Genomic DNA, 112,052 nt, shown 5'->3' on the forward strand with positions numbered 1-112,052 from the left:
ACTCCTCCTCGGGAGAAGAGGGATCAAACAACTTCCAAACCCAACAAACCCGCGCCCGATCATCCCTGGCGCAAGCAAGGAACCTTTCGCCGGACATTTCTAAATCAACCAAACCCCGGACTTTTCTAAATCAACGAGACATTTCCGATCTGCCACCACGCGGAAGCGGCCGCCGGAACGTGCCGGCGGCCGCCTGGAGATCCTGCTCGTGCGACGGTCGTCACCGCCGCGCGGGCTCCTTGTAGACGACGCCGTTCTTCATCACGAACGTGGCCGTCTCCAGCGTCCGCACGTTCTGCAGCGGGTCGCCGGCGACGGCGACGACGTCGGCCTGCCGGCCGGGCGCCAGCGTGCCGATGCGGCTCTCCCAGCCGAGCAGTCTGGCGGCGTTGCTGGTGCCCGCGACGATGGCCTGCATGGGCGTCATCCCGCCCCACTCCACCATCAGCGTGAACTCATGGCCGTTGGCGCCGTGCGGCCCCACGCCGGCGTCGGTCCCCAGCGCGATTGGCACCCGCGCCGCCACGGCGATGCGGATGGCGCGGCGCATCGCGGCGCCCGCATCGCGCGCCTTCTGCGCGCGCAGCCCCGTCAGCACGCCGCGGTCCGCCGCGGCGACGACCGTCTCGCCCGCGCTGAGGGTGGGGACGAGGAAGGTGCCGCGCGCCGCCATCATCCGCGCGCCCTCCTCGTCCAGGAACGACCCGTGCTCGATGGAGCTGACGCCCGCGCGCACCGCCATCCTGATCCCCTCGGCCCCGTGCGCGTGCGCGGCCACCGGGCGCTCCAGCTGCTTCGCCTCGGCCACCAGCGCGTTCATCTCCTCCTGCGTGAACTGCGGGACCCCGACGGCGTCGCCCTCGCTCAGCACGCCGCCGGTCGCGCACATCTTGATGACGTCGGCGCCGTACTTGGCCTGGTAGCGCACGGCGGCGCGCACCGGCTCGATGCCGTCGGCCACGCCCTGGCGGTAGTCGGTGTCCATCAGCCCCGGGCGGTACCCGTTCTCGTCGCAATGCCCGCCGGTGATGCCGATGGCGTGACCCGCCACCTGCATCCGCGGGCCCACGGTGTAGCCGCCGTCGATGGCGGTGCGCAGCGCCACGTCGTCGAAGTGCGGCGACCCGACCACGCGCACGGTGGTGAAGCCGTTCATCAGCGTCCGCCGCGCGTTCTCGGCGCCCAGGATGGCGGAGAAGCCGGGAAAGTCGCGCACCTCCTGGTCGCGGTTGCCGGGGTCGTTCAGCGCGCGCCCGATGATGTGCACGTGCGCGTCGATGAACCCCGGCAGCAGCGTGGCGTCGCCCAGGTCGACCACGCGCGCGCCGGTGGGCACCGCGGCGGCGCCCTGGCGGCCCACGGCCACGATGCGGTCGTCGGTGACCACCACTTCGCCGCTGGCGATGGGCGCGGCGCCGGTGCCGTCGATCACCCGCGCGGCGCGGAGCACCACCGTGCCGGTTCCCTTCGTCGGATACGAGGCCTGCGCGTGCAGCGCGGGCGCGAGCAGCACCGCGGCGGCGGCCGCGGCCAGTGTGGAGCGGGTCAACGGGTCCTCCCGGAGCGGGTCGTGGGCGTGCGGTGGGCGATGAAGACGGAAGATGATGCTCGCCGCCCGCCGCCCCGGCAAGCGGCGCCCGCGCGGCGTCGATTCTCGGGTTGCCGATCCACACTTCTTCCAGTCGCCCGTAGGATACTTTTCAAGTCTCTCCCCGATCGCGCGGATGGGCCTTATCTTTATGCCCCAATTCGGTTTACCCGTCGCTTTGCTTCCCCGTCGTCTCACCCTTCCACCCACTCCGGACATGCCCGATCCCATCAAGGTGCTGCTCATCGCCTCCGACGCCTTCGCCGACGACCAGGCTCCGCTCCGGATCGACAGGGAGGCAAGGGCGGTGATGAACGCGATCCAGCGCGCATGCCAGCGTGAGACGATCAAGCTCGAGACGCGATGGGCGGTGACAATCGAAGAGTTCCAGCATCTCATCATCGATTTCAAGCCCGCGATCGTCCACTTCGCCGGCCACGGGAACCGGAAGGAGGGGATCTTCCTCACGGACTACCTCGGGAATGATCGGGCGATCGACCGTGAAGCGCTGTGCGAGCTTTTCGGGATTCTCCGGAAGTTCGTCCGCGTCGTCGTGCTGAACGCGTGCGAGACGCTGTCGACGGCCCGCGAGATCGGCTCGGCGGTCGACTACACGATCGGGATGAGGACATCGATCACGGACGCCGCCGCGGCTGCGTTCGCGGAGGAGTTCTACGGCTCGCTGGCGTCGGGGATGACGGTGAAGGAGGCGTTCGATCTCGGCCGGTGCCGGTTGCGGGTGTCCCATCCTCGCGAGCGTCGCACGCCCCAGCTGCTGATCCGGAGCGGGGTCGATCCGGATTCATGGGCGGCGGAGCACGGGGTTGGTGGGGATGAAGGCCCTGCCACCGCCCGCGCGGTGCACTGGGCTCGGCTCCTGTTCGACGTCTCCACCGCTGGGTGCGGCGAGCAGGTTCGCCTGATGGCGGAGAAGGCGGCGCGGCACCGTTCGTCGCATGGACGCGAATGGCTGCTGGGACTCTTCTCGTACGCGAAGGGGCCGGCGGGGATCGCCTCGCCGCATGCGCGCGACCGGTTCGCGATGCTGCTGCGCGCCTTCTACGCGAATCCCCGCCTCGCGCCCGAGGCCGACGCGGCGCTCGGCGAGCTGCTGCGCGCCGGCGCGGGGATGGAGGTGCTGGAGCTGGTGCAGCGGCTTCGGTCGGCGGTGGAATTCGACGCGTACCACTGGCTGCGCCGCATCGTCGACGAGGGCGGCGAACCGGGGGCCGCTGTACGCACGGTGCTGGACGATGATCTGATGCATGCCGGATCGGGCATCTACCGGTTGCTGGAGAAGCTTTCCGAGTGGTTGCCGCCGGCGGGGCACGGTGGGTTGAACATCTCCGAATCCAACCGCATCGCCCTGGAGCTTCTGCCGGAATACGCCGCCGCTACCATCGCGGCGTGGGATCATGCTGGCGACACCGGGTCGCGCCGCCTGGTTCCGCTGCTGGTGATGGACGCCGACGACGCGCAGCCCAACGCGGCGCTCCTCGCGTCGTGGCTGCTCCATCCGGCGTTGCCCGCGATTTACGGCGGGGGGGACGAGGGCGCGGACGGGGTGACGTGCACGGTGGCGGGGCTCGTGGCGAAGTGGGCGTGCATCCTCGGCGCTCCCGACGGGGATCCACCGGTGGGCGCCGCCGCGGACGACGTGCTCACCGCGTTGCTGGAGGCGATCCTGGCGCAGACGTCCGACGCGCGCGGGCTCCAGCTGCGCCGGGCGATGGTGGCTTACTGGACGGAGATGAAGATGGGCTACGCCGCGCTGGTGAGGCTGCTCGGGTTCTGGGGAGGCGCGAAGCGCCGCGAGGTCGCCCGGGACCGCGACCTGCTGCAGGCGCTGCTGGATCGCTTCCGCGAGCTGGAGAACGATCCTCCGCCAGCGATGCGCTTCGTCGCCTGACCGCGATCTGCCGCCGCGGCCTTGTCATCCCCCGCGTGAAGGGCGATTGTGCCGGCCCACATACGCGAACGGGCGAGGGGTTGATGACGCAGCGGTGGATGGAGCACACGGTGGCGGCGGACGAGGCGGGGCGCACGGTGCAGGAGGTGCTCACCGGGCCGATGCAGGTGTCGCGGCGGATGATCCAGAAGCTCACGCGCGCGCACGGCATCACGCTCAACCGCCGACCCGCGTTCCTGGGCCGCAAGGTCAAGGCGGGCGACGTGGTCGCGGCGCGCGTGGGGTTCGAGGAGGAGACGGGGCTGAGTCCCGTGGCCATGCCGCTGGCCATCGTGCACGAGGACGACGACGTGCTGGTGCTGGACAAGCCGCCGTTCGTGCTCGTTCACCCCACCTCGCCCGAGCAGGCGGAGACGCTGTCGCACGGGGTGGCGCACCACTTCGCGGAGCGCGGCGTGCGGGCGAAGGTGCGGCCCGTGCACCGCATCGACCGTGACACGTCAGGCCTCGTACTCTTCGCCAAGAGCGCCGTGGCCCACGCGCGGCTCGACGCGCAGCTGCGCGAGGGCGGCCTCCAGCGCGTCTACCAGGCCGTGGTCGACGGCGTGGTCGCGGAGGACGAGGGGACGATCGACGCGCCCATCGGCCGCGACCCGCGCCGCCCGCACCTGCGCGCCGTCCGCGCCGACGGCGAGCCCGCGCGCACGCGCTTCCGCGTGCTGGAGCGCTGGGCCCGCGCCACGCTGCTGGAGCTCGAGCTGGAGACCGGCCGCACGCACCAGATCCGCGTGCACATGGCGCACGCCGGCCACCCCGTCCTCGGCGACCGCCAGTACGGCCGCGCCGGCACGGGGCTGATCAAGCGCCAGGCGCTGCACGCGTCCCGCCTCTCCTTCACCCACCCCACCACCGGCACGCGCCTCACCTTCGATGCTCCTCTCCCGCCTGACATCGCCGCGCTGATCGAACGCCTCTCGAGTGGTTGATCGCTTCCGCGATCTGTCATGACATACGTGGTGGTTGATCTGTCATTCCGAAGGCGCTGCACCGGCCTCTCGTCCGCGACGAACTGCGGGCGCCTGAGGAATCTGTGGCCTGCGTCCGCGCGTGATTCGGCCGTCGGCGCGGGCGCAGGCTACAGATTCCTCGGGCTGCATCCATTCGTGCGGACGCGATACCGGTCTGGCCGCCCTCGGAATGACAGATGGCTGGATCGCGATGATGAAGTCCGCGAAGGCGGACTGCGTGTGGTTGTAGCCGCGAGTTAACTCGCATTGTCGCGCGCAAATATGCGCGTCGCGCAAACGCTCTGCGTCGCCGCGCATCGTCCATCTCCATCCCCCAATCCCATCACCGAAAAAGGCGAGACGCCAGTGCGCCTCGCCTTCTCGTCATCTCCAGATCCCCCAGCCCGCGATCAGTCCGCCGCGGTGGGGTCGGGGTCGCCGGCGATGGGGCGGTGGTCGGGGACGCGGCCGATGCCCGCCTCCTGCTCCACGCCGAGCTGCCGCGGGCTCTCCTCCGGCGGGATCACCGCGGCGTGCGGGTCGAACTCGCCCTCCCAGCGCGCCATCACCACCGTCGCCAGGCAGTTGCCGACCAGGTTCACCGTGGTGCGCGCCATGTCCATCAGCTCGTCCACGCCCAGGATCACCGCCACGCCCTCCAGCGGCAGCCCGAAGGTGGCCAGGGTGCCCGACAGGATCACCAGCGACGCGCGGGGGACGGCCGCCACTCCCTTCGAAGTCAGCATCAGCGTCAGCATCATGGTGAGCTGGTGCCAGAAGGTGAGCGGGTGCCCGGCCGCCTGAGCCACGAAGATCGACGCCAGCGCCAGGTACAGCGTGGTCCCGTCGAGGTTGAACGAGTACCCGGTGGGCATCACGAAGGCCACGATCCGCCGCGGGACGCCGATCCCCTCCATGGCCTGCATCGCCCGCGGCAGCGCCGCCTCGGACGAGGTGGTGGAGAACGCGATCAGCGCCGGCTGCCGCACCGCCTGCAGGAACTTGCGGATCGGCACCCGCGCGACCAGCGCGATGGGCAGCAGCACGCCCAGCACGAAGACGACGAGCGCGCCGTAGAGGGTGAGGATCAGCTTCCCCAGGTTCACCAGCACGCCCAGCCCGCTGTGGCTGACCGTGACCGCGATGGCCGCGCCGATGCCGATCGGCGCGAAGCGCATGATGATGGCGGTGAACTTGAACATGATCTCCGCCAGCGCCTCGCAGAACCCGATCATCACCTCCTTGGGCCGCCCGCGCACCTGCGACAGCGCCACCGCGAACAGCACCGACCAGAACACGATCTGCAGCACCTGGTTGTCGACCGCCGCCTCGGCCAGGCTCTGCGGCACCATGTGCTCCAGGAACGAGCCCAGCGTCAGCTCGTGCCCCTTGGCGGCCAGCTCGGCGCCTGTGGCCGCGGGCGCGGCCAGCTGCACGCCCACGCCGGGCTTCACCAGGTTCACCGCGCCCAGGCCGATGAACAGGGCGATGGTGGTGACGATCTCGAAGTAGATCAGCGACTTGAGCGCCAGCCGGCCCACGCGCTTCATGTCGTCGCCGTGCCCCGCGATGCCGATCACCAGCGTGCTGAAGATGATCGGCACGATGATCGACTTGATCATCCGCAGGAAGATGGTCGACAGCGGCTTGAGCTGCGTGGCCTCGAAGCCCCCCGTTCCCGTGGGGAAGAGGAATCCCAGCAGGACCCCGACGGCCATGCCGATCAGGATCCACTGGGTCAGCGAAACGCGGCGGATATACCTCAACATCGTCGGTCCGGGGGATGCCGGTGGGGGCGATGCGGGCGGACGGCGCCCAAATGGCGAAGGGCCGCCGCCCCGTGAGGCTCACGGAGCGGCGGCCCCCACTAACCGGGCCGGAAGTATGTCGCGGGAACCCCGTCCCCGCAAGGGCTTACGCTACGCGGCGCGACCGGCCCCACCCCGGAATTCGGTGGATGGAGACAAAATGCCGCCTGCCCCACCCGGCCGGGGCCCTCACCCTGGAGAAGGCGAGACAAACTGCCTTCTCGCCTTCTCTGGAGGCCCTCACCCGAAAAGTTGAAGCGCCGAGACATAACCCCCGTCTCGGCGCTTCAACTTTTCGACCTCTCCCGACAGCAGGAGAGGTAAACTGCAACTGCAACTAAACTCCCCGCGAAGTTTCAGTTCTCCCCTCCCCTGCGTAGCGGGGGAGGGGCCGGGGGAGGGGGCCATCCGCGGCCGCGCCGGGCCCCGCCACTCGTCCCGAAGCCCGTCCCCACCCTGAGGTCTCCCCCTTCTCCTGCAGTTCGGGAGAAGGGGGCCGGGGGGATGAGGGGCCTCCGTCAGCTCGACGGCAGCACGGTGAACGCCAGGCCGAACGGGCACACGCCGGTGGTGACGGTGCGGTTGACGGTGTAGGGCGCGCCGTTCAGGCGGTACGCCTTCCCCGCGGCCAGGCAGTCGCCCGGGTTCAGCGTGTGCAGCCGCCCCGAGGGGTCGAACCCGAGCCCCGACACCGGCGGCGCGCCGTTGGGAAGGACCGGGTTGTCGAGCCCGCGCACGAACTGGCGCACGCCCGGGTTCCACACCAGCACGCCGGTGCCGTACACGCCCACGTACAGGTTGCCGTCCGGCCCCACGTCGATGGAGCCCGGGAACTCGCCGAAGCCGGGGACCAGCTCCTCGGTGCCCGTCACCAGGTTCACCACCGAGAGCGAGCCGTCGGCCTGCCCGAAGTGGCCGGCGTTGATCACGTACAGCCGGCTGCCGACCACCACCCCCGCCTGCGGGTTGATGCCGGTCAGCTGCAGGCTCCCCACCACCTTCCCCGTGGCGTCGATCGCGCTGATCGAGCCGGGGCCGGCGGGCGAGAAGTTCACCAGGTTGCCGTTCAGCACGAACAGCACGCCGCCGCTGGCCACGATCGCCTGCGGATAGGTGCCCACCGCCACCTCGGCGCCCACCGCGCCCGTGCGCACGTTCACCGGGGAGACCGTGTTGCGGTTGGGGTTGCCGACGAAGGCGATGGAGTCGTTCAGGAACGCCACGCCCGTGGCGCCCGAGTTGGCCGGGAGCGCCGCGGTGCGCGTCACGGTCCCCGTGCGCAGGTCCACGATCGCCGCGAAGGGATAGGTGCCGAGCGGGACGACCGCCGTGGCGCCGTTCGCGGCCACGCCCACCGGCGTTCCCTGCGCGCCCAGCCCCACCGTCACCGGCGTGGGGGTGGCGCTGTCGGGGGAGACCAGCGTCAGCGAGTTGCCCACGCTGTTCACGATCACCTCCACCCGCTGCGGGCCGCCGGTGGAGCCGCTGGGTCCATCGCCGCCGCTGCACGCCGCCAGCGCGGCGGTGGCCAGAAGGGCCGCAAGCCGGGCGAGCCGGCCGGAGATTCCGTTCTTCATCACTCCCACACGTCCTGGGTTCAGGGTAGGTCTGCGCGGCTCAGGCGCAGGTCCAGGCGCACCCGCCGCCCCGGCTCGGGATAGCCGGCGATCAGCGACTGCTTCTCGTCGAACAATCGGTCCACGGTCACCGCGCCCACCGCGGCCCAGCGGCCCAGCCGCCATGCGCGCGACACGCCGGCGCCCGCGCTCCAGAAGCCGGGGAGCGCGTTGGCCTTCTCGGGCGCGGGGTAGCGCAGGCCGGTGTAGCGCGCGGCCACCTCCGCCCGCCACGCGCCGGGCGCCCACTCCGCGCGGAACATCCCGGCGTGCGCGGGGCGATACGCCACCTGGATCCCGCTGTCCTCGCCGTCCAGGACGTACGTGATACGCGCGACGGACCACGATCCTGACAGGCGGAGATCCGCCGCCGGCACCGCGGCCTCCATGCGCGCGTCCACGCCGCGGCGCGCGACGTCCACGTTGCGCGGGCTCCAGCGGAAGGCGAAGTCGGGGAGCCAGACGATCATCCCCTTCACATCGCCCGTGAACGCGGCGGCGGAGAGGGAGAGGTCGGCGCCGCCCATCCGTCCCCCCAGCGACGCCGCCAGCTCCCACTCGTTGGGCACGCGCTCGGGGCGGAGATCGGGATTGGGGACCACGCCCACGCCCTCGCGGAAGAACTGGTCTCCCAGCGAGGGCGGGCTGAAGCTGCTCCGGCTGGCGAGCTGTACCCGCAGCGCGCCGAACGAGGTCCCCGCGGTGAGCGCGCGGCTGGCGAACCAGTCGCGCGTCACCCCGTCGCGGTCCACCCGTCCCTCGGCGGAGAGGTCGATCAGCTGGCGGGAGATGGAGATCACCCCCGCCGCGTGCGCGAACGCGCCGAAGTCGCGGCGGGTGCGCGGCGCGTTCTCCCCCAGTGCGCCGGCGTCGACGTGCTGCACCCCCGCGTCGATGCCGCCACCCGCGGTGCGGAAGACGCCGTCGCCGAGCGCGCGCTCCGCCTCGACGCGGAGGTCGGCGGCGCGGACGCGGGTGGTGTCGTCGTATGCCACCCCGAACGGCGGCGCGGGGTCGGCGAAGCGGGCGCGCTGCGTGGCGCCGGAAAGGAGCGCGGAGAGCGTCGTCCGCGCCCCCGTGCGCCGCCAGCCGAGCGACGCGCGCCCGCGCCCCATCTCCTCGCGCGCCTCCGGCGAAGGCGTGTGGCCGGTGCCGGGAAGGCCGCGGCGCAGCGCGTCCCATCCCCCGCGCGCGCGCAGCTCGCCGCCCGCGAGCGGCGACGACACCGCGCCGAACGCGCTCCACTCGTCCAGGTCGTCGTTGGTGCGGCGCAGCATCGTCGGGTCGTTCACGTCGCGGCGGTAATCGAAGCCGCCGCCGATCCGGCGCAGGTGGCCGCCGACGCTCCACGCCGTCCGCCCCGCGGCCCCCCCTGCTTCCCCCCCGCCCGACCACTCGCCGAGCGAGCCGGCGGAGAGCTCCAGCCCTTGGCGCGGCCGGGCGGCGCGCGTCTCGATCAGCACCACGCCGGCCTGTGCATGCGGCCCGTACCGCGCCGTCCGCGCGCCGGGAAGCACGGTCACGCGCTCGACGGACGACGCGGGAACGGCGCTGAGGTCGGCCTCGCCGGTGACGGGATCGTTCAGCGCCACGCCGTCCAGCAGCACCAGCACCTCGTCCGCCGCGCTGCCGCGGATGGTGACGGTCCGTGCGCCCGTCGGCCCGTTGCCGCGCACGACCACGCCGGGGACGCGCTCCACCACCTCCGCCGCCGTCCGCGCGCCGCTCGCCTCGATCTCCGCACGCGCGACGGTGCCGCCCGCCGCCTCGGCCTCCGCCGTCACCCGCAGCGCCGACAGGGCCACGGGGAGCGGCTCGAGGGAGATGGAGAGGCGCGCCGTCTCGCCGTTGCGCACCGTCGCGGCCACCTCGCGCGACGCGTACCCGGTGCGGCGCACGAGGATGCGGTACTCGCCCGGCTCCAGCCCGCGCAGCCGGAACGCGCCCGCGCCGTCCGTCCGCGCCGCCAGCGGCGTCCCCGCGAGCTCGACGGACGCCGCCGCGACCGGTGCCCCGTTCGCCGCGTCCGTCACCGTCCCCGCCAGCTCGCCGGGAAACTGCGCGAGCAGGCGGATGGGGGCGATGAGGAGCAGGAGGACAAGGATCAGTGCGGCCGCGGCGCGGGAGCCCCCCACCCCGCGCTTAGCGCGACCCTCCCCCCAAAACCGACTGGGGGGAGGGTGGAGGATCCCGCCGCCCCGCACGACTGGGCACTGGGCACTGGGCACTGGGCACTTACGCCGCATCGGCATCCTCTTCGCGCCGGCCGAGCATCTCCGCGCATGACTCGCCGGAAAGCGGGACGACCTGAGGCGCGCCGGCGTCGGGGCCGGGGCCGGGGTGGCGGTCGATCCGGACGGGCCAGCCGTACACGCGCTCCACCGTCTCCCGCGCCAGCACCTCGGCGGGCGTGCCGGTAGCGGCCACGCGCCCATGATCCAGCAGCACCAGCCGGTCCGCATAGCGCGCGGCGAGGTTGAGATTGTGCGTCACCAGCAGCACCGTCGTTCCCGCGCGGCCCAGGTCGCGCAGGAGCTCGAAGATGGCCATCTCGTGGCTCACGTCGAGCGCCGCCGTGGGCTCGTCCAGCGCCAGCGCCGACGGCTCCTGCGCCAGCGCCCGCGCCACCCGCGCCCGCTGCCGCTCGCCGCCGGAGAGCGTGGAGATGGGCCGCTGTGCGAACGCCAGCACGTCGCACCGCTCCATCGCCCGCTCGACCGCGCGCCGGTCGGCGTCGCGCTCGCGCCGCCAGGGGCCGAGGTGGGGATAGCGCCCCATCGCCACCATCTCCCGCACCGTCATCGGGAAGACGGCCTCCTCGCCCTGAGGCACCACGCCCACCGCGCGGGCGATCTCCTCCCGTCCCCACTGCGCCACCGGACGCCCGTCCAGCTCCACCGCGCCGGCGGAGGGGGAGAGGATGCCCAGCATCAGCCGCAGCAGCGTCGACTTTCCCGATCCGTTGGGGCCGAGGACGGCCGTGCACGCGCCGGCGGGGACCTCCACCGTCACCCCGTCGACGGCGCAGCCGGTGGCCTCCGGGTAGCGGAAGGTGAGGCCGCGGCAGCTCCATCCGTTCACGCGGCCCTCCGTCGCAGCAGCCAGACGAAGAACGGCACGCCCACGAACGCCGTCACCACGCCCACGGGCAGTTCGGTGGGCGCGGCGGCGGTGCGCGCGAGGGTGTCGGCCAGCACCACGAACGCGGCGCCGAGCAGCACCGAGGCGGGGATCAGGAAGCGGTGGTCCGGCCCCCACAGCATCCGCACCACGTGGGGGACGACGAGGCCGACGAAGCCGATCACCCCGCTCACCGCCACGGCGCCCGCGGTCAGCAGCGACGCGGTGCCGTAGGCCAGGAGCTTGGTGCGCTCCACCCGCGTCCCCAGGTACGCGGCCGTCTCCTCCCCCACGGAGAGGAGGTTGAGCGGGCGGGCGAGGGCGAGCAGCAGCGTCATCCCCGGCACCATCGCCGCGCCGAGCAGCGCGATCCCGCGCCAGGTGGCGCCGGAGAAGCTTCCCATCATCCAGAAGATGGCGGAACGGAAGGCGTCGGCGTCGGCGAAGGTCAGCGCCAGCAGGATGCAGGCGTTGAAGAAGGCGCCCACCACCACGCCGGCGAGGAGCAGGATGCGCGTGTCCAGCGCCCTCCCCACCACGGCGGCAAGGCGGAAGACCAGGAGCACCGCGAACACCGCCCCCGCCAGCGCGGCCACGCCCACGACGCCCGCCGACGCCAGGGTACCGCCCAGGGCGATGGCGAACACCGCGCCCACCGCCGCGCCGCCGCTGATCCCCAGGATGTACGGCTCAGCGAGGGGATTCCGCAGCAGCGCCTGGAAGGTCGCGCCGCTGGCCGCGAGCGAGCCGCCCACCATCGCCGCCAGCACCGCGCGGGGAAGGCGGAGGCGGCGCACGATGGCGACGGTCGTGGGATCCGCCGTCCCCCGCACGCCGTCCATCACCTGGCGCAGGGAGAGCGGCACCGCGCCCAGCCGCACGGCCACCAGGAGCGCGGCGACGGCGATCGCCGCCAGCAGGGCCAGGCGCGCGAGCGGCTTCATCGCCCGCGCAGCTCCGGGTGGATGGCGTCGCGAACCGCGCGCGCGGCTTCGGCCAGGTGCGGCCCGGGCTGGTTCACCACCTGCGAGGGAACGGAGACGCCGCGCCCCTCGCGCAGCGCGCGCAGCTCGCGCCACCCCACCGACGTCTTCAGCGCCTCCAGCCGCACCGTCCCCTGCTCGCCGATGGGGACGACCACGAAGTCGGGCTGGCGGCGCACGATCTCCTCCAGCGACACGTTGGGCCACAGCGCCGCCTGGTCGGCGAAGGCGTTGCGCCCGCCCGCGATCTCGATCACCTGCGACACGAAGGTCTTGGGCCCCGCGGTCATGGGCGGGTCGTTCCACACCAGGAAGAACACGGACGGCCGCGGCGAAGCGGCCACCGATGCGCGCACGGCGTCCAGCTCGCCCCGGATCGCCGTGGCGAGCGAATCCGCCGCGTCCGTGCGCCCGGTCAGGCGGCCGAGGCTGCGGATGGAGCGGAAGACGTCGGTGGTGTCTTCCAGCTTGACGGAGAAGACGGGGATGCCGAGCGCGGTCAGCCGGTCGCGCAACTCGGTGCGGCCGGTGGTCTCCCAGCCGAGCACCAGGTCGGGGTGGAGGGAGACGAGCTTCTCGATGCTGGGGTCCAGCCCGCCGCCGACGGAGGGGAGCCGCTCCACCATCACCCCCCTGTCGTAGGCCGTCCGTCCCACCAGGCGCTCGCCCGCGCCCAGCGCGATCACCGTCTCCGTGGCCGCGGGGACGAGGGCGACGATGCGGCGCGCGGGGCGGGGAAGGGTGACGGTGCGCCCCGCGTCGTCCGTGACGGAGACGGACGAGTCCGCCGCCGCCCCGCCGCGCGCGCGATCGTCCGCGCGTCCGCCGCACCCGGCAAGGAGCGCGGCCGCCAGCGCGGCGGCGATGGGGATGCGGCGCTTGGGATCCGTCGGAAACAAGAAACCCGTCCTTCCCGTAGAGGCGGGAGGGAACGGGTGCGATGGCGGCGGGGCGACGTCCCCGATGGGGAAATGAAGCCAGAGGCCGGCGATCGGACCCGCTCCCCTCCCGCGAGGGGCGTTCGTGCGGGAGCGAAGGGACCGGTCTCCTGGCTCGAGGCGGCTGGCGCTCCACCTTCCCAGGCGTGTCGTACGCCCAGTGGCTGTGCGGGGGCTGGACCCCCGCGGAGCGGGCCGGGCCGGCGACCGTGGCCGCCGGGCCTCTCACAGTGGCGGGGCCGCGCCGGAGTTGCACCGGCTTCCGAATGGCCCCCTCGCGTCGTGTTGTCGCGGGAAAGCTATGCCGCCGTCAAACCCCTGACAAGGTTCCGGCGTCCAACTCAAGGGAGCCGAATGGACGGTGTCACAAAATTCGGTACCCGCGCGTTTGAAAACACCTGTGGCGCGTCCAGTCCCTTGGGCGCGCCGGCCGGGCACCCCGATCCGCGCCATCGGATGTTCGTACCCCACACGCCCTCAGCCCCGCGCACGCCGCTGCGCACCGCCGAATCCACCCCCTTCGCCCAGGACAACCCGAGAACCCCCCGACGCCCCGCCGGACCGGCGGTGGCCGCCACGCTGGCGCCGTCGCTGCGCCGCGCGCAGCACCTTCCCGCGCGCCTGCGCGAGGCGCTGGCGCTGGCGTGCGACGAAGCGCGCAACATCCGCACGGTGGAGAAGCTGGCCACCGCCGCCGGGTGCGACCGCCGCACGCTGTGGACGCACTGGAAGCACACCGTGGGCGCCGGGCTGCGCCTGCAGGACTTCCTGCACTGGCTCCTCCTCCTCCGCGCCACGCACCGCAAGACGGCTGCGCGCGCCTGGGCCGACGTGGCCGACGAGATCGGCATCCATCCCCACACGCTGGGCCGCCTGGCCCGTCAGCTCACCGGCAGCTCGCTGCGCGACCTGGCCGCGCGGGGGCACGCCGCGCTGGAGCACCGCTTCCAGACCGAGGTGGTCCCGCGCGTGCTGGTGCCGTCGCCGAACGGCCGCGGGCGGGCGTAGCTTCGCGGCGGCGGCGGCGCGGCTCGCACCTCCGCGGTGCGCATCCGTGCCGCCCCGCGCGCGCATCCTTCCTTCTGACAGCATCGTTGCAGGCGTGAACCGCCGGGGCCTCCGCCGCGCGGACGGTCCCGGGCCGCGATCCACCGCCGCGCCCGCCGATGCACGCCGATCTCCTCCCGCTCCCGTCACCCCGCGCGGCCGCCGCGCCTCTTCGCCTCGTCCCCGCCGCCCGGAACGCGCAGGGACCCGTCCAGAACCTCGTTTTGGCGCTGCGGCGGTGCGCGTCGATCTCGCCGCGGCTGCGCGACGCGCTGCTGCAGGCGTGCGCCGCGCCGCGCCCGTTCCGCAGCGTCGCCCGCCTGGCCGCCGCGGCCGGGTGCGACCGGCGCACGCTCTGGCGCGACTGGCGGCAGGCGATGGGCGATTCGCACCCGCTGCGGCTGGAGGACGTGCTGCACTGGCTGCTGCTGGCGCGGGCGATGGAGATGCGGGCGCCGGGGCGTTCCTGGGGCGAGCTGGCCAGCGCCGTGGCCGTGCATCCGCAGACGCTCGCCCGCTTCGCGCGCCAGTTCACCCGCCGCTCGCTCCGCGGCGTGTCGGCCGACCCCGCAGCCGCGTCTGCCGCGCTCGAGCGCGCGCTCATCCCCTTCTTCGCCGACGACATCGCCGGCCGCGCGAACGCCGCGTAAAAAAGAAGGGCCTCACGCGGAGACGCGGAGAACGCGGAGAACTCACCCCGGCACCTGAGTTCTCCGTGTCCTCCGCGTCTCCGCGTGAGATTCTTCTGTTCACAGTTGACGCGGGAGCTCCGGCCGATCTTATTCGGAGAGCCATCGATCGGGAGAGAAGAGGATGGAGATTGCGACCAGCACCGTTCACGACGACGGTGATTCGATCTCGACGTCCATTCCGCTGGTTGCCGTTCGTCACTTGGGGATAAAAGCGGGTGACGTGCTGCAGTGGATTGCGGACGAACGCGGAGGGTACCGTGTGATCGTCATCGATCCGCGGCGCGCTGCCGTGCTGAACGCGCACGGCGAGATCATCGAGGAGTACGTCGACGTCTTCCGAGACCTTGCGACGTAGGTACGATCTCTAGCCAAGCAGAAGGGGCAGGCACGATTCGCGTGCCTGCCCCTTGCTTTCGCCTGATCGTCCGACGCGTCTACGGCAGCAGCCCGTCGCGGGGGCCGAGGAAGCCGAGCACGAGGATGGTGGCCACGGCGGCCCAGATGCAGGCGTAGAGCACGGCCACGATCTTCCGCTTCTCCAGGATCTCGGGGAAGAGGATCGGCTTGCCGGCGAACTTGCCGCGCGGCTTGTTGGGGAAGAAGAAGGTCTTGTACGTCTCGATCGTGGCCACGGTGAAGCCGATCCCCGCCAGCCCGATGAACACCCAGTTGTGGGTGAAGAAGCTCATCACCGTGCTCCAGGTGGTGGCGATGGCCGGGCTGCGGAAGAACTTGAAGGTCTCGAACCCCTCCACCGGCGCGTCCTTCCACGCCCCGCCGAACGCGCTGAACCACCCGCCCGCGCTGGCCAGCAGCAGCACCGCCCACTTCGGCGCGCCGGGATACGCCGCCTGCAGCCGCGTCACCCCCCAGACCGTCAGCACGATCACCGCGACCACGGCGGCCAGGATGGCCCAGCGCACGCCGCGGCTCTTGATCGGCTTGCCGAACACGCCGAACTGCATGGGGATGAAGTACTTGCTCTGGTCTTCCTCCCGGATGAAGGTCTTCCAGAGCTCCACCACCAGCCGCTCGCCCGCGTACACCATCCCGAAGAACACGGCGGCGTGCGCCCAGCTGTCGGGCCCGAAGCCGGTGAAGTACTCGATCGCCAGGGCGACGAGGGTCGCCACGACGATGCTGCGGAAGTACTTGGGGAAGGTGAAGCCCTCGTGCGGGGCGTCCTTGTACATCCCCCAGCTGGAGGTGTGGGCGCCCGCGAGGAGCCCGATCAGGATGGTCATGGCACGTGCTATGGGTTGAGGCCGGGCACGGAGAGGTCCCGGCCGAGTGAGGCGTACGCGGCCTCGGTCAGCACCAGGTCGCGCTTTGCTTTGTCGAAGTCGAACCGCGGCTCGCGGTTCTCGATCAGCGCGGGAACGAAGTCCTTCCACATCCCCGCGTAGCCGGCCACGTCGGCCAGCTTGCTGCGCAGCGAGCGCTTCCGCCCGCGCACCATCAGGAAGATCCCGTTGCTCTCGAAGCTTGCCACGCCCTCCGTGCCGTACACGGCGGAGAGGTGGACGCCCTTCAGCAGCACCGGCATCTCCCAGCTGTAGTAGAGCGTGCCCACCGCGCCGTTGGCGTAGGTGAAGCCCACCACCATCGAGCGGTCGGGCGACCCGTCGTCGCCGCCGGGGCGGAAGGCCTGCACGCCGGTGACCTCCATCCCCAGGTTGGCGAAGAAGTCGACCCAGTGGATGCCGCCCTCGTACAGCGCGCCGCCCCCGCTCAGCGCCGGGTCGCCGCGCCAGTCCTTCACGCGCTGCTCCTTGAGCGCGTTGACGGTGACGATGCGCGGCTCGCCCAGCGCGCCCGAGGCGATGGTCTCGCGCAGCGCCTCGGCCAGCGGCTTGTAGAAGTAGTTCTCGGCGATCATCACCCGCCGCCCCACCCGCTCCTTCTCCTTGCGGACGATCTCGAAGTCCGAGGCGCGCTCGAAGGGCGGCTTCTCCACCACCACGTGCTTCCCCTGCGCCAGCGCGGCGAGGGTCAGGTGGAGGTGCGAGCTCGGCGGGGTGAGCACCAGGGCCACGTCCACGCGCGCGTCCTGCAACGCCGCTCCGTAGCCGCCGTACGCGTTCCCCGCGTCGGCCCAGAACGCGCCGGCGCCGCCGTACTTCCTCGCGAACGCCTCCGCCTTCGCGCGCTCGCGGCTGGCGAAGTACATCCGCACGTTGGGGAACGACCTCAGCCGCTTCGCGTGGATCGTGGCCGCGTAGCCGCAGCCGAGGAAGGCGATCCCCAGCGTCTTCCCGTCTCCCATCACCCCTTCCCTCCGGCCGCGGCGGTGGCGATCTCGGCGTCCGCCGCCGCGCCGCGCGCGATCAGCCGCCCCACGCGCAGCGCGTTGGCGGCGATGGTCAGGCTCGGGTTCACCCCCGCGGAGGTGGGGAAGACGCTGCCGTCGGTCACGTACAGCCCGTCGACCCCGCGGAAGCGGCACTCCGCGTCCAGCGGCGCCGCCTCCGGGTCGTCGCCCATGCGCACGGTGCCGACCGCGTGCGAGAAGGTGCTCACGTCCCAGTTCACGCAGAAGAGCGCGCCCGCGCGGCGGAGGATGCGCTTCGCCTGGCGGATCATGAAGCGGCGCGCGGCCAGGTCGCGCGGCGTGTACTCGTGCTCCACGACGAGCTTCGGCAGCCCGTACGCGTCCGTGCGGGAGATGTCGATGCGCACGCGGTTCTCCGCGCGCGGCTGGTCCTCGGCGATGGAGAGGATCCCCGTGAGCAGGCTGGCGGGGAGCTCGGCCACGCGCGCCAGCCACTTCAGCCCCTTCGGCAGCACGTGGCCGACGAGCTGCGCCTGCGGCCCCATGATCTGCTGCATGTTCCCCAGCGGCCCCGCCGGCGCGCCCCGCTCTCGCGAGCCGAAGTAGAAGTCGTGCACCGCCATCTGCTTGTGGTGCTCGTTGGCCGGGTTGGGGCGGAAGGGGAAGATGCCGAACGTCATCGCGTTGCAGTGCCGCATCAGGTACCGCCCGACGGCGTCGCCCGCGGGGTTCGTCTTCTCCAGCCCCGAGGCGAGGAGGAGGTGCGGCGTCGCCAGCGCGCCGGCGGCGAGGACGACGGTCGATGCGCGGAACGTCATCCGCCCGCCCGTCTCCTTGTCCACGCACTCCACGCCCGCCGCGCGCCCGTCCTCGGCCAGCACGCGGGTGACGACGGTGCCCGGGCGGATCTCCATCCCCCCCGCGAGCAGGCGGGGGATGACGCGCACGGCCAGGTCGTTCTTGGCGGAGATGGCGCAGGCGAAGGTATCGCACGTGGTGCACGCCGCGCACACCGCGCCCTCGGCCGCCGCGTGGTTCAGCGCCAGGGGGATGCGGAACGGGTGCAGCCCCAGCGAGCGCATCGCCTCGGCCATCCGCTTCGACGCGGCGCTGAGTCTCGACGGAGATTGGGGATACGGCGCGCTCCGCGGCGGCTCGGTCGGGTCCGCGCCCGCCTCGCCCGCCACGCCGAGCAGCCTCTCCGCGCGCGAGTAGAAGGGTTCCAGCGCGCCGTAATCAATCGGCCAGGCGGCGCCGGTGCCGCCGGTGATCTCGGGCGCGGCGTCGAAGTCGCGCTCGCGGAAGCGGAAGCTGGCGCCGCCGTAGAAGACGGACGGGCCGCCGACGCAGGTGCAGAGGTTCTGCGACGAGAGCTTCGCCTGGTGATGCAGGTCGAAGGCGGTGTCGGCGGCGTAGAACGGCGTGCGCACGAAGGCGCCCTCGGCGCCCCAGTTGTGCGGGCCGCGCTGCACCCAGCCGCCGCGCTCCAGCATCAGCACGCGCCACCCGGCCTCGACCAGCTCCAGCGCGGCCATGCATCCGCCGAAGCCGCTGCCTACGACGACGGCGTCGAACTCCTCCGCCGTGCGGGAAACCACCATGAGATCAGGTCGGGAGAGCGGAACGAGAGCCTGCGGCCAAACGGGAGCGGCGCCCCCGCGGAGCGCCGCCGACAGCACGAACGGCCGACAATCTAACCACTTGCGCCGCCGGGGAAAACCACCGGGTGTCATCGCCGGGAGGAAGGGGCGAATGAATTCGCAGCGGCAACCACACGAAGTCCGCCTTCGCGGACTACCGGCTTCGGGTCGGCCGATGCTTCTTCGCGCGCGACGGGCTTTCGCCGGCCGCGGCGTCACCGGCACTCGGTGATCGACCCGTCGTAGATCACGTAGCCGCTGCCGTCCGGCGTGCGCAGCTCGTAGTACTGGTGATCCTTCCCGTACTCCGTCGCCCGGTACTCGTAGCGCCCCGGCGGCAGCGTGGCGATGACGGGGTTCGGCGCCGTGCTCGTAACCGGATGAGACTCGGCCAGGAGCGGCGTCGGCCGGGTCAGCTCGATGCACCCCGGCTCGCCGCACGCCGCCGCCGCGATGGAGATCGCCGCCGCGGCGATGGCGGACGCGAGCCGGGGCGTTCTCAATGCGGCATCGGGAGGAAAAAGAAGGCGATGCCCAGGATGGCGTAGACGGCCAGGAGCTGCACCCCTTCCATCCAGTGGCTCTCCCCGTCCGCCGCCACGTAGCCCATGATCAGCACCGACACGGCGATGGCCACCACCTCCAGCCGCGTGAAGATCAGGTCCATCGGGCGCGGGGCGATGGCGTAGCTCAGCAGCACCAGCACCGGGGCGACGAAGAGCGCCACCTGGATCGACGAGCCCACGGCGATGTTGATCGCCACGTCCATCTTGTTCTTCCACGCCATGATCACCGCCGTGGAGTGCTCGGCCGCGTTGCCGATGATGGCGACCACGATCACGCCCACGAACACCTCGCTCCATCCCAGCGACTTGGCCGTCGCCTCCGCGGCGCCCACCAGGAACTCGGCCATGAACGCGATCCCCGCGGTGGCCGCCAGCAGCATCATCACGGGGCGCCAGAGCGGCGGCGGGGCGTGGTCCCCGGGCTCGTCGTCCTCCTTGTCGATGTCGCCCACGTACAGGTGGCGGTGCGTCTTGAGGGTGAAGACCAGGGAGAGCGCGTAGGTCACGATCAGGACGATGGCGATCTCCAGGCTCAGGTTGCGCTCGGCCGTCACCGCGCTGTTGCCGACGATGGCGTGGAAGGCGGCGGGGATCAGCAGCCCCACGGCGGAGAGCACCAGCAGCGTGGTTCCCGCGGCGGCGGCGGTGGCGTTGAAGCTCTGCGTCTGGTAGCGGATCCCGCCCGCCAGCGTGCTCAGGCCGAAGACCAGCAGGATGTTGCCGATGATGGAGCCGGTGATCGAAGCCTTCACCAGGTCGAAGTACCCGGCCCGCAGCGCGATGATGGCGATGATGAGCTCGGCCGCGTTGCCGAAGGTGGCGTTCAGCAGCCCGCCCACGCCCTCGCCCATCTGCTCGGCCAGCTGCTCGGTGGCATGGCCCATGAGCCCGGCCAGCGGGATCACCGCCAGGCACGAGAGGATGAACACCACCACGGGGCGCGCGTGCAGCGCGTACTCCGCCGCGAAGGCAATCGGCACGAACACGAGCAGCGCGTTCAGCCAGTTGCCGCCCAGAAGGCGCTTGATCACTTCGGATTCCTCAGGGTTCAGGGGGGTGGGCCCCCGGACGTGTGGGAAAGGCCAGCAGATTACCCGACTGTCGATGCAGCCGCCAGTGCTGCGGCCGGTGACTCGGGGTCTCACCAGCGGGGAAATGTCACACGGAGGAAACGGAGGAAGCGGAGGGGTGCCGGTGCGGCACCGTAATTCCTCCGTTTCCTCCGTTCCCTCCGTGTGATCCCCCTCCCGGCGGTTATCGCGCCGCGACGTTGAACCTGATGGTGCCGCGCATCACGTGCCCGTCGTGCGCCATGGTGCGCCAGGTGACGGTGTAGGCCCCCGGCTCCAGCCGCCCGCGCGTGTTCGTGGCGACGGACGGGTTCTGGCCGCGCGCGTGCTGCGCCGCCAGCGGCGTCAGCGCGACGTTCCGTCCGCCCGGCCCGGCCAGCCGCACGGTGGTGACGCGCATCTCCGGCGCCTCGGTGAACCACAGCTCGATGTGGCACGGGCCCGGGGGCAGCGTGGCGTCCGCCGCAGGCGTGGAGCGCACCAGCCGCAGGTGGAACGCCTCCGCGGCCGCCGCCTCGCCATCCGCCCCGCGCAGCGCCGGCGCCATCGCACCCGACGCGGCCACCGCCACAGCCATCACCCCGGCGGCAACCCACCGGCGGCCGCGCATCTTCGTTACGATCTCCCGCATCTCGTCCCTCTTCCCTGTGGTCGTTGAGTCAGTGCCCGGACGAGTACCCGTCACGAGCACAAAAGCTTCGCCGGCCCGATCGCCGGTAGTCTTCCCCTGACCCACCGAGCTCGATCATCACCCCGGTCGCACTCAGCACTCAGCACTCTCATCATCCCGTCCTCACCACCCCGTCGCGGATCGACCACCGCGGCAGCCGCCCGCCGTGGATCATCACGTCCGTCTCCTTGGGCGAGGTCAGGATCACCTGCCCGCCCTCCGCCTGGTCGATCCACTCGATGATGCGGCGCGAGCGGCCGGGGTCGAGCTCGGCGAACACGTCGTCGAGCAGGATCACGCTCTCGCGGCCGCGCGTCTCGCGGATCGTCTCCGCCTCCACCATCCGCAGCGCGATGGCGGCGGTGCGCTGCTGCCCGCCCGAGCCGTAGGTGCGCAGGTCCAGCGCCTGCCCGTCGCCACCCGCCGTGGTGAAACGCAGGTCGTCCCGGTGCGGCCCGGCCAGCGTCATCCCGCGCGCCGCCTCGCGCTCGGCCACGCGGTCCAGCTGGTCGCGGAAGGCGCGCGCCACGTCCTCGGCCGGCGGCGTGGGCTCCGGCAGGTCGACGGAAGGGACGAAGGATACAAAGCCCGGCTGCCCGCCCGCCACCCGCGCGTAGTGCTCGGCGAACGACGCCGCCCGCTCCGCCACCCACCGCGCCCGCGCCGCGATCACGCGGCTGCCTGTGTGGACCAGCGACTCGTCGAACGCCTGCACCAGCGCGGGCTGCGCCTTCTCGCGCAGCAGCGCGTTGCGCTGGAAGAGCGCGTGGCGGTAGCGCTGCAGCGCGCCCAGGTACCCCGGCTCGGCCAGCGAGAGGACGATGTCGAGGAACCGCCGCCGCTCCCCCGGCCCGCCGGCGACGAGCTCCACGTCGGACGGGGAGAAGATGACGGCGCCGACCAGGCCGAGCGCGTCGCCCAGGCGCTCGGGCTCGGCGCCGTTCACCGTCACCTTCTTCTTCCGCCGCCGCCGCTCGAACGCCGCCGCGAGGGTGCGCTCGCCGCCGGCGGGATCGCGCAGGGTGCCCTCGAGGCGGAACACCTCCTCTCCGAAGCGCACCAGCTGCTCGTCGGGCGCGCCGCGGAAGGAGCGGAAGATCTCCAGGTAGTAGACGGCCTCGAGCAGGTTCGTCTTCCCCTGCCCGTTGTCGCCGATGAGCGCCGCGCCCTCGGGCGGGATCTCCACCACCTGCTCGGCGAAGTTGCGCCAGTTGCGCAGGTGCAGCCGGGAGAGGTACACGCTACCGCATGCGCGAGACGCGCCGCTCGCCGAGCTGGAACTGGAAGGGCCGGCGCTCGGTGGCCGCGATCCGCTTCAGCTCCGGCCAGCCGCGCTCACCGGCCCACCTTCTCGGCGGGTGTGGACCTGATGTCCGGAGCGTCATAAGCCGACTGTGTCAAAATCGAAGGGTTTCCTGCCCGCCCTCGCTGGCTGGAACCTCCACGCCCTCGTGGCGCAGGAGCCAGCGCTTGGTGTCCACGCTCTTCCCCTCGCCCGACTCCCCCGAATACCCGCCGATGCCGCCGGACGCCAGCACGCGGTGGCAGGGGATGACGATGGGGATGGGATTGCGGCGGTTGGCCTGGCCGATGGCGCGCGCGGCCCTGCACTCGATCTGCTCGGCCACGTCGCCGTAGGTGCGCGTCTGGCCGAAGGGGATGGTGCGCAGCGCCTCCCACACGCGCCGCTGGAAGTCGGTCCCCTCGGGCGCGAGCGGGAGATCGAAGTCGCGCCGCGAGCCGGCGAAGTACTCGCGCAGCTGCTGGGCGACGCGCCAGCCGAGCGCGTCGTCGCGGGTCGGCTCCACGCGCGTTCCCGCCGGCGGGTGCATCCCCTGCGGCCAGTAGTGGATGCGGTGCACCGCGGCGCCGTCGTGCTCCACCAGCAGCGGCCCGACGGGGGAGGGAAGGAGGAGGCGGTGCAGCCGGGAGGTGGGAGCGAGGGGTCGCACGGGTACTCGCGGGACGGGGATGGGCGGGCGGAGCGGATCGTCGGCCGCCCCGCCCGCGCCGGCATCAGCGGCCGGTGAAGTCGGCCTTGCGCTTCTCCAGGAACGCCTGCATCCCCTCGCGCATGTCGCTCGTCGCCGCGAGGAGGCCGAAGAGGTTGCTCTCCAGCGCCAGCCCGTCGTCCACCGACATCTCCATCCCCCGCGTGGCGCACTCGATGGCGAGGCCGACCGCGACGGGGCCGTTGGCGAGGATGGTGGACATCGTCTTCCTCGCGGTGTCCATCAGCTCGGCCTGGGGGACGACCCTGTTGGCCAGGCCGATGCGGTACGCCTCGTCGGCCTTGATGAACTGCGCGGTCAGCATCAGCTCCAGCGCACGCCCCTTGCCCACGATGCGGGGGAGGCGGAGGGTGCCGCCGTAGCCGGGGATGATCCCCAGCTTCACCTCCGGCAGCCCGAACTGCGCGTTGTCGCTGGCGATGCGGAGGTGGCAGGCCAGCGCCAGCTCGCACCCGCCGCCCAGCGCGAACCCGTTCACCGCCGCGATCACGGGCTTGCGCGAGAGCTCGATGCGGCGGAACACCTGCTGCCCCAGCCGGCTGACCTCGATCCCGTCCACCGGCCCCATCTTCGCCAATTCGGCGATGTCGGCGCCGGCCACGAACGCCTTCTCGCCCACGCCGGTCAGGATCACGCCGCCCACGTCGTCGCGGCGGGTGATCTCGTCGAACGCCTCGGACAGCTCGCGGATGGTCTGCTCGTTGAGCGCGTTCAGCTTGTCCGGCCGGTTCACCGACAGCACGGCGATGCGGTCCTGGACCTCGAGCGTAAGGTTGCTGTATTCGGCCATGTCGGATGACTTCGGTTGCGGCTCGGGATGCGGGTTTCAGGCGCGACAACGTAGCCGCGCGCACAAAGCGGAGCAACGGTGGCGGAATACAAGCGCGACACGTTCGGGCCCTTGCATGTTCACGGAATTCTGTGCAGATTCGCCCGTCCACAGCGTTGCTCACCCCGTCGACCTGATGCCGATGAGCGATGTCCTGAGCTTTCCGGGCGCATACTGGGCTGTCCGGATCATGGCGACCGTCTTCATGGCCGGTGCGACGTGGCTGGCGGTGCTGGTGCTGGCGCGGTTCTTCCGGCCCAAGCACATCAAGGCGCTGGTGCTCGCCGATCCACCGAAGCTGGACGAGATCCGCGGCGAGTTCGGAGGAGTGAAGGGGGCAATCCGCTTCAACGCGCAGGGATCCGCGCTGAACGCGCTGGAGAATCGGATTGATGGGGTGGAGCTCTCCCTGGAACGGCTCTGGCGCATCACCGAAGAGCACAGCCGGGGCCTGACCAGGATGGGAATGGAGGTGAGTGATGGGCACCAGCCGTGAGCATTTCGAGCGTGCGCGCGAGATGATCGAGAAGTACCGGCCCGACCCTGCCCGGCTCGAGGAAATGCGGAAGAAGACGCTGCTGGCGCTGCTCGTCGCCAACGACATCCATCTCCCGAACGCCGATCAGCTCGACAGCGTGGCGCTGCGCAAGGTGCTGCACGCGGCGACGAACTTCGATTCTCCTGCGTATCTGAACGGCCGCTGATCGCAATGAAGCGGGAATCCAGAATGCGGAGACGCGGAGGACCGCGATGAGTCCTCCGCGTCTCCGCGTCTCCGCGTGAGAAATCAGCCGTCGCCTACCGCGATGCCGTCAGCTCGTCGACGATGCGGGTGGCGTGGTAGACGGAGCGCAAAGCGGCCAGGATCCCCGCCGAGTGCACGCTGATGGTGCGGTTCTGCGTCTCGTCGAAGATGAAGTTCCCCGGCAGCGACTCCAGGTTGCCGTCGAAGATCAGCCCCACCAGCTCCATCTCGCGGTTCAGCATCGGCGAGCCCGAGTTGCCGCCGATGATGTCGTTGGTGGAGACGAAGTTGAACGGCGTCGACAGGTCCAGCCCCGCGGCCGGGCGCTCCCACCGCGGCGGCAGGTCGAAGTCGCCCCGCTCGTCGAACCCGGCCGCGCGGTTGTACAGCCCGTAGAAGGTGGTCTTCCACGGGTGCAGCATCCCGCCGCTCTCGTACCCCTTCACCACCCCGTCGGCCAGGCGCAGGGTGAAGGTGGCGTCGGGCGGCACGTGGGTGCCGTACACCTCGTAGAACCCGCGCCCCAGCTGCGCGCGCAGCACGTTCTCGTGGGTGACCAGCGCCAGCCACGCCGCCTGCCGCGCGGCCAGCGCCGGCGCCACCCGCCGCGCCAGCGCGATCACCGGGTCTCTCGACGCCTCGACCGCCGCCGCGCCGCCGGCCAGCATGGCCTTGCGCGCGGTGGTGTCGGCCAGCGTCCACCCGCTCACGATCTCGTGCGCGGCGGCCTGCGGGGTGCGCCCGGACAGCACCATCTGCAGCAGCGAGTCGTTGGGCACGTTCTGCCGGGCCAGCGCCAGGAGCGCCGCCAGCTCCACCTCCTGCTCGGCCGGCGAGCGGTCGGTGCGGGCCAGCGCGGCCGAGCGGAAGTTGGCGCCCGACGCTCCGCCCGCGCGCACCAGCGCGATGGCGTTGCCCAGCGGGCCGTAGCCCAGGTAGCTGTTCCACGCGATCCCCGGCGCCAGCCGCCGCTTCGTCGCCTGGATGGCGGCGATGGAGTCCCACAGCGTGCCGTAGCGCTGCGCCAGCCGCGGGTCGCGCCTCACCGCCGCGCGGAAGTCGCGCTCCCACGCCACCTTGCGGCCGAAGAACGCGGGGTCCGCCTCCCCCTCGTAGCGTCCCTGGATGGCCTTGATGCTGTTCATGATGCTGAACAGCTCGTCGCGCAGCTCCAGCCGCCGCGCCTCGTTCGTCCGGCCCAGCGCCACGATGGCGTCGCGCTGCGCGCGCAGCGTGGCCAGCTGCGCCGTGTGCGACACGTCGCGCAGGTACTCCAGCTGGCTGACGGTGAGCTGCCGCTGCGTGCTTCCCGGGTTGCCGACCACGAACACCAGGTCGTTCTCCTGCGCCCCGCGCGCGCTCCAGCGCAGGTAGGTGGCCGGGCGCAGCGGCTGGCCGTTGTCGTCGTACACGCGCCACATCGACATGTCGAGGTTGTAGCGCGGGTAGTTGAAGTTGTCGGGGTCGCCGCCGAAGAAGGCGATCTTCTGCTCGGGAACGAACACGAGCCGCACGTCGTCGTAGCGCCTGTAGCCGTACCGCGAGTAGCGCCCGCCGTTGTAGAACTCCACCACCTGGTAGCGCATCCTGCGCGCGCTGTCGGGGCGCTCCAGCTCGCGCCGCGCCGCCGTCTGCCGCGCCACGCGCTCCGCGTCGGTGCCGCCGCCCTCCAGCGCCGCGTTCATCCGCTCCGTCACGTCCTCGATCGTCGCCAGCTGCTCGACGAACAGGTTGGGGACGCGGCGCTCCTCGGCCTGCGTGGCGGCGTAGAAGCCGTTGGTCAGCAGGTCCTCGCCGGGCTTCTGCACGCTCTCCAGCGTGGGCACGGCGCAGTGGTGGTTCGAGAGCACCAGCCCCTGCGGCGACACGAACGACGCGCTGCACCAGGTGGCGAAGCGGAGCGCGGCGCCGCGCACGTTGTCGAGCCACGCCTGCGTGGGCCGGAAGCCGTAGGTGCGCTGCAGGTAGTCCAGCGGCGGGAAGTCGAAGGTCCACATGCGGCCGGTGTCGAACGGCCGCGCGTGGAAGGTGTCGAACGCCGCCGCGTTGGCCAGCGACGGCGTCTGCGCCGCCGCGGGCGCGCCGGCCAGGGCCGCGGCCAGCGCGAAGGAAAGGAGGCGCCGGTAGTTCATCAGAAGCTCGGCGTAGGAGGGTTTCCGGGCGATCACATCCAAAGCGCTCGGAATGTACGCTGCGAACTCCGCGCCGTCACGCCGCCGCGCCGCTCGCCAGCCCCGCGGCGGCGAGCGCGTCGCGGACGCGCGCGAGGTCCTTCTCGCGGAGCGGCTTCACCGGCGGGCGGGGCGCGCCGCCGCGCATCCCCAGCTCGTCGAGCGCGGCCTTGATCCCCGGGTTCCCCAGCTCGGCCACGACGGTGCGGTGCAGCGGGGCGAGCCGCTCCTGCAGCCGTCCCGCGTCGGCGAAGCGCTCCTCCGCGAAGGCCCGGCCGAGCGCGGCGCAGTCGTGCGGGGCAAGCAGCGCCACGGCCAGGATCCCGCCCACCGCGCCCGTCTCCAGCGAGCCGTAGAGGACCGCGCCGCTCCCCGCCAGCACCTGCGCGTTCCCCCCGCACGCATCGACCATCGTCGCCGTCGCCTTCAGGTCGCCGTGCGAGTCCTTGATCCCCACGATGTTGGGATGCCGCGCGAGCTCCCCCACCAGCCCCGCGGGGAGCTCCACCGTGCTGAAGCGCGGGGGCACCTGGTACAGGATGACGGGGATGGGAGACGCGTCGGCGACCGCCAGGTAGTGGTCGCGCAGCGCGTCGGGCGTCATCGCGGGACGATAGTACGCGGGCGGCTGCACCAGCACCCCGTCCGCGCCCGCGGCGGCCACCGACTTCGTCACGCGGATGGTGGCGCGGGTGGACTCGGCGCCGGTGCCGGCCAGCAGCAGGCGCCCGCCGTCCACCACGTCGCGGCTGGCGGCGGTCAGCCGCGCCTTCTCGTCCTCGTCCAGCAGCGGCCCCTCGCCGGTGGAGCCGAACAGCACCACGCCGGCCAGCGGCGCCTCGAGCCAGCGGCGCAGGTTGGCGCGCATCGACACCACGTCGGCGTCGCCGGTGACGGGGTCGAACGGCGTGGTGGCGGGCGCGAACACTCCTCGCAGGTCCATCGGCACGCTCGGGGTGATTGGAAACGACTGGATGATCGAGGGCGAATCTACCCCCATCTCCCGGCGCGGGATAGCGGGCACCCCGCCGTTCGATGGAATCCGGACAACAGCAATTCTCACGCAGAGTCAGCAGGGTCAGCAGAGAGAACAGCTGCGTTCTCTGCTGACCCTGCTGACTCTGCGTGAGGTCGATTCTTCTTGCGGACTGTCGGGTCTCGGAGCCTACGCCGCCGCGGGAAGGGCGGACTCGGTGTGCAGCGGGAGGGTGACGATGAAGGTGGTGCCGCGGCCCACCGCCGAGTCCACGTCGAGCCGGCCGTTGTGGCCTTCGACGATGTCGCGGCAGATGGCCAGCCCCAGCCCCATCCCCTTGCCCTTGGTGGATACGAACGGCTGGAAGATGCGCTGCAGGTTCTCGGGCGCGATCCCCGGGCCGTTGTCGGCCACCCGCACCTCGGCGTCGGCGCCGCGCCGCGCCACGGAGATGGCCACGCGCGGCGTCTGCTCCTGCCCCTCCATGGCCTCGCGCGCGTTCCTCACCAGGTTCTCGAACACCTGCCGCAGGTAGTAGGCGTCGCCGTTGACCGTGGCCTCGCCCAGGTCGCGCGCGTCGACGGTCAGCCCCGTCTCGGCCGACTCGCGCGCCTCGACCTCGGCCACCTGCCGCACCAGGTCGTCCAGCCGCACCGGGCGCCGGTTGAGCGTGCGCCGCGCGCCGCTGGCGTAGACGGAGAGCTCCTCCAGCATCGCCACCAGCCGCTCGCTCTCGCCCACGATGGCCTCGCACACCTCGCGGCGCTGCGACGCCTCGCTGACGATCCTCTCGTCCTGCAGGATGTCGGCGTGCAGGACGATGGTCTGCAGCGGGTTCTTGATCTGGTGCATGATGCGCGCGGTGGCCGTACCGATGGCCGCCAGCTTCTCTTCCTCGGCGCGGCGGCGGTCGCTGCGGCGCAGGATGGTGACGATGACGGCCGTGGCGAACACGGTCACGCTCACCACCACCAGCACCACCACGATGAAGAGCGCCTTCGACGACAGCCCCGCGACGGGCGCCGCCTGCGCGGCTGACAGGAGCATGAAGGGAGGAGTGACGAAGAAGAATCGGGAGAAGACGGGCCGCCGGGCGGGGAGGCGGCGGCCGGGATCAGTCGTCGCCGCCGTGGTCCTCGGTGCGCGAGACGGAGAAGGCGATCACCTCGCCCGCCTCGTCGCCGTCGGGGACCACCGTTTCCACGATGATGCGGCGCACCACGTGCCGCGGGTCGTCCAGGCTGACCTCGAAGTCCAGCCCCAGCTCGGGCGCGGCCACGTGGGTGCGCACGCGGCGGCCGGGCTCCTGCGCCGGCGGCTCGGGGTTGCGCACCAGCGTCTTGGTGGACTGGCGCCCCGAGTCCAGTCCGCGCGTGACCTTCATCTGCCTGAACCAGTCCGGCTGGTACCCCACCACGTACGTGCGGCCGCGCTGGTCCTCTCCCCGCCCTTCCCGGTTATGGCGTGCCATGGGTCTCCTCCGGCTCGCTCCAGGGTGCCCGTACGGCGGCGACGATTTTCCGAAATGTCCTGCATGCGGTCCCCTTCTGTCAAGGAACGTTCCGCCCCGCCTCCACGCGACACGAGCGCCCGCGCAGGCCGCGCAAGCGCATGGGAATTCTGCGCTTTTGCCGCGCCGCCGCCGACGCGCGGCCCCGCGCCGGGTGGCTCGCGGCGTCCCAGCGCTGTCTCAGCGTGGGGCACCCGCGGGCCGGATCGGGGCAGAAAGGCCAATTTTGTCCACACCGACCGCCATCGTGGCAGTCATCGGGAGATCGAGTCGCCGCGCTCCCCCGCGCCGTCGTCCGCGGCGGCGAGATCTACCGCTGCGCCGCGGCCTCGGCGGCCTTGCGCGACCGCTCGTCGCGCCCGGCGAAGGCCAGGTACAAGACCATCATCGCCGCGAAGAGCGCGGCCAGGGAGAGCTTGACCTCGCGCGGCAGGGTGGAGGGGGAGACGAAGCCCTCGATCAGCCCCGCGAACACCAGCATCACCGCGGTGCCGCCGATCAGCGACACGGCCTCGCGGCCGCGCACCACCAGCGCCTCGCGCCGCGTCACCCGCCCGGGGAGGATGAAGCCCGAGCCCAGCCACAGCCCCGCGCCGCCGGCGATGCAGATCGCCGTGAGCTCGATGATGCCGTGCGGGAGCACGAACTCCCACAGGTGCATGCTGGCGCCGTAGTTGGCGAACACGCCCGCCGCCGCGCCCAGCGAGATGCCGTTGAAGATGAGCACCAGCACCGTTCCCAGCCCGGCCAGGATCCCCCCGGCGAAGGCCAGGAAGGTGACCTGCACGTTGTTGGACATGATGCGGCTGGACATGAAGGCGTTGCCGCCGAAGTCCTCGCTGTCCACGTACCCCTTCCCCTGCGCCTGGCGCATCTCGGCCTGCTCGGCGCGCGCCATCATCTGCGGCGGCAGCAGGTCGCGGCCGCGCGCGGGCTCCTGCCGCACGGCCGCGAAGGTGAGCAGGGCGGGGAGGTAGAAGAGCGCCGCCGCCAGGGCGATGGGGCGCCAGCGCCTGCGCACCAGCGCGGGGAAGCCGCCCATGATCCAGGCGCGGAAGCCGGAGAAGCCGCGCCTGGGCGCGCGGTAGAGCAGGTTGTGCCCGGCGCCCACCGCGCGCTCGAGCATGAAGAGCAGCTCCGGCGAGCCGCCGTAGGTGCGCGCGCGGGCCAGGTCCGCCGCCACCTCGCGGTACATTCCCGCGAAGCGCGAGACGCGCGCCTCGCCCATGGCGGCCAGCCCGCGGCCGCGCGCCTCGTGCAGCATGCGCGCGTACTCGTCCCAGCCGGGGCGCTGGCGGCGGAAGAGCCCGGTGGCCTGCGCCGACCCCGCCCGTCCGCCCGCGCCCGCCGCGCGCCGCCGCACGCCCTCTTCCTCTAGCGTCAGCCCGAGGTACGCGTCCACCGCCATCTGGCCCATCCGCGGGTCCGGGCCCAGCCGCGGCGCCAGCCTCTCCATCAGCGTCCCCGCCAGCTGAGAGCGGACGGCGTAGTCCAGCCCGTGGCGGCGCTGCGCGTACATCTCCAGCGCGGCGAACTCCGCGTCGGTCAGCCGGGGCTGGCCCACCGACGCGGGCGAGGCGGGCGCCTGCTCCTCGGGAATCCCCTGCCCGGTGCGGTCGCGGACGACGACGGTGCCCGCGGCGATGTCGCCCAGGCGCTTGGTGCGCGAGTGCAGCATCATCGACAGCCCCGCCACGCCGCAGCTGCCGGCGGGCTGCAGGTCGATGATGCGGATAAGGTTGCGCACGGCCGCGGCGCGGAAGCTCACCGGGTAGCCGCCGTCCTGCACCACGCGGATGCGCATCAGCTTCTTCCCCGGCGTCTGCCCGTCGCGGAAGCCCTCGTAGAACACGTAGTAGCCCCAGAAACCCATGAACATCACCAGGGCCATCAGGGCGAACAGGGTCATGAACCCGGAGTGGACCCCCAGCCCCGCCACCCCCACGATCCCCAGCGCGACCATGCCGAACATCAGCACCATCATCACCAGGAACAGGATCAGCCCATCCAGGAGCATGGCGGTGAAGCGCGAGCCCATGTCGGCCAGCTGGTAGCCGACGGAGACGTGCTCGGGCGTCTCGATGTCCACCTGGCGGTCGTCCAGCGAGTACGCCGCAGCGGGTTGGGCCATGGGTGACTTCGGGGGATGAAGGGTCGGGCGGGAAGGGAAGTGCGTCGGTGCGTGAGTGCGGAAGTGCGCCCGTCATCCACGGGGCCGGCGTGGCGACGCGGATCGCGCGACGGAAAAATCTAATCGCGCCGCGCGACCCCTGCGAGTGCCCGCACCGCCGCGCGGACCGCGAATCCCGCGGCGAGCACCGCCATCCCCACCAGCGCCGTCCGCACGTCGAGCGACGCGGCCAGGAGCGCGCACGCGGCCAGGCCGACGGCGGGGACGGCGTCGGGATAGAGCTTCCGCGCGCGCGGCATGCGCAGCGCGGCCAGGTTCGCCAGCGCGTAGTAGAGGAGGATGGCGAAGCTCGCGGCGGGGGCGATCGCCCGGAGCGTCCCGAACGCCGCCGCCAGCGCCGCGCCCGCGCCGACGAGGACGACGGCCCGCACCGGTGCCCCGCTCCGCGCGTCCACCGCCGCCAGCGCGCCGGGGAGGTCGCCGCGGCGCGCCATGGCGAAGACCATCCGGCTCAGCCCGAGCAGCTGGGAGAGGAGGACGCCCAGCATCGCCGCCAAGGCGCCGGCGGAGACGGCCGTCTCCAGCGCGGGGATCCCCATCGCCCGCGCGGCCTCGGCGAGCGGGGCGTCGGTGCGCGCCAGCACCTCCGCGCCCACCGAGCCCACCGCCGCGAAGGTGACGAGGAGATAGAGGACGGAGACGCCCGCCACCGTCGCCAGGATCGCGCGGGGGATGGTGTGACGGGGATCGCGCACCTCCTCGCCCAGCGTGGCCACGCGCGCGTAGCCGGTGTAGGCGAAGAAGAGGAGCGCGGCCGCGCGCAGCACCCCGCCGGGTCCCGTCGTCGCGAACGGATGGAGGTTCGCCGCGTCGAACCTCGCCGCCCCCGCGGCCGCGAACGCCAGCAGCACCCCCGTCGCCGCGGCGACGATCAGCAGGTTGGCCGCGCTCGACTTGCGGATCCCCAGGGCGTTGACCGCGGTGAAGACGGCGATGGCGGCCAGTGCGACGGCTCGTCCCGGCACCCCCGGCGCGATCCGCTCCAGGTACGCGGCGATGGCGAGGCCCACCGTGCCCGCGGCGGCCGTCTTGCTGGCCAGGAACATCCATCCCGCCGCGAACCCGGCCCACGGGTGCAGCACGCGGTAGCCGTATTCGTACGTCCCCCCCGCCTGCGGATACGACGCCGCCAGCTCGGCCGAGCTGAGCGCGTTGGCCGTCGCCGCCACGCCCGCCAGCGGCAAGGCGACGAGCACCGCCGGCCCCGCCACCCCCGCGGCGATCCCCGTCACCGCGAAGATCCCCGCGCCGACGATGGCCCCGAACCCGATCCCCACCGCGTCGCCGAAGCCCAGCTCGCGCCGCAGCCCCGGCTTGTCCCCCTCGCCCGCCGCCATAGAATACCCGCTCCGTGCACGCGTCCGCGCCCAATCTCGCGCCGCCGCTCGCGGCGCCACAACCAGCGTCCCGCGGGGATGCCGCACTCGGCACTCTATCCAATGTCGCTCCCCCACGAAGAATCCCCCGGCGTTCACCGCGTGGACCTGGTCTGGAACGGCTATCCCCGCCAGGTCGCGTCGTACCTCGTGGACGGCGGCGACGCGCTGGCGGTGGTGGAGAGCGGCCCGGGGAGCACCCTCCCCGCCGTGCTCGGCGCCGTCCGCGCGCTCGGCCGCGACCCGGCGGAGATCACCCACGTGCTGGTGACGCACGTGCACCTGGACCACGCCGGCGGCGCGGGCGGGCTGCTCGCCCACGCGCCGCGCGCGAAGGTGTACGTCCACCCGCGCGGCGCCAGGCACCTGGCCGACCCGTCGCGCCTCCTCGCCAGCGCGACGATGCTCTATGGGGACCAGATGGACCGGCTGTGGGGCTCGATGGTGCCCGTCCCCGCCGACCGCCTCGTCGTGCTGCAGGACGGCGACGAGGTGCGGATCGGCACGCGGCGGCTGCGGGCGATCGACACGCCGGGGCACGCCAGCCATCACCACGCCTACCACGATCCCGACGCGCGCCTCGTCTTCACCGGCGACGTCGGGGGGATCCGCATCGACCGCGCGCCCTACGTCTGCGCGCCCACGCCGCCGCCGGACATCGACCTCGACGCGTGGCAGGAGAGCCTCCGCCGCCTCCGCGCGCTCGACGCGGCGATGCTGCTGCCCACGCACTTCGGCGGCGTCACCGATGCCGCGTGGCACCTGGACGACCTTTCCGCGCGGCTGCGCGGCTGGGCGGCGTGGACGGAGGCGCAGGCGCTCGCGGGCGCGGGCTCCGCCGCGATGGCCGCCGCCATGCGCCACCGCGCCACCGCCGACATCGTCGCCGCCACGGGAAGCGAGGCGGCCGCCCGCGCCTACGAGCTCGCCGTCCCCTATCCGATGATGGCGGCCGGCCTGGCGCGCTGGTGGACGGTGCGCCAGCAGGACCGGGGGTGACGGCGGAGCCGTCGCGCGGCGGATCGCCGGGATGGATCGGCCAACATCATCCGGACGCCGTCTCGCCCTGGGGACGGACCGAAATCCTCCGGAAATGCGACGGCTCTACGGGAGCGCGGATGAGGCGTGGTTCTTGGCTCGCCGGCTCGCGTCCGCGTCTCGATTTCGTCCCCGTCTTCCGCTCGCGCGTAACCCTGCGGACCACGCGCGTAACGGGCGCACGTACGCGGAAGTCCTTCGTTGCAACGATGATCGGGTGAATGTTCCTGCCGAAGTGAGCCGCGTTCATTCACCGTCCGGGTCTGCGCCAGGGAGCGGGCGCGGCGACGTGCGTTTCCGGAAATTCGGGTCTGGTAATGAGATGCGGAACTGGCGCGTCGAATCGTGGGTAGACAAGCGCAATCCGGCTCACGTATAGTTATGCATCGTCCATACGGAATATCCGTGCTCCCCCGGCCTGTTCGCGACCGTTGGAGTACGAAACCTGCAGTACGCGCACGTGGGGCGTGTGGGCGCAACGCAAGCCCGCGTGCAGGTGCTTGACAGGTGCGGAGGCGGCCCTCAACTTGGTCCGCCGTTCCGCGCTAGCGGCAAGCTTTCCCGCCAGATCACACGGGAAAACCGCCTCTCCGTCACGCACCTCTGCGGCGTGTGACGGAGTTTCGATCTAACGTTCGATACGGCGGCGGGCGCGGGTCAGAATCCGTAGGGGCGGAGCGTTTCAGGGCGATCCGGCGGAGCCGGGGCCGCCGCGCCCGAGCGGGGCGCCACAGCAGTTCACACACCGGGGGAACGGCAATGTTCAACAAGCTGGACCGGAAGAGGAAGAGCTTCTGGTCGCCGTGGAGCATCGGGGCGGCGCTGCTCGTAGAAGGCGCGCTGGCGGTGCTGGTGATGAATTCCGGCATCAGCGATCCGCTCAAGAAGAAGGATCAGGAGCTGGTCGACTACGTCGAGGTCGAGCAGAACAAGCCCAAGACCCCCGAGCCGCCGCCCCCGCCGCCCCCGCCCCCGCCGCCGGAGCAGCCCGAGGCGCCGCCCCCGGTGGTCAAGGGCTTCCAGGAGCTGGTGCCCCCGGTCGAGCCGCCCAAGGAGATCCCCAAGGTCGACCCCAACCAGGTGGCCGTGAACGTCAACGACTTCTCCGGCGTGGGGAAGGCCGGCGGCGTGGCCAACGGCGTCGACAACGGGCAGGCGCAGGACGTCACCAACCGCACGGCGCCCCCCGACGAGGGCACCTACGAGCTCTCGGCGGTGGAGGAGCAGCCCTCGCTGTCGAACAGCTCCGAGGTGCAGCGCCAGCTCGAGCGCAACTACCCGCCGCTGCTGCGCGACGCCGGCGTGACCGGCACCGTCACCCTGCGCATGCGCGTGATGGAGAACGGCTCGGTGGACCCCGAGAGCATCTCGGTCGAGAGCGCCACCCACGACGCGTTCGGCGACGCGGCCAAGCGCGTGGTGTCGAGGATGCGGTTCCGCCCCGCCAAGGTCGGCGGGCACGCGGTGAAGGTTTGGGTCACGCTTCCCGTGACCTTCCAGCTCCAGACCTGACGGAGCGGAGCGTAGGCACCCCCGCCGGCCGCCGGCCGCGGCCCGCGGGGGATCATTCGTGAGGAGGCGGCGCTGTCCGGGCGCCGGCCGGCCGGCAACTCTCAGGCACAGCGCGGCACCGCGCAGAGGAGACCAAAGCAATGGATTTCGCCAAGATCTGGCACGACACCGGCGCGTTCAACAAGGGCATCGTGATCTTCCTCATGCTCATGAGCGTGGTGTCGCTTGCGGTGGCGGTGACGAAGTGGCTGCGCTTCCGCAAGATGGCCCGCGCCACCCGCGCCTTCGCGCCCGTGTTCAGCCAGGCGCTGGAGAACGACAACATCCCCGAGGCGCTGGCCGCCGCCGACCAGTACCCCGGCAGCCACGTGGCCCGCGTGCTGGGCGAGTCGCTGCGCGAGGTGGCCCCGCTGCTCGAGGACCCGCGCGCCGCCGGCGCCGCCATCGTCTCCTGCGAGCGGTCGGTGGAGCGTGAGCAGATCCTGCTGGCGAACGACCTGAAGAGCGGCCTGGGCCTGCTGGCCACCATCGGCGCCACGGCGCCGTTCGTGGGGCTGCTGGGCACCACGCTGGGCATCGTGCGCTCGTTCATGGGCATGGGCGAGAGCGGCGCCGGCCTCGAGGCGGTGTCGTCCGGCATCGCCGAGGCGCTGATCGCCACCGCCATCGGCCTGGTGGCCGCGATCCCGGCGGTGTGGCTGTACAACTACTTCACCGCGCGCCTCGACACGCTGTTCTCGGAGCTGGCCTACGCCGGCCGCGAGATGATCGACTGGATGATGACGCGCCAGGCCCGCCGCGATCTGGCGGCCGGCGGCAATCCCTCCTTCCACGGGGACTGACCCAGATGGCTGGAGGAGCGCACCTCGGCGGGGCCGCCGGATTCGGCGGCTCCCCCCTGCCGCAGGTCGCCGGGTTCGAGTCGGACGTGAACGCCGACATCAACGTCACGCCGATGATCGACGTGATGCTGGTGCTGCTGATCATCTTCATGATCACGGTGCCGTCGCTGGCGGGGTACACGGCCATCCTGCCCAAGGCCAAGACCGCGGCTCCCGAAAAGGACAAGCGCGTCACGCTGGGCATCGACCGGCAGGGGAACTACTACATCGAGGGCAAGGTCACCAAGCACGTGCCGCCGGCGCGGCTCACCGAGGAGCTGAAGGCCGCCTACGCCACGCGCCCCGACGACCACGTCCTGTACCTGAAGGCCGACAACCAGGCCGGCTACGACAAGGTCCTCACGGCCATCGACGCGGCCCGCAACTCGGGGGTCCGCCGCATCGGCGCGATCACCGAGCTGCCGGCCAAGGCCAAGGCCAAGGAATAGAGGAGACGCAGCCATGGGAATGGGAGTCGGCGGCAAGAAGGGCGGTCCCGCGTCGGACATCAACGTCACGCCGATGATCGACGTGCTGCTGGTGCTGCTCATCATCTTCATGGTGGTGCAGCAGGGGCTGCAGCGCGGGGTGGCCATGCAGGTGCCGCCCCCGAAGGACAAGGACGAGGTGGCGCAGAAGTCGAACCCCGAGGACCAGATCGTCCTCGAGGTGCTCCCCGGGCCGCAGTACCGCATCAACACCCGCCCGGTGCCCACCGCCTCGCTGGAGACCACGCTGCGCGACATCTACGCGCAGCGGCCGCGCAAGGTCATCTTCGTGAAGGGCGCGGAGAACATGACCTACGGCGACGTCGTGTACGCGGTCGACGCCAGCCGTGCGGCGGGGGTGGAGATCGTGGGCCTGGTGCCGCGCCCCGAGGTCGGCCCCGCCACGCCGGCGGCGGCCGCCCCGGCGCCGTAACCGTCCGGTCCGATCGTCCGATCGAAAGCGCCGGCCGCCTCCTTCCCGGAGGCGGCCGGCGTCTTTTCATCGCCACATCCTCAAGAACGGCCTCACGCGGAGACGCGGAGACGCGGAGGAACTCAGCGCCGAGGTGAGTTCTCCGCGACTCCGCGTCTCCGCGTGAGAGAATCTTTCTTGAGGCACTCGCCGCGACAGAAACCATGCGACTGGTGCGTTCCGTGGGAAAGCGGCATCGACGGGTACCGGCGGACATGGGGAGGCGCGCATGCGGGGCACTCTTCCGGCGGACAAGTTCGAGGTGAAGGCGGAGATCAACGTCACGCCGATGATCGACGTGATGCTGGTGCTGCTGATCATCTTCATGGTGGTGACGCCGGTGATGGTGCAGGCCTCGCTCCCCGAGGCGCGCACCGCCGAGTTCCAGCGCGACAAGCATCCCACCCTGGTCATCGACGCGCGCGGCGGCTACGCCCTGGACTTCGCGGGGAAGACCGAGCGCATCCCCGCGGACCGCCTGCAGGCGCGCCTGGCGCAGCTCTACGCGCCGCGGCCGAACGACCACGTCATCTTCCTCAAGGCCGACCGCCACGTGGGCTACGGCCACGTGCTGACGGCGCTCGACGCCGCGCGCGACGTGGGGATCCGCCGCGTGGCCGCCATCACCGACCTTCCGCCGCGCGAGCGCCGCCGCTGAGCGCCGCGCGCATCACCACACCCTGGGGAGAAGGAGGCGCGCATGGGCATGGCCATCGCGAAGCGCGGGGGGCCGGTGGCGGAGATCAACGTCACCCCGATGATCGACGTCCTGCTCGTCCTGCTGATCATCTTCATGGTGGTGCAGCAGGGGCTGCAGCGCGGCATCGATCTCCAGGCGCCGCCGCCGAAGGATCCGTCGGTGAGCGCTCCCTCGCCCGACCAGATCGTGCTGGAGGTGTTCCCCGGCGGCCGCTACGCCATCAACACGCACCCCGTTGGCGCCGAGGGGCTGGAGGCGGCCGTGGCGCGCACCTTCGCGGGGCGGCCGCGCAAGGTGCTGTTCGTGAAGGGCGCCGAGAACCTCACCTTCGGCGACGTCGTCACCGCCGTGGACGCCACGCGCGCGGCCGGCGTGACCATCGTCGGCCTGATGCCGCGCTCGGGAAGCTGAGGCGCATCCTCCCTAAATCCTGAAAAGAAAAGCGTTTCACACAGGGAATATGGAGGAAACGGAGAGGCACGGAGAACCGCGCTGAGTTCTCCGTGCCTCTCGTTTCTCCTCTGTGCCTCTGGGTGAAGCAGTTCAGCTCCCGGAGCGGCGGAGCGTGATGGAGCCGTTGCCGGTGGAGATGTGCAGGCGGCGCCCGCCGTTCCCGATCGTCCCCGTGATGCGGTGCGACGACATCCGCCCCGACACGCGCATGGGGAAGTCGCTGTGGATGCCGCCGTTGCCGGTGCTGGCCTCGAGGTTCGCCGAGAAGTCGCCGGGGAGGGTGAGCGTGACGCTGCCGTTGCCGCTGGAGAAGCTCATGTCGCCCGAGCCGCGCAGCGACGACATCGCCACCTCGATCCGCCCGTTGCCGGTGGAGGCGTTCACCGGGCCGCTGGCGGTGGTGATGGCCACGCGCCCGTTCCCCGAGCTGGCGCGCACGGGGCCGCGCGCGCCGTCCACCATCACCGTGCCGTTGCCGCTGCTGGCGTGCACCTCGGCCGCGCCGGCGCCCACCCGCACGTCGCCGTTGCCGCTGCTGGCGTGCACGTCGGCCGTGCCGCCGTCCACCGCCACGTCGCCGTTGCCGCTGGAGACGTGGACGACCACCCCGCGCGGCACCTCGACGGTGAAGTTGCCCTTGCTGCGGCGCGACCCCCAGCGCCAGCGGCGGCCCTCGCTGCGGACGCCGTTGTCGCTGCAGGTGGCGTCTTCGCGCAGCGCGCAGACGCGGATGTCGCCGCCGCTGCGCTCGGCCACGTAGCGGATCTGGTCGCCCCCCGACGCGTTCTCGGTCTCGCCGTGGATGCGCGCGGTGCGCCCCGACGCCGGGCGCACGGTGACGGTGCCGTTGACGGTGAACACGCGCAGCGTGGCGCCGGGGGCGAGCTCGCCCGACCAGTCGTAGTCGCGCTGGGCGCAGAGGGGCGTGACGAGCGCGGCGGCCAGCACGGCGGCGGCGAGCGCGGAAACGGGCGGCTTCATGGCGTGGGTGCCCTCCGGTCGAGGGTGCGGGTGATGAACGATTCGGTCGCGGTACGTCGAACGCGGGTTGGATGCGGGCCGGGGCGCGATGGTTTGAGTGCGGCTCCGCATCTCCCGGAAAACGGGACGGCGCCGGCCCCCGTCGCGGGGGACCGGCGCCGCCGCCTGCTAGCGCAGCTTGATCCGTGGCTGCTCCTGGTACTCGCTCAAGTCCGAGAGCACCACCACGTCGCCGGGGTTCAGCCCGCTCAGCACTTCCACCGTGGTGGCGCTGCCGCGGCCCAGGCGCACGGTCACCCGCTCGGCCTCGCCGCCGCCGGGGAGGACGCGGAACATGGCGAGCGACGACTCGGCCTGCCCGTAGCTGGGTCGCCCCACGTACAGCACATTGGGGATGCGGTCGATCTCGATGGTCCCGTCCACCGACAGGTCGGGTCGCGCGCCGCGGGGGAGGGGTGCGTCGAGGGCCACGTCCACCGTCACCGTGCCGTTGGTGGCCGCCGGGTCGATCCGCGCCACGTGCCCGGCGACGAGGCCGTTGTGCGTATCGACCGACGCCTTCTGCCCCACGGTGAGGTCCTTCGCCTGCGTCTCGGGGATGCGCAGCACCGCCTTGAGCCGGCCGGGCTGCACCACCTTGGCCAGCGTGGCGCCCGAGTTCACCCACTGGCCCAGCTCGACGGGAAGCTCCTGCAGCACACCGTTCTGCGGGCTGCGCACCTGCATCGACGCGATCTGCGACTGGTTGAACGCCGCGAGACGGCGCAGCATCGCCACCTGGCTCTCCTGCCCGGCGATCTGCTGCTGCAGGGAGCGGCGCATGAAGTCCAGCCGCTGGCGCTCCACGCTCAGCCGCGTCTGCAGGTCGGCCGCGTCGTCGCGCGCCTTGGCCAGCTCCTGCTGGCTGACCATGTTCTGCCGCGCCAGCGCCTCGGCGCTCTCGGCCTGGCGCGCGGCCTGGTTGTGCTGCGCCTGGACCTGGGCCACCGTGCCCTGCTGGGTGAGCAGCTGGTTCTGCAGGTTGGTGCGCAGCGTGGTGAGGTCGGCCTGCGCGGCGGTCAGCTGCCGCTGCGCCTCGAGCGCCTGCCGCTCCACGTCGGGGTTGCTGAGGGTGACCAGCACGGTGCCGGCGGCCACGCTCGTCCCCGGCTGCACCAGCTTGCTCTCCACGCGCCCCTGGGTGACGGCGCTGATCCAGCGGATGTCCTCGGCCACCAGGGTGCCGGGGCCGCGCACCTGGCGCGCCATGTCGCCGCGGCGCACAGTGTCGGACCACAGGGTGGCGCGCTCCACCGAGGGCGCGGCGGGGCCGATGCGGGTGAGCGCGAGGGTGCCCAGCGCCGCGCCGGCGATGGCAATGCTGCCGTAAACCCAGCGCCGGCGGCTCTTTGCCGGCGTGCGGGGGATGTCCACGGTCGGTCTCCTGGTGCTGCGGGCGAGGGGAGGTGCTTCGGCTCTGCGTGCGGCCTCTACGCGAGGGTCGGGAGAAAAGATTCAGCCGCGTCCACGATCGCCAAAGTGCCTTCTGGTAGGCACTTGGGAAGGGTCGGCCGGATCTCCCGGGTCACCGGGATGCGAAGTCGGTGTCTCGATGCCACTTGACCATCATCCCCCCGGCTCTTACGCTGTGTCCCGCTCGTGGCACGGCCACGATTTTCGCGGCGCAGACAGGGCCCGCGCGGCCCTCGGCGACACTACATCGGCACGGATTCCAGGAGACCGGAAGGTATGGCAGACTCACGCGTGGACGAGCGCTTCGACGAGCTGGTGTCGCAGACGCACGACTGGGTTGAATCGGCGGTGGCGCTCGACGAGGGGCACTTTCCCACCGAGCTGCTGAGCGACCTGCGCGACCTGATCGACGAGCTGAAGGACTTCCTGGAAGACGAGGGCACCGGGCGCCGCTCCGAGGTGCTGGAGCTGTTCGTGAGCCCCGAGATGGCCGAGATCATGACGCGCTTCCCGCGCGTCCGCCGGCTGCTGGAGAGCGCCTGGGGGTCGCAGCTCACGGAGATGATCGAGGAGGAGAGCGGCTACGACCCCGAGGGCGACGACGAGGACGACGACTAGCCGCCCACCGGGCGACAGACGCGGGGCCCGCGCCGAGATGCGCGGGCCCCGCTTCGCGTCCGGGGAGATTACTCCCCGTCGTCCTCCGTGACGCCGTCTTCCTCCGCGTCGTCCTCCCCTTCCGGCCAGGGCCACTCGTCGTCGAGCCAGGTGGCGGCCAGGCGGTCGAGCCACTCGGGGCGGCCGGGGCCCTGCGCGTCGTACACGCGCTGCAGCGAGCGCACCACCCGGCGGATGGCTTCCAGGCGGTGCTCGGGCGGCAGGTCGCGCACCAGCGCGCCGATGGCCACCTCCACCCCCTCCACGGTCAGGTCCGAGCGCGGCCGGGTGCCCTCGCGCTCGGCCCAGTCCTGCAGCTTCTGGCGGCTGCGCGCGTACGGCGTGCCGCCCGAAAGGAACTTCTCCAGGCCGCTGGGGCTCATCCCCACCTGCCGCGCCACCGATCGCAGCGACGTGGCCTGCACCCGGGTGGCCACCGTCTCGCGCAGCCGCTCCAGGTTGCTCAGGGGCCGGTCGTTCATCCGCAGTTGCCTCCGCAATCAAGAGGACGGCAGATTAGGGGGACAAAATGGACGTGACTATAAGTTTACTCTGTCCGGTTTCCCCGCGCAAGGCGTGGAGCCGTCAACATGTATGGCTCCTCCGGGGCGGTCGATTCACGTAGTGGACGAGTGCGCTTTCGGCGCTTAGAATACGCCGCAAAAGATTGCCACTCCACTTCGACCCGCAGCCGGAGCCGTCCGTGCCTCTTCCGACCGCTTCCGCCCACGACGACCCCGCGTCGCCCGCGTTTCCCACCGGCACCACGCTGGCGCCGGACCTTCTCTCCGAGCTCCCGCACGACGCCGCGTTCGCGCTCTGGCAGGTGCTGCGCTGCGTGGAGCTGTGGACCGCGGAGCCCGAGGGTGCCCGCCGCGAGGTGTTCGACCGCGCGTACATGGAACGCTGGGAGCGGTCGCTCCTGACCGGCCCGCTGGAGCCGGAGGCGCGCTTTCCGCTGGCCGTGGTGGTCAGCGAGCTGGCGGCGGCCACGGCGGGCGGCGGGCGGCTGCCCTGGGCGTGCGTGTGCGTGGCCGACTGGGCGCTGGGGCGCGGCGCCCGGCGCGCGGGGCTGGCCTTCGCCGAGGCTGCGGCGCGCACGGCGCCGCAGCAGCCGCGCTACGCCTGGCTGGCGGGACGGCTCCTGCGCGGCCACGGCAACGCGCGCGACGGCGAGCGATGGCTTCGCCGCGCCCACCGCCTTGCCGTCGTCCAGCGCGACTGGGAAACCCAGGCGCGCTCGCTGACCTCGCTGGGAAACGTCTGCCTGGAAACCGGGCGGTATCCTGAGGCGCGGGGCTACCATTCCCGCGCGCTGCGCATCTCCCGCCGCTTCCGCCTGCGCGAGCAGGAGGCGATGGCGCTGCACGACCTGTTCGTGATCGCCTCGGTCGAGGGGAGTCGCGGCGAGGCCGAGCGGTACGCCCGCGGTGCGCTCGAAGCATACGGGCCGTTTGACCGCCGCATCCCGGCGCTGGCGCACGACCTGGCGTATTCGTGGATGGAGCAGGGATACTTCGCACGCGCCTTGAGCTTGTTCTCCGCGCTTCGGCCTTACTTCTCCCGGCCGAACGAAGAGCTGCGCATGGTGGCGAGCGCCGGTCGTGCCGCGGCCTTCGGAGGCGACCGGGTGCGCTTCGATGCGCTGCGTGCAGACGCGGAGGAACTCGTTCCGCGGTTGGAGACCAGTGAGACACTGGCGGCCTCGCTGCTCGATCTCGCCTGGGGTGCCGTCGCGCTACGCGCTTGGGAGACGGCGACCGAACTGGCGACCCGCGCAGGGGAGGTGGCCCGCTCGCGCAGCGAATCGGACACGGTGGTGTTCGCCGACCTGGTCATCGCCGCGGCCGAACGAAAAGATGCGAGCGAGATCGACAGGGTGTCGCCGGTGCGAATCACCGCGGGTGCGGGGGGAGAGCAACTGGCGGAGGATTTCGTGGCGACGCTGGACCGCGCCCGCGCCCGCGCAGGTGCTGCGTGAGCGGCCTCGGGGTGATGAACGCTCTGGTGACCAAGCACGATCCGGACGTCCGCGGCTCGTCCGCCCGCATCATGGGAGCTGCGTGGCGGACGAGGCCGTGGAGCCGGCGGTGCATGAGACTGGAGTCGGGTGGATGCGGTCGGTCGCGATGTGGCGGGGCTGCTTCGTGTCGTGTTGCTCAGCCCCCAGAGCCGAGGTATCCTGGCCCGCGCTTCGTCGTGTCGGTCGTGGTCCCTGCGTCGGTCGCACCGTCTGCGGAGGGCCGGCCAGGCGCACTGGACGGGGCAGTGGGGGAGGCGGCGGTGCACGCGGCCATCACCAGGGCCGCGGCGCACGCGGCAAGCATTACCTTGGCTTTCATGGGTTCCTCCGCAGAGGTTGAGGTGGGCGGACGCCGGTGGTTGCGCGCCCAACCTCGCCGCCTAAACTGGACACCGTCAACGTATTTCAACGCAGAAAAGACCGCCCCGAACGCGTCGAACGGTCCCGATGAAGCGGCGTAAGGCGCGCCGTGTCATCGTGTTGGAGGGAGTGGAGCTGCCGGCGCTCCACGATCTCGGGCCGCCCTACGTGGTGGAGCTGCCGGTGGGGTGGGGCGACCTGGACGACATCGTGCGCCACGCGCCGCCGTCGGCCGTGGTGCTGCTGGACCCGTACGCCGGCCGCCGCGCGGGCGAGGCCTTCCCCCGGCTGCACGACCTGCTGCGGCGCTACCCGTCGCTCACCGTGGTGGCGGCCACCGAGCTCCGCCCCGAGGCCATCGCCGACGTGGGCACGCTGCTGGAGTGGGGCGTTTCGGAGGTGATCGACACCGGGCCCGAGTCCACGCCGCGCGGGATCCACGCGCGGCTGCGGCAGGCGCACGCGCGGCCGCTCAAGCGCAGCGTGGAGCGGGCGCTGTCGCCGTTCGTGAGCTCCGAAGCCAGGAACCTGCTGATGGGGGCGGCCGAGGTGGCCGTGGAGGGCGGGGGCGCGCCGGACCTGGCGAAGGCGATGGCGGTGGCGCCGCGCACGCTCACCGAGCGGTGCACGCGCGCGGACCTGCCGCCGCCGCGCCAGGTGCAGGCGTGGATGCGAATCCTCCTCGCCTGCATGCTGCTGGACGACCCGGGGCGGACGGTGTACGCGGCCGCGTGGGCGTGCGGCTACTCGACCGACCGGTCGCTGCGGCGCGCGGTGTCGGCGTTCGTGGGCGCCGACAGCACCACGCTGCGCCGCGGCGGCGCGTTCACGCAGGCGGCCAAGGCGTTCAACGAGCGCCTGCGCGAGATCCGCGAAGCCGCCCGCGAGCGCCGCAAGGCCGAGCGCACCAACGGCCGCGGCGGGTGATCATGCGCGGGCGCGACAGACGCATCCTGGCCGTCTGCACGCGTGCCGATGGCGAGTGCGGACGGACTTGACGCCTCTCGTCTGGCTGCCGAAAGGTTCTAGCGTGAGGGAAGGCGCGACGGTGATTTACGGAGATGCAATTTCCCTTTTCGGAGGTATGGAGATGACGAGTGCGCCTGAGCAGAACGCCGAACCCGAGTGGGTGAAGCTCTTGCGCGCCCGCGGCTTCGAGGTGGATGGGGGCGAGGGCGGCGAGCTGCCGTTCGATCCGCCGGCCGAATTTTACGCGTGGGCTCCGCGACGCCGGTGTCCCGGTCTTCGGATGGTGCTCGGTTGGATCCCCGGGCTCCGGCCGAATTGGGCAGACGGAGCGAGGCGGCGGGCCCGCTAGTACGGAACGAAAGTGCGGGGACGCGGAGCATCGGCTCCACGTCCCCGCGCGCTTCCTTGCACCTGAGCAGGTCAGAATCCCCCGGCTTCGCGGAGCTCGGCGAGCCAGACGGGGCGGGGGGTGCTGGTCTCGCGGCAGCGGCGGTCGAGCACGGCCACCAGCTCGGCCACGGTGGGCTCGCGGTGCGCCTCGGGAAAGTGCTGCACCAGCAGCCCCAGCGCGGCCGAGGCGGACTCCTGCGTGAGCTCGGCGTTGCGGCTCTGGATCTCGCGGATGTACCACTCGGTCAGCTTGCGCGTGGTCTTCATGTACGGGTCGGCCCCGTCGATGAAGCCGCGCAGCCCCGTGGGGCTCATGCCGATGTCGCGCGCGGCGTGACGCAGCGAGGTGGCGTCGACGTACAGCCGCGCCGCCTGCCGCAGCGTCTGGATCGGCGGACCCTCCCTGGTCGACGCCATCTCGGCCAGCTCGTTTCTGCCGCGGACGCGCGGCGGTGCACGTTTCGTAAAAGATTACACTCCCGCTACGTTAACCCGTCCGGACGCCCTCCCGCAAGAACACGTAGCAAATGGATGCCGGCCGATGCCGATGAATCGGGGACTTCGCGTGATCCAGATACAACAGAAAGCCTCACGCAGAGTCAGCAGAGTCAGCAGCCAGTTCCACTGCTGACTCTGCTGACCCTGCGTGAGCCATCAGGAGAGGCGACTACGAGCGGAAGCTCAGCTGCTCGGCTCGTTCTCCGGCTCGAACTTGAGCGCCGCCGAGTTCATGCAGTAGCGCTGGCCGGTGGGCGCCGGGCCGTCGTTGAACACGTGGCCCAGGTGCGCGTCGCAGCGGCTGCACACCACCTCGGTGCGGCGCACGAACCACGAGCGGTCGTCGTGCTTCTCCACCGCGCCCTCCGCGGCGGGCCGGGTGAAGCTGGGCCACCCCGTGCCCGACTCGAACTTGTCGCCCGAGCGGAAGAGGTCGGCGCCGCAGCACACGCAGCGGTAGGTGCCCTCGCGGTGCTCGTTCCAGTGCTCACCGGTGAAGGCGCGCTCCGTGCCCTTCTTGCGCGTCACGTGGTACTGCTCGGGCGTGAGCTGCGCCTTCCACTCGGACTCGCTCTTCCGGACCTTCTCCGTCATCTATCCCTCCTCGATGCATTCGATGCGTGGGGAACCGCCGGGGAACTGCAGGATTCGGGCGTGTCCCCCGCTGCGCGGGGGCCGGGCTGCGCGCGCGGTAGGCAACGATACCGCTGTTGCCAACCGCGCCGGGCCCCCGCCGCGCCTGTCATCCGTCCCACTCTCCTTGGCGACGGTGCGCGCGCGGCGGGGTCCCGGCCCTCCGGGCGCGCATCCCTCACGCGTCCCGTGCCCGCATCTGGTTGGATGTTCGGCGGTTACGCATCGACGTGCGTCCGCCCCGCATCGCCTGCAGCAGCGCGTCCACCCGGCGGCGGCGCTCCGTCCCCGGCGCGGGAAGGCGCTCGCCCAGCCCGGTGCCGAGCGCCACCGCCAGCAGGTCGCCCGAGGCGTCCACCAGCAGCACCGTGTTCTCCCCGCCGGCGCTCAGGATGTAGGCGCGCGCGCCGGAGAGCTCGCGCACGGCCACCGTCGCGATCTCCCAGGTGCGCGGGAAGGGGTGGTAGACGGCGATCGTCTGCCCCGTGCGCAGCCCGGCCAGCGCGGGCGCCAGGTGCTCCTCCATCCCGTCGTCCGCCATCGCCCAGGCGTCGGCGGGCGGCACCTGCAGGGCGGTGTCGCGCGCGGCGTGCACGCGCAGCCCGCCCTCGGCCGGCTCGATGCGGAATCCCCCCAGCGAGCCGGTGCTGTCCGTCCACAGCGCCTGGTACGAGCGCTGGCGGGCGCCGTCCCAGTCGCTGCGCGCGGTGCCCACCATCCCGTCGTTGCGCCCCAGGCCCGACTCGATCACCCCTGGCGTCCGCGCCACCGTGTGCAGCAGCACCCGCGCGCCGCCGTTCGACGTGTACGACGTATCGCCCGCGGGGAGGTCGCGCGCCAGGACCTCGGCCGCCGCCCGACCCACGTCGCGGCGGGTGAGCGCGCTCTTCAGCCCGGCGGGCACGGAGTCCGTCCGCCCGGAGGCGCCGGGGAGGCCGGCCGAGCCGCGCAGGTCCATGCTCCACCCGTGCTCGCGGAACGTGCCCGTGGCGGGATCGTAGCGGTAGTGCTCGGACATCGGCCCGCTCACGTCGATCCACCAGCGGCTCTCCGCGTCGTCGCCGTAGACGTCGCGGTAGCGCAGCGTCCCCGTCCCCTCCACCCGCACCGAGCCGTCGCCGTCTCGTCCCGCGACGCGCCATCTCCGCACGATGCTGTAGACGTACGGCCCCGCGTCCGTCTGCCGGGTGCGGAAGACGGTGTCGCTCCACGCCGTCCCCGGCTCCAGCCGTCCCCCCGGCGGAAGGTGCGGGAAGGCGTCGTAGCTGCCGCGCTCCAGGTTCGCCTGCCCGTCGATGGTCTCCACCTTTCCCTGCGGCGTGACGGCGTAGACGTGGTGCGTGCGCGTGCGGCTCACGTTCAGCCGCAGCTCGTCGACGTCGGCGCGGAGGAGGGGCGCGGCGCCGCTCCAGCGCTGGCGCTCCACCGACAGCGACGTCACCGGCGAGCCGAGGGTGTCGCCGCCGCGCACGACGTACATCCGGTAGACGTTGAGCTTGCGGTACCAGACGGAATCCGGCCGCGCGCGATACACCGCGTCCTGCGCGTGCGCCGGCGCCGCGAAGGCCAGCAGCATCGCCGCCGCAATCGTCTTTTTCATCGAATCATCAGGAAAAGAAAATCTCACGCAGAGGCCGCAGAGGTCGCAGAGGAGTCACGCCGAAGCACCCTCTGCGACCTCTGCGGCCTCTGCGTGAGACATGCCGTTCGTCAGCGCTTCTTGCGCCGGGCCGCGCGGGCCACGTCGATGGCCTTGAGCACCCACGGGCGCAGCGCGTCGGCGTCCTCGATCACGTCGGCGGGAAGCTCGTAGTACTGCATCACCATCTTCGGATCGTCGAAGGGGCTGAACTGCCTCATCCCCGCCGCCTCGAAGTCGCCGCGGTTGCTGTCGTCCACCTTCAGGTACGTCGTGTCGTCGTCCATCAGCGCGAAGAACAGCCCGTCGGCGTAGATCCCCACGCCGCCGAACATGCCGCGCGCGGTGACGGGCGTCACCCGGCCGAGCTGCTCCAGCACGAACTCGCGGTACTCAGGGGTGACCGGCATCGCCCTCCCCCTCGAGCTTCAGGTCCGCCCGGCCGAAGAACCGCGCTGCGGCGTCCACCAGGTCCGAGTCCGTCATCACGTCGCGGAGGACCTTCGGCCCGCGGCCGGGCGCGGCGAGCACGTATCCCACCCCCGGGCAGCGCACCAGCCGCAGCCGCCCGGCGATGGCCAGCTTCACCCAGTCCGCCATCCGCGCCTCGGCCGCCACGCCGTGCGCGCGCAGCGAGCGCGCGGCGCTGCTCCAGTGCCACTGCCAGTCGTCCAGCACGGTGCCGAGGTCCGGATCGGCGTCCACCTGCGCCTGCGTCACCGGGTGGAAGCAGGCGACCACCGTCGGCCCGCGCACGGGGACGCTGGCGGTGTCGGCCGCCTGCGCGCGCAGGGCGTCCGCGGACGCGACCACGAGGCAGAGGGCGACGGCGGCGATCTTCATCTTGCGTCCGTGCGGCTCCAGTAGAAGCCGGAGTTGCTGGCGGGATCGACGAAGAGCCAGGCGCGCCGGTCCGGCGCCTCGTACACCTCCAGCCGGTTCCCCGCCTTTCCCAGCATCGTGCGCTCGTTGATGGTCCACCACGGGCTGAAGCCGGGGTTGGTCACCCGCAGCACGCGCGCCTCGTTCAGCGACAGGCGCCGCATCCCCGCCACGACGCGATCGTGATCCGCGGGGGCGAAGGTGAATCGCACCCAGCGCAGCCCCTGCCGGTCGTCGCGGCGGGTGTGGATCTCCGTGGCGCTGGGCGGAACCCGCGCGGGGAGCGCGTCGGCGCCGTCGCGCGGCGCCTCGGCGAAGGTCTTCCAGTAGCCCTGCGGCTGGTCCACCCAGGTGCAGAGCGTCGGATACAGCCCCACGCCCACGGCGATCAGGGCGAAGACGACGAACAGCACCACGTTCCTGCGGCGGCGCAGCCGGTCGTGCTCGGTAAGCTCCTGCATGCAGATCGAGACCGGTGTGACGGGACGGACGGCGTTGACCAGCCGCAAGATAGAGCGCCCGCCGGCAGGCCGCGAGGCCGCCGGCGGGCGCCGTCTGATCCGATCTGCCGCGCGCTACGGCGTGCTGCGGCGGGTGAGGACCACCACGGGCTCGGGGGAGAGCGGGGGAAGGCGCAGGAAGAGCCGGTTCCCCACCACCTGGTACGCGACCGGGTGCTCGAGCGCCCACGTCTGCGGGTCGAACGGCCGGCCGCCGGCGCGGCGGTCCACGCTCACGGCGCTGCTGGGATGGAAGCGCAGCTCGCCGCCCGCGGCCGTCACGCTTCCCACCGACTTGCCGTACGACAGCAGCCCCGGCGCGAAGGGCGACGGCTTGAAGGTGGCCGTCTCCATCCGGAAGGCGCCGTCGGCGCCGAACTGCACGGTCATCTGGCGCAGGTCGCCGCCGGGGAGCGCGGTGTCGGTGGGCTGGATGCTCCAGGTGCCGAACAGCTCCGCGTCGGTGGGCGACGTGGCGTCGCCCCCGCAGGCGGCCAGCGCCAGGAGGCCTGCGAGTGCCAGGATGATGCGGGATCTGCGCATGACGGCCGTTCCTTGCGCGCGGGCCGGATGGGGCGGGACCGGATGTGAACGCACGGGCGCGGCGGTTCCGGACGGGGTTTCGGTTAGCGCTGGATGAGCGCGTGGGCGCGGACGCCGAAGGGAGGAGGGCCCGCCGCCGGGGGACGACCCTCCAGCGCCCGTCCAGTGGACGGAACCCTACTCCACCTCGACGTCGCGCCCGCGGCAGTCGCGGTCGCCCGCCGCCTGGGCCCGCATCACCTCGCGCACGGCGATGGCGCGGGGATACATCCCCAGGTGCCCGAACATCCCGCGGTCGGTGACGTCGGCGCGGACGGTGACGAACACGGTGCCGTAGTCGCCCTGCACCAGCTCGCGGTAGCGCGCCAGCAGCGGGCCGGGGTCGCTCACCCACCACTTCTCGCCGCCCTCGCAGCGGGTGAACGACTGCTCTTCCCAGCGCACCGTGTAGTGCCCGGTGAGCACCCGCGGCTCGCTCCGCGGTGCCGCGGCGGCCAGGCCGGCCGCTGTCGCCAGCGCGGGAAGCGCCAGCATCTTCCACTTCGTCCTGCTCACTGCTCGCTCACCTGGTAGAACACTCCGCGGGCCGCGCCACCCTGTCACTAAGACACGCGAGCGGCGGGAAAGGTTGCGTTCGGCCACAACTCGCGTGCGGTGCGGGCGTGCCGGGCGAATGAAATGAATTCGCGGCAACAACTGCCCGAAGTCCGCCTTCGCGGACTCCTGGGGCGGCCTCCGGGCGGACGGGCACGCATCGCCGTGGCCGCGGATCGGAGTCGGTCGCCCCTGTCGCGCATCATTCTCGCGCACGAGGTTGTCTCTCGCTCCGTCCCCGATCACGCCGGACGTGAAGGTTCGATGCGCATGCGATCTCGATCCCATCTCCTGCTGGCCCTGGCGGCGCTCGCCCTCGGCGCCGGATGCACGCCGGCGGTGACGTCGCCTTCTCCGTCCGCGGGGGGGATTCCGGCGCCGCGGCGGGAGTTCCGCGGCGTGTGGGTGGCCACGGTGGCGAACATCGACTGGCCGTCGCGGCCGGGACTGCCGGCGGACAGCCAGCGCGCGGAGCTCACCGCGGTGCTGGATCGCATGGCGGCGCTGCACATGAACGCCATCGTCCTCCAGGTGCGGCCGGCGGGGGATGCGCTCTATCCGTCCGAGCTGGAGCCGTGGTCGGAGTATCTCACCGGCGAGCAGGGGCGGGCGCCGGAGCCGGCGTGGGACCCACTCGCCTTCGCGGTGACCGAGGCGCATCGGCGGGGGATGCAGCTGCACGCGTGGTTCAACCCCTACCGCGCCCGCCATCCCACGGCCAAGACGCCCGAGGCCGCCACCCACATCGCCCGCACCCATCCCGAGGTGGTGAAGCAGTACGGACGATACCTGTGGATGGACCCGGGCGAGCCGCTGGTGCAGGACCATTCCATCGCCGTGATCCTGGACGTGGTGCGACGGTACGACGTGGACGGCGTGCACATCGACGACTACTTCTACCCCTATCCCGAGAAGGATTCGGCCGGCGCGAACATCGACTTCCCCGACGAGCCGAGCTGGCAGCGCTACCGCGCGTCGGGCGGCCGCCTGTCGCGCGACGACTGGCGGCGCAGCAACGTCGACCGCTTCGTGGAGCGGATGTACCGCGAGGTGCACCGCGCCAAGCCCTGGGTGCAGGTGGGGATCAGCCCGTTCGGCATCTGGCGGCCCGGCAACCCGCCGCAGATCGTCACCAGCTTCGACCAGTACGCCATGCTCTACGCCGACGCGCGCAAGTGGCTGCGCGAGGGATGGACCGACTACTTCACGCCGCAGCTGTACTGGCCCATCGCGCGCACCGGGCAGAGCTATCCCGTGCTGCTGGACTGGTGGGCGCGCGAGAACCCCCGCGGGCGGCAGCTGTGGCCGGGCAACTTCACCAGCCGCACCTTCGAGGGCGACCCGAACCCCTGGCCTGCCAGCGAGGTGATCGGGCAGATCTACGTCACCCGCGGGCGGCTGGGCGAGGGGACCGGGAACATCCATTTCAGCGCCAAGGCGTTCGCGCTGAACCGCGATTCGCTGAGCGAGCGCCTGGTGCGCGAGGCGTACCGCGACCACGCGCTGCCGCCCGCCTCGCCGTGGCTGGCGCGCGGACGGCCGGGGCAGCCTACGCTGGAGATCGCGCGCGACGCATCCGGCGCATCATCGGTCGCCATTCGCGCCGGGGGTGGCGCCGCGCCGATGTGGTGGGCCGTCCGCGCCCGCGTCAACGGGAGATGGACAGTCGACGTGATCCCCGCCGCGCAGACGTCGTGGACGCTCCCGGCCGGCGCGGACCAGGCCGCCGTATCCGCCGTCGATCGCGTGGGGATCGAGGGGCCGGTGACGATACTCGCGGTCCACTCTCCCTGACAATCTGGCAGCGATGGACACGCCGTGGCAGAGCGACGACCAAGGGAGAGCCGTCGCTCTGTTGCATTTTACGCGAAAGCTGTCATCGCCAAAAACTTGTAAGTGGATGATACTAGCAGGTTTGTGCTGGGGATGATATCCTGTCCAAAATCGCTGTATCAGATGGCCTTTAGGCACGTAACCTGCATCAAGAAAAGTGGCTTCGGAAGCGAGATAAGTATATGCCACTGAGGAACTTCACAGATTCGGGCGGGACCGAATGGCGGGTTTGGGACGTGGTCCCGTACGGCTCACGGCCGAGCGAGCGGCGGCTGGCGAGGGCGGACCGCCGTGTGGCGACCTCTTCGGCGTACGCGGGACCCGAGCGGCGCGTCGGGCGCGAGCGCCGCGTGCGCACCGCCAGCCTGCTGACGCCGGGGCTCGAGGCGGGGTGGCTGTGCTTCGAGAACCACGTCGACAAACGGCGCCTGACGCCCATCCCCACCGGCTGGGACGAGTCGGACGACGGCGAGCTGGAGGGCCTCCTTGCCCGCGCCCGCTCCGTAGCGCGGCGGAACTGAACAAACGAGGCGCGGCCGCTTGGCCGCGCCTTGTTTTGATACCGAGTCCAGCCGCGTTATGCAGCCTGCTGCAAGATCTTCTCGGTCCGGAGCAGAGTGATCGGAATCGTTTCGCACGCGGCCGGTGTGTAGGCGGAGAGCACAAGGTACTCATTCACCGGTGCGGAGCGAAGTAGATCGATCGCAAGCTCCCGTGTTTTTGGAGACAGTTCTGCCAGTCCCGTTAGAGGAAAGCTTCTCGCTCCAAGCTCCGTCTGTTGTGCGAGTATCGAAAAGTCGAGGAGCGTGATCCCGATCGGCCGGCGGTTCTTCTTGTCGACGCGAAGCAGGATGTGCGGGTTCAACTCGATTCCGGTTGCGCTCTCGCCCGGCGCGAAGGATACGTAGAGGGTATCACTCGGCTCGTCGTAGCGAATCTGCGGCTCGGCCATGTTAACCAAGCGGAGTTTTCCGTGAAATCCGGGATCCCATCAACCGAAACGTGGTGTCAGGGCCCCAAATCCGAATTTCGCCGATAGCTGCATCTTCCCAGCGCGTACCTGGATAGACAGAAAGGATCGTGAGTCGAAGCGAGGTGGTGCTGTGCTGCCCGAGGTCGAAATACTGCAACTCGTTGTGATCCGCTAACCGGATGGTTCTGCTGCTCCCGTCAGAGAAGGTGATGCGGGCGTCGCGTACCCGTTCATTCTCCTCAAATCGTGATCCCTTGCCGTAACCGTTAACGATACCGACCCGGCTTACCGTTACGACCGATGATAAACGCAACTCAATCCATTCGCCCGACCCGTCGCCGCTTGCACCTTCTACCCAAACTGTGCTCACTCTTCCATCCGTCGCCATTTCTGCCCCGTAGGCAGCTACTCTGCTCGGTGGAAGCACCGATGACGCAAGAGCGGATGTGCTCCGAAACTCAACCCAACCTCCACGTGGAGATGGTTGCCGCGGTGTAGGTTTTTCAGTTGGAATAGTCGCTTGTGTCGCAGGAAAATCCGACTCAGCGGTGTCAGGAGGTGAGATAAACTTTGGTTCGTACTTCGCGTCGTGGAGGACGTGCCACCGGAAATCGGGTACCTGCAAAACGGTCGCACCAAGGGCAAGGATGCCTACAACGAGGCTGAGGAACGCAATCAAATGAGCACGGAGCCAATCGCGCATAGGTCAGTACTCGATTGCCGTGAAAGAAACGAGGGATCCAGAAGAGGTTTAGAGCCAATATAAACCGGTTTCTAACGGCAACAATAATGGCGGAAGGGAGTCTCCTCCCTCCCGCCTGATGGACTAATCCCTCACGCCCGCACGAGCTTGCGGTACTTGATGCGGTGGGGCATCTCGGCTTCGGCGCCCAGGCGGCGCTTGCGGTCGAGCTCGTACTCGCGGTAGTTGCCCTCGAACCACACCGCCCGGCTCTCGCCCTCGAACGCCAGAATGTGCGTGGCGATGCGGTCCAGAAACCAGCGGTCGTGGCTGATCACCACCGCGCACCCGGCGAAGTCGAGCAGCGCCTCCTCCAGCGCGCGCAGCGTGTCCACGTCCAGGTCGTTGGTGGGCTCGTCGAGCAGGATCAGGTTGCCGCCGCTCTTCAGCACCTTGGCGAGATGGACGCGGTTGCGCTCGCCGCCGGAGAGCACGCCCACCTTCTTCTGCTGGTCGGCGCCCTTGAAGTTGAACCACCCGCAGTAGGCGCGGCTGTTCACCTTCACCTTCCCCAGCTCGATCTGGTCCTCGCCGCCCGAGAGCTCCTGCCACACGGTGTTCTCGGCGTTCAGCGAGTCGCGGCTCTGGTCCACGTAGGCCAGCTGCACGGTGGACCCCACCCGCAGCGCGCCCGAGTCCGGCGTCTCCTGCCCCACGATCATGCGAAAGAGCGTGGTCTTCCCGGCGCCGTTGGGGCCGATCACGCCGACGATGCCGCCGCGGGGGAGGCGGAAGGTGAGGTCCTCGAAGAGCAGCTTGTCGCCGTACGCCTTCGCCACGCCGTCGGCCACCACCACGTCGTCGCCCAGGCGCGGGCCGGCGGGGATGTAGATCTCGGCGGTGGACACCTTCTCGCGCTGGTCGGCGTTCAGCAGGTCTTCGTACGCGGTGATACGGGCCTTGCTCTTGGCCTGCCGCGCGCGCGGCGCCATCCGCACCCAGTCGAGCTCGCGCTCGAGCGTGCGCTGCCGCGCCGACGACTGCTTCTCTTCCTGCCGCAGCCGCTCCTGCTTCTGCTCCAGCCAGCTGGTGTAGTTCCCCTTCCAGGGGATCCCCTCGCCGCGGTCGAGCTCCAGGATCCACTCGGCCACGTTGTCGAGGAAGTAGCGGTCGTGGGTGATGGCCACGATGGTGCCCTGGAACTCGGCCAGGTGGTGCTCCAGCCAGGCGACGGACTCGGCGTCGAGGTGGTTGGTGGGCTCGTCGAGGAGGAGGAGGTCGGGCTCCTCGAGCAGCACCTTGCACAGCGCCACGCGCCGCCGCTCGCCGCCGGAGAGGTTCTCCACGCGCGCGTCGGGCGGGGGGAGGCGCAGCGCGTCCATGGCGATCTCGATCTTGCGGTCGAGCTCCCAGGCGTTGTGCGCCTCGATCTGGTCCTGCAGCCGCGCCTGCTCCTCGAGCAGCGCGTCCATGTCGGCGTCGGGGTCGCCGAACGAGTTGTTGACCTCGTCGTAGCGGCGCAGCAGGTCGCGGATGGGCTTCACCCCCTCTTCCACGTTGCCGCGCACGTCCAGCGTCTCGTCGAGCTCGGGCTCCTGCGCCAGGTAGCCCACGCGCGTGCCCTCGGCGGCCCACGCCTCGCCGTTCCAGTCCTTGTCGACGCCGGCCATGATGCGCAGCAGCGAGCTCTTGCCGCTGCCGTTGGGGCCCACCACGCCGATCTTGGCGCCGGGATAGAAGGAGAGCCAGATCCCCTTCAGGACCTCGCGCTGCGGCGGAACCACCTTGCGGAGGTCCTTCATCACGTAGATGAACTTGCTGGTGTCGAGCGCCATTCTCTGCCGTTCGGATCAGGGTTGCGATGATTCGGCCCGCCGCGCCGGAAGGAGCGCGATGGGGGACCCCAACTTATCAGCCCGCGCCCGGCGGCGGGAGGCGTGGCGCGGCCGAATCATCTGTAGCGCGGCGAGACAGCCGGGGCATGGGCGCAACGCTCCGCGGCGCTCCGCGCGCCGTCTCCCCCTCTCCCGCCGAAGTGCACAAGTGGCGTGGGTGCAAGCGGGTGGAGACGCCGCGGGAAACGGATGCCGCCGGGCACCGGGAATGCTGCGAAATGTCCCGCCTTTCCATCGCATCCGGACGTGCCCCCCGCCGCCCGGCCTTCTTCCCACACCCGGAGGCTTCCCCCATGCGCCTCGCCCCGACCGTGCTGGCCCTGGCCTGCGCCGCCCTGGCGGCCGGCTGCGCGGACACCCCGCAGGCCCGCAACCCCGACATCGTGCTGCCGGTGTTCGCCAGCGCCAACGCCAGCCAGAACTTCAACGCGCAGCCGTACGGCGGCGGCGAGGTGCCGCCCAACGACAGCAAGGGGCGCGGCAGCGCCATCTTCCACCTGAGCGACGACGGGACGACGCTGCACTACAAGCTGATCGTGGCCAACATCGACAACGTCACACAGTCGCACATCCACCTGGCGCCGGCGGGGGTGAACGGGCCGATCGTCGTCTTCCTGTTCGGCTTCGTGGCGGGCGGGGTGACGGAGAACGGCGTGCTGGCCGAGGGCGACATCCACCAGAGCAACCTCATCCCGCGGCCGGCGATCGGGTTCGGCGCCACCATGCCCGAGCTGATCGCGGCGATGCGGAGCGGCGGCGCGTACGTGAACGTGCACACCGTCGCCCTCCCGGGCGGCGAGATCCGCGACCAGGTCAAGGAGAACGGCGCGACGCACTGAACGCGTCTCCCGCGAGAACGACGGCGGCGGCACCCGGATGCGGTGTCGCCGCCGTTCCGCGTCCGGGAATGGCCGCGAGCGAAGCGAGCCTTCGTCCCTCCCCCAGTCGGTTTTTGGGGGAGGGACAGCCGCGGAGCGGCAGGGAGAGGGCGACGGCAGAATCGCCGCGCGCCGCGCGTTCGATTAACGGCGGCTTAACCCGGCCGGCACTGGACGAAGTGTACCTTGACCCGCGCGGCGGCGGGTGGTTTCGTGGGGAAGAGGCGAGAAACGTCCGTCCCGGAGCGCCCATGCAGCTGTCCATCGACACCGCGGACCCGCGCCCCATCCACGCACAGATCGTGGACGAGGTGCGCCGCGCCGTGGTCCTGGGGACGCTTGTACCGGGCGACACCCTGCCGCCGGTGCGCATCCTGGCCGCCGAGCTGCGCGTGAACCCCGCCACCGTGGCCGAAGCCTACCGCGCGCTGGAGGGCGAGGGGCTGGTGACCATGCGCTGGGGGCGCGGCCCCGTCATCGCCGAGCGGACGCCCGCGCCGGGAGACCGGGCCGCGCTGGTGCGGCAGGTGGCCGAGCGCGCCCTCCGCGACGCGCGCCGCCACGGTGTCTCCCCCGCCGAGCTGGCGGACGCCATCCGCGCGGCGTCCTCATCGCAATCCCCATCTCCATCCCCCGAACCCGCCGAACCCGGAGTGCCCGCGTGATGCGTCCCGCACCCCTGCCCGTGCGCCTGGAGGGCGGCGCCTTCGCCGTGTCGACCCGCGCGCTGAGCAAGCGCTTCGGGCGCGACTTTTCGCTGCTGGGCGTGGACCTGCAGGTGCCCGAGGGCGCCGTCTACGTGCTGGTGGGCCCCAACGGGGCGGGGAAGACGACCACGCTGCGCCTCCTCCTGGGCCTCCTTTCCGCCGACTCGGGCGAGGTGGACGTGCTGGGGCTGAGCCCGTGCGCGCAGGGGCCGCTGGTGCGCGCGCAGGTGGGTTACGTGCCCGAGCGGGGCGACTGGGGATACGGCTACATGAGCGCCGGCCGGCTGCTGGAGCACCACGCGGCGTACTTCCCCACCTGGGACTGGGAGTACGCGACCAGGCTGGCCAACGCCTTCGAGATCCCCCTGCAGAAGCGGATGGCGAAGCTGTCGAAGGGCCTCGCGCGGCGCGTGCACCTGCTGATGGCGCTGGCGCACCGTCCCCCGCTGCTGCTGCTGGACGAGCCGACCGACGGGCTGGACCCGGTGATGCGCGACGAGACGCTGGGGATGCTGGCCGAGCACGTGGCCGAGACGGGGTGCACGGTGCTCATCTCCACCCACCTGGTGCACGAGGTCGACCGCCTGGCCGACCACCTCGGCGTGATGCGCGACGGGCGGCTGACCGCGCAACTCCCGCGCGAGGTGCTGCACCGCATGCTGCGCCGCTACCGCGCCGACATCCCCGCGGGGTGGACGGGCGCGCCGGCGCTGGAGGGCACCGTGGTCAAGCGCGGCGGCGTGGGCCGCGAGATCCAGTGGAGCGTGTGGGGCGACGAGCACGAGGTGGCGCGCCAGCTCGCCGCGAGCGGCGCCACCGTCCGCGACGCCGCGCCGCTGACGCTGGAGGACGCCGCCGTCGCCCTGCTGAGCCGCAAGGAGTAGGGAGATGGAGATCGCAGTGGCCGCAACGGATTCCGGGAGGATCGCGATGGGCGAGGCCGTCCTTCACCCCCTTCCTCGCCGCGCGGAGATGGCGCGCGAGCAGCTTCGCGCCGTCGGCCTCTCGCTGCGCCGCGAAGGCGCCGCGGCCGCCGGCGTGATGGCGCTGCTGAGCGTGGCGGTGGTGTGGGACCAGGCCCGCTCGGTCAGCGAGTTCGTCGTCGAGCCGGGGATCGGCATCCCCGCGGCGGTGGTGGCGCTGCTGATGCCGCTGGCCGTGTGGAAGGGCGAAGGGCCCGGCCGGCGCGGGTATCACCATTCCATGCCGGTGGACCGGGGCGTCCACGCCGTGACCCGCGGGCTGGCCGGGCTGGTGTGGATGCTGGCGGCGATGGGCGCGTACTACGCCTGGCTGGGGGGCGTCACGCTGGCCGTCGGCGGGTGGGTGCGCCCCGACGCGGCGTATCGCTGGGCGGCGCCGGTCGCGGGCGCGGTGGTGCTGTACCTGGTGGGGACGGCGCTGGCGCTGCGTGCCGCGCACCCGTGGCGGTGGCTGGGCGGCGGCGCCGTCGGCTACCTGTTCCTGAAGCTGATGTCGGAGCCGGACCGCGACTTCGCGCCGTTCCGGATGGTGGACGGGGTGCTGCGCGGGCGCTACGGCCTGTTCACGGTGCTCGAGGGGCGCACTCCGATGCAGTTCCGCGGCGTGTCGACCTGGGGCGGGCACGAGTTCACCTACACGGTGCGCGTGGCGGACGGCGGGGTGTGGCTCACGTCGGTGTGGCTCTGGCTCGGCCTCGCCCTCGCGCTGTTCGTCTGGGCGGCGTACCGCCAGCCGGAGCGCTGAGCGGCGCCGTCGTCGTACTTCGATCGCGAGGAAAGCATGCCCGAAGCCGTCCTCCACCCCATCCCCCGCCGCGTGGACGTGGCGCGCGAGCAGCTCCGCGCCGTGGGCCTCTCCCTGCGCCGCGAGGGCGCGGTGGCCGCGGGCGCGCTGGGGCTGCTGAGCGTGGTCATCCTCTGGGACGAGCTCCGCGAGGGCTACGGCGGGATGAACATGACGCCGGAGCTGGGCGTTCCCGTGGCGCTGGTGGCGCTCCTCGTCCCCATGGCGGTGTGGAAGGGCGAGGGCCCGGGCGGGCGCGGCTATCACCACGCCATGCCGGTGGAGCGGGGCCCGCACGCCGTCGCCCGCGGGGTGGCCGGGCTGGTGTGGACGCTGGCCGCGACGGGGGCCTGGTTCGCGTGGCTGGTGGCCGTGGCGCTGGCGAGCGGGAGCCGGTTCGACGGCATGTGGGGAGCGGACTGGCGCTTCGCCGCGCCCGTGGCCGGCGTGGTGGTGATGTACCTGCTGGGCTCGGCGCTGACGCTGCGGGCCGCGCATCCGTGGCGGTGGCTGGGCGGCGGCGCGGCCGGATACGTGTTCCTGAAGATGCTTGCCGGGCCGGACGGCGAGCTGTGGCTCTACCGCGCGGCGAACGAGGTGCTCCGCGGCCGCTACGGGGTGATGACGCTGCTGACGGGGCGCTCGCCCGTGTGGATCCACACGTCGCTGGAGGGGCGGGCGTACGAGTACCTGTCGCACCGGCCGGTGGCGTCGGTCTGGGTGATGTCGGTGTGGCTCTGGCTCACCCTGGCCCTCCTGCTCTTCCTCTGGTCCGCGTACCGCCAGCCGGAGCGGTGAGCGGGGGGATGGAGAGGGTCGAAACGCGGGGACGCCCGCGCGCGTAGAGGGCGGTATCGACGTTGGCCCGCACCTGGGAGGAGAGGATGTCCGAAGCCGTTCTTCACCCGCTGCCGAACCGCGTGGACGTGTTGCGCGAGCAGTTCCTGAGCGTGGGGCTGTCGCTGCGCCGCGAGGCGCTGACCGTGGCCGGCGTGGCGGGGCTGGTGAGCGTGTGGGCCGCCTGGCTGCAGGCCACGCGCCCGTTCAGCCTGGGGATGGAGGTGGAGCCCGCCGCGGGGATGCCCGTGGCGATGCTGGCGCTGCTGGTGCCGATGGCCGTGTGGAAGGGCGAGGGCCCGGCGCAGCGCGGCTATCACCATGCCATGCCGGTGCAGCAGGGGACGCACGCGGTGGCCAAGGCGCTCTCCGGGCTGGTGTGGCTGCTGGCCGCGGTCGGCGCGTACTTCGGCTGGCTGATGCTGCTGGCGGCCTTCACCGGCGGACGCGTGGAGTCGATGCCCGCGTGGCGCTGGCTCACCCCGTTCGCGGGGGTGACGGTGACGTACCTGCTGGGCTCGGCGCTGACCCTGCGCGTGGCCCACGCGTGGCGGTGGCTGGGCGGCGCGCTGGTCGGCTACCTGTTCCTGAACGCCATGCAGGCCGCCACGGGGATGGGCGCGCTGCTGGGGCTGGTGAACACGGCGCTGGCCGGCCCGCTCGGCGTGACGACCGTGATCACGGGCGAGGTGCCGCGCCAGGTGCACCGCAGCGGGGTCTTCTACGCCTACGGGCCCAGCGCCGCGGGGTGGATGCTGGCGCTCTGGCTCTGGCTGGCGATCGCCATCTCGCTCTTCCTCTGGTCCGCGTACCGCCAGCCGGAGCGCTGATACCGGATTCCTGCGGATGACTGTGCACGCGACGGCCGATTCATAAAAGAGTCTCACACGGAGGGAACGGAGGAAACGGAGGACGGATGAGCGGTTCTCCGTTTCCTCCGTTCCCCAATCCGCGCCTCGGGTAGGACGGCGCATCGCCCGACGCAGGCAGCCCCTCGCCCCGAACGCCGGGCGAGGGGCTGCTTCCGTTTCGCGGGGGACGTCTCCGCGCTACGCCGGCTGCTCCGCCGGGAGGCTGCGGTCGCGCACCTCCTCGCTGGTGAGGCCGTAGAGGGGAGGGGTGGGGACGCCGATCATCCCCAGCATCAGGTAGATCTGGCCGCGGTGATGCGCCTCGTGCTCGACCATGGCGCGCAGCCACTTCCACGCGGGCATGCTGGCGCCCGCGGGGGTGACGGCGGGGCCGCGCAGGGCCTCGGGCGTGAGCGCGCGGAAGATCTCCACCGCTTCGGCGTGCATGGCGTCGAGGTACGCGATCGTCGCGTTCCAGCCGTCGGCCAGGTCGCGGCCGTGGCCGGGGTAGCGGCTGGGGAGGCCGCTCACGTTCTCGGCGAACATCCAGCGCTCGATGGCGGCCAGGTGGCGCACCAGGTCGCCGAAGGTGAACGCGCCTTCGCGGTGCGTCCACTCCAGCCGCTCCGGCGGGATGCACATCACCACCCGCCGCGTCCGCCCGCGGAACCCTTCCCAGTACGGAAGGAAGGTGTCGATCGAGGTGATCTCCATCAGTTCTCGAATCGGTGCGATCGAGGCCTCATCGCCATCCAGTTTCTGAGCTGGAGTGCACCACGGCGGCGATCACGATCTGGTCTGGGCGAATTTCGTAGATGATGCGGTACGGCGCCTCCAGCAACTCGCGGATCAACTCGTCCTCGAATTCCGGGACCATGCGCCCCGAGCGGGGAAACTGCGCGATCTGCTTGGTCCGGTTGGTGATCCGATCGACAAGGCGGGTTGCGTACCGCTCCGAACTCTGCGCGACGTAGGCGTGGATCGCGCGTAGCTGAGCCGCCGCTTTCTCCGACCAGACGACCTTCACCGCGGGAGCCCGAAGCTCTCGCGCAGGTCCTCGACGGAGATCACTCGACCCGCGTCCGCATCCGCCATTCCCTGCTCCACGCTCTGCCGGACATAGATCTCGTACATGAGATCATCCCACGTGGCGTCGTCGCGGAGGCCTTCGACGATCTTGCGGGCCTCGGCCTTCACTCCACTCGCATTCATCGCACACCTTTCGGATCGGGACCTCCCAGTCTCGCCAAATCGATCGGGGAACGCAACGTCTAGCGCCGCGTGCCGTACACCGTCCTCGCGATGCGCTTGAGCAGGGCGAGCTTCTTCGCGCCGTAGGGGAACCAGAACAACTCGCGGGGGAAGGCGATGCGCGTGTCGGCCACCGCCTTCACCTGGCTGAACTCCAGCAGCCCCTCGTCGCCCATCATCCGCCCGAAGCCGCTCTGCTTGACTCCGCCGTAGGGCAGCTCGGGAATGCCGAAGTTGATCAGCACGTCGTTCACCATCACCATCCCCGCCTGCAGCCGCCGGGCGATGCGGCGCCCCTTCGCGCGGCTCCGCGTCCACACGCTGGCATTCAGCCCGAACGGGCCGGCGTTGGCGATGCGCACCGCCTCGTCCTCGTCCTTCACCCGCACCAGCGGCAGCACGGGGCCGAAGGTCTCGCGCGTGTTCAGCGCCATCGCCGGCGTGGCGTCGACGATCAGCGTGGGCGCGTAGACCGGACCCTCGTCGCTCACCGCCTCCCCGCCCATCACCACCCGCGCGCCCTGGGCCACCGCGTCGTCCACCGTGTGCTGGATGATCTCGCGCTGCGGGGGGAAGATGAGCCGGCCCACGTCGTACTCGCCGGTGCCGCCCACGCGCAGGCGCCGCATCTCCGCCTCCACCGCGCCGGCGAAGCGGTCGTAGATGCACTCGGGGACGAGGGCGCGCTCGACCGACATGCAGACCTGGCCGGCGTTGGAGATGGCGCCCCACACCACGCCCGCGGCCGCGCGCTCCAGGTCCGCGTCCTCGCAGACGATGGTGACGTCGTTGGCGCCGAGCTCCATCACCACGGGGGTGAGCGTCTCCGCCGCGCCGGCCAGGATCTTCCGCCCGGTGGCCGGCGAGCCGATGAAGGCGATCTTCTCCACCCCCGATCGCACCAGCGACGCGCCGACATCGCCCGCGCCCTGCACGACCTGCACGAGGTCCGGGTGCTCGGGCATGGCCTCGCGTGCGAGCTCGGCCAGCATCGCGCCGGTGCGCGGGGTGACCTCCGACGGCTTGATCACCACCGCGTTGCCCGCGAAGAGCGCGGCCACGGTGGGGATCCCGGGCATGGAGAAGGGGAAGTTCCACGGGGAGATGACGCCCACCACGCCGTACGGCTCGTACAGCTTGGTCCCGCCCTTGTTGAGCAGGATGCCGGTGCCGACGCGCTTCCGGCGCAGCACCCGCGGGGCGCGCTTCTCGTACGCCTTGATGAGCCCGGCCACGATCAGCACCTCGTGACCCATCGCCTCGACGGCGGGCTTTCCCGTCTCCTCGCGGATGACGGCGATCACGTCGTCCATGCGGCGGATGAGCGTGCCGCGCAGCGCCTTCATCCGCCGCGCGCGCTCGCGCACGGTGAGCGCGGCCCAGGCGGGCTGCGCCGCCCGCGCCCGGGCCACGGCGTCGTGGACCGCGTCGTCGGCGGAGGGCGCGGCGCGGGGGGCGGCTGCGGTTTCGGATGCGATGGTGGCCATGGCCGGAGGGTGCGAGAGTGCGAAAGTGCGAGAGCGTGCGGCATCCTACGGCGCGTGGGCGGCGGACGCGGGCTGCATCGCCCCGGCGCTGCCGGCGCGCGCGGGTGCGTGGCGCGCGGCGATGCGCTCCGCGATGACCGTCGCGAGCGCCATGATCGTCTCCTGCGGGTTCACGCCGGGCGCGGTGGGGAGGATCGAGCCATCGCAGACGTAGAGCCCGGGGACGCCGTGGCGCTCGCCGTCGGGCGTGCAGCCGCTCGTCGCGGGGTCCGTGCCGATGCGGCAGGTGCCGTTCACGTGCGCGGAGAGAACGCCCACCTGGTTGGGCCCGTACGGCCGCCGGTCGAGCACGCCGAGATCCGCCGGCGAGCGCAGCCGCGTCTCCCGCGCGTGCAGCGTCGTCGCCTCGCGCGCGCCGGCGGCGAAGTGGATGCGCGCGGCTGCGGCCATCCCCCGCTTCAGCCGCTCGCGCTCGGCGGGGCCGGGGAGGTAGCGGATGCGGACGCGCCCGCGCCGGTCCACCGTCACCCCGCCCTGCGACGCGCGCCGGTCCGCGCCGTCGCGGACGAGCACGATGAACGGCGCCATCCGCCCCGCCTGGCGCATCGCCGCGCGGTGGCGCTCGCCGTAGCCGGGGAGCACCGCGGCGGAGAGCGCCGGGTACATCGGCGGGCACTCGATCCAGAAGCCGTATCCATCCCCCTCGCCCACGAACTCGTCGCAGACGGCGGAGAGGGGAACGCCCGCGGCGCCGTACATCTCCCGGTCGTAGAAGCCGGTGACGAGGGTGGTGGGATGGAGACGGAGATACCGCCCCACCCCGCCGCCGCCCATCCCCGAGCGCTGCAGGATGGCCGGCGTGCCGATGGCTCCTGCCGCGAGGACGACGAGCGGCGCCTCGACGGTGACGCGGCCGCGCGGCCTCCCCGTCCCCCGCTCGAGCACGGTGCCGTGGACGCGCTTGAGCGGCGCGCGGCCTCCGTGCCCGGCCATCTCCACCCGGTCGGCGCGGATGTCGGTGAGGAGCCGCGCGCCGGCCGCCAGCGCCACGGGGACGTGGACGGCCGCGGTGCCCTGCTTGGCGTCGTAGCGGCATCCCAGCCCGCAGAAGCCGGAGCGGACGCACCCCTTCGCGTTCACGCGCGCGGGCGACGCGCTCCATCCCAGCGCGCGGGCGCCGTCCAGCAGCGCGCGGTTGGGCGGGTTGTGGGCATCGTCCGGCATCGCCCGCGTGTGCGTCTCCGCCTCGATCCGCGCGAAGACGGGCGCCAGCTCCGCCGGGCCCATCCCCACCGTGCCGTGCTCCGCGGCCCACTCCTCCAGCACGTGGCCGCGGGTGCGCAGCATGATCATCCAGTTGACGAGCGTGCCGCCGCCCACCGCGCGCCCCTGCAGCATCGGCACGGAGACGTCGTCGGTGGCGCGCGTGCCCTTTTCCGCGTACAGCGCCTCCGTCATCTCCGCCTCGCGCTCGGTGAAGTCGCGCGGGCGATGCCAGCCGCCCTCCTCCAGCATCACCACCTCGAACCCCGCCTCGGCCAGCCGCGCCGCCGCCACCGCGCCGCCCGCGCCGGTGCCCACCACGCAGACGTCTGCGCGGACACGGGTGTCGCCGCCGAGCCGCGCGCCCTCCGTCACCTGCCGCATCCACGCCTCGTCGTCGAAGTCGATGCGGGGCAGGGGGATGGGGATCGCTTTCGCGTCGTCCGTCCGCCCGCGCGCGATGGGCTCGTCGTCGGAGGATGCGCCCGGCGCGGGCCCCTCCCACGGAAACGCGGGCACGCGGGGCTGGAGAGGGCCGAGGTAGCCGATCTCGGCGTACGACTCCGGGCGCGCGTACCAGGTGGAGAGCACGAGCCGTCGCAGCGCCTGGAACACGCTGCGGCGCGCGGGGATGCGGCTCAGCTCCCACCCGCGCAGCCACGCGTCCTGCCGCGCCGGCGCCATCCGGCTGAAGCGCACGGGGATGCCGCCCGTGAGCGCGGCGGTGACGGGGTGATCGAGGACGGTGAGGAGCCGCGCGATCAGCGCCGCCTGCTCGGGATCGATGCCGTCCAGCCGCGCCTCGACGTCGCGCGCGAGCGCCGCCGCGCGCCCGTCCGCTTCCGGGAGCGGGACGATGCGGCGGCAGAGCGCCTCGAGCGCGGCGTGCTGGGCGGCGGTCAGCGGCATCGTCGGCGGGTGATCGGGAGGATGCGGGCGCGTGCCCGATCCGAAGCATACCCGCGCCCCGGAAGCCCGTCAACGCACGCAAATCACTGAGCCGCGCTCACTTGGGAAGCGCTCCCGTGGGGGAGACGGGCGGTTAAACCCGCGTCTCAAACATTGGGAAGCCTGCCCGCGCAGGCTGCGGCCGCGACGTTCGGGCGTTTCCACACCGTTTTTGCGGTTGAAGCCCGCGCAGTTTGCGGGCTTTCCAATTTTCCAGCCGCGGGTTTACCCGCCCGTCCTAGGACGCGGACACGAGGATTAAGAGTCGATGCAAGTTGCACATCCTCAACGATTTAGACGTAGATTCGGCCCGCGACTTGCAACCCTCACCCGTCCGCTCCGTGGGGGGGCGATGTGGAGGGGTGGACGCTCGAAACCGGATTCAAGGAGGGATCGATGCGAGGTTACGGACGCGACTATGACCAGGGCCGCAGCTGGATCGATCGCGCGGGCGACACGGTCCGCGGATGGTTCGGCGGCGGGCGCGACTACGACCGCGATTACGGCTGGGACGGCGGCTCCGCGCGCGGCCTGCACCGCGACTGGGACCGCGGCCTGTCGCGCGGCCGCGACTGGGACCGCGAGACCGACTGGCACGGGCTGGGCGGCGGCGGCTACCGCATGAACAACTGGAACAATCAGCACGCCACCCGCGACGTGGTGGAGCGCGCCGGCGGCTACTACGGGATGGACTACGACCGCGGCTACGACCGCGGGATGCACGGCTCCGGCTGGACGCGCGGCGACTACGGCCGCGACTACGCCACGGGCGGGTGGACCCGCGGCGGCCTGACGCGCGGCGTGCGCACCGGCCGCGGCCGCATGGGAATGCAGCAGGGCTCCTTCGGCGGCATGCGCGACACCTGGCTGGGCCACGAGTACGGCGGCGGCGGATACAACGACTGGGGCGACTACAACCGCGGCGGCTACGGCGGGCAGGCGTTCCGCGACAGCCGCTCGGGCGGGGTGGAGCCCGGCCGCTACTTCGACGGCTACGGCATCGGCTCCAGCGGCGGCCACGGCTACGAGCCGTACTGATCGCGGCTGATGCGATGACCGAGGCGGGCGCTCCAGCAGGGGCGCCCGCCTCACTTTATCTTGTGATCGAGGACTCACTCGAACACCCGCCCGACGTCATCCTGAGGCCGTCCAGACCGTAACCGGCGTCTTCGCCAATGGTTGCAGGCCGAAGGATCTATCGCCGGCCTTCGAGCGACAGCCAGGCATTCGCGCCGACACTGGCCAAAGATTCCTCAAGCGCCAAGCCTCGGCGTGGAAAGAAGTTACCGTGCCGCGCCCTCGGAACGACAGCGTGCGGGTGTGAGCTTCGTCATCACGTGCGACGGGCTTGACAAATGCCGGAACAAAACCGAAGATAAACCGTAATTGCTTGGGAGCAATCCGCCGCGGCGGCAGGGAGCACAACGCAGGAGCAGGACGATGAGCTTCGACCTCGATGCCTACGCGCCGGTGCAGGAGCGCATCGGCGAGTTCTACCGCGATTTCCCCCACGGATGCATCCAGACGCGCCTGGTGCGCGACGACGGGCCCGAGGTGGTGTTCGAGGCGCGCGTCTTCCGCACCCCCGACGAGGTGCGCGAGGGCGTGTACACCAGCGGCTGGGCGCGCGAGGTCGAGGGGAAGAACCCGGTGAACCGTACCAGCCACCTGGAGAACTGCGAGTCCAGCGCCATCGGCCGCGCGCTGGCCAACCTGGGCTACAGCAAGGACGCCACCCGTCCCAGCCGCAGCGAGATGATCAAGGTGCACCGCATGCGCCAGGAGCACGAGGCCATGCTCGAGTTCATCCGCGAGGTGGGCGCGCGCTGCGAGGAGGAGATGGAGATCCGGGTGAGCGGCGGCCCCCGCAACCTGAAGGGCTACATCCGCGAGAACTGGGCGCCCATCAAGGAGCAGTACCGCCTGGCCCGCACCGTGGTCGAGGCCATCGAGGGCTCCACCGGCGAGCAGTTCAAGGTGGCGGCGTAGCTTCGCCTCTCCGCGCATCGACGAGCAGGTATCCGACGGCCGGATACTTCTACGGGCGGGTGAACCCGCGGCTGGAACGTTGGGAAGCCTGCTGCGCAGGCTGCGAGGACGGCCGCCGCGGCCATGCGCGTTGCCGTCGTGTCCGGGCAGGGTTACGCTCCAGCCGTGGTCGCGAGCACGACGGCGGGTGCGTCACCGGAAACCGGGACGGCGGCGATGGCGCGAGTTCGCAGGCAGGAGAGTCCGCGACACCTTCCCGTGGCCATCCTCGTCGACGTCGACGGCACGCTCGCGGGGCCGTATCGACAGGGCAGGCGCGAGCTCCGACCGTCCGCGCGCGACGTTCTCGCCATGCTGTCCGAGGCCGCGCCCGTGTTCCTCTGGTCGATCGTCGGGGCGGACAACGGGACGCGGCTGCTCCAGGAGTTCCCCGAGCTGCGGCCCTACGTGAAGGGGTGCGCCGGCAAGATGGACTTTCCACTCGACACCGTCGGCCGCCCGTACGCCATCGACGACGAGGCCGTGGACGCCCCGGTCCTGTCCTGCTACTGCCACCTCCTCGACGGCAGCTACTGGGGCGGAGACGAGCTGGACGACCTGCGCCGCGTCGCAGCCGAGCTGGTCGCCGAGATCCGCGGCGAGCCGGCCTGAGCACCTTCCCCCGGCGTCCGCCGACACTTTCGCGCGAGTTTCTCATCGTCTCCACAAGACCGTTGACATCTCCGCCCAAGGTGCTAATGTATTAACACAGTGCCAACCGATTAGCATCTCACCAGGAGGGTGGATGTCCCCGACGGGATCGATGAACCTGGGGCGGCGGGAGCGGCAGATCATGGACGCGGTGTACCGGCTGGGCCGCGCCACCGCGGCCGAGGTGCTGGCCGACCTCCCCGATCCGCCCTCGTACTCCGCCGTGCGCGGCATGCTGCGCCTGCTGGAGGACAAGGGCTACCTGCGCCACGAGCAGGATGGCCCGCGCTACGTCTACCTTCCCACCACCGCGCGCGACGAGGCGCGCCGCTCGGCGCTCGCGCACCTGCTGCGCACCTTCTTCAACGACTCGCGCGAGAACGCGGTGGCCGCGCTGCTGGACCTCGGCGACGAGCCGCTGGACGACGCCGAGTACCGCCGCCTCCGCACCCTCCTGGACCAGGCCCGCGAACCCGGAGACGAGCAATGAGCGCCCTGCTTCCCGATCTCGCCTTCCCGCTGGCCGTGGTGGTCAAGGCCACGCTCCTGCTCGCCGCGGCGGCGGTCGCCGCGGGGGTGCTGGCGTGGCGCCGGGCGCCCGCGGCGGCGCGGCACCTGGTGTGGACGCTGGCCGTATGCGGGGTGCTGGCGCTCCCGCTCTTCTCCATCACCCTGCCCGGATGGCGGCTGGCGTTCGTGCGGCTGCAGCCCCCGGCGGCGCCGCTCACGGAGGAGCTTCCGCCGCTCCCGCCGGTGAGCGCGCTGCCGCCCGCATCGGCCGGGACGCTGCCGGAGCTCCCGCCGATTCCCGCGAGCGTCGCGCCGACCGTGGAGGTCACGCCTCCAGCCAACGCGATCCCCTTCGATGGGGAGATGGCGATCCCCGTCGTCTACCTGCTGGGCGTGATCGCGCTGCTCGGGCGGCTGCTGGCGGGGCGGTGGAGCGTGCGGCGGCTGGCGCGCGCGGCCTCGCCCGTGACCGGCGAGGCGTGGACGGCGCTGCTGCGCGACCTCCGCTGGATGATGGACGTCGACCGCCCGGTGACGCTGCTGCGCGGCGCCGGCGCCACCATGCCGATGACGTGGGGGACGCGCCGGCCCACCATCCTCCTTCCCGAAGAGGCGGTGGAGTGGCCGGAAGACCGGCGGCGAGTGGTGCTTCTCCATGAGCTGGCCCACGTGGCCCGGCACGACTGCCTGACGCAGACGCTGGCCGCGCTGGCGTGCGCGCTCTACTGGTTCCACCCGGGCGCGTGGTACGCCGCGCGCCGCCTGCGCGTGGAGCGCGAGCTGGCGTGCGACGACCGCGTGCTCGCCGCCGGCACGCGGGCCAAGGAGTATGCGTCGCACCTGCTCGAGGTGGCGCGCGGGTTCCGGGCGCCGCCGCTGGCCGCGGCCGCCGCCGTCAGCATGGCGCGCCCGTCGCAGCTCGAGGGGCGCCTCCTGGCCGTGCTCGACCATCTCCGCAGCCGCCACGCGCTGACCCGCCGCGCCGGCCTGGGCGCCGCGGCCGCCGCGCTGGCGCTGGTGCTGCCGCTGTCCGCCGCGCGCCCCGCGTCGGCCGTGCAGGACCCGAAGCCGCGCTCGGCCCCGGCCCCGGCCTCGCCCGAGGCGGCGATGGCGCGGGCGCGCGAGGCGGCGCGGCATCCCTCTGACGGGTGCGTGCTGTCGCGCGGGAGCTCGCTCAGCTGCACCATCGACGCGCGTCCGGGCGAGCGGCTGTCGCTCCGGCTCCCCGCGGGCGTGTCCGCGCGGGTGGTGGGATGGGATCGCGCTGAAGTGGTCGTGCGCCTGGAATCTTCTTCCCGCACGTTCGATGCGTCGGCGGACCGCATGGACGGCGGCGTGCGCGTGGCCGTCGCCCGCGCCTCGGGACACGGCGGGAACGGGCCCGACCTGGAGATCCAGGTGCCGCGGAGGTTCGACGTGGCCACCGACGCGGACGGCGGCGGGGTGGAGATCCGCGGGGTGGAAGGGAACTTCACCGGCAACACGCGCGGCGGCGGGGTGGCGTTCATCGACGCGGGCGGCACGGTGCGCATGGACGCGGGCGGCGGCGGCGCCTACATCAGCCACACGCGGCTCAGCGGGCGGCTGGAGATGCGCGGCGGCGGCGTGCTGCTGGACGAGAACCGCGGCAACCTCGACATCTCCGGGGCGAACGCCACGGTGCGCGGCTCGGCGGCCGACCTGGGCGCGTGGGGAGAGCGCGTGCGCGGCGAGGTGGAGGCGGCGAACGAGGCGGCGTCGCGCGCGATCTCCATCGACCGCGTGCTGACGGGGAACGTGGCGAAGGACGGCGGCCCCATCGTCGCGGCGACGGTGCAGCCGGGCGCGCGCCTGTACACCGGCGGCGGCGACATCACCGTGCGCCGCGCGCAGGGCGACATCTCCGCCACCACCGGCGGCGGCGACGTGCGGCTGGAGTCGGTGGCCGGCGGCGCCAAGGTCAGCACCGGCGCGGGCGACGTGCTGGTGCGCGTGGACGGCCAGGGCGGCGACGTGGAGGTGACCTCCGGCCGCGGCGGCGTCACCCTCGTGCTCCCCGACGGGTTCAGCGGCAGCGTGGACCTGGAGACGGCGTACACGCAGAACCACGCCGCCACCCGCATCACCAGCGACGTGCCGCTGGCCATCAGCGAGACGCGCGAGTGGAGCGCGCGCGAGGGCACGCCGCGCCGCTACGTGCGCGGCCGCGCCACGCTGGGCTCCGGCCGCCACCGCGTGCACGTGCGCACGGTCAACGGCGACGTTCGCCTCGTGCGCGGCGGCGACGTGGCGGTGGCCGGCAGGGGACGAGGGAGCCGCGACGTTACGGTGAACGCCGGCGGCGCGGTGGTGAACACGGCCGGGAGCGGCAATGCCAGCACGGTGAGCGTCGGCGGCGCGGACGTGGCCTGCGCGGGGCAGAGCTGCACGGTGACGCTTCCCGGCACCGACGTCCAGGTGTCCACTAGCGCGGGGGCCACCACCATCGGGTATCGAACGGGCGCGGCGGATGCGCGGGGCGGCACGGTGGGATACGTCTCCGGCTCGGGCGAGCGCACGGTGCTGGCGAGCGACCCGCAGGGCTACGCCTACGCGCTGGGCGACGTGCCCGAGCGGATTCGCCTGATGGGGATGATCGGCCGCAACTCGCCGGCGGCCGCGGCGGCGCAGGCGCTGGGCCGCTTCGCGTTCGCCGATCCAGACGCGCGCGTGCGGCGGGCCGCAGTCGACGCGCTGGCGGAGATCCGTGGCCGCGAACGCGACGAGCAACTCCGCCGCATCGCCCGCGATCATCCCAGCGCATCCATCCGCCGCCGCGCGTCGGAGGCCCTGCGCTGAAAAACAGAAGGGCTCACGCAGAGGTCGCAGAGGGCGCAGAGGACGCAGAGGAATGAACCGAACTCCTCTGCGCCCTCTGCGACCTCTGCGTGAGATCCAGTCTTTTCCGATTTTTGGATCAGTGGATGCCCGCGTCGGTCTTCGCCCACTCGAGGCGGCGGCGGATCTCCTTGTCGCTCATGGTGCGGATGGCGAACTCGGCGGCGCGGAACGAGTTGAACTCCACGTTGGTGCGGATCGGCTCCGCGTCGGGGTCGGCGGCCGGGCGGAAGGCGAGCACCGCGCCGTCCTTGAGGTGCGCCACCTTGCTCGCCACCGGCACCGCCGTCCAGGTGCGCCCGTCGGCGTCGATCACCGCGCGCGCGGCGGTATCCAGCATGTCGGTCATCGTCGTAAGCCTGGTTAGAGTCCTAAGTCCTAAGTCCTAAGTCCTAAGTTTAGCCGTCCCTCGATCTGCGTGGCACTCAACACTTAGGACTTGGGACCCAGGACTTAGGACTATCTGTTCTTCATCTCAACGCCTTCAGCAGCGCCTCCCCGATCGCCTCAACCTGCCAGCGCCGCACTCCCGACACCGCCGTCAGCTCGTCGGCGGTGCGCGGGCGGGCCCTGGCCACTTCCTCCAGCTGCGCGCGCGACATCACGAAGCCAGGGTCCAGCCCCAGCGCGTCGGCGCGGCGGTTGCGCGCGTCCTTGAGCGACTCCACGCGCGCCTCCAGCTCGAAGTCGCGCTCCCAGCGCGGCGAGCGCGGCCAGCGCGGCAGCTCGTCGTCGGGCACCTCCAGCCCGCGCGACACCGCGGCCAGGATGTCGCGCCCGCGCCGCTGCACCGTGCCGTCCGACACGCCGCTGATGGACTTCAGCGCCGCCATGGTCTTCGGCGGCGTGGCGCTCATCTCCAGCAGCGCCTGGTTGCCGAGCACGCGGAAGGTGGCGCGGTCCAGGTCGCGCGCCACGCCCTCGCGCCAGCCGTACAGCTCGCGCAGGATGGCCAGGCCGCGCGGCTGCAGGTCGCGCGCGCCCTTCACCTTCATCCACGCCTCGCGCGTGCCGTCCTCGTTCTCGGTCCAGCGCGTCTGCTCGCGGCGGCGGAACTCCTCCTCGGCCCAGTGCAGCCGCCCCTTGGCCACCAGCTCCTCGCGCAGCCGGTCGCGCAGCGCGGGAAGATGCGCGGTGTCCGTCGCCGCGTACTCCTTCATCCCCTCGCTCAGCGGGCGCTCGCCCCAGTCGGCGCGCTGGTGCTCCTTGGGCAGCTTCAGCCCCAGGTACTTCTCCACGATGTTGCCCAGCCCCAGCGAACGCTCGCCCAGGAAGGCCGCGGCCACCTGCGTGTCGAAGAGGTTGGCGATGGACAGCCGTGCGTCGCGGTCGAGGATGCGAACGTCGTAGTCGGCGTCGTGGAAGACCTTCTCCACCGCCCCCGACTCGAACAGCTCGCGCAGCGGCGACAGGTCGGGCACCGTCTGCGGGTCGACCAGGAAGTTGTCGCCGCGGGTGGAGATCTGGACCAGGCTGAGGCGGTCGAAATACCGGTGATAGCCGGCGGCCTCGGTGTCGGCGCCCAGCAGCGGCTCGCCGCGGAGGCGCTCGACCACGTCGCGAAGCCGTTCGGGCGTGTCGATGTATTCGTAGTCCATTCCCTCACCGGTCCGAAAGAGGCGCCAATGTCGTTGTCCCGCCGCACCTTCGCAACCCGTGACCTCTCGCGGCGTGCCTTGCGGACAGATACTTAAATGTTTGCGATACAACGGCTTGCATGTTTTTCGACGTGCAATTGCTACACCAGCGGTATCAGCAGACTGCCCGGCGAGCCGCTCCGCCACGCACAAACCGCCCACGGAGCCGCTCCCGACCGGCCTGAACGCATCTCCTATGGGTGTGATGGAAGAAAGATCCGCGTGTGGGACGATATGTTATCTCGGGCCATTGGACGGAAACTCGACACACTGGGGATGGGACGTTCTTGCCCGAATCGATCCTGACTCGTCTCCCGCGGCTCGGGAGGAAGGGATCGGGGGATGAGCGCGCGGCGCTCCGTTGCATCCCGCCGTCCTCGTCCCGATCTTCCGCCGCTCCGATTCCGTGGGTCGGGAGATGATTCGCCGATTCGCGGATCATCCCCGGATCTCGTCCCTGACGTCGACACCCGGACCGCATGCCGTCTCCCGCGCTTCCGCCGGACCTGATCGTCCGCGCCCGCCGCATCCACGTGCTCGGCGACCACGCGCTCGTCGAGGCGCTGCTGGTGCGCGGCGGCCGCATCGCCGCGCTCGGCACGTTCGGCGAGGTGCGGGCGCTCGCCGCGGCCGGCGCGCGCGTCGAAGACCTGCGCGACGCCGTCGTTACGCCGGGGCTGACGGACGCGCACGTGCACCTCACCACCTACGGCCTCTCGCTCCGCCGCGTCGACCTGAACGCCGTGCGCACGATCGGCGACGCGCTGGAGATGATCGGCCGCGCGGCGCGCACGGGCAGCGGCTGGCTGCGCGGCATCGGGTGGGACGTGCACCGCTGGGGCCGGCTTCCGACGCGCGAGGAGCTCGACGCGGTCAGTCCGGCGCGGCCGTGCTACTTCCAGAGCCACGACATCCACGGCGCGTGGCTGAACAGCGCGGCGCTGGCGGCGTGCGGCATCACCGGCGACACCGCCGACCCGGACGGTGGCAGGATCGTTCGCGACCACGCCGGCGAGCCCAGCGGCGTGCTGCTGGAGAAGGCGATGACGCTCGCCGAGCGCCACCTTCCGCTCGAATCCCCCGCCGAGCGCCGGGATGCGCTGCTCGATGCGCAGCGCGAGGTGCACCGCCTGGGGCTCACCGGCGTGCACTCGGTGGAGGTGACGGGGCTGGAAGACTGGTCCGCGCTGGCGGAAGAGGATCGGCTGCGGCTCCGCGTCCTGCAGGCCATCCCCCTGCCGCGCCTCTCCGCGGCCATCGAGACCGGGCTGCGCGGCGGATTCGGCGGCGAGTGGCTGCGGATCGGTGGGGTGAAGATGTTCCTGGACGGCGCGCTCGGCTCGCGCACCGCCTGGCTGCGCGAGCCGTACGTCGGCGGCGACGGATGCGGCATCAACACGCTGCCGCCCGACGAGTTCCGCGCCCACGTCGCCCGCGCGGCCGAGGCGGGGATCGCCAGCACCGTGCACGCCATCGGCGACGCGGCGGTGGAGCTTGCGCTCGAGGTCCTCTCCGCCGTCCCCCCGCCGAAGGCGATGCCGCACCGCATCGAGCATCTCCAGCTCTGCCCGCCGGACCTGTGGGCGCGGGCGGGGAGATCGGGGATCGTCGCGTCGATGCAGCCGGTGCACCTGATGACCGACATCCCCGCCGCCGAGCGCCATTGGGGCCACGAGCGCTCGCGCGGCGCCTACCCCTTCGCCGCCGTCGCGCGCGCGGGGATGACGCTCGCGTTCGGCTCCGACACCCCCGTGGAGACCGTCGATCCGCGCCTCGGCCTCTTCGCCGCCGTCAAGCGCGTCGGTTGGGACGGCGCACCGGAGGGGGGATGGTACGCCGAGCACGCAATCACCCCGGAGCAGGCGCTGCGCGCGTACACCGAGGGCCCGGCGCACGCCGCGGGCGAATCGGACCGCCGCGGCCGCCTCCTCCCCGGCTGCGACGCCGACCTCGTCGCCTGGGACCGCGATCCGCTCGCGTGCGAGCCTGACGAGCTGCGGGAGATGGCGTGCGTGCTGACCATGGTCGCCGGAGAGGCGGTGCACCGCGCATGAGCGAATCGCCCGGGACGACGGTGCTCTATCGCCCCGTCGGCGCGGCGGAGCTGAGGCTGATCGAGGAGAGCGGGTGGCGCGCGTTTCCGCCGCGCCTGCCGCACCAGCCGATCTTCTACCCCGTGCTCGACGAGGCCTACGCCGTCCAGATCGCCCGCGACTGGAACACGAAGGACGCGGCCAGCGGCAACGTCGGCTACGTCACCCGCTTCCGCGTGCGGACGGACTGGATCGCGCGCTACGAGGTGCAGACCGTCGGCGCGCGCGGCCACCGCGAGCTCTGGATCCCCGCCGACGAGCTGGACGACTTCAACCGCAACCTCGTGGGGCAGATCGAGGTGATCGGGGAGTTCCGGCCGGGGTGAGCGCGACGCTATCTCCCACAATGCGAGTAAACTCGCGGCTACAACTACACGCAGTCCGCCTTCGCGGACTTCATCACGGCGCGCCTCGCGGCATTTGTGCGAGGTTCGGAGTTCCGTGCCTGCTACGATGATCGAGCATCCGTACCGATGATTGTTCCGGCGAAGTCCGCGAAGGCGGACTGCGTGATGTTGTAGCCGCAACTTCAGTCGCATCGTCCAAATCTCTACCCACGCATCCGTTGACCGCACCCAGCCGCCCCTCCGGTGTACCATCGCGCGGATGAGCATTCTCGACGCGACCACGACGCATCCCACGGCGGATGAGCGGGGAGCGGGGCCGGCGGACCGGCCCCGCTCGCTGTACGTGCACGTGCCGTTCTGCGTGCGCCGCTGCTCGTACTGCGACTTCGCCGTACAGGCCACTCGCGAGGCGCCAACGGATCTCTGGCTCGACGCCGTCGCCGAGGAGATGCGCCTCCAGGCCGCCGAGTTCGGCTGGGACCGGCCGCTCGCGCTCGACACCGTCTACCTCGGCGGGGGCACCCCGTCGCTGCTGCGGCCCGACGCGATGGCCGGGCTGCGCCGCCGCCTGGAGCCGTACGCCGTCTGGAGCGACGCGGCCGAGTGGACGTGCGAGGCGAACCCGGAGAGCTTCACCCCCGAAACCGCCGCGGCGTGGCGCGATGCGGGCGTCAACCGCATCTCCCTGGGCGCGCAGACCTTCCACGAGCCCGCGCTGCGCTGGATGGGACGGATGCACGGCGTCGACGGCCCGCGCCGCGCGATGGAGGCCGCGCGCGGGGCGGGGATCATGAACGTCAGCGTCGACCTGATCTTCGGCCTTCCCGAGCGGCTGGGGCGCGATTGGGGCGCCGACCTCTTCCACGCGCTGGCGCTGGAGCCCGAGCACGTCTCGCTCTACGGCCTGACCGCCGAGGCCGCCGCGCCGCTCGGCCGATGGGTCAAGGAGGGCCGCGAAACGCTGGCGGACGAGGATCGCTACGCCGACGAGTATCTCCTCGCCCACGAGCGCCTGACCGCGGCCGGGTTCGAGCACTACGAGGTATCGAACTTCGGCCTCCCGGGCCGCCGCTCGCGCCACAACTTCGTGTACTGGACGGGCGCCCCGTACGCCGCGCTCGGCCCCGGCGCGCACGCCTTCCATCCCCCGCAGCGCCGCTGGAACGTGCGCGGGTGGGACGACTACCGCCGCATGCTTCTCGACGAGCACCGCCTCCCCCTCGACGGCCAGGAGATGGTGGACGAGGAGACGGCCGGCCTGGAACGCGCGTGGCTCCATCTCCGTACGGACCACGGGTGGCCGCTTCGGGACGCGGGGGAAGCGGAACTCCGGCTCGCCGACACCTGGGTCCGCCACGGCTGGGCGCGGGTGGATGGAGACGCCCTGAAGCTCACCGCCGAGGGCTGGCTCCTGCTCGATCGCCTCGCGGTGGAGATGGCGACCGCCGCCGAGCAGCGAGGTCTCGTCACGCGCTGAGCAGCCGCGAGCGAAGCGAGCCCAGGTCCTTCCCCCCAGTCGGTTTTGGGGGAGGGACAGCCGCGAAGCGGCAGGGAGAGGGCGAGAGCGCCGCGGCCGGGCCTGATCATTCCTCCGCGCCGTGACCCGTCCGTCTCGCCCTCCTGCACGGATGACAGCCGCCGCGGACATCCATCCGCCTGCGCGGCGGCGGGTCCGGCCGGAACGGCGCACCGGCGCGGCACCGGAACTTGCTCGTGCGGTGGCGGATGGGGAGCGAGGACGGGGCGCACAAGTGCCGTCGCGGCAACGGGAAGGCCTGCTTCCGGCATTGACGCGTCCCGGTGGGGACGGCAAATTCTACAGGTTTGTGCCCGCAATTCTCCCGCGGACATCCAGATGCCCGAAGAGCCCCTCACCGAGCGCGAGCACGCGATCCTCGAGGCGGTGATCCGCACCTACGTGGAGACCGCCGAGCCCGCCGGCAGCCGCACCGTGGCGCGCCGGTTCCGGCTCGGCATCTCTCCGGCCACGGTGCGCAACACCATGAGCGACCTGGAGGAGAAGGGGTATCTCTACCACCCCCACACCTCCGCCGGCCGCGTGCCCACGGACCTGGCCTACCGCCTGTACGTGGACTCGCTGATGCGCCCCGCGCCCGTCAGCGAGCGCGAGCGCACCGCCATCCGCCGCGAGCTGGAGCTGCGCGGCGAGGCCGCCGTGGAGCACCTCCTCCGCCGCGCCGCGCAGGTGCTGGGGCTGCTGACGCAGGAGCTGGGCGTGGCCATCGCCCCGCGGCTCGACCAGGCCACGCTCGAGCGGCTGGACCTGGTCACCCTCGGCGAGGCCAAGGTGCTGCTGGTGCTCACGCTGCGCGGCGCGGGGGTGCGCACCATCTACGTCGACGTCCCCGGCGCCATCCCGCCGCAGACATTGGCCGCGGTGGCGCGCATCCTCAACGAGCGGCTGGCGGGGCTCCCGCTGCGGGAGATCCGCGCCACGCTGGCCGAGCGCCTGCGCGACTCGGCGCCGTCGGAGCCGGGCGCCGCCGAGCTGCTGAACGTGTTCATGCAGGGCGCCGAGGAGCTGTTCGTGGGCCCGGCCGCGCCCGGACAGGACGTCCATCTCGGCCGCGCTTCGGTGCTGGCCGAGCAGCCCGAGTTCGCCAGCGGCCAGCGGCTGCGCGGGCTGATCGAGCTGACCGAGCGGCCCGACCTGCTCAAGAGCGCGCTGGCCGGTCGCGGCGAGGGCGGGCTGAAGGTGACCATCGGGGTGGAGCACGGCGATCCGGCGCTCTCCGACTTCACCCTGGTCACCTCCGAGTATCGCAGCGGCGGCCTGAAGGGAGTGATCGGGGTGATCGGACCCACGCGCATGCCCTACGACCGCGTGATCGCCCTGGTGGAAAGCACCTCGAACCTGATCTCCGAGTTCCTGGCGTGAGATTGATCGGCAAGGCGTGATGAGAGACTACTACGAGATCCTGGGCGTGGCGAAGGACGCCGACGGAGAGAGCATCAAGAAGGCGTACCGCAAGCTGGCCCTGCAGTATCACCCCGACCGCAACGGGGGCGACAAGGAGGCCGAGGAGAAGTTCAAGGAGGCCACCGAGGCGTACGAGGTGCTGCGCGACGGCGACAAGCGCGCCGCGTACGACCGCTTCGGCCACGCGGGGGTGAAGCGCGGCGCCGGGGCGGGCGCGGGCGGCTACGGCGGCGGCTTCGGCTTCGAGGACGCGCTGAACATCTTCATGCGCGACTTCGGCGGCTTCGGCGGCTTCGAGGACCTGTTCGGCGGCGGCCGGCGCCGCGGCGGCGTGCAGAAGGGGAAGGACCTGCAGGTGCGGCTGCGCATCACCCTGGCCGAGGTGGCCAGCGGGGTGCGCAAGACGCTCAAGGTCAAGGCGCTGGACCCCTGCTCGCAATGCCAGGGGACCGGCTCGGCCGACACCGGCGGCCCGGTGACCTGCGAGAGCTGCCAGGGAACGGGGCAGATCCGCCGCGTGCAGCGCAGCGTCTTCGGCCAGTTCGTCTCCGCCTCCGTGTGCCCGACCTGCGGCGGGGAGGGAAAGGTGATTCGCAACCCGTGCAAGAAGTGCCACGGCGACGGCCGCGAGCGCTCGGAGCGCACGCTGGAGGTGGAGATCCCCGCCGGGGTCAGCAGCGACAACTACCTGACGCTGCGGGGGATGGGCAACGCCGGCCCGCGCGGCGGCCCCCGCGGCGACGTGCTGGTGGTGATCGAGGTGGAGGACGACCAGCGCTTCGTGCGCGACGGGAGCGACCTCTTCTACGATCTCCCCGTCTCGTTCAGCCAGGCGGCGCTGGGGCAGGAGGTCGACGTTCCCACCGTGTACGGCGAGGAGAAGGTGCGCATCCCCGCCGGCGCGCAGGGCGGCGACGTGCTGACGCTGCGCGGCAAGGGGCTGCCGCACCTGGGCGGCGGCGGCCGGGGCGACCAGCACGTGCGCATCCACGTGTGGACGCCCACCGAGCTCTCGCCCGAGGCGCAGGACCTGTTCCGCCGCCTGGCCGAGCTCGAGGGCCCGGCGCCGGAGCGGGCCGGGCACGGGCAGAAGGGCTTCTGGGAACGCGTGAAGGACGCGTTCGCGGCGTGATCGACCCGCGCAGATGGCTGGTGCTGGCCGTCCGCGGCCCCTCGCCCGAGCTGGCGGGGCTGGTCGCCGACGGCCTGCTCGCGCTGGGCGGCGCCGCGGTGGAGGAGCGCGACGGCTGGTCCACCACCTGGCTCCTCCCGCCGCACGACGCCGAGGCCTTCGCCGCCGAGGCGCGCGAGCAGCTGGCCTCGTGGCTGCCGGAGGGGACGGAGCTGGAGATCGAGTGGCGGTGGCAGGAAGACGAGGACTGGGCCGCGGAGTGGAAGCGCGGCCTGGGCCCGCGCCGCGTCACCGATCGCATCGTGGTGAAGCCGACCTGGACGGAGTGGGAGGCCGAACCCGGCCAGGTGGTGATCGACGTCGACCCGCAGATGGCGTTCGGCACGGGCGAGCACGCCACCACGCGCGGCTGCCTGCGCCTGCTGGACGATGCCCTGCGCAAGGGCGACCGCGTGCTCGACGTGGGGTCCGGCTCGGGGATCCTGGCCATCGCCGCCGTGCGCCTGGGCGCGCGCGAGGCCATTGCAGTGGAGTACGACCCCGACGCCAACCTCAACGCCCGCGAAAACTTCGAGAAGAACGACGTGGAGGACCGGGTCACGCTGTTCGAGGGGCTGGCGGACGACGAGGTGCTGGCGGAGCTGGGGCGGTTCGACCTCGTCCTCGCGAACATCCTGAGCGGGGTGATCCGCCCGCTGCTGCCCGCGCTTCATCGCGCGCTCGCCGGCTCGCCGCAGGGGCGGCTGATCGTGAGCGGCATCCTCCGCGTAGAATCTCCCGACGTCGTGCGCGACGCCGAGGCCGCCGGCTTCCGCGTGGCCGAGGTGGACGAGGAAGAGGAATGGTGGAGCGCGCTCCTGCGCCCAATCGATTGAGCCGGGGCCCGTTCTTCGGCCCCACGTGAATTGTCGAGCGGCCCCGGAGACGGTTCTCCGGGGCCGCTCGTCTGCGTTGCTTGACTGCCTACTCTTCGTCGGAGTCCCGCTCCTTCTTCTCCGATCGTTTCGACTGCCGTTGGCGCCTGGCGCGGCCGACTTCCTGCGCGTTCGCCTCGCGTGCGATCTCGCTGAAGTGCCGTTCGGCCGCGTACTCTCCGCGCACCTGCAGATCGAACCAGTGCTCGATCTCGGCGAGGTTCTTCGGCGCCTCGTCCGGGAATGCCCGCGCGAACTGGAAGAGCAGCGAGATGGCGGCGCGCGCGTTCCCCTCGCCTTTCGGGAGCAGGTCGATCAGCCGCGGACGCAGCTTCCACTCTTTTTCGTCTTCTTCCCTGGGCTCAGGCATGACTCCACCCCCGAAGTAATCCAGGAGGACCTCGCCCAGCTTCTTGCGGGTGGAGAAGTTCGGCTGAGATTTTCCGTTCACGAACTTGCGGACGGTATCCTTCGCCATCTCCGCCATCTTGGCCACGCCGCGCAGCTTGAAGCGCGCGACGAGCTCGATGGTTCCCTCCCGAAGCTGCTCCACGGGAATGTACTTCCACGTGGTGGCGAGCTTTCCTTCCCGGTCATCGCCGGGGGTCTGGCTACTTTGGCCATGGTTTTGGCTTTTCATGGAAGAAGGTGGGGTCTACAGTCGAAATCGGCAATAGTGGTCAACCCCATCGCCAGAACACCGCCACCGCGGGAACTCTCGCCCATACTTTCGACTCGGGAACAAACTGCCAGAACCGAGGCGATTCAACGAAAAGCAGGTGGGGGGAGACTCTCCATGGATTCCACGATCCGACTAAAACGCGCCGCATCTGACTCCGCGGATATCCAGCATTGTGACGGGCTTGAAGATAGGCTTGGGGGATGCGTCCGAAGCGTAGCTGACGATGCGCTGCTGACGGAGGAGCGGCACCGAGATCCCGGCGCCGCTTCGTCGTTTCTGCCGATGTGATTTTTGGCCTAGACATGGTCACCCTGTCCCATCCGGGACGCCCACCTACGACCGCGCATCTCCTTGCGCTGCATCTCTTTTCCGAGGCCGGTTCCTTCCTGCGCGACGGTTGAGGAATCACACTGTACCGGCGGTGGCTGACTAGGCGCGAAGGGCGCTCACTTTGTGTGCCTGTTGGCCGCAGCAAAGGGTAGATATGATTCTCGCGCCCCGAGCTTCATGTCTGCCCCTTGATGATCCCCAGGATGACGAGCATCCCCGGGAGAAGGCGCCGTCGCTTCTACGAGCGGAAGGCGGTGGTCGAGCTGCTGGCGGTAATTCCGCCGGTGCTCACCGCCGCCGTCACCGCGCTCGTCAACATCCGCGACCCGGAGCGGCGCACCCTCGGCTGGCTGCTGGTGGGGGCAATCGGCTGGCTGCTCGTCTCCAGCGTCGTGAAGATCCTCCACGCGTACGCCCAGGACCGCGAGCAGAAGCGGCGGGAGGAATACGACGGGCTTCTTGGCGCGCTCCACGTGCTGTACGGCGTCGTGAGTACGCGCGCGGGGATCGGTCCGCGTGACGGTGGCCGGCTGCGCGTCACGGTCCACCGCGTCGTTCCGCCGAGCGGCAGCGGAATGGCCGCCGAAGAGCTGGAGCAGCTGCTTCCCTACGTTGGCGGACAGGGCGGCGGGCCGGGCAGGAAGTTCTCCATCCGCTCCGGCGTAATCGGAAAGGCCGTTCGCGCCAGAGCGGTCGTCGCGGTCACGCGCGGGAGCGACGAGCACGAGAAGTTCGTCGACGAGCTCGTGCGGGAGTGGGCGTACACCGAGCACGACGCGCGCAGGCTGAGCTCGGACAGGAGATCGTGGATGGCGGTGCCGGTGTTCGATTCGGGCTTCGTGGTCGTCGCCGTTGTCTACCTGGATTCAAACGACACAGAGTTCTTCACGCCGGAGCTTCAGAAGATTATCTTGGATGCGTCCGGCGGAATTGCCACCTACGTCAACGAGGTGTACAGATGAGCGAGCCCCGTTCCAAGGAGACTCGAGCGCCTCTGCGTTCCGTGGTAATCTCGCGCGAAGGCGCCGTTTTACACGCGGAGCTCATCCTGCTCGACGAGGAGACGCGCCGCAGGCTCACGGCTGAAAACGTCACGTATCTGCGGCCGGCGTATATTCCCGGCGGCAGGCGGGGCAAGAAGTAGGTCGCGGCCGCGCAGATCGCGATCGCCACAGCGGCGCCGGAGCTTTCCGGTGCCGCTTCGTCGTTGGTGCGGCGCGGACGATGCAGCGAGTTCGCCGCGGACCTGTTTCCCTGGAGGAGAACCATGGCCACGGCTCGCGATCCCGTGTGCGGGATGGACGTCGACACCGAGACCGCCGTGCGCGTCCAGCACGGCGACCACACGCACTACTTCTGCTCCGAGGCGTGCCGCGAGAAGTTCCTCGCGGACCCGGCGCGCTACGGCGACGTCCACGCGGCACAAGGCGCCGGCGAGGAAAACCCGCCGTTCACCGTGGACGAGCACGGGTTCGCCGCGCCGAAGTTCGGCTCGGCGGGAAGCGGCGGCGCCGAGTTCGAGCCGCTGCCGCCCGGCGTGCGCGACTGACGCGTAGCGGGATCGGACGCATTGCGCCCGGCCGGGCTTGTGGAGCCCGGCTGGGCTCCGCACTTTCGGGGCTCGGACGCCGATCAACCCCACGGGACGGACGAGCGATGAGCGACTGCATCTTCTGCAGGATCGTGGCGGGCGAGATCCCGTCGCAGCGTGTGCTGGAGGGCGACGACTGGATCGCCATCCGCGACATCAACCCCGCCGCGCCGGTGCACGTGCTGGTGATCCCCCGCCGCCACGTGGATTCCGTCGCCGCGCTGGAGGATGGGGATGGGGAGCTGGCGGGCCGCCTCCTGCTGGCCGCGCGCGACGTGGCGCGGCAGGAGGGCGTCGCGGAGAGCGGATACCGCACGGTGATCAACACCGGTCCGCACGGCGGCCAGACGGTGGCGCACCTGCACGTCCACGTCATCGGCGGGCGCCAGCTCACCGGCCACGGCACCGCCTGATCCTCGTCGCCGGCGCCGCCGCTTGCGACGAGCAGCGGCGCCGTCTCCCGCTCGATCATCTCTCGATCCCCGAGCGATCGTGCACATCTCCGGACTCGTCCCGGTCGTCGTTCCGTGAAGGCGCGGACGCTGCTCGCGTGGGGGGTGCACGCGTACACGGCGCTGGGGCTGGTCGCCGCGGCGATCGTGGCGGTGCTGGCGGTGCGCGGCGACGCGGGGAGCATCCGCGCGGCGTTCCTGCTCCTCCTCGCCGCGACGGTGGTGGACGCGAGCGACGGGACGCTGGCGCGCGCGGTGGGCGTGAAGCGCGTGCTGCCGGGGTTCGACGGGCGGCGGCTGGACGACATCACCGACTTCCACACCTACACCTCGCTGCCGCTGCTGCTGGTGTGGCGCAGCGGCGTGCTGCGCCCGGAGCAGGCGCCATGGCTGCTGGTGCCGCTCCTGGCCAGCGCCTATGGCTTCTCGCAGGTCGACGCGAAGACGGAGGATGGCTACTTCCGCGGGTTTCCGTCGTACTGGAACGTGGTCGCCTTCTACCTCCACCATCTCCGCCCGGCGCCTGATGTTGCGCTGGCGGTGCTGCTGGGGCTGGCGGCGCTGACGTTCGTCCCCGCGAAGTACCTGTATCCCTCGCAGCCTGGCGCGCTCAACCGCTGGACGGCCGTCTTCGCGGCTGCGTGGGCCGCCGTGCTCGTGCTCGTCCTGCTCGACGTCGCCAGGCCGCCGCGGCCGTGGCTGCTCACGTCACTCGTCTTCCCCGTCTTCTACATGCTCGTGTCGTGGTGGATCAGCGTGCGCGACTGGAGGCGGGACCGTGGCGCCGGGAGATCGGCGGGTGGCGGGTGAATCGTCCCGCGCGGCGACTTGTAGGGGCCGCCGTGCGTTTGTATCTTCCTGACTCCACACGGTTTCCACGGCGATTTCCCCCGCGCCGCCCGCACCATCCCCGTCAAACTCCGCCCGAGGCTCGACCGATGAGCGAGATCCAGTTCAGCGACAACTACAACGACCTGTCCACCGACACCGGCTTCCAGTTCGAGTTCTTCTGCGAGCACTGCCGCGAGGCGTGGCGCTCGCCGTTCGACCGCTACGCGGCGGGAACGGCGGAGAGCCTGCTGGGCGCAGCCGAGGGGCTGTTCGGCGGGTTCTTCGGCACGGCGCGCAACGCGGTGAGCAACCTGCGCGGCGCGGGGTGGAGCAAGGCGCACGACGACGCCCTGCGCAAGGCGGTGGCGCAGGCGCGCGACCACTTCCACCGCTGCGCGCGCTGCGCCAACCACTACTGCGACAACTGCTGGAACGAGGACGAGGGCGTGTGCACCGTGTGCGTGCCGCGGCTGGACGCGGAGCTCTCGGCCATCCGCCGCGAGGCCAAGCTGAGCCGCGCCCGCGAGGAGGCGTATGCGCAGGCCACCGTCAGCCAGGCGGACCTCACCGACCGCGTGGTCAGCTGCCGCGACTGCGGGGCGCCCGTCGGGAAGGCGAAATTCTGCCCCGAATGCGGCACGTCCGTCTCGCTCACCCGCACCTGCGGCTCGTGCGAGGCCGAGATCCCCACCTCGTCCAAGTTCTGCCCCGAGTGCGGGGCCAAGTCGTAGGCGGGGACCGGGAGATCGGCGGCGGCGCGGCTCAGGGGTAGCGCCGTCGCCCCGCGCCGGCCAGGAGGCGGAGGACGAACAGCAGCACGATGGCGCCGATGAAGGCGACGAAGATGGTGCCTGCCAAGCCGCCGAACGGGGTGCCCACGTTCAGCAGGCTGAACAGCCAGCCGCCCACGAACGCGCCCACGATGCCCACGATGATGTCGCCGATCAGCCCGTAGCCGATCCCGCCCATCACCACCGACGCCAGCACGCCGGCGATCAGCCCCACCAGGATCCACATCAGGATACCCATGGCCAATCCCTTTCGCTTGAGGGTCCGACGCTGAACGGGGCAACCGCCGTGCCGACTCCGCCGGCGGTGAAACGCGGATCGGCATCTCCTCGTATCGTAAGCGCCTGCGGCAGAACGAGCTGCGGGATTCGATGGATCGGTCGACGAGCGCGCCGGATGACGGCGCCGACACTTCTCTCCGAAGGAGCGAACGAGCGATGGAAGAGCAGCTTTCGTCCCACGAGCGGCGCGGCGCGGGCGGCACCGAGGGCGGCGTGGCCACCTTCTTCGTGGGCGTGGCGATGGCGGCGGCGGGCGCGTACCTCCTCACCAGCCGGGTGACGGTGGTCAGCGGTGCGTGGCAGATCTGGGGCTACAGCGGCTTCGGGCTGTCGCTGATCCCGCTGATGCTGGGGATCGGGATGCTGTTCTACGACGGCCGCTCGCTCCTGGCCAAGCTGCTGATCCTGGTGGGCGTGGTGATCATCATCGCCGGGATCATCTCCAACCTGAACGTCTATTTCCAGCACACGCCGCTGTTCGCGGTGGTGATGATGCTGGTGCTCCTCTGCGGCGGCGTCGGCCTGGTCCTCCGCTCCATCCGCCCCATGCGCGGCGGTTGACCATCCTCGCTGGCGACGAACGACGGGGCGCGTCCGCCGGGTGGCGGGCGCGCCCCGTGCCGTTGTACGATGCCGCGCGGCACGTCGAACGAAGAACGGGACGAGAGAACGAGATGGAGCAGCTGAAGCTGGTGGACGACGGGACGTGGCAGCCGATCCGCGTGCTGTTCGTATGCCTGGGCAACATCTGCCGGAGCCCGCTGGCGGAGGCGGTGTTCCGGCACCTGGTGGCGGAGCGGGGATGGTCGGACCGCTTCGAGATCGACTCGGCGGGGACGAGCGGATGGCATCGCGGCGCGCCGCCAGACCGGCGCAGCGCCGAGACCGCGCGGCGGCGGGGAATCGCGCTCACGGGCGCCAGCCGCAAGGTGACGGCGACGGATCTGCGCCGTTTCGACTACGTGATCGCGATGGACGCGGAGAACCGCGAGGCGCTCGACGAGTTGCACGCGAGCACCGGCGGCACCGCCGAGGTCCGCCGGCTGCGCGAGTTCGAGCCCGGCGCGGCGTCGCTCGATGTGCCCGACCCCTACTATGGCGGCCCGCGCGGTTTCGAGGACGTGCACGACATCGTGGAGCGCGCGTGCGCCGGGCTGCTGGCGCGCATCGCCACCCAGCGCGGGCTGCGGTGACGCTTCCCGCCGCCGTGCACGCCGCCGTCGAGCGGCGGGTGGGAGCGATCCGCTCCGTCTCGCCCGTCGGCGGCGGGTGCATCAGCGAGACGTACCGGGTGGAGACGGGGGATGGCGCCATCTTCCTCAAGCATCATCCCGCCGCGCCCGACGGCTTCTTCGCCGCGGAGGCCGACGGGCTGCGCGCCCTCCGCGCCGCCGCGGGCGATGCGCTGCGAATCCCCGCCGTCGTCGCAATCGACGATGGAGATGATGCCTCTCGCGGAGACGTGGAGAATGCGGAGGAAGATGGTGGCACCTCCGCGTCTCCGCGTCTCCGCGTGAGTCCAGGAGGATGCTGGATCGCGCTCGAGTGGCTGGAGCCGGGGCAGCGCGGCCGCGACTTCGGCGAGCGGCTGGGGCGGGGACTGGCGGCACTCCACCGCGCGGGCGTTGCGGGGGGATGGGGATGGGAGCGCTCGAACTTCATCGGCGCGCTCCCGCAGGAGAACGAATCCGCGGCGACGTGGGCGGAGTTCTGGCGCGACCGCCGCCTCCTCCCGCAGCTCCGCCTGGCCGCGGAGGCGGGGCGCGACACCGGGCCGCGCGGGGAGTGGGATCGCCTCTTCGCCCGTCTCCCCTGGCTGCTGGCGGACGTGGGGCACGACGCGCCGTCGCTGCTGCACGGCGACCTGTGGGGCGGAAACGTCCTCTCCGCGTCGGGTGATCCGGCGCTGATCGACCCCGCCGTCTACCGCGGCCATCGCGAGGTGGACCTGGCGATGACGGAGCTGTTCGGCGGCTTCGATCCGCGCTTCTACGGCGCGTACGCCGAGGCGTGGCCGCTGCGCCCCGGCTATCGCGAGATCCGGCGCGACATCTACCAACTGTACTATCTCCTCGCCCACGTCACCCTCTTCGGCGGCGGCTACGGCGCGCAGACGCTGGCGACGCTGCGGCGCGTGCTCGCCGCGTAGGCGTCCGCCGACCTCGTCACGAAAGCCTTTGACCGGAGCCCCTTCGCCCTTATCCCTTCGATTGCGTGACCAACATCCGTTCACATCCTCCCCGTCCTCCCATGAGCACCGCCACCACCCTCCCGTTCGCCGGCCGCCATCCCGTGCTCGCGTCCGTCCTGCGCCACCTCCTCGGCTTCGCCGTGCTCGCGGGCCTCATCGCCCTGAATCGCTGGATCTTCGCCGAGTGGCTGGGCGCAGACTACCTGGGCTGGTACCGCGCGAACGCCGACAAGCTGTCGTTCACCCTGGCCGTTGCCGCGATCGTGTGGGGCGAGCAGATGGACCGCCACACGGGGCTGATCGGCACCAACCCGCTGGACCAGCTCGGCTCGTACCTGCAGCTCATGGGCGTGACGCTGCTGACGCTCGGCACGGGGTGGAGGTCGCGGAGCGGCCGCGTCTCCGTGTTCGATGTCCTGCTCGGCGCGCCGGTGATGGCCGCGTTCGTCGTGGCGGTGCTGGCATGGCTCGTGTTCGTCGCTCCGCTGCAGTACTTCGTGCAGCTGGTCTGCGGCGCGCCCGCGCGCGTCGCCCTGTATTCGGACCGCAGGACGATCATTCGCTGGGACCAGGTGAAGATGGAGACGAAGGAGGTCGCGCGGATGGAGGAGACGCCCGAGGGGTGGTGGGGCTCGGTGTTCGCGGAGAAGCCGGTGAAGGTCACCACGGCCTTCGCCACGATGCTGATGGTGGCGCTGAAGGCGCTGCACGTGCTCTGAGATCCGATCGCCACTCGCGATCCGGCGAAGCGGCCCTGCGCGACCTGCGCGGGGCCGCTTTCCCGTCCGCGGCGCGACGGTTGCTTCCATCCCCCTTCGTTCGTTCCTACATTCGGACAGCCGGGCGCACTGGTACAGGGATGGTATGGATGCCGGGCGCACTCCCGCACTTCCGCACTCACGCACTCCCCAGGTGAGCGAAACCGTCCCGCCGCCGCAGCCCGTGTACGTGCACCACCGCATGCCGCCGCCGCAGGGCAACTCCGTGGCGGTGCGCACGCTGGTGCGCTACGCCGAGCGCGCGATGGAGCGGGCGACCGACGCGCCGCAGGTGCGCGGCAACACCGCGCGGCTGCTGGTTGACGGCACGCAGGCGTTCCCCGCCTGGCTGGCGGCCATCGAGGGCGCGCGCGACTGGATCCACCTGGAGAACTACATCATCCGCGGCGACCGCACGGGGCTGCGCTTTCGCGAGGCGCTGTGCGACCGCGCGCGCGACGGGGTGAAGGTGCGCGCGCTGTTCGACTGGATAGGGTGCTGGGCCACGCCCGGGCGCTTCTTCAAGCCGCTGCGCGACGCGGGGGTGGAGGTGCGCTTCTTCGCCCCGCCGCGGGCCACGAACCCGCTCGGCTTCCTCCGCCGCGACCACCGCAAGGTCGTCGCCGTCGACGGCACCTGGGCGTCGGTGGCGGGGATGTGCATCGGCGACGAGTGGGCGGGCCACCCGGAGCGTGGCATCCCCGCCTGGCGCGACACGGGCGCCGAGTTCCGCGGGCCCGTCGCCGCCGCCCTCGACGTAGCCTTCTCGCGCACCTGGGCCATCGCCGGCGCGCCGCTCCCCCCGGGCGAGATCCCCGACCCGGAGCGCGCCCGCGCCGTCGGCGACGTCTCCGTGCGCGTGGTCGAGGGGGTGCCCGCCAAGTCCCGCATCTACCGGCTGTCGCAGTTCCTGACGCTGGCGGTGGAGCGGCGCTTCTGGATCACCGACCCCTACTTCCTCGTCCCCCCGGCCATGGCGGAGGCGCTGTCGTCGGCCGCGCGCACCGGGGTGGACGTGCGCGTGCTGCTGCCGGCGTTCAACAACTGGCCGATCGTGGGGGGGATGAGCCGCGCGGGGTACCGGCCGCTGCTGGAGGCGGGGGTGAGGATCTTCGAGTGGGAGGGGCCGATGATCCACGCCAAGACCGCGGTGGCCGACGGCGTGTGGTCGCGCGTGGGGAGCAGCAACCAGAACCTGGCGTCGCTGCTGGGCAACTGGGAGCTCGACGTGGCGGTGACGGACCGGCACTTCGCCGCGGCGATGGAGGAGCTGTTCGAGAGCGACCTGGCCAGCTCGGTGGAGATCAAGCTGCTGAGCTCGCGCGTGTCCCGCAGCCCCTACCGCGACCGCCGCACGGCCGAGCGGGTGCTGGTGGAGAACCCGCACGACGAGCACAAGCCCGGACGCGCCGCCGCCCGCGAGGCCCGCGCGCGCTCCTACCGCGGCACCGAGCTGGGGCGCCTGCTCGGTCGCCTGTCGCGTGCCGGCTCGGTGCTGGTGCGCGCGCTCATCGGCGAGCGGCTGATCGGCAGCGAGGACATCGGCTGGATCGCGATCGTGGCGCTGCTGCTCTTCCTCGTCTCGGCCGTGGGGTTCCTGTTCCCGAGCTGGCTGGCCTGGCCCGCCGCCTTCTTCATCTTCTGGATCGGCGTCGCCGCCCTGATCCGCATCGCCACGCAGCGAAAGCCGCCGGAAGGGTGACATCCCCCGTCCGGTGACGGTTCAATAGACCCACCCCGTGACGATCCAATGGAATCCATCTACCAGAAGCTTCCGCCGGCGGAGCCGGATGAGCTGCTCGCGCCCGAGGTGGGTGAATGGTCGAAGCAGAAGAACCTTCGGCTGTGGACCTACCTGAACATCTTCACGACGGGGATGAAGAACGCGCACGAGCAGCGGGTCTACGTCGACCTGTTCGCCGGTGCGGGGAAGAACCGCGTGCGTGGAACCGGAGAGTGGCTGCTGGGCTCCCCGCTGCTCGCGCTCAGTGTCCGTGACCAGTTCAGCCGCTTGATCTTCTGCGAAAAGAACCCCGAGAAATGTGAGGCACTGCGCACGCGTGCGAACCGGATCCGTTCGGATGGCGTCCACGTGCTGAATCTCGATGCCAATCTGGATGACATCGTGGCGGTGGACGAGCTTATCCCGCGCCGCAGCACGCTGACTTTCTGCTTCGTCGATCCTTACGACATCGACTTCAACTTCAGCCAGCTGGCGCGCCTCTCGACGAACAGGCGGATGGACGTGCTGGTCTTGCTGGCTGTGCAGATGGATGCGCGCCGGAACCTCGCCACGTACGTTCGCGAGGGGAACAAGAAGATTTTGAGGCTGCTCGGGCGAGACGACTGGCGGCCGGAGTGGGCTGCGGCTGAGCGGGAGGGGATGCCGTTCGCGAGGTGGCTTACGAACGCGTTTACGGCCGCGATGCAGGGGATTGGCTATGTACGCCCGAAGGATACGGATATCCAGACCGTCACCTTGAAAGACGCCAGCAATGTCGGACTCTATTATCTGGCCTTCTACAGCAAACATGAGCGTGGCTACGACCTCTGGCGGAAGGCCGTGAAGTCCGCCACTGAGCAAACTTCCCTCTTTTAGGCTACAGCAGCCAATTCAGCGGGTTTTTCTCTCAACGAAGTGGGCATCCCGTCCCACGTTTCGCCGTCCAGCATGCGCCCGCCGGCCTTGGGCGTGCGGCCGCCCCACTGCTTGAAGAAGAACGCGACGTTGCCTTCGTCGCACCGGTCGCGGACCAGCGTGACCCACTCCGGCTGCATCGGGCGGTGATTTGCGCCGCTCTCGCCGCCGGCAATCACCCAGTGGATGCCTTCCAGTAATCCGTCGAGGTCCAACCTCCCGATCAGCGGTTCGCACGAGAGAAAGCGCACCCGCGCCGGCAGTTGGCGCAGATGCGCGATGCGGTAGTCGACATCCTGATTCTCGACGCTCGTTCCCATCCAGATGTGCGACGGGATCTCGCCGGCTGGGAAAAGGTCCCGGTTCAGCTTGAACCACCGCACGGCGCGCGAAGGCCGCTTCGTGAGAACCTGGTAGATGTGGCGACTTTCCCTGAGCATCACCTCGAAGATCTGTCGCACGAACGCATCCGGCACGTCCACGTGGAATAAATCGGACATGCTGTTCACGAACACCATCCGCGGCTCGCGCCAGCGCGCGGGATCGCCCAGGCGTGCAGGCCAGAGGCGCACCGCGAACGGGTCCGCGTCGTTCTGTTCGCTACGCACTACCGGGAGCTGGCGGAGGTAGACGCTGGCGAGACGGACATGCGCCAGCGTGTACGCGTAGCAATTGTCGCAGCCCGCGGAGACCCTGGTGCAGCCGGTCACCGGGTTCCAGGTGGAATCGGTCCACTCGATCTTGCTGCGCTCTCCCAAGCCGATCTCCCTTCGTAAGGGTCTCGTCCACGCTACCGAAGAACGGCCGAAGCGTCAAGCTTTTGCTTGCCGCTCCGGCCGTTTGGCATCTGATCCTGCCGCTCTGCTACTGCGTGACCGGCCGCGTCTCGACGTAGAAGTTGTGGTCGACGGCGAAGTCGGTGGGGCTCGCCAGGCCGAACCGCGTGGTCTGCCACTCGGTGGTCGGGCGGAGCATCGTCATCCCCGTGCCGGTGACGCGCGCCTTCACGGGCATGTCGAAGCCGGGGACCACGTTCGCCCACCGGTAGCGCAGCGCGGAGCCGGAGATCCGGTACTCCAGCACCGGCACCCGCGTCGTCTCCAGGTACTGCTGGAAGACCTTCGAGAGGTCGATCCCCGACTGGCGGCTGATGTAGTCGCGGACCTGCATCCCGGTGACGGTCTGGTGGCGGAAGGTGGACTGCAGGCTGCGCAGGATCCCCCGCCACTTCTCGTCGTCGCCGATGATCTGGCGGATGGTGTGCAGCATGTTGCCGCCCTTGTAGTACATGTCGCCCGAGCCCTCGGCGTTCACCCCGAACGGCGCCACGATGGGCACGTCGTTCTGGATGGAGGCGCGCGTGCCGATCACGTACTCGGCGCCGGCGTCCTTCCCCTGCTGGCACTCGGTGTACAGCCCCTCGGCGTAGTTGGCGAACGACTCGTGCACCCACATGTCCGCCAGGTCCTTGCTGGTGATGCTGTTGCCCCACCACTCGTGCGCGCTCTCGTGCACGATGATGAAATCCCACTGCAGCCCCCGCCCGGTCTGCGACAGGTCGCGCCCCATGTAGCCGTTCACGTAGCGGTTGCCGTACGCCACCGCGCTCTGGTGCTCCATCCCCAGGTGCGGCGTTTCCACCAGCTTGTAGCCGTCCTGGTACCAGGGGAACGGGCCGAACCAGTGCTCGAAGCACTTCAGCATCGGCTTGACCTGCGAGAACTGGCGCCGGGCGACCTCGAGATGGTACGCCAGCGGCCAGTAGTCCAGCGTCAGCGTGCCGCCCTCGCCCGCGTAGGTGTCGGAGAAGTGCGCGTACCTCCCCGCGTTGACGGCGATGTCGTAGTTGTTGATGGGGCTGGAGATGAACCACTCGTAGGTGGTCGAGCCGTCGCGCTCGGGGCGGGTGGCGCGCAGCCGTCCGTTGGAGATGTCGGCCATCCCCCGCGGGACGTTGATGGCCACGCGCTGGCTGTCCGGCTCGTCGGCCTGGGTGTCCTTGGTGGGCCACCACGCGCTGGCGCCCAGCCCCTGCACCGCGGTGGCGATCCATGTCGCGCCGGTGCTGTCCGCGCCCCACACGAAGCCGCCGTCCCACGGCGCGTGCCGGGCCGCGCGCGGCTTGCCGTGATAGTAGAAGCGGAGCGTGTTCGTGGCCCCCGCGCGCTGCTCGGCGGGGAGGGTGACGAAGAAGGCGTTGCCGTCGCGGCGGAAGGTCAGGCGGTGCCCGTCCTGCACGATGCTGTCGGCCACCAGCGGCGTCTGCAGGTCGATCTGCATCTCGCGGCCGGGCTGGAGGGCGCGGTAGGTGATGCCGTTCCACCCGCTGATGCTGCTGTCGGCGGGGCTCACCTTCACGTGCAGGTCGTAGAACGTCGCATCCCACCACGCGCGGGCGGGGCCGATGGAGCCGCGCAGCGAGTCGGCGTGGGTGAACGCGCGCGGCGGCTGCGCCTGGGCGGCGGCCGGCACGGCGAGCAGGAGTGAGGCGAGCAGGGCGATTCGGCGCATCGGTGCGTTCATGCGAGCGTGTGGGAGACGGACGGTGGTACAGAATGCGGCGCCGCGGGCGATCCGTCCACCCGCGGGGGACCGTCGATGTACCCATCCGCCCGCGATTCCTTCCATCCAGGGGACGAATCGCGGGGGATGCGGTGCGGACCGATGCGGCGCATCCATCGAGGTGCACTTTCGATTTCATCTCCAATCCCTGATCTCATACCAATTCCGAGGATTCGGTGTGTATTCCGGCATCTTCAAAAGAATGACTCACACGGAGGAAACGGAGGTAACGGAGGAATTCCGATCGCGTTCAGTTCCTCCGTTCCCTCCGTTCCCTCCGTGTGAGATTCTTCAGTTCAGGAACATCGGAATGCACGGTGAACCCCGAGAAATGGTCCCAATCCAATCCCCCAATCCCCCAATCTCGCCGACCACGATGCGAATCGTCCCATGCCATCAGTTCTCCGCGCCTCCGCGTCTCCGCGTGAGATTCAGCGATGCCAGGACCAGACGTGCAATCCGATAGCGGACCGGGTGTTTCCTCCTTATATTGCAACTCCTGACATCGTAACCGGTTGTGGCCGCCGGAATCTCCCTGGCGCGAGGCCGGGCCGACGCCGCTCGCGTGCGACGTCGCCCCCACACGGAAGCAGCCTCCCACTCGGCTGCTGACGCGGCGCAGGCGCCGCGTCCGAGGCACCACCGCAACGCCCGGGACGCCCCGCGGCGGGCGCATTCCATGCGTCTACGCTGCTCCGTGGCAGGTGTGGCGATTGCTGGGGCCGCATGAGGTCAGCCTTGCCCCCACCATCAAAGACCAAAGCTGGGTGCATGTCGCCCGAATCTCCCCTCCGCACGCAGATCACCGACGCCCGCGGGCGCGTGGCCGACCTCCGCCGGCGCATGGAGGAGGCCGGGCTCACCACCGATCCGGTGGGACGCGAGGTGCTGGAGGAGCTGCTCGTGGCCCTCGAGGAGCTGGAGGTGAGCGACGAGGAGCTGCACGCGCAGAACGAGAGCCTCGTCGCCAGCCAGCTGATGCTGGAGGCCGAGCGTCAGCGCTACGCCGACCTCTTCCACTTCGCCCCCGACCCCTACCTGGTGACCGGCCCCGACGCCACCGTGCGCGAGGCCAACCGCGCCGCGGCCTCGCTGCTGGGGATCGCCGGGCGCGCGTTCGCCGGCAAGCCGCTGAGCGTGTTCGTGGACCGCGACGAGCTGCGCGCCTTCCGCGAGCAGGTGAACCGCGCCGCGCGCGGGCACCGCATCGAGGCGTTCGAGGTGACGCTCGTGCCGCGCGACGGCGACCCGGTGCGCGTGGCGTGCACCGTCGAGGCCGAGGCGCGGCCGGGGCTCGACGGCCCTGTGCTGCGCTGGCTCCTGCGCGACATCACCGAGCGCCGGCGCGCGGACGAGGCCGAGCGCCGCGCCGCCGCCGAGCACGCCGCCCGCCGCGCGGCCGAGGAGGCGCACGCGCGCCTGGCCGCCGTGCTCGAGGCCACGTCCGACGCCTTCTACGCGCTGGACCCCGAGTGGCGGCTGACCTACGTGAACGGCGTGGCCGAGCGGCTGTGGGGGCGCGAGCGCGGCTCCATGCTGGGGCGCACGCTCTGGGAGGTCTTCCCCACCGCCGCCGATTCGGAGGCCGCGCCCGCGCTGCGCCGCGCAATGGAGCAGCGCAGCGCCGAGCGGGTGGAGATGCGGTCGCGCCAGCTGGGCCGCTGGTTCGAGGTGCACGCCTTTCCCACGGGCGACGGGCTGTCGGTGTTCTTCCACGACGTGGAGGAGCGCCACCGCCGCGAGCAGGGCGAGCGCGTGCTGGCCGCCGCGGGCGAGGCGCTGGCCGGCGAGCTGGACGTGGAGGCCATCCTGGGAGGCCTGGCCCGCGCGGTGGCCGAGGAGATGGCGGACTGGTGCGTGGTGCACCTGCACGACGAGGGGCGCCTCGGCGCCTGCGGCATCGCCCACGCGCGGCCGGAGCGCAGCGACGCCCTGGCCGAGCTGCTGCGCCGCGTCCCCCTCGACCCTGCCGGGCCCAACCCCGTGGCGGTGGCGATGCGGACCGGCGTGCCGGCGCTGCTGGAGGGAACCGACGACGTGCTGGCGGCGTCGTTCCCCGACGCAGCGCAGCGCGATGCCGCGCGGGAGATGGGCGCCGCCTGGGCCGTGGTGGCGCCGATGCAGGCGCGTGGGCGCACGCTGGGCGCCGTGACCCTGGTCCGCGGCGGCGAGGCGTACGACGCCGACGACCTGGCGCTGGTGATGGAGCTGGCGCGGCGCGCCGCGCTGGCGGTGGACAACGTGCGGCTGTACGAGTCGGCGCGCGCGGCCAGCCGCGCCCGCGAGGAGGTGCTGGCGGTGGTCAGCCACGACCTGCGCAACCCGCTGAACGCGGTGCTGCTGGCCAGCATCATCCTCGACGAGTACAGCGACACCGAGCGCTGGAGCGCGCGCGAGCGCCAGCAGGTGCGCACCATCCGCAACGCCGCCGAGCAGATGGGCGCGCTGATCCACGACCTGGTGGAGGTGGTGGCGCTGGAGTCGGGCGCGCGCGTGCTGCACCTGGACCGCGTGGAGACGTCCAAGGCCATGCGCGCCGCGGCGGAGATGTACGACGGACTGGCGGCGGAGAAGGGGATCGCGCTGGTGGTGGACGCCGCGGCCGACGTTCCCGACGTGCGGGCGGACCGCGCGCGGCTGCTGCAGGTGCTCAGCAACCTGCTGGGGAACGCGCTGAAGTTCACCCCCGGCGGCGGCTCGATCACCGTCGGCGCCGCCCGCAGCGGCGACGCGGTGGGCTTCTACGTGGCCGACACCGGGCCGGGCGTGGCCCCGCACGACCTGCCGCGGCTGTTCGAGCGCTTCTGGCAGGGGAAGCGCGGCGCCGGCCTGGGCCTCGGCCTGGCCATCGCCAAGGGGATCGTGGAGGCACACGGCGGGCGGATCTGGGTGGACAGCTCGCCGGGCCGAGGCAGCACCTTCTTCTTCACCATCCCCATCCAGTCCGGCGACAGCTCATCCTGAAGTCTGTGATCTCCGTGCCCTCCGATGAATACTGGCTGCCGCAATTGATTGTGCATTCCGATCGAACTGTCATTCCGAGCGGCGCCGCTGCTCCGAACCTTCAATCGCGCTGATGCCAGGCGGCGCCCGAGGAAACTGTGGCATGCGTCCGAGCGACAGGCGGCCTGTGGCTCGGGAGCCGGCCACAGATTCCTCAGGCGCCACAGCTACGGCATTGAAGGACAGGGCGGCGCAGCGCCTTCGGAATGACATTCACTTCCCCATGCACAGTTGATCCGGAGATGACATCAAGATTGTGAGACGCGACCGGCGTAAATCCTCTCCGGCAGTCCGCGCCGCTGGAGACAATTCACCACACAAAAGTTTGCGTGCGTTTCTCCATCCCGTCGTGCATCATGGATGCTGACGGCGCACGCGCCGCCTCTCCGGGCCGGTCCACCACGGGAAAATCTTCCCGCCCCGGCCCTCAGATCCGTTCACCGGGATTGCCGCACCGGCGATTCCGGCCACGCCCCATCTCCCTTCCCCTGGAGGTTCCCCATGCACCGCTGCCATGCCCCCCACGACCTCTGCATGATCCCGCCGCACCCGAAGCTGCGGCAGAAGATCGACTCGGAGTTGGAGAAGGTGCGCGAGGTGGCGCCGGACCTGGCGCCGCTGCTCCGCGCCGGCCACCCCGACCGTCCCGGCCTGAACGACGGCCTGATCCTGCCGGGCGACCGCTTTCCGGCGGGCACCCCGCTGCAGGCGGTGCGCAGCGCGGCGCTGGAGCGCGCGCCGCTGCGGGGCGCCCTGCGCGTGGTGGTGGTGCTCGTCGAGTTCGCGGACAAGAAGCTCGACGCCTCGCACGGGAAGGCGCACTTCGAGGAGCTGTTCTTCGCCCGCGGCACCGGGCGCAGCGTGCACGACTACTTCGCCGAGGTCAGCGGCGGGGCGGTGGACGTGATCGGCGAGGTGGTGGGGCCGTACCGCCTTCCCCGCCGCCTGTCCGAGTACGCGCACGGCGCCTCGGGGATGGGCACGGCCGAGCCGAACGCGCGCACCATGGCGCGCGACGCCGCCGAGGCGGCCAACCGCGACGTCGACTTCAAGCCGTACGACAACGACGGCAACGGCTTCGTCGACGCCTTCATCGTGGTGCACGCCGGCGCGGGCGCCGAGGTCACCGGCCGCAGCGGCGACATCTGGTCGCACAAGTGGGTGCTGGCGCGCGGCGAGTACAACGCCGACGGCACGCGCATCTACGCCTACCTGACGGTGCCCGAGGACGCGCGGCTGGGCGTGTGCTGCCACGAGCTGGGGCACCTGCTGTTCGGCTGGCCCGACCTGTACGACACCGACGGCTCGTCGGAGGGGCTGGGCAACTGGTGCCTGATGGCGGGCGGCAGCTGGAACGGCGGCGGCGACATCCCCGCGCACCCGTCGGCCTGGTGCAAGGCGCAGCAGGCGTGGGTGAAGGTGCTCAACCAGACGGCCGACGCCACGCTCTCCATCTCCGACGTCAAGTCCGCCCGCACCGTGTACCGGCTGTGGAAGGACGGCGCGGTGGGGAACGAGTACTTCCTGGTGGAGAACCGGCAGCGCAAGCTGTTCGACCGGCAGCTCCCCGGCGACGGGCTGCTGGTGTACCACGTGGACGACGCCGTGGCCACCAACGACGACGAGCGGCACCCCAAGGTGGGGCTGCTGCAGGCCGACGGCCGCGGCGACCTGAACGCCGGCCGCAACCGCGGCGACGCCGGCGACCCCTTCCCCGGTTCGGCCGGCAACTCGCAGCTGACCGGGGCCACCACGCCGAACACCAAGTCGTACAACAACGTGGCCACCGGCGTGGCGCTCACCGCCATCTCCGCGCCGGGGCCGGTGATGAGCGCGAAGGTGTCGGTGCGCTCGGGCACCGCGCCGCCGCGCCGCCGCTTCCGGCTGTTCGGGGCCGAGGCGCAGGGCGGGCACGCGGGCGCCGGCGTGACGGAGGAGGTGCGCGAGCTGGTGGTGGAGCTGTACCATGCCATCGGCGCGGGCCGCGACGGCGGCCATGCGGACGGCGACGAGGGGTGGCGCGACAGCGTGGAGGACCGCCTGGCCGCGGTCGAGGACGCGCTGGGCGTGGGCAGCGCCCCGGACACGGTGGAGGTGGGCGACATCCCGATCGTGGCGTCGAGCTCGTGAGCGGCGCCCTGGACTCCCGGCACGGAGGCGGCGGATGGTGCAGGTGATCGAGAACCGCACGGCGCTCGGCGGCGTCGTGGAGCGCGTGGACGGCGACGCCGGAGCGGCCTCCGTGACGCTGCGGGTGGAGCAGGCCGACTCCGTGCCGGGCTTCGCCAATCTCCTCGAAGAGCGGCGCGGCGAGTCGATCACGGTCACGCTGCCGCTGGACGCGGGGCAGGCGCCGCCCAGCCCGGGCGACCGCATCCGCTTCCAGGCGCGTCTCGCCGGGCCGGAGCGCTACTTCGCCGTCCCCGGCACCGTCGAGCCCGGCTGATCCGGACGGCGGGAGAGGTCAAGACGGAGGCAGGGGAGATCGAATCGATCTCCCCTGCCTCCGTTTCTTCATGGCAGAGCCGGAATCTTCCGCGCCGCTCCTCCGTAGAATGCGTATACGAAATCCGGCATCTGGTTGATGCATCCGGACCGATCCCACCCCGACGTCATCCTGAGGCCGGCCAGACCGTAATCAGCGTCTGCGCGGGCATTTGCAGGCCGAAGGATCTATAAATCGCGTCAGCACGAGATCCGGTTGGACGCACCAATACTTCACCCGGACCTGGTATACCCGCACGGTGAACGACCGATGAAGCTGCTCTTTCTCCACGGAGCGCCCGCGTCCGGGAAACGCACGGTCGCCGAGGCGGTCGTCCAGCTCACCGGCGGCCGCCTGTTCGACAACCACGTGGCCGTGGACTTCGCCAGGAGCGTGATCGACTTCGATGGGCCGGGATTCTGGGATCTTGTCCACGCCTCCCGCCTGGTCGCCCTGGAGAAGGCCGCGCAGCACGGCGTCGGACTGGTGGTGCAGACCGCGTGTTATTCGCATCCAAAAGACCTCGCGCTCGTGGAGGATTTCGAGCGGGTGATTGCGCGGCATGGCGGAGTCCTGCTCCCCGTCTTCCTCACGTGTTCTCGGGAGACGCTCGAGGAACGCGTCGGCTCGGCGGACCGGGTCGCGAGGAGGAAGGTGGCATCGAAGGAAGGGCTGGACCGATGCCTGTCCCGCTGGAACCTGGTCCCGCTCCCCCGCGCGAATTGCCTGACGGTCGATACGGATGCCGCGAGCCCCGCCGACGCTGCCCGAACCATCGTCACTCATTTTGATCTGGCGAACGAAGCAGACAGCGGCACCTGATACAACAGAATTGAATCACACGGAGGGAACGGAGGAACTCAGGTCAGTCCTCCGTTCCCTCCATTTCCTCCGTGTGATTTCACTGATTCTTTTCGGCCGTACGCGTGGCGAAGAAGATGTAGAGCGGGGTGCCGGCCAGGAGGACGAGGAACCCCCAGAGCACCACCTCCGCGCCCACGCCGTAGACGGTGTAGAGGACGAAGACGAAGGCGACGCCGCCTGCGATCTGCGCGCGGCGCCGCTCGCGCGGCGTGTAGCGCGCGGGGTCGCGGCGGGCCAGCATCATCTCCGCCGCGGCGGCGTAGAGGTGGGGGACGAGGGTGGTGAGCACCGCCAGCAGCACGATGAAGTTGAACACGCCCAGCAGCGGCCTGGCGAAGTAGAGCAGCAGCATGGCGCTGGCGACCGCCGTCCCCGCGATCAGCCCCACGTGCGGCGTGCGGAAGCGTGGGTGGACCCGTCCCAGCGCGCGGAAGAAGATGCCGTCCTGCGCGGCGGTGAAGGGGACCCGCCCCGACATCAGGATCCACCCGTTCAGCGTCCCGATCCCCGCCGCCATCGCGAACACGCCGATCAGCACTTCCGCCCACGGCCCCAGCGTCCGCCCCGCGGCCACGGCGATGGGCCGCGCGCTGGCCGCGATCTCCGCGTTCGGCAGCGCGCCGGTCACCGCGATCGCCGCGACGAGGAAGATGCAGGTCGCGACGCCGTATCCGAGCAGCGTGCCGCGGCGGATGGTGCGGCCGGGCGACTGCACCTCCTCGGCGGGGACGGTCGCGGACTCCACGCCGGCGTACGCCCACACCACCAGCGCCGCCCCCGCCGCCAGCGAGCCGATCCCGTGCGGCGCGAACGGGGTGAAGTGCGCCGCCTTCGCGTACGGCAGCATCGCCAGCGAGACGAGGAGCATGGGGATGGCGCTGGTGAACATCACCGCGATCTGCAGCCGCGCGCTCTGCTTCACCCCGATCACGTTCAGCAGGCACAGCCCCCAGAGCAGCGCCTGCGCCAGCGCGAACTGCAGCACCGTGCTCTCCGCCAGCGTCGGCGAGAAGCCCACCGCGTAGCCCACCACCGCCGTCACGATCCCCGCGTTGCCCACCACGCAGCTGATCCAGTAGCTCCACACCGCCTGGAACCCCGCGTACTCGCCGAACGCCTCGCGCGCGAACACGTACGGGCCGCCGGTGAGCGGATAGCGCGTGCCCAGGCTGGCGTAGACGAGGGCGACGAAGAGGTATCCCGCCGCCGTCACCCCCCACGCGGCGATCCCCAGCGGACCCGTGGCCTGCGCCAGCGACGCGGGCAGGGTGTAGACCGACGTCCCCACCATGTTGCCGACGACCAGGGCGACCGTCCCCAGCAGCGTCAGTCCGCGGACGAGCGACGGGCGGGACGATGGAGATGGGGCGCGCGTGGACGCGTCTGCGGCGGGCGCGGTGGAGGACACGGGCTGGCGGGGCGCGGGTGATGGTCCGTCGGGGGGATGAACGAATGTGCGCGCGCCCCGTGGCGATCACAAGCGCGGGATGCCGGGCTTGACCGCCGCGTCCGCTTTCGTGATCGTCAGACCCCCTGGCCGCAGGGCCATTCTCGTCCCCCACGATCCGCGCGCCACGTTTGGACGTCGACGATTCGTTCGGTTCCGGGAAGCTCGACCCGTCGTCCTTCTGGGATGTCGCGCTGGGAGGCCCCAAGCCGCCCTGGAGCGAGTACGGCTGGGTGGGCGGCGGCACGGCCGTGGCCGCCACGCGGCGGCAGCTGGTGGAGCGCTGCGAGAAGCCCCCGCTCCCCGAGCTGGTGTGGACGCCCGAGGGCGAGGCGCTGGTGGAGCCGTGGGAGGTGCCGTGGCTCTTCGCGGCGTTCGTGCGGCAGCGGCTGGACGCGGTGCGCGACCAGATGAAGGTCTACGGCTTCATGCTCGGCGCGTGGATCGTCATCACCCTGATCGTGCTCGCCTCGGGCGAAGGCATTCCGGCGTTCAACGCCATCTTCCTGGTGCTGTCGGCGAGCACGCTCGCGCAGCACGTGATGACGTACCGCCAGCTCAAGCGCCTGACGCCGGAGTCGTTCGCCGCGCAGGTGGCGGAGATGCGCGCGCTCCCCGCCGCGCGCGCGGGGCGGCCCGTCTTCACCTGGGCGCTGGCGGCGATCGTCGCGCTGGTCGGGGCCGCGCAGCTGCTGTCGCCGGGATCGTCGACCGACGCGGCGGGGCTGGTGAAGGACGCGGTGCGCGCCGGCGAGTGGTGGCGGCTGTTCACCACGCCGCTGCTGCACGGCAACATCCTGCACCTGCTGATGAACGGCGGCGCGCTGCTGGCGCTGGGCACGCTGGTCGAGCGCTACGCCCACCGCGCGTTCGTGCCGCTGGTCTTCCTCCTCGCCGCGCTGGCGGGCGACGCCGGGTCGTTCCTCGTCTTCCCGCACACCACGTCGGTGGGCGCCAGCGGGGGGATCATGGGGCTGGTGGGATTCGCGCTGGCGCTCTCGCTGCGGCGGCGCGCGCTCCTGCCGAAGCGCCTGTCCTCGGCGATCCTGCAGGACATCGGCTGGATCGCGGTGATGGGAGTGGCCGGATACCGGTTCATCGACAACGGCGCGCACGCCGGCGGCCTGCTGGCGGGGATCGCGATCGGTGCGCTGCTCGTCCCCCGCGGCGGCGCGACACCGCACTGGGAGCCCGCGACCGCCGTCCGCGCCGCCGGCTGGGCCGCGCTGGCGGTGATCGCCGCCAGCGCGCTCGTCGCCATCGTCGTGATGTTCGGGGTCCCGGTGGTGTGAGGGTACGATCCGCGTGAGAGGCCGCGTGAGAGAGGGAGACATCCTGCCCGCCCGGCGCGGAGCCCTCTCCCCCCGGCCCCCTCCCCCAAAACCGACTGGGGGAGGGGGAGACCTCAGCGTGGCGAGGGGGGGCGGCTCGAGTGGGAGGCTTCCTGCCCGCCTGGGCAGGCCTCTCCCCCCGCTCCGCAGCGGAGGGGAGAACTCATCGCCGCGCACGCAGTTGCGCGAGCGAGCCTTCCCGCCACGATCGCGTCGCACCGCACTTTCTGAGTGTGCCGTTGGCTGCGGCGGCGCGATCGAAGTTACCCCCTCCCGTTATATCGGGAGGGGGTACGCGGCCCCAGCCGCGGGGGGAGGGTCCCGCGGGGGGAGGGGCTCCGCGCGAATCTCCTTGCCTCGCCGTGAAACCATCCCTAACATTTAGACGTACGTCTAATAGACGGTCATCTAAACGTCGTCGCCGCACCGGAACGGGATGCTGGACAACACCATGCGCGCGCTGGCCGATCCCACGCGCCGCGAGATCCTGAAGGCGCTGCGCCACGGCGACCTGGCCGCGGGCGAGATCGCCGCGCGCTTCCCGATGACCGCCGCCTCGGTGTCGCACCACCTGTCGGTGCTCAAGGACGCCGGGCTGGTGCGCGCCGAGCGCAACGGCCGCAACCTCATCTATTCTCTCGAGACCACGGTCTTCCAGGAGTTCCTGCAGGAGATGATGGAACTGCTGGGAACCGGGAGGGAGCCATGAAGAACCGCCGCTTCACCGCCATTCTCCTGGCCGCCATGTGGGTGTTCGCGGCCGCCGTGTACACCCGCCTGCCGGACCGCATCCCCACGCACTGGAACCTGCAGGGGCAGCCCGACGGCTGGGGCGGGCGCCTCGCCGCGTTCCTCTTCCCGGCCATCGCCACGGGCGTGGTGCTGCTGCTGACCGAGGTGCTGCCGCGCATCGACCCGCGCCGCGCGCACTGGGACAGGTTCCGCGACGTGCTCTGGCTCATCGTCAACATCGTCGTGCTCTTCGTCGCGTGGATCATGGTGCTGTCGCTGGGCGTGGCGCTGGGGTGGAACATCGACCTCCCCCGGGCCATGCTGCTGGGGATGGGGCTGTTCCTGACCGCGCTCGGCAACTACCTGCCGCGGCTGCGCTCCAACTGGTGGATGGGGATCCGCACGCCGTGGACGCTGGAGAGCGAGCGCGTCTGGCGCGAGACGCACCGCGTGGGCGGCCGCACCTTCGTCGCCGCGGGGATCGTGTCCGCGCTCGGGGCGTTCCTCCCCGCGCCGTTCTGCCCGTACGTGTCCATCGGCGCGCTCGCGGTCGCGTCGCTGATCCCGATCGTCTACTCGTACGTCGCCTTCCGCCGCGAAGCCGCCGGGCGCGCGGGGTGATGGAGATTCACGTCAACCGAAGCCGTGAGATGAGATTCAACCGCTGGTGCCCCGCCGCGCTCGTCGTGGGGATGAAGATGACGATGGTGACGCCCGCCGCGGCGCAGGTGGGCGAGCGTGGCGCATTCGTGCTGCGCGTGGGCGGAGATACGATCGCCGTGGAGCGCTTCACCCGCACGCCCGCCGGCGTCCAGGGCGAGCTTGGCCTGACGGGCCGCGCGCGCGTCGCCTACGAGGCGCGGACGGCGGCGGACGCATCCGTGGCGTCGCTGGAGATGCGCGCCTGGCCGCTCGCCGCGCCCGACACCGCGCGGCCGCTGCAGCACGTCACCGTCACCTTCGCCGGCGACAGCGCCGTCACCGTGGTCGCGGGCGGGCGGACGACGACGGTGCACGGCACGCGCGGCGCCGTGGCGCACGTGAACCCGTCGGCGGTGATGATGGAGCAGACGGTGATGCGCGCCCGCGCCCTCGGCGGTCGCGACAGCGCGATGGTGACGGTGCTCGTCGTCGGCATGCCCGAGCCGCTCGCCGCCCGCGTGCGCTGGCTGGGCGCCGACAGCGCGACGCTGACGGTCGGCGCCGTCGAGGCCCGGCTGCGCGTCGACGCGGCGGGGCGGCTGCTGGGCGGCGCGGTGCCGTCGCAGCGGCTTACGATCGAGCGCGTGGCCGGCGCGCGCCCGGTCGGCGCCGCGCCGCCGGACTACTCGGCGCCCGCGGGCGCGCCGTACGTGGCCGAAGAGGTGCGCGTCCCGCACCCCGGCGGCTTCCGGCTGGCGGGGACGCTGACGCTGCCGAACGCGCGCCGCGGTCGCGTCCCCGCGGTGGTGACGATCACCGGCTCGGGGCAGGAGGACCGCGACGAGGCCATCCCCGGCCTGCGCGGCTACCGCCCGTTCCGCCAGATGGCCGACACGCTGGCGCGCCGCGGCATCGCCGTGCTGCGGATGGACGACCGCGGCTACGGCGCGTCCGAGGGCGATCCCACGCAGGCCACCTCGCAGGACTTCGCCTCCGACATCGCGGCGGGGATCGCATACCTGCGTTCGCGCCCGGAGATCGATCCCGACCGCATCGCCCTGCTCGGCCACAGCGAGGGCGGGATCATCGCGCCGATAGTGGCGGCGGCCGATCCGCGCGTCCGCGCCGTGGTGCTGATCGCGGGGACGAGCCGCACCGGGCGGCGCATCCTCGAGTTCCAGCTGCGCAACCCGGCCGAGCGCGACACCTCGCTCTCCGCCGCGCGGCGCGACTCGGTGGTGCGCGCGGGGTGGCGCATCGTGGACTCGATGGCGGCGCGTACGCCATGGCTGCGCTTCTTCCTCGACTACGACCCGCTCCCCACCGCCCGCCGCGTCCGCCAGCCCGTGCTCGTCCTCCAGGGGGCGACGGACCAGCAGGTGACGGCCGACCAGGCGCCCGAGCTCGCCGCGGCCATCCGCGCGGGCGGCAACCGCGACGTCACCCTGCGCGTGTTCCCCGGCCTCAATCACCTGATGGTCCCAGATCCCTCCGGCATGCCCGCCGGATACGCGGGACTTCCTTCGCACAACGTGGCGCCGCAGGTGCTCGGCACCCTCGCCGACTGGCTGGCGGAGAAACTGAGGTAAACAGGTCTCACGCAGAGGGCGCAGAGGTCGCAGAGGAAAAGCCGGTGCCGTCGTGAGCTTCTCTGCGTCCTCTGCGCCCTCTGCGTGAGTCAAATCCGGATCGCGGATGGCACGTTTTGCGCGGCGCGCGCCCCGGCTCGCGAACGGTGGATGATCGGGGACAGGGGGAGGGGACGATGGCGAAGTGCGAGGTGTGCGGGAACGAGTACTACCTGTCGTTTGAGGTGATCGCGGCGGGGCAGAAGCACGTGTTCGACAGCTTCGAGTGCGCCATCCACAAGCTGGCCCCGGTGTGCGCGCACTGTGGCTGCAAGGTGATCGGGCACGGGGTGGAGGGGAACAACGAGATCTTCTGCTGCGCCAACTGCGCCCGCCAAGCGGGACTCAAGGGCGTCGCCGACCGCGCGCCCTGACGTCCGAAGCATGCGCCCGACGGCCGTATAGGGTCGCCTCTGCCGCGCCCCGACGTCAAAACTCTTGCCTCGACGACCCGCGTGAAACATCTGTGCAGCGTGCGGCAGGCATCGCGCCGCGGTGCAACCTGGAGCGCTCCCGGCGCGTACGGAGCGCACGGGAACGCCGCGCGGCGGTGGCTGTACACAGATGCGCGGCCGCCGCGACGGCGGCGCAGGGACGCAGGCGAAAGGGCGATGAAGGACCTGATGCTGGACGTGGTGGTGGCCATCGGGCTGCTCTGCGGGCTGGTGCTCGCGGTCGACGCCTTCCCGCGCGCGGTGGCGGCGATGCGCCGGCGCCGGCGGGCGCACGGCGGCGCGTTCGGCGTGGTCGTCGACCGCCGGGGGACGGTGCTGGGCACCTACCTCGACCCGTTCGGCCACCCTTGGCGCACGCCACGCGTGCACGACGCCGAGTCGCCGTGGGTGCGACCCGGGCCCGACGGGCAGGGATGGGCGTGGGAGGGCTTCGGCGCCACCGAGGAGGAGGCGTACCTGGCCGCCAACCGCCTGCGCCGCCGCCATCTGCAGCTCTTCACCTGGCTCCGCGACGACCTCGACGACGAGGTGTCGCCCTACGGTGAACCCTATCTCCCGCCAGGTTGATCGGATCGAAGCGAAAATCGAAGTGCCTGGGACGAAGCATCGTCCTGGGCACTTCTTCTTTTCACCCCCAGACGATCCATGGCCTCACGCGGAGCCGCGGAGACGCGGAGAACTCAGCACCGCGGCGGTGTTCTCCGCGTCTCCGCGTCTCCGCGTGAGATCAAGCAGTCTCAGAGGATGTACGTCAGCTTGCAAGAAAGGCGTGAGATCTCGCCCTTGACTTAGTGTTGGTGAAACACTAAACTGGTTAGTGTCGCACGCACACTAAATCGGAGGCGCGGATGATCGGGTACATGAAGGCGGGGCCGACGACGTACGTGATCCACCACCAGAACGGGAGGATCCGGCACGAGGGCGCCGGGCTCTCGTTCTTCTACTACGCGCCCGCCTCGACCATCGTGGCGGTGCCGCTGGCCAGCGGCGACATCCCGTTCGCGTTCCAGGAGACCACGGCCGACTTCCAGAGCGTCACGCTGCAGGGACAGCTCACCTACCGCATCGCCGACCCGGTGCGCGCGTCGAAGCTGCTGAACTACGCCGTGTCGCCGCTCGCGGGGCACGCGTACACCTCCGACGATCCCGACAAGCTCCCCGACCGCCTGGTGCAGACCACGCAGACGCTGGCGCGCGCCGTCGTCCAGCGCATGCCGCTGCGCACCGCGCTGCTCAGCTCCGAGGCGGTGGCCGCAGAGGTGCTGGCCGCGCTGCGCACCGCCGAGGCCGTGCAGATGCTGGGGGTGGAGATCCTGGGGCTGGTGATCACCTCGCTGCGGCCCACGCCGGAGATGGCGCGCGCGCTCGAGGCCGACGCGCGTGAGGGGCTGCAGCGCGCTGCCGACGAAGCCATCTACGCCCGCCGCAACGCCGCCGTCGAGCAGGAGCGCCGCATCCGCGAGAGCGAGTTGAACACCGAGCTGGCCGTGCAGGAGAAGCAGCGGCAGATCCGCGAGGCCGAGGTGGCCGCCGACATCTCCGTCGAGCAGCAGCGCGCGGTGCTCCTCGACGCGCGGGTGGAGAACGAGCGGAAGGACGCGGACGCGCGCGCCTACGCGCTCGACGCGGTGCTGGAGCCGCTGCGCCGCACCGACTGGAAGGTCCTCTCCGCGGCCACCGGCGGCGACGCACGGGGAACGGTCGCCCTCGCCTTCCGCGAGCTGGCCGAGAACGCGCGGCAGATCGGCACGCTCAACATCACCCCCGACCTGCTGCAGTCGCTGCTGGCCGCGCCGAAGGCGAAGTGAGGGCGCGATGTACGAGAAGATCGTGGTGGTGACGCGAAAGACGCGGCTGGAGGAACTGGTCGAGCGCTTCAACACGCGGGCGCAGGCGCAGTTCTACATCGAGCACGCCGGCGGCGACTTCGGCGCGTACGCGGACGAGCACGACGCCTACCGCCGCGCGCTGGCCGAGCTGCACCGCGCGCTGGAGCTGGGGATGCCGCGCCAGGTGCTCGACCGCGCGCTGGTGCCGACGTACACCTTCGGCCCGCACGACCTGGTCGTCACCGTCGGACAGGACGGGCTCGTGGCCAACGTGGCCAAGTACGTCGGCGCGCAGCCGCTGGTGGCGGTGAACCCCGATCCCGCGCGCTTCGACGGCATCCTTCTTCCCTTCGAGGTGAAGGAGTGCCGCCGCGCGGTCGAGGCGGTGCTGGAAGGGAAGGCGGCGGTGCGCGAGGTCACGCTCGCCGAGGCCCGGTTGGCCGACGGGCAGCGGCTGCTGGCGTTCAACGACCTGTTCGTCGGCGCGCGCAGCCACGTCTCCGCGCGCTACCGCATCCGCGCGGGGAAGGTGGAGGAGGCGCAGTCGTCCAGCGGCGTGCTCGTCTCCACCGGCGCGGGGTCTACGGGGTGGATGTCGTCGGTGTTCAACATGGCGCGCGGCGTGGCCTCGCTCACCGGCGGCCGCGCGGGCGAGCCGGTGCGCATGGACTGGGAGGATTCGCGGCTGATGTACGCCGTGCGCGAGCCGTTCGTGAGCCGCCACTCCGCCGCCACGCTCGTGGCCGGATGGATCGCCGCGGGGGAGACGCTGATGCTGCAGTCGCAGATGCCGAGCGAGGGGGTGATCTTCAGCGACGGCGTGGAGAGCGACTTCCTGCGCTTCGAGTCCGGCGCCTTCGCGCGCATCGGCGCGGCGGAGCAGCGCGCGCGCCTCGTCGTCGGCGTGCGGCGATGACGTCGACGGAGGCGGGCGAGATGGCGGCGCCGCGGCGCGAGCGTCCCGAAGTGACGGTGGACGTCGTCGTATTCACCCTTCTCGGCGGCGCGCTGCACGTGCTGCTGGTGCGGCGGGGGATCGAGCCGTTCCGGGGGCAGTGGGCGGTGCCCGGCGGCTTCCTCCTGGCGGACGAGTCGCTGGAGGCCGCGGCACTCCGCGAGCTGCGCGAGGAGACGGGCGTGGAGCAGGCCTTCCTCGAGCAGCTCTACACCTTCGGCGACCCCGGCCGCGACCCGCGCGGACGCGTGGTGACGGTGGCCTATTACGCGCTGATGGCGCCCGACGGGGTGGCGCCGCTGGTGTGGTCGGACGCGGCGGAGGCGCGCTGGTGGCCGCTGTCCGGGCTGCCGCAGCCGCTGGCGTTCGACCACGCGCGCATCGTGGAGGTGGCGCTCGCGCGGCTGCGCGGGAAGGTGGAGTACACCACCGTGGGATTCGAGCTGCTGCCACGCAAGTTCACGCTGGCGGAGCTGCAGACGGTGTACGAGGCCATCCTCGGCCAGCCGCTCGACAAGCGCAACTTCCGCCGCAAGATCGAGATGCTCGACGGGCTGGTCGCGCTGGACGAGTGGCGCCGCCCGCCCGCCGGCCGCCCCGCGCGCCTCTACGCCTTCCGCGCCGGGCCATCCCGGTAACGCTGATTTCACCCAGAGCCACGGAGGAACCATCTTCCCGCGGCTCTGCGTCTCCAGGTGGGCCAGTCTTTCAGACCACCACCTTTTCCGCCATCGGCTCCGGCGCGTCGGAGAAGCCGAGGAGGCGCAGCTCACCGCTGGGGAAGCGCGCGGTGATCTCCAACTCGCCACCGAGCGCCTCGATGTAGCGGCGGAGGGTGCTCAGGTACATGTCCGCGCGCTTCTCCAGCTGCGAGATGTTGGCCTGCGTGGTGCCGAGCGCGGCCGCCATCTCCTGCTGCGTCTTCTCGCGCGCCTGACGCAGCTCGTGCAGCGGGATCTCGAGCAGCATCTGCAGGCTGCGCTCCTGCGCCCGCTCGCGCGCCTCGGGGCTCATGCGGGCCCTCAGTTCAGCATACTTCTTCGCCATTGCTCGTCCTCCAGCGCAAGTTCGCGCAGGTGCATGTCGTACAGGGCGTCGGCGATCGGGACGTACTGGTCGTACCAGCGGTCGTCGCCCGTCTTGTCGCCGCCGATGAGGAGCATGGCCACGCGTCGCGGGTCGAAAGCGTACAGGACCCGGAACGGCCGGCCGCGATGCTGCACGCGAAGCTCGCGCATGTGGCCATGGCGCGAACCCCTGACTCCGGAGCTGTGTGGAAAGGGCAGCCGCGGCCCCGCCAACTCCAGCAGCCTCACCGACGAGTCGATCGACTCCTGCTCGTCTTCGTCCAGCGAGTTCCACCACTCCTCGAATTCGTCGGTGTACTCGACCTCGAAGCACATGCAACCGCTCCTGGTCTTGAGGTGAAGGATAATCGCCACCTTCTATAACGTCAAGCTTATTCGCCCGACAGCACCGCACGAAGCGGCTCGGCAGGATAAACGAGTCGTTAGGGCTTGAAAAGGATGTTGATTCTGTGGAAATCTTGAGGGAAACCACACGCGCCAGCGCTGAACCAACCCGGTTCAGCGGTGGCGCGATGTGGATGTTCTGGCGGCTACTGGAGCGCCTGCCGCACCTTCTCCGCGAGGACGCGGGTCATCAGCGGGAGGGCGGCGATCTCGTCGACGTCGGCCTGGTGGGCGCTCCAGGCGGTGTCGTAGCGGTCGACCACGGACTGGATGCGGCGCGGGCCCATCCCCTGCACCCGCTCCAGCATCGAGGCCAGGCGCTCGCGCTCCAGCAGCAGGCCGATGGCCTCGGGGTCCGAGGTGTCGTGGCCGCGCTCGCGGAGATGGTCGAGGAACGCCAGCCAGTCCTCGTGCCCCCACCCCGCCGGCCGCGCGGTGACGAACGCGCGCAGGTCGGCCTTCAGGTCGGGCCCCTTCTTCCGCCGCTCGAACCCGGCGGCACCCAGGTTCCCCGGCTTCCGCGCCTTCGCGTCTTTCTTCTTCTTCGCCGGCTCGCGCGGCTTCGCCGCGGCGGCGCGGCGCGCGCGGGGCGACAGCGTGTCGGCGGCGACCTCGGGCGGGTCGGCGGGCGAGGGGGCCACGTGCGCGGCCGCCGGGTCCACGCCCATCTTCGCGGGGGCTTCGGCGGCGCCCGCCGCGCTCTTCTTCGGCATCGTCTCGTTTCTCGTTCGTCAGGGGTCCGTCACGACGGCTCGTGCTTCAACACGACGGCACCCAGCGGCGGCAGCGTCAGCCGCACCGACTGGTCGAAGCCGTGCGCGGGCACGGGCTCGGTCTCCACCCGTCCCATGTTTCCCAGGTTGCTGCCGCCGTAGACGCCGGCGTCGCTGTTCAGCACCTCGCGCCACGCGCCCGCCTGCGGCACGCCGACGCGGTACTGGTGGCGCGGCACGGGGGTGAAGCTGAAGGCGAACACCAGCTCCTCGCCGCTTTCGGCGCCGCGGCGCAGGAAGGCGAGCACGCTCTGCTCCACGTCGTGGAAGTCGATCCAGCGGAACCCCTCGTAGCTGAAGTCCGTCTCCCAGAACGCCCGCTCGCGGAGGTAGAGCGCGTTCAGGTCGCGCACGAAGCGCTGCAGCCCCGCGTGCATCCCGTCGCCCAGCAGGTGCCAGTCCAGCGAGCGGCCCTCGCTCCACTCGCGCCACTGGCCGATCTCGCCGCC

113 protein-coding genes and 1 riboswitch (1 of these 114 running past the window's edge) are annotated in these 112,052 nt (G+C 71.4%); of the genes, 61 read left to right on the forward strand and 52 right to left on the reverse strand.

From position 1 onward, the window contains the following. Positions 1-220: 220 nt before the first annotated feature. Entirely contained in the window at positions 221-1,549 is a 1,329-nt protein-coding gene (locus VF092_30900) for an amidohydrolase family protein (protein HEX6751743.1), read from the reverse strand. Positions 1,550-1,601: 52 nt separating this feature from the next. On the opposite strand from VF092_30900, the gene VF092_30905 reads away from it, so the two are divergent. After that, positions 1,602-3,497 carry a CHAT domain-containing protein gene (locus VF092_30905; GenBank protein ID HEX6751744.1) on the forward strand — a complete coding sequence of 632 codons (1,896 nt, stop codon included), beginning with the start codon at positions 1,602-1,604 and terminating at the stop codon, positions 3,495-3,497. A gap of 83 nt (positions 3,498-3,580) precedes the next feature. After that, positions 3,581-4,483, forward strand: coding sequence for an RluA family pseudouridine synthase (locus VF092_30910; protein ID HEX6751745.1), 903 nt, complete (start codon positions 3,581-3,583; stop codon positions 4,481-4,483). Between the two features lie 431 nt (positions 4,484-4,914). Here VF092_30910 and VF092_30915 read toward each other — a convergent pair whose 3' ends face one another. From VF092_30915 to VF092_30940, 6 genes are all read right to left on the reverse strand, one after another. After that, on the reverse strand, positions 4,915-6,273 hold the full coding sequence (locus VF092_30915) for a cation:dicarboxylase symporter family transporter (GenBank protein HEX6751746.1): 1,359 nt from the start codon (positions 6,271-6,273) through the stop codon (positions 4,915-4,917). Between the two features lie 557 nt (positions 6,274-6,830). Continuing rightward, the gene (locus tag VF092_30920) at positions 6,831-7,889 is read right to left on the reverse strand and encodes a hypothetical protein (protein HEX6751747.1); all 1,059 of its coding nucleotides are present in this window, start codon (positions 7,887-7,889) and stop codon (positions 6,831-6,833) included. A 20-nt stretch (positions 7,890-7,909) separates the two neighbouring features. Next, entirely contained in the window at positions 7,910-10,063 is a 2,154-nt protein-coding gene (locus tag VF092_30925) for a TonB-dependent receptor (GenBank protein ID HEX6751748.1), read from the reverse strand. A gap of 100 nt (positions 10,064-10,163) precedes the next feature. After that, complete coding sequence (locus VF092_30930; protein HEX6751749.1) at positions 10,164-11,009, reverse strand: ABC transporter ATP-binding protein; 846 nt, start codon at positions 11,007-11,009, stop codon at positions 10,164-10,166. Next, on the reverse strand, positions 11,006-11,992 hold the full coding sequence (locus VF092_30935; protein ID HEX6751750.1) for an iron ABC transporter permease: 987 nt from the start codon (positions 11,990-11,992) through the stop codon (positions 11,006-11,008). Before VF092_30935 ends, VF092_30930 begins: the two co-directional genes overlap by 4 nt. Beyond that, a complete protein-coding gene (locus VF092_30940) occupies positions 11,989-12,930 on the reverse strand; it encodes a cobalamin-binding protein (protein ID HEX6751751.1) in 942 nt (313 codons plus the stop codon). Before VF092_30940 ends, VF092_30935 begins: the two co-directional genes overlap by 4 nt. A 144-nt stretch (positions 12,931-13,074) precedes the next feature. Next, positions 13,075-13,233, reverse strand: a riboswitch (cobalamin riboswitch). A gap of 192 nt (positions 13,234-13,425) precedes the next feature. Between VF092_30940 and VF092_30945 the strand changes: the two genes are divergently transcribed. The 3 genes from VF092_30945 (at position 13,426) to VF092_30955 (ending at position 15,063) form a co-directional block, all read left to right on the forward strand. Further along, positions 13,426-13,977, forward strand: a complete 552-nt coding sequence (locus tag VF092_30945; protein ID HEX6751752.1) for a hypothetical protein — start codon at positions 13,426-13,428, stop codon at positions 13,975-13,977. Positions 13,978-14,135: 158 nt separating this feature from the next. After that, the gene (locus VF092_30950) at positions 14,136-14,666 is read left to right on the forward strand and encodes a hypothetical protein (GenBank protein HEX6751753.1); all 531 of its coding nucleotides are present in this window, start codon (positions 14,136-14,138) and stop codon (positions 14,664-14,666) included. A 163-nt stretch (positions 14,667-14,829) separates the two neighbouring features. Further along, positions 14,830-15,063 (forward strand): hypothetical protein, encoded by a 234-nt coding sequence (locus tag VF092_30955; GenBank protein HEX6751754.1) that lies wholly within the window; start codon positions 14,830-14,832, stop codon positions 15,061-15,063. A gap of 79 nt (positions 15,064-15,142) precedes the next feature. Here VF092_30955 and VF092_30960 read toward each other — a convergent pair whose 3' ends face one another. The 9 genes from VF092_30960 to VF092_31000 all read right to left on the reverse strand — a co-directional run bounded on the left by VF092_30960 (position 15,143) and on the right by VF092_31000 (position 23,728). Next, positions 15,143-15,952: a hypothetical protein gene (locus tag VF092_30960; GenBank protein ID HEX6751755.1), complete on the reverse strand. Its 810-nt coding sequence runs from the start codon at positions 15,950-15,952 to the stop codon at positions 15,143-15,145. 8 nt (positions 15,953-15,960) lie between these two features. Further along, the gene (locus tag VF092_30965; GenBank protein HEX6751756.1) at positions 15,961-16,974 is read right to left on the reverse strand and encodes a Gfo/Idh/MocA family oxidoreductase; all 1,014 of its coding nucleotides are present in this window, start codon (positions 16,972-16,974) and stop codon (positions 15,961-15,963) included. After that, the gene (locus tag VF092_30970; GenBank protein HEX6751757.1) at positions 16,974-18,581 is read right to left on the reverse strand and encodes a GMC family oxidoreductase; all 1,608 of its coding nucleotides are present in this window, start codon (positions 18,579-18,581) and stop codon (positions 16,974-16,976) included. The genes VF092_30965 and VF092_30970 overlap by 1 nt, the downstream gene beginning before the upstream one ends. A gap of 254 nt (positions 18,582-18,835) precedes the next feature. Further along, on the reverse strand, positions 18,836-19,123 hold the full coding sequence (locus tag VF092_30975; GenBank protein ID HEX6751758.1) for a hypothetical protein: 288 nt from the start codon (positions 19,121-19,123) through the stop codon (positions 18,836-18,838). After that, entirely contained in the window at positions 19,120-20,217 is a 1,098-nt protein-coding gene (gene cax / locus VF092_30980; GenBank protein ID HEX6751759.1) for a calcium/proton exchanger, read from the reverse strand. Before cax ends, VF092_30975 begins: the two co-directional genes overlap by 4 nt. A gap of 223 nt (positions 20,218-20,440) precedes the next feature. Next, on the reverse strand, positions 20,441-20,887 hold the full coding sequence (locus VF092_30985) for a copper resistance CopC family protein (protein HEX6751760.1): 447 nt from the start codon (positions 20,885-20,887) through the stop codon (positions 20,441-20,443). A 151-nt stretch (positions 20,888-21,038) separates the two neighbouring features. After that, a complete protein-coding gene (locus VF092_30990; protein ID HEX6751761.1) occupies positions 21,039-22,166 on the reverse strand; it encodes a DNA replication/repair protein RecF in 1,128 nt (375 codons plus the stop codon). A gap of 157 nt (positions 22,167-22,323) precedes the next feature. Continuing rightward, the gene (locus VF092_30995; protein ID HEX6751762.1) at positions 22,324-22,878 is read right to left on the reverse strand and encodes a methylated-DNA--[protein]-cysteine S-methyltransferase; all 555 of its coding nucleotides are present in this window, start codon (positions 22,876-22,878) and stop codon (positions 22,324-22,326) included. A gap of 64 nt (positions 22,879-22,942) precedes the next feature. After that, complete coding sequence (locus VF092_31000) at positions 22,943-23,728, reverse strand: enoyl-CoA hydratase-related protein (GenBank protein HEX6751763.1); 786 nt, start codon at positions 23,726-23,728, stop codon at positions 22,943-22,945. Between the two features lie 115 nt (positions 23,729-23,843). On the opposite strand from VF092_31000, the gene VF092_31005 reads away from it, so the two are divergent. Together VF092_31005 and VF092_31010 are read left to right on the forward strand one after the other, a co-directional pair. Further along, a complete protein-coding gene (locus VF092_31005) occupies positions 23,844-24,263 on the forward strand; it encodes a hypothetical protein (GenBank protein HEX6751764.1) in 420 nt (139 codons plus the stop codon). Continuing rightward, on the forward strand, positions 24,247-24,471 hold the full coding sequence (locus VF092_31010; GenBank protein HEX6751765.1) for a hypothetical protein: 225 nt from the start codon (positions 24,247-24,249) through the stop codon (positions 24,469-24,471). Before VF092_31005 ends, VF092_31010 begins: the two co-directional genes overlap by 17 nt. Positions 24,472-24,565: 94 nt before the next feature. On the opposite strand, the gene VF092_31015 is transcribed toward VF092_31010, so the two are convergent. The 6 genes from VF092_31015 to VF092_31040 all read right to left on the reverse strand — a co-directional run bounded on the left by VF092_31015 (position 24,566) and on the right by VF092_31040 (position 32,697). Continuing rightward, on the reverse strand, positions 24,566-26,644 hold the full coding sequence (locus VF092_31015; GenBank protein HEX6751766.1) for a S46 family peptidase: 2,079 nt from the start codon (positions 26,642-26,644) through the stop codon (positions 24,566-24,568). Positions 26,645-26,720: 76 nt separating this feature from the next. Next, positions 26,721-27,626: a dihydrodipicolinate synthase family protein gene (locus tag VF092_31020; GenBank protein ID HEX6751767.1), complete on the reverse strand. Its 906-nt coding sequence runs from the start codon at positions 27,624-27,626 to the stop codon at positions 26,721-26,723. Positions 27,627-27,848: 222 nt separating this feature from the next. Beyond that, positions 27,849-28,706 (reverse strand): HAMP domain-containing sensor histidine kinase, encoded by an 858-nt coding sequence (locus VF092_31025; protein ID HEX6751768.1) that lies wholly within the window; start codon positions 28,704-28,706, stop codon positions 27,849-27,851. 67 nt (positions 28,707-28,773) lie between these two features. Then, complete coding sequence (locus tag VF092_31030) at positions 28,774-29,130, reverse strand: hypothetical protein (protein ID HEX6751769.1); 357 nt, start codon at positions 29,128-29,130, stop codon at positions 28,774-28,776. A gap of 349 nt (positions 29,131-29,479) precedes the next feature. Then, positions 29,480-31,300 carry a stage II sporulation protein M gene (locus VF092_31035; GenBank protein ID HEX6751770.1) on the reverse strand — a complete coding sequence of 607 codons (1,821 nt, stop codon included), beginning with the start codon at positions 31,298-31,300 and terminating at the stop codon, positions 29,480-29,482. A gap of 119 nt (positions 31,301-31,419) precedes the next feature. Beyond that, positions 31,420-32,697 (reverse strand): APC family permease, encoded by a 1,278-nt coding sequence (locus VF092_31040; GenBank protein ID HEX6751771.1) that lies wholly within the window; start codon positions 32,695-32,697, stop codon positions 31,420-31,422. 141 nt (positions 32,698-32,838) lie between these two features. On the opposite strand from VF092_31040, the gene VF092_31045 reads away from it, so the two are divergent. The 7 genes from VF092_31045 to VF092_31075 all read left to right on the forward strand — a co-directional run bounded on the left by VF092_31045 (position 32,839) and on the right by VF092_31075 (position 38,238). Further along, a complete protein-coding gene (locus VF092_31045) occupies positions 32,839-33,735 on the forward strand; it encodes an MBL fold metallo-hydrolase (protein ID HEX6751772.1) in 897 nt (298 codons plus the stop codon). A gap of 798 nt (positions 33,736-34,533) precedes the next feature. Beyond that, positions 34,534-35,286: a TonB family protein gene (locus VF092_31050; GenBank protein HEX6751773.1), complete on the forward strand. Its 753-nt coding sequence runs from the start codon at positions 34,534-34,536 to the stop codon at positions 35,284-35,286. A gap of 140 nt (positions 35,287-35,426) precedes the next feature. Then, positions 35,427-36,128 (forward strand): MotA/TolQ/ExbB proton channel family protein, encoded by a 702-nt coding sequence (locus tag VF092_31055; GenBank protein HEX6751774.1) that lies wholly within the window; start codon positions 35,427-35,429, stop codon positions 36,126-36,128. Positions 36,129-36,133: 5 nt separating this feature from the next. Then, a complete protein-coding gene (locus VF092_31060; protein HEX6751775.1) occupies positions 36,134-36,616 on the forward strand; it encodes a biopolymer transporter ExbD in 483 nt (160 codons plus the stop codon). A gap of 13 nt (positions 36,617-36,629) precedes the next feature. Then, complete coding sequence (locus VF092_31065; protein HEX6751776.1) at positions 36,630-37,088, forward strand: biopolymer transporter ExbD; 459 nt, start codon at positions 36,630-36,632, stop codon at positions 37,086-37,088. 268 nt (positions 37,089-37,356) lie between these two features. Further along, positions 37,357-37,785, forward strand: a complete 429-nt coding sequence (locus tag VF092_31070) for a biopolymer transporter ExbD (GenBank protein ID HEX6751777.1) — start codon at positions 37,357-37,359, stop codon at positions 37,783-37,785. A gap of 42 nt (positions 37,786-37,827) precedes the next feature. Then, a complete protein-coding gene (locus tag VF092_31075; GenBank protein HEX6751778.1) occupies positions 37,828-38,238 on the forward strand; it encodes a biopolymer transporter ExbD in 411 nt (136 codons plus the stop codon). 132 nt (positions 38,239-38,370) lie between these two features. Here VF092_31075 and VF092_31080 read toward each other — a convergent pair whose 3' ends face one another. Together VF092_31080 and VF092_31085 are read right to left on the reverse strand one after the other, a co-directional pair. Next, a complete protein-coding gene (locus tag VF092_31080) occupies positions 38,371-39,261 on the reverse strand; it encodes a DUF4097 family beta strand repeat-containing protein (GenBank protein HEX6751779.1) in 891 nt (296 codons plus the stop codon). Between the two features lie 168 nt (positions 39,262-39,429). Further along, entirely contained in the window at positions 39,430-40,674 is a 1,245-nt protein-coding gene (locus VF092_31085; GenBank protein ID HEX6751780.1) for an HlyD family efflux transporter periplasmic adaptor subunit, read from the reverse strand. A gap of 315 nt (positions 40,675-40,989) precedes the next feature. Here VF092_31085 and VF092_31090 point away from each other — a divergent pair, with 315 nt between their 5' ends. Next, positions 40,990-41,331, forward strand: a complete 342-nt coding sequence (locus VF092_31090) for a hypothetical protein (GenBank protein ID HEX6751781.1) — start codon at positions 40,990-40,992, stop codon at positions 41,329-41,331. A 68-nt stretch (positions 41,332-41,399) separates the two neighbouring features. Here VF092_31090 and VF092_31095 read toward each other — a convergent pair whose 3' ends face one another. After that, on the reverse strand, positions 41,400-41,852 hold the full coding sequence (locus tag VF092_31095; GenBank protein HEX6751782.1) for a hypothetical protein: 453 nt from the start codon (positions 41,850-41,852) through the stop codon (positions 41,400-41,402). A gap of 221 nt (positions 41,853-42,073) precedes the next feature. Between VF092_31095 and VF092_31100 the strand changes: the two genes are divergently transcribed. Together VF092_31100 and VF092_31105 are read left to right on the forward strand one after the other, a co-directional pair. Further along, on the forward strand, positions 42,074-43,351 hold the full coding sequence (locus VF092_31100) for a tetratricopeptide repeat protein (protein ID HEX6751783.1): 1,278 nt from the start codon (positions 42,074-42,076) through the stop codon (positions 43,349-43,351). 489 nt (positions 43,352-43,840) lie between these two features. Beyond that, entirely contained in the window at positions 43,841-44,680 is an 840-nt protein-coding gene (locus VF092_31105) for a helix-turn-helix domain-containing protein (protein HEX6751784.1), read from the forward strand. A gap of 462 nt (positions 44,681-45,142) precedes the next feature. Here the strand turns inward: VF092_31105 and VF092_31110 are convergent, their stop codons facing one another. The 8 genes from VF092_31110 to VF092_31145 all read right to left on the reverse strand — a co-directional run bounded on the left by VF092_31110 (position 45,143) and on the right by VF092_31145 (position 50,362). Further along, positions 45,143-45,529 (reverse strand): hypothetical protein, encoded by a 387-nt coding sequence (locus tag VF092_31110; protein ID HEX6751785.1) that lies wholly within the window; start codon positions 45,527-45,529, stop codon positions 45,143-45,145. A 264-nt stretch (positions 45,530-45,793) separates the two neighbouring features. Next, positions 45,794-46,204, reverse strand: a complete 411-nt coding sequence (msrB, locus tag VF092_31115; GenBank protein ID HEX6751786.1) for a peptide-methionine (R)-S-oxide reductase MsrB — start codon at positions 46,202-46,204, stop codon at positions 45,794-45,796. A gap of 217 nt (positions 46,205-46,421) precedes the next feature. Beyond that, complete coding sequence (locus VF092_31120) at positions 46,422-47,843, reverse strand: hypothetical protein (protein ID HEX6751787.1); 1,422 nt, start codon at positions 47,841-47,843, stop codon at positions 46,422-46,424. Between the two features lie 110 nt (positions 47,844-47,953). Then, the gene (locus VF092_31125) at positions 47,954-48,292 is read right to left on the reverse strand and encodes a TfoX/Sxy family protein (GenBank protein HEX6751788.1); all 339 of its coding nucleotides are present in this window, start codon (positions 48,290-48,292) and stop codon (positions 47,954-47,956) included. Beyond that, on the reverse strand, positions 48,276-48,725 hold the full coding sequence (locus VF092_31130; GenBank protein ID HEX6751789.1) for a hypothetical protein: 450 nt from the start codon (positions 48,723-48,725) through the stop codon (positions 48,276-48,278). Before VF092_31130 ends, VF092_31125 begins: the two co-directional genes overlap by 17 nt. Beyond that, a complete protein-coding gene (locus VF092_31135; GenBank protein ID HEX6751790.1) occupies positions 48,722-49,225 on the reverse strand; it encodes a hypothetical protein in 504 nt (167 codons plus the stop codon). The genes VF092_31130 and VF092_31135 overlap by 4 nt, the downstream gene beginning before the upstream one ends. 114 nt (positions 49,226-49,339) lie before the next feature. Further along, entirely contained in the window at positions 49,340-49,807 is a 468-nt protein-coding gene (locus VF092_31140; GenBank protein HEX6751791.1) for a hypothetical protein, read from the reverse strand. 177 nt (positions 49,808-49,984) lie between these two features. Next, positions 49,985-50,362 carry a hypothetical protein gene (locus VF092_31145; protein HEX6751792.1) on the reverse strand — a complete coding sequence of 126 codons (378 nt, stop codon included), beginning with the start codon at positions 50,360-50,362 and terminating at the stop codon, positions 49,985-49,987. A gap of 309 nt (positions 50,363-50,671) precedes the next feature. Between VF092_31145 and VF092_31150 the strand changes: the two genes are divergently transcribed. Together VF092_31150 and VF092_31155 are read left to right on the forward strand one after the other, a co-directional pair. Continuing rightward, the gene (locus tag VF092_31150) at positions 50,672-52,195 is read left to right on the forward strand and encodes a family 10 glycosylhydrolase (GenBank protein ID HEX6751793.1); all 1,524 of its coding nucleotides are present in this window, start codon (positions 50,672-50,674) and stop codon (positions 52,193-52,195) included. Between the two features lie 332 nt (positions 52,196-52,527). Further along, complete coding sequence (locus VF092_31155) at positions 52,528-52,755, forward strand: hypothetical protein (protein ID HEX6751794.1); 228 nt, start codon at positions 52,528-52,530, stop codon at positions 52,753-52,755. A gap of 56 nt (positions 52,756-52,811) precedes the next feature. Here VF092_31155 and VF092_31160 read toward each other — a convergent pair whose 3' ends face one another. The 3 genes from VF092_31160 to ettA form a co-directional block, all read right to left on the reverse strand. Further along, entirely contained in the window at positions 52,812-53,186 is a 375-nt protein-coding gene (locus tag VF092_31160; protein HEX6751795.1) for a DUF2283 domain-containing protein, read from the reverse strand. A gap of 1 nt (position 53,187) precedes the next feature. After that, positions 53,188-53,577, reverse strand: a complete 390-nt coding sequence (locus tag VF092_31165; protein ID HEX6751796.1) for a hypothetical protein — start codon at positions 53,575-53,577, stop codon at positions 53,188-53,190. 464 nt (positions 53,578-54,041) lie between these two features. Beyond that, positions 54,042-55,724, reverse strand: a complete 1,683-nt coding sequence (gene ettA, locus VF092_31170) for an energy-dependent translational throttle protein EttA (GenBank protein HEX6751797.1) — start codon at positions 55,722-55,724, stop codon at positions 54,042-54,044. Between the two features lie 353 nt (positions 55,725-56,077). Here ettA and VF092_31175 point away from each other — a divergent pair, with 353 nt between their 5' ends. From VF092_31175 to VF092_31200, 6 genes are all read left to right on the forward strand, one after another. Further along, on the forward strand, positions 56,078-56,623 hold the full coding sequence (locus tag VF092_31175; GenBank protein HEX6751798.1) for a CHRD domain-containing protein: 546 nt from the start codon (positions 56,078-56,080) through the stop codon (positions 56,621-56,623). A gap of 290 nt (positions 56,624-56,913) precedes the next feature. Continuing rightward, positions 56,914-57,327, forward strand: a complete 414-nt coding sequence (locus VF092_31180) for a GntR family transcriptional regulator (protein ID HEX6751799.1) — start codon at positions 56,914-56,916, stop codon at positions 57,325-57,327. Beyond that, the gene (locus VF092_31185) at positions 57,327-58,253 is read left to right on the forward strand and encodes an ABC transporter ATP-binding protein (protein ID HEX6751800.1); all 927 of its coding nucleotides are present in this window, start codon (positions 57,327-57,329) and stop codon (positions 58,251-58,253) included. Before VF092_31180 ends, VF092_31185 begins: the two co-directional genes overlap by 1 nt. A gap of 4 nt (positions 58,254-58,257) precedes the next feature. Beyond that, positions 58,258-59,097 (forward strand): hypothetical protein, encoded by an 840-nt coding sequence (locus tag VF092_31190; GenBank protein ID HEX6751801.1) that lies wholly within the window; start codon positions 58,258-58,260, stop codon positions 59,095-59,097. Between the two features lie 36 nt (positions 59,098-59,133). Then, on the forward strand, positions 59,134-59,934 hold the full coding sequence (locus VF092_31195) for a hypothetical protein (protein ID HEX6751802.1): 801 nt from the start codon (positions 59,134-59,136) through the stop codon (positions 59,932-59,934). A gap of 86 nt (positions 59,935-60,020) precedes the next feature. Further along, complete coding sequence (locus tag VF092_31200; GenBank protein HEX6751803.1) at positions 60,021-60,803, forward strand: hypothetical protein; 783 nt, start codon at positions 60,021-60,023, stop codon at positions 60,801-60,803. Positions 60,804-61,022: 219 nt separating this feature from the next. Here the strand turns inward: VF092_31200 and VF092_31205 are convergent, their stop codons facing one another. From VF092_31205 to VF092_31225, 5 genes are read right to left on the reverse strand one after another with little or no spacing between them, the layout of a single operon-like run. After that, positions 61,023-61,538 carry a DinB family protein gene (locus tag VF092_31205; GenBank protein HEX6751804.1) on the reverse strand — a complete coding sequence of 172 codons (516 nt, stop codon included), beginning with the start codon at positions 61,536-61,538 and terminating at the stop codon, positions 61,023-61,025. Between the two features lie 28 nt (positions 61,539-61,566). Next, positions 61,567-61,851 (reverse strand): type II toxin-antitoxin system RelE/ParE family toxin, encoded by a 285-nt coding sequence (locus VF092_31210; GenBank protein HEX6751805.1) that lies wholly within the window; start codon positions 61,849-61,851, stop codon positions 61,567-61,569. After that, the gene (locus VF092_31215) at positions 61,848-62,036 is read right to left on the reverse strand and encodes a hypothetical protein (protein ID HEX6751806.1); all 189 of its coding nucleotides are present in this window, start codon (positions 62,034-62,036) and stop codon (positions 61,848-61,850) included. Before VF092_31215 ends, VF092_31210 begins: the two co-directional genes overlap by 4 nt. Before the next feature lie 59 nt (positions 62,037-62,095). Next, positions 62,096-63,562: an aldehyde dehydrogenase family protein gene (locus tag VF092_31220; GenBank protein HEX6751807.1), complete on the reverse strand. Its 1,467-nt coding sequence runs from the start codon at positions 63,560-63,562 to the stop codon at positions 62,096-62,098. Positions 63,563-63,607: 45 nt separating this feature from the next. After that, entirely contained in the window at positions 63,608-65,734 is a 2,127-nt protein-coding gene (locus VF092_31225; GenBank protein HEX6751808.1) for a GMC family oxidoreductase, read from the reverse strand. 435 nt (positions 65,735-66,169) lie between these two features. On the opposite strand from VF092_31225, the gene VF092_31230 reads away from it, so the two are divergent. The 5 genes from VF092_31230 (at position 66,170) to VF092_31250 (ending at position 71,779) form a co-directional block, all read left to right on the forward strand. Then, positions 66,170-66,811, forward strand: a complete 642-nt coding sequence (locus tag VF092_31230; GenBank protein ID HEX6751809.1) for a hypothetical protein — start codon at positions 66,170-66,172, stop codon at positions 66,809-66,811. Between the two features lie 402 nt (positions 66,812-67,213). Beyond that, on the forward strand, positions 67,214-67,762 hold the full coding sequence (locus VF092_31235) for a hypothetical protein (protein HEX6751810.1): 549 nt from the start codon (positions 67,214-67,216) through the stop codon (positions 67,760-67,762). A gap of 216 nt (positions 67,763-67,978) precedes the next feature. Then, entirely contained in the window at positions 67,979-68,413 is a 435-nt protein-coding gene (locus tag VF092_31240; protein ID HEX6751811.1) for a hypothetical protein, read from the forward strand. A gap of 133 nt (positions 68,414-68,546) precedes the next feature. Continuing rightward, positions 68,547-68,942, forward strand: a complete 396-nt coding sequence (locus VF092_31245) for a BlaI/MecI/CopY family transcriptional regulator (GenBank protein HEX6751812.1) — start codon at positions 68,547-68,549, stop codon at positions 68,940-68,942. Beyond that, positions 68,939-71,779 carry a M56 family metallopeptidase gene (locus tag VF092_31250; GenBank protein ID HEX6751813.1) on the forward strand — a complete coding sequence of 947 codons (2,841 nt, stop codon included), beginning with the start codon at positions 68,939-68,941 and terminating at the stop codon, positions 71,777-71,779. Before VF092_31245 ends, VF092_31250 begins: the two co-directional genes overlap by 4 nt. A 118-nt stretch (positions 71,780-71,897) precedes the next feature. Here VF092_31250 and VF092_31255 read toward each other — a convergent pair whose 3' ends face one another. Further along, positions 71,898-72,167, reverse strand: coding sequence for a hypothetical protein (locus VF092_31255; protein HEX6751814.1), 270 nt, complete (start codon positions 72,165-72,167; stop codon positions 71,898-71,900). 121 nt (positions 72,168-72,288) lie between these two features. Beyond that, positions 72,289-73,416: a ribonuclease D gene (locus VF092_31260; protein HEX6751815.1), complete on the reverse strand. Its 1,128-nt coding sequence runs from the start codon at positions 73,414-73,416 to the stop codon at positions 72,289-72,291. A gap of 518 nt (positions 73,417-73,934) precedes the next feature. On the opposite strand from VF092_31260, the gene VF092_31265 reads away from it, so the two are divergent. The 6 genes from VF092_31265 (at position 73,935) to prmA (ending at position 80,843) form a co-directional block, all read left to right on the forward strand. Then, complete coding sequence (locus VF092_31265; GenBank protein HEX6751816.1) at positions 73,935-75,509, forward strand: amidohydrolase; 1,575 nt, start codon at positions 73,935-73,937, stop codon at positions 75,507-75,509. After that, positions 75,506-75,874 (forward strand): hypothetical protein, encoded by a 369-nt coding sequence (locus tag VF092_31270; protein HEX6751817.1) that lies wholly within the window; start codon positions 75,506-75,508, stop codon positions 75,872-75,874. Before VF092_31265 ends, VF092_31270 begins: the two co-directional genes overlap by 4 nt. Positions 75,875-76,154: 280 nt before the next feature. Continuing rightward, positions 76,155-77,372 (forward strand): radical SAM family heme chaperone HemW, encoded by a 1,218-nt coding sequence (hemW, locus tag VF092_31275; GenBank protein ID HEX6751818.1) that lies wholly within the window; start codon positions 76,155-76,157, stop codon positions 77,370-77,372. 378 nt (positions 77,373-77,750) lie between these two features. After that, positions 77,751-78,794: a heat-inducible transcriptional repressor HrcA gene (hrcA, locus tag VF092_31280; protein ID HEX6751819.1), complete on the forward strand. Its 1,044-nt coding sequence runs from the start codon at positions 77,751-77,753 to the stop codon at positions 78,792-78,794. Between the two features lie 19 nt (positions 78,795-78,813). Further along, the gene (gene dnaJ / locus VF092_31285; GenBank protein HEX6751820.1) at positions 78,814-79,968 is read left to right on the forward strand and encodes a molecular chaperone DnaJ; all 1,155 of its coding nucleotides are present in this window, start codon (positions 78,814-78,816) and stop codon (positions 79,966-79,968) included. Further along, the gene (gene prmA, locus VF092_31290) at positions 79,965-80,843 is read left to right on the forward strand and encodes a 50S ribosomal protein L11 methyltransferase (protein HEX6751821.1); all 879 of its coding nucleotides are present in this window, start codon (positions 79,965-79,967) and stop codon (positions 80,841-80,843) included. The genes dnaJ and prmA overlap by 4 nt, the downstream gene beginning before the upstream one ends. A gap of 88 nt (positions 80,844-80,931) precedes the next feature. On the opposite strand, the gene VF092_31295 is transcribed toward prmA, so the two are convergent. Continuing rightward, entirely contained in the window at positions 80,932-81,522 is a 591-nt protein-coding gene (locus tag VF092_31295; GenBank protein ID HEX6751822.1) for a hypothetical protein, read from the reverse strand. A 575-nt stretch (positions 81,523-82,097) separates the two neighbouring features. Here VF092_31295 and VF092_31300 point away from each other — a divergent pair. The 6 genes from VF092_31300 (at position 82,098) to VF092_31325 (ending at position 85,499) form a co-directional block, all read left to right on the forward strand. Then, positions 82,098-82,856 carry a hypothetical protein gene (locus tag VF092_31300; GenBank protein HEX6751823.1) on the forward strand — a complete coding sequence of 253 codons (759 nt, stop codon included), beginning with the start codon at positions 82,098-82,100 and terminating at the stop codon, positions 82,854-82,856. After that, positions 82,853-83,038 (forward strand): hypothetical protein, encoded by a 186-nt coding sequence (locus VF092_31305; GenBank protein ID HEX6751824.1) that lies wholly within the window; start codon positions 82,853-82,855, stop codon positions 83,036-83,038. Before VF092_31300 ends, VF092_31305 begins: the two co-directional genes overlap by 4 nt. A gap of 123 nt (positions 83,039-83,161) precedes the next feature. After that, a complete protein-coding gene (locus tag VF092_31310) occupies positions 83,162-83,443 on the forward strand; it encodes a YHS domain-containing protein (protein ID HEX6751825.1) in 282 nt (93 codons plus the stop codon). A 107-nt stretch (positions 83,444-83,550) separates the two neighbouring features. Continuing rightward, positions 83,551-83,898 (forward strand): histidine triad nucleotide-binding protein, encoded by a 348-nt coding sequence (locus tag VF092_31315; GenBank protein ID HEX6751826.1) that lies wholly within the window; start codon positions 83,551-83,553, stop codon positions 83,896-83,898. Positions 83,899-84,012: 114 nt separating this feature from the next. Further along, positions 84,013-84,747: a hypothetical protein gene (locus VF092_31320; GenBank protein HEX6751827.1), complete on the forward strand. Its 735-nt coding sequence runs from the start codon at positions 84,013-84,015 to the stop codon at positions 84,745-84,747. 128 nt (positions 84,748-84,875) lie between these two features. Then, complete coding sequence (locus VF092_31325; protein HEX6751828.1) at positions 84,876-85,499, forward strand: zinc ribbon domain-containing protein; 624 nt, start codon at positions 84,876-84,878, stop codon at positions 85,497-85,499. Positions 85,500-85,530: 31 nt separating this feature from the next. Here VF092_31325 and VF092_31330 read toward each other — a convergent pair whose 3' ends face one another. Further along, positions 85,531-85,797 (reverse strand): GlsB/YeaQ/YmgE family stress response membrane protein, encoded by a 267-nt coding sequence (locus VF092_31330; GenBank protein ID HEX6751829.1) that lies wholly within the window; start codon positions 85,795-85,797, stop codon positions 85,531-85,533. A gap of 197 nt (positions 85,798-85,994) precedes the next feature. On the opposite strand from VF092_31330, the gene VF092_31335 reads away from it, so the two are divergent. The 6 genes from VF092_31335 to tcmP all read left to right on the forward strand — a co-directional run bounded on the left by VF092_31335 (position 85,995) and on the right by tcmP (position 91,386). Then, positions 85,995-86,399: a hypothetical protein gene (locus tag VF092_31335; GenBank protein HEX6751830.1), complete on the forward strand. Its 405-nt coding sequence runs from the start codon at positions 85,995-85,997 to the stop codon at positions 86,397-86,399. A 113-nt stretch (positions 86,400-86,512) separates the two neighbouring features. After that, on the forward strand, positions 86,513-87,031 hold the full coding sequence (locus tag VF092_31340; protein ID HEX6751831.1) for a low molecular weight protein-tyrosine-phosphatase: 519 nt from the start codon (positions 86,513-86,515) through the stop codon (positions 87,029-87,031). Continuing rightward, positions 87,028-87,987 carry a fructosamine kinase family protein gene (locus tag VF092_31345; GenBank protein HEX6751832.1) on the forward strand — a complete coding sequence of 320 codons (960 nt, stop codon included), beginning with the start codon at positions 87,028-87,030 and terminating at the stop codon, positions 87,985-87,987. Before VF092_31340 ends, VF092_31345 begins: the two co-directional genes overlap by 4 nt. A gap of 101 nt (positions 87,988-88,088) precedes the next feature. Continuing rightward, positions 88,089-88,748: a hypothetical protein gene (locus VF092_31350; protein HEX6751833.1), complete on the forward strand. Its 660-nt coding sequence runs from the start codon at positions 88,089-88,091 to the stop codon at positions 88,746-88,748. 193 nt (positions 88,749-88,941) lie between these two features. Continuing rightward, positions 88,942-90,489: a phospholipase D-like domain-containing protein gene (locus tag VF092_31355; GenBank protein ID HEX6751834.1), complete on the forward strand. Its 1,548-nt coding sequence runs from the start codon at positions 88,942-88,944 to the stop codon at positions 90,487-90,489. Positions 90,490-90,537: 48 nt separating this feature from the next. Then, entirely contained in the window at positions 90,538-91,386 is an 849-nt protein-coding gene (gene tcmP / locus VF092_31360) for a three-Cys-motif partner protein TcmP (protein ID HEX6751835.1), read from the forward strand. Here tcmP and VF092_31365 read toward each other — a convergent pair. Both VF092_31365 and VF092_31370 read right to left on the reverse strand, forming a co-directional pair. Beyond that, entirely contained in the window at positions 91,383-92,183 is an 801-nt protein-coding gene (locus VF092_31365) for a phage Gp37/Gp68 family protein (protein ID HEX6751836.1), read from the reverse strand. The genes tcmP and VF092_31365 overlap by 4 nt on opposite strands. 106 nt (positions 92,184-92,289) lie before the next feature. Further along, positions 92,290-93,936 (reverse strand): M1 family metallopeptidase, encoded by a 1,647-nt coding sequence (locus VF092_31370; GenBank protein ID HEX6751837.1) that lies wholly within the window; start codon positions 93,934-93,936, stop codon positions 92,290-92,292. An 822-nt stretch (positions 93,937-94,758) separates the two neighbouring features. Between VF092_31370 and VF092_31375 the strand changes: the two genes are divergently transcribed. From VF092_31375 to VF092_31390, 4 genes are all read left to right on the forward strand, one after another. Further along, the gene (locus tag VF092_31375) at positions 94,759-96,951 is read left to right on the forward strand and encodes an ATP-binding protein (protein HEX6751838.1); all 2,193 of its coding nucleotides are present in this window, start codon (positions 94,759-94,761) and stop codon (positions 96,949-96,951) included. A gap of 540 nt (positions 96,952-97,491) precedes the next feature. Further along, positions 97,492-99,120 (forward strand): M6 family metalloprotease domain-containing protein, encoded by a 1,629-nt coding sequence (locus VF092_31380; protein HEX6751839.1) that lies wholly within the window; start codon positions 97,492-97,494, stop codon positions 99,118-99,120. A gap of 34 nt (positions 99,121-99,154) precedes the next feature. Further along, positions 99,155-99,436 (forward strand): hypothetical protein, encoded by a 282-nt coding sequence (locus tag VF092_31385; GenBank protein HEX6751840.1) that lies wholly within the window; start codon positions 99,155-99,157, stop codon positions 99,434-99,436. A gap of 309 nt (positions 99,437-99,745) precedes the next feature. Continuing rightward, the gene (locus VF092_31390) at positions 99,746-100,297 is read left to right on the forward strand and encodes a hypothetical protein (GenBank protein HEX6751841.1); all 552 of its coding nucleotides are present in this window, start codon (positions 99,746-99,748) and stop codon (positions 100,295-100,297) included. 79 nt (positions 100,298-100,376) lie between these two features. On the opposite strand, the gene VF092_31395 is transcribed toward VF092_31390, so the two are convergent. After that, complete coding sequence (locus tag VF092_31395) at positions 100,377-101,747, reverse strand: amino acid permease (protein HEX6751842.1); 1,371 nt, start codon at positions 101,745-101,747, stop codon at positions 100,377-100,379. Between the two features lie 170 nt (positions 101,748-101,917). On the opposite strand from VF092_31395, the gene VF092_31400 reads away from it, so the two are divergent. The 9 genes from VF092_31400 to VF092_31440 all read left to right on the forward strand — a co-directional run bounded on the left by VF092_31400 (position 101,918) and on the right by VF092_31440 (position 109,996). Continuing rightward, a complete protein-coding gene (locus VF092_31400; GenBank protein ID HEX6751843.1) occupies positions 101,918-103,078 on the forward strand; it encodes a rhomboid family intramembrane serine protease in 1,161 nt (386 codons plus the stop codon). 475 nt (positions 103,079-103,553) lie between these two features. After that, a complete protein-coding gene (locus tag VF092_31405; GenBank protein ID HEX6751844.1) occupies positions 103,554-103,826 on the forward strand; it encodes an autorepressor SdpR family transcription factor in 273 nt (90 codons plus the stop codon). After that, positions 103,823-104,470 carry an SdpI family protein gene (locus tag VF092_31410; GenBank protein ID HEX6751845.1) on the forward strand — a complete coding sequence of 216 codons (648 nt, stop codon included), beginning with the start codon at positions 103,823-103,825 and terminating at the stop codon, positions 104,468-104,470. Before VF092_31405 ends, VF092_31410 begins: the two co-directional genes overlap by 4 nt. A gap of 29 nt (positions 104,471-104,499) precedes the next feature. Next, positions 104,500-106,080 (forward strand): alpha/beta fold hydrolase, encoded by a 1,581-nt coding sequence (locus VF092_31415; GenBank protein HEX6751846.1) that lies wholly within the window; start codon positions 104,500-104,502, stop codon positions 106,078-106,080. A gap of 176 nt (positions 106,081-106,256) precedes the next feature. Beyond that, on the forward strand, positions 106,257-106,493 hold the full coding sequence (locus tag VF092_31420; GenBank protein HEX6751847.1) for a hypothetical protein: 237 nt from the start codon (positions 106,257-106,259) through the stop codon (positions 106,491-106,493). Between the two features lie 237 nt (positions 106,494-106,730). Then, entirely contained in the window at positions 106,731-107,141 is a 411-nt protein-coding gene (locus tag VF092_31425; GenBank protein ID HEX6751848.1) for a hypothetical protein, read from the forward strand. A gap of 281 nt (positions 107,142-107,422) precedes the next feature. Then, positions 107,423-108,382, forward strand: coding sequence for an SPFH domain-containing protein (locus tag VF092_31430; protein HEX6751849.1), 960 nt, complete (start codon positions 107,423-107,425; stop codon positions 108,380-108,382). A gap of 7 nt (positions 108,383-108,389) precedes the next feature. Continuing rightward, positions 108,390-109,319: a hypothetical protein gene (locus tag VF092_31435; protein HEX6751850.1), complete on the forward strand. Its 930-nt coding sequence runs from the start codon at positions 108,390-108,392 to the stop codon at positions 109,317-109,319. Continuing rightward, on the forward strand, positions 109,316-109,996 hold the full coding sequence (locus tag VF092_31440; protein ID HEX6751851.1) for an NUDIX domain-containing protein: 681 nt from the start codon (positions 109,316-109,318) through the stop codon (positions 109,994-109,996). The genes VF092_31435 and VF092_31440 overlap by 4 nt, the downstream gene beginning before the upstream one ends. A 70-nt stretch (positions 109,997-110,066) precedes the next feature. Here VF092_31440 and VF092_31445 read toward each other — a convergent pair whose 3' ends face one another. From VF092_31445 to glgB, 4 genes are all read right to left on the reverse strand, one after another. Further along, positions 110,067-110,372: an XRE family transcriptional regulator gene (locus VF092_31445; GenBank protein HEX6751852.1), complete on the reverse strand. Its 306-nt coding sequence runs from the start codon at positions 110,370-110,372 to the stop codon at positions 110,067-110,069. An 8-nt stretch (positions 110,373-110,380) separates the two neighbouring features. Further along, positions 110,381-110,761, reverse strand: a complete 381-nt coding sequence (locus VF092_31450) for a type II toxin-antitoxin system RelE/ParE family toxin (protein ID HEX6751853.1) — start codon at positions 110,759-110,761, stop codon at positions 110,381-110,383. Positions 110,762-110,976: 215 nt separating this feature from the next. Next, positions 110,977-111,543 carry a hypothetical protein gene (locus VF092_31455; GenBank protein ID HEX6751854.1) on the reverse strand — a complete coding sequence of 189 codons (567 nt, stop codon included), beginning with the start codon at positions 111,541-111,543 and terminating at the stop codon, positions 110,977-110,979. Between the two features lie 29 nt (positions 111,544-111,572). Beyond that, on the reverse strand, positions 111,573-112,052 hold the 3' portion of the coding sequence (glgB, locus tag VF092_31460; GenBank protein HEX6751855.1) for a 1,4-alpha-glucan branching protein GlgB. The gene runs 1,731 nt beyond the window's last position; the window shows 480 of its 2,211 coding nt (coding positions 1,732-2,211); the start codon falls outside the window, past its right edge; its stop codon occupies positions 111,573-111,575.

Origin of the sequence: Longimicrobium sp. (genome assembly GCA_036377595.1) — a bacterium.
Taxonomy (GTDB): domain Bacteria; phylum Gemmatimonadota; class Gemmatimonadetes; order Longimicrobiales; family Longimicrobiaceae; genus Longimicrobium.

Coding starts and splice junctions, on each gene's coding strand:
- VF092_31000 (HEX6751763.1), bottom strand. CDS start 23,728: ATGGCCGAATACAGCAACCTTACGCTCGAGGTCCAGGACCGCATCGCC.
- VF092_31195 (HEX6751802.1), top strand. CDS start 59,134: ATGCCCGAAGCCGTCCTCCACCCCATCCCCCGCCGCGTGGACGTGGCG.
- VF092_31185 (HEX6751800.1), top strand. CDS start 57,327: ATGCGTCCCGCACCCCTGCCCGTGCGCCTGGAGGGCGGCGCCTTCGCC.
- VF092_31300 (HEX6751823.1), top strand. CDS start 82,098: ATGACGAGCATCCCCGGGAGAAGGCGCCGTCGCTTCTACGAGCGGAAG.
- VF092_31070 (HEX6751777.1), top strand. CDS start 37,357: ATGCGGGGCACTCTTCCGGCGGACAAGTTCGAGGTGAAGGCGGAGATC.
- VF092_31425 (HEX6751848.1), top strand. CDS start 106,731: ATGAAGGACCTGATGCTGGACGTGGTGGTGGCCATCGGGCTGCTCTGC.
- VF092_31435 (HEX6751850.1), top strand. CDS start 108,390: ATGTACGAGAAGATCGTGGTGGTGACGCGAAAGACGCGGCTGGAGGAA.
- VF092_31390 (HEX6751841.1), top strand. CDS start 99,746: ATGAAGCTGCTCTTTCTCCACGGAGCGCCCGCGTCCGGGAAACGCACG.
- VF092_30905 (HEX6751744.1), top strand. CDS start 1,602: ATGATGCTCGCCGCCCGCCGCCCCGGCAAGCGGCGCCCGCGCGGCGTC.
- VF092_31220 (HEX6751807.1), bottom strand. CDS start 63,562: ATGGCCACCATCGCATCCGAAACCGCAGCCGCCCCCCGCGCCGCGCCC.
- VF092_30985 (HEX6751760.1), bottom strand. CDS start 20,887: ATGCGGGAGATCGTAACGAAGATGCGCGGCCGCCGGTGGGTTGCCGCC.
- VF092_31025 (HEX6751768.1), bottom strand. CDS start 28,706: ATGCTCCTGTCAGCCGCGCAGGCGGCGCCCGTCGCGGGGCTGTCGTCG.
- VF092_31010 (HEX6751765.1), top strand. CDS start 24,247: ATGGGCACCAGCCGTGAGCATTTCGAGCGTGCGCGCGAGATGATCGAG.
- VF092_31380 (HEX6751839.1), top strand. CDS start 97,492: ATGCACCGCTGCCATGCCCCCCACGACCTCTGCATGATCCCGCCGCAC.
- VF092_30965 (HEX6751756.1), bottom strand. CDS start 16,974: ATGGGAGACGGGAAGACGCTGGGGATCGCCTTCCTCGGCTGCGGCTAC.
- VF092_31005 (HEX6751764.1), top strand. CDS start 23,844: ATGTTCACGGAATTCTGTGCAGATTCGCCCGTCCACAGCGTTGCTCAC.
- VF092_31035 (HEX6751770.1), bottom strand. CDS start 31,300: ATGGCCCAACCCGCTGCGGCGTACTCGCTGGACGACCGCCAGGTGGAC.
- VF092_31235 (HEX6751810.1), top strand. CDS start 67,214: ATGAGCTTCGACCTCGATGCCTACGCGCCGGTGCAGGAGCGCATCGGC.
- VF092_31325 (HEX6751828.1), top strand. CDS start 84,876: ATGAGCGAGATCCAGTTCAGCGACAACTACAACGACCTGTCCACCGAC.
- VF092_31455 (HEX6751854.1), bottom strand. CDS start 111,543: ATGCCGAAGAAGAGCGCGGCGGGCGCCGCCGAAGCCCCCGCGAAGATG.
- VF092_31175 (HEX6751798.1), top strand. CDS start 56,078: ATGCGCCTCGCCCCGACCGTGCTGGCCCTGGCCTGCGCCGCCCTGGCG.
- tcmP (HEX6751835.1), top strand. CDS start 90,538: ATGGAATCCATCTACCAGAAGCTTCCGCCGGCGGAGCCGGATGAGCTG.
- VF092_31450 (HEX6751853.1), bottom strand. CDS start 110,761: ATGTGCTTCGAGGTCGAGTACACCGACGAATTCGAGGAGTGGTGGAAC.
- dnaJ (HEX6751820.1), top strand. CDS start 78,814: ATGAGAGACTACTACGAGATCCTGGGCGTGGCGAAGGACGCCGACGGA.
- VF092_31335 (HEX6751830.1), top strand. CDS start 85,995: ATGGAAGAGCAGCTTTCGTCCCACGAGCGGCGCGGCGCGGGCGGCACC.
- VF092_31205 (HEX6751804.1), bottom strand. CDS start 61,538: ATGGAGATCACCTCGATCGACACCTTCCTTCCGTACTGGGAAGGGTTC.
- VF092_31295 (HEX6751822.1), bottom strand. CDS start 81,522: ATGAAAAGCCAAAACCATGGCCAAAGTAGCCAGACCCCCGGCGATGAC.
- VF092_31015 (HEX6751766.1), bottom strand. CDS start 26,644: ATGAACTACCGGCGCCTCCTTTCCTTCGCGCTGGCCGCGGCCCTGGCC.
- VF092_31330 (HEX6751829.1), bottom strand. CDS start 85,797: ATGGGTATCCTGATGTGGATCCTGGTGGGGCTGATCGCCGGCGTGCTG.
- VF092_31415 (HEX6751846.1), top strand. CDS start 104,500: ATGAGATTCAACCGCTGGTGCCCCGCCGCGCTCGTCGTGGGGATGAAG.
- VF092_31135 (HEX6751790.1), bottom strand. CDS start 49,225: ATGCAGGAGCTTACCGAGCACGACCGGCTGCGCCGCCGCAGGAACGTG.
- VF092_31130 (HEX6751789.1), bottom strand. CDS start 48,725: ATGAAGATCGCCGCCGTCGCCCTCTGCCTCGTGGTCGCGTCCGCGGAC.
- VF092_31075 (HEX6751778.1), top strand. CDS start 37,828: ATGGGCATGGCCATCGCGAAGCGCGGGGGGCCGGTGGCGGAGATCAAC.
- VF092_31050 (HEX6751773.1), top strand. CDS start 34,534: ATGTTCAACAAGCTGGACCGGAAGAGGAAGAGCTTCTGGTCGCCGTGG.
- VF092_31385 (HEX6751840.1), top strand. CDS start 99,155: ATGGTGCAGGTGATCGAGAACCGCACGGCGCTCGGCGGCGTCGTGGAG.
- VF092_30960 (HEX6751755.1), bottom strand. CDS start 15,952: ATGACCATCCTGATCGGGCTCCTCGCGGGCGCCCACACCTCCAGCTGG.
- VF092_31225 (HEX6751808.1), bottom strand. CDS start 65,734: ATGCCGCTGACCGCCGCCCAGCACGCCGCGCTCGAGGCGCTCTGCCGC.
- VF092_30970 (HEX6751757.1), bottom strand. CDS start 18,581: ATGGTGGTTTCCCGCACGGCGGAGGAGTTCGACGCCGTCGTCGTAGGC.
- VF092_31270 (HEX6751817.1), top strand. CDS start 75,506: ATGAGCGAATCGCCCGGGACGACGGTGCTCTATCGCCCCGTCGGCGCG.
- VF092_30950 (HEX6751753.1), top strand. CDS start 14,136: ATGCACGCCGATCTCCTCCCGCTCCCGTCACCCCGCGCGGCCGCCGCG.
- VF092_30955 (HEX6751754.1), top strand. CDS start 14,830: ATGGAGATTGCGACCAGCACCGTTCACGACGACGGTGATTCGATCTCG.
- VF092_31065 (HEX6751776.1), top strand. CDS start 36,630: ATGGGAATGGGAGTCGGCGGCAAGAAGGGCGGTCCCGCGTCGGACATC.
- VF092_30945 (HEX6751752.1), top strand. CDS start 13,426: ATGTTCGTACCCCACACGCCCTCAGCCCCGCGCACGCCGCTGCGCACC.
- VF092_31440 (HEX6751851.1), top strand. CDS start 109,316: ATGACGTCGACGGAGGCGGGCGAGATGGCGGCGCCGCGGCGCGAGCGT.
- VF092_31105 (HEX6751784.1), top strand. CDS start 43,841: ATGAAGCGGCGTAAGGCGCGCCGTGTCATCGTGTTGGAGGGAGTGGAG.
- hrcA (HEX6751819.1), top strand. CDS start 77,751: ATGCCCGAAGAGCCCCTCACCGAGCGCGAGCACGCGATCCTCGAGGCG.
- ettA (HEX6751797.1), bottom strand. CDS start 55,724: ATGGCGCTCGACACCAGCAAGTTCATCTACGTGATGAAGGACCTCCGC.
- VF092_31150 (HEX6751793.1), top strand. CDS start 50,672: ATGCGATCTCGATCCCATCTCCTGCTGGCCCTGGCGGCGCTCGCCCTC.
- hemW (HEX6751818.1), top strand. CDS start 76,155: ATGAGCATTCTCGACGCGACCACGACGCATCCCACGGCGGATGAGCGG.
- VF092_31250 (HEX6751813.1), top strand. CDS start 68,939: ATGAGCGCCCTGCTTCCCGATCTCGCCTTCCCGCTGGCCGTGGTGGTC.
- VF092_31260 (HEX6751815.1), bottom strand. CDS start 73,416: ATGGACTACGAATACATCGACACGCCCGAACGGCTTCGCGACGTGGTC.
- VF092_31375 (HEX6751838.1), top strand. CDS start 94,759: ATGTCGCCCGAATCTCCCCTCCGCACGCAGATCACCGACGCCCGCGGG.
- VF092_30910 (HEX6751745.1), top strand. CDS start 3,581: ATGACGCAGCGGTGGATGGAGCACACGGTGGCGGCGGACGAGGCGGGG.
- msrB (HEX6751786.1), bottom strand. CDS start 46,204: ATGACGGAGAAGGTCCGGAAGAGCGAGTCCGAGTGGAAGGCGCAGCTC.
- VF092_31405 (HEX6751844.1), top strand. CDS start 103,554: ATGCTGGACAACACCATGCGCGCGCTGGCCGATCCCACGCGCCGCGAG.
- VF092_31420 (HEX6751847.1), top strand. CDS start 106,257: ATGGCGAAGTGCGAGGTGTGCGGGAACGAGTACTACCTGTCGTTTGAG.
- VF092_31430 (HEX6751849.1), top strand. CDS start 107,423: ATGATCGGGTACATGAAGGCGGGGCCGACGACGTACGTGATCCACCAC.
- VF092_31200 (HEX6751803.1), top strand. CDS start 60,021: ATGTCCGAAGCCGTTCTTCACCCGCTGCCGAACCGCGTGGACGTGTTG.
- VF092_30920 (HEX6751747.1), bottom strand. CDS start 7,889: ATGAAGAACGGAATCTCCGGCCGGCTCGCCCGGCTTGCGGCCCTTCTG.
- VF092_31060 (HEX6751775.1), top strand. CDS start 36,134: ATGGCTGGAGGAGCGCACCTCGGCGGGGCCGCCGGATTCGGCGGCTCC.
- VF092_31055 (HEX6751774.1), top strand. CDS start 35,427: ATGGATTTCGCCAAGATCTGGCACGACACCGGCGCGTTCAACAAGGGC.
- VF092_31120 (HEX6751787.1), bottom strand. CDS start 47,843: ATGAAAAAGACGATTGCGGCGGCGATGCTGCTGGCCTTCGCGGCGCCG.
- VF092_31245 (HEX6751812.1), top strand. CDS start 68,547: ATGTCCCCGACGGGATCGATGAACCTGGGGCGGCGGGAGCGGCAGATC.
- VF092_31160 (HEX6751795.1), bottom strand. CDS start 53,186: ATGGCCGAGCCGCAGATTCGCTACGACGAGCCGAGTGATACCCTCTAC.
- VF092_31090 (HEX6751781.1), top strand. CDS start 40,990: ATGGCAGACTCACGCGTGGACGAGCGCTTCGACGAGCTGGTGTCGCAG.
- VF092_31180 (HEX6751799.1), top strand. CDS start 56,914: ATGCAGCTGTCCATCGACACCGCGGACCCGCGCCCCATCCACGCACAG.
- VF092_31310 (HEX6751825.1), top strand. CDS start 83,162: ATGGCCACGGCTCGCGATCCCGTGTGCGGGATGGACGTCGACACCGAG.
- VF092_31040 (HEX6751771.1), bottom strand. CDS start 32,697: ATGGCGGCGGGCGAGGGGGACAAGCCGGGGCTGCGGCGCGAGCTGGGC.
- VF092_31265 (HEX6751816.1), top strand. CDS start 73,935: ATGCCGTCTCCCGCGCTTCCGCCGGACCTGATCGTCCGCGCCCGCCGC.
- VF092_31020 (HEX6751767.1), bottom strand. CDS start 27,626: ATGGACCTGCGAGGAGTGTTCGCGCCCGCCACCACGCCGTTCGACCCC.
- VF092_31215 (HEX6751806.1), bottom strand. CDS start 62,036: ATGAATGCGAGTGGAGTGAAGGCCGAGGCCCGCAAGATCGTCGAAGGC.
- VF092_31340 (HEX6751831.1), top strand. CDS start 86,513: ATGGAGCAGCTGAAGCTGGTGGACGACGGGACGTGGCAGCCGATCCGC.
- VF092_31410 (HEX6751845.1), top strand. CDS start 103,823: ATGAAGAACCGCCGCTTCACCGCCATTCTCCTGGCCGCCATGTGGGTG.
- VF092_30935 (HEX6751750.1), bottom strand. CDS start 11,992: ATGAAGCCGCTCGCGCGCCTGGCCCTGCTGGCGGCGATCGCCGTCGCC.
- VF092_31255 (HEX6751814.1), bottom strand. CDS start 72,167: ATGACCGACATGCTGGATACCGCCGCGCGCGCGGTGATCGACGCCGAC.
- VF092_31125 (HEX6751788.1), bottom strand. CDS start 48,292: ATGCCGGTCACCCCTGAGTACCGCGAGTTCGTGCTGGAGCAGCTCGGC.
- VF092_31315 (HEX6751826.1), top strand. CDS start 83,551: ATGAGCGACTGCATCTTCTGCAGGATCGTGGCGGGCGAGATCCCGTCG.
- VF092_31445 (HEX6751852.1), bottom strand. CDS start 110,372: ATGAGCCCCGAGGCGCGCGAGCGGGCGCAGGAGCGCAGCCTGCAGATG.
- VF092_31095 (HEX6751782.1), bottom strand. CDS start 41,852: ATGAACGACCGGCCCCTGAGCAACCTGGAGCGGCTGCGCGAGACGGTG.
- VF092_31110 (HEX6751785.1), bottom strand. CDS start 45,529: ATGGCGTCGACCAGGGAGGGTCCGCCGATCCAGACGCTGCGGCAGGCG.
- VF092_31350 (HEX6751833.1), top strand. CDS start 88,089: ATGAGCACCGCCACCACCCTCCCGTTCGCCGGCCGCCATCCCGTGCTC.
- VF092_31080 (HEX6751779.1), bottom strand. CDS start 39,261: ATGAAGCCGCCCGTTTCCGCGCTCGCCGCCGCCGTGCTGGCCGCCGCG.
- VF092_31190 (HEX6751801.1), top strand. CDS start 58,258: ATGGAGATCGCAGTGGCCGCAACGGATTCCGGGAGGATCGCGATGGGC.
- VF092_31030 (HEX6751769.1), bottom strand. CDS start 29,130: ATGGCACGCCATAACCGGGAAGGGCGGGGAGAGGACCAGCGCGGCCGC.
- VF092_31230 (HEX6751809.1), top strand. CDS start 66,170: ATGCGAGGTTACGGACGCGACTATGACCAGGGCCGCAGCTGGATCGAT.
- VF092_31140 (HEX6751791.1), bottom strand. CDS start 49,807: ATGCGCAGATCCCGCATCATCCTGGCACTCGCAGGCCTCCTGGCGCTG.
- VF092_31370 (HEX6751837.1), bottom strand. CDS start 93,936: ATGCGCCGAATCGCCCTGCTCGCCTCACTCCTGCTCGCCGTGCCGGCC.
- VF092_31240 (HEX6751811.1), top strand. CDS start 67,979: ATGGCGCGAGTTCGCAGGCAGGAGAGTCCGCGACACCTTCCCGTGGCC.
- VF092_30915 (HEX6751746.1), bottom strand. CDS start 6,273: ATGTTGAGGTATATCCGCCGCGTTTCGCTGACCCAGTGGATCCTGATC.
- VF092_31305 (HEX6751824.1), top strand. CDS start 82,853: ATGAGCGAGCCCCGTTCCAAGGAGACTCGAGCGCCTCTGCGTTCCGTG.